97 protein-coding genes and 1 pseudogene (1 of these 98 running past the window's edge) are annotated in these 115343 nt (G+C 64.7%); 49 read left to right on the forward strand and 49 right to left on the reverse strand.

The window, feature by feature from the left end; genetic code table 11:
* Window positions 1–1368 (forward strand): chromosomal replication initiator protein DnaA, encoded by a 1368-nt coding sequence (gene dnaA, locus KEC45_RS00005; RefSeq protein ID WP_252171294.1) that lies wholly within the window; start codon window positions 1–3, stop codon window positions 1366–1368.
* 91 nt (window positions 1369–1459) lie between these two features.
* Here dnaA and KEC45_RS00010 read toward each other — a convergent pair whose 3' ends face one another.
* Together KEC45_RS00010 and KEC45_RS00015 are read right to left on the reverse strand one after the other, a co-directional pair.
* Complete coding sequence (locus KEC45_RS00010; RefSeq protein ID WP_062185378.1) at window positions 1460–2767, reverse strand: tannase/feruloyl esterase family alpha/beta hydrolase; 1308 nt, start codon at window positions 2765–2767, stop codon at window positions 1460–1462.
* Window positions 2768–2813: 46 nt separating this feature from the next.
* Window positions 2814–3635, reverse strand: a complete 822-nt coding sequence (locus KEC45_RS00015; protein ID WP_202966825.1) for a phytanoyl-CoA dioxygenase family protein — start codon at window positions 3633–3635, stop codon at window positions 2814–2816.
* Between the two features lie 36 nt (window positions 3636–3671).
* On the opposite strand from KEC45_RS00015, the gene KEC45_RS00020 reads away from it, so the two are divergent.
* Window positions 3672–4463, forward strand: a complete 792-nt coding sequence (locus KEC45_RS00020) for an AraC family transcriptional regulator (RefSeq protein WP_062185375.1) — start codon at window positions 3672–3674, stop codon at window positions 4461–4463.
* On the opposite strand, the gene KEC45_RS00025 is transcribed toward KEC45_RS00020, so the two are convergent.
* Both KEC45_RS00025 and KEC45_RS00030 read right to left on the reverse strand, forming a co-directional pair.
* Window positions 4464–5735, reverse strand: a complete 1272-nt coding sequence (locus KEC45_RS00025; RefSeq protein WP_062185372.1) for a trehalase family glycosidase — start codon at window positions 5733–5735, stop codon at window positions 4464–4466. It abuts the gene before it with no gap.
* Between the two features lie 23 nt (window positions 5736–5758).
* Entirely contained in the window at window positions 5759–8338 is a 2580-nt protein-coding gene (locus KEC45_RS00030; protein WP_252171295.1) for a TonB-dependent siderophore receptor, read from the reverse strand.
* 146 nt (window positions 8339–8484) lie between these two features.
* On the opposite strand from KEC45_RS00030, the gene KEC45_RS00035 reads away from it, so the two are divergent.
* From KEC45_RS00035 to KEC45_RS00120, 18 genes are all read left to right on the forward strand, one after another.
* Window positions 8485–9390, forward strand: a complete 906-nt coding sequence (locus KEC45_RS00035) for a LysR substrate-binding domain-containing protein (protein WP_062185366.1) — start codon at window positions 8485–8487, stop codon at window positions 9388–9390.
* 87 nt (window positions 9391–9477) lie between these two features.
* A complete protein-coding gene (locus KEC45_RS00040; RefSeq protein ID WP_202966824.1) occupies window positions 9478–10788 on the forward strand; it encodes a glycerate kinase in 1311 nt (436 codons plus the stop codon).
* Between the two features lie 13 nt (window positions 10789–10801).
* Entirely contained in the window at window positions 10802–12061 is a 1260-nt protein-coding gene (locus KEC45_RS00045; RefSeq protein WP_062185364.1) for an MFS transporter, read from the forward strand.
* Window positions 12048–13091: a zinc-binding dehydrogenase gene (locus KEC45_RS00050; RefSeq protein ID WP_062185362.1), complete on the forward strand. Its 1044-nt coding sequence runs from the start codon at window positions 12048–12050 to the stop codon at window positions 13089–13091. The genes KEC45_RS00045 and KEC45_RS00050 overlap by 14 nt, the downstream gene beginning before the upstream one ends.
* Window positions 13088–14068 (forward strand): Gfo/Idh/MocA family protein, encoded by a 981-nt coding sequence (locus KEC45_RS00055; RefSeq protein ID WP_252171296.1) that lies wholly within the window; start codon window positions 13088–13090, stop codon window positions 14066–14068. The genes KEC45_RS00050 and KEC45_RS00055 overlap by 4 nt, the downstream gene beginning before the upstream one ends.
* Entirely contained in the window at window positions 14065–15774 is a 1710-nt protein-coding gene (locus KEC45_RS00060; RefSeq protein WP_062185356.1) for a glycoside hydrolase family 36 protein, read from the forward strand. Before KEC45_RS00055 ends, KEC45_RS00060 begins: the two co-directional genes overlap by 4 nt.
* Entirely contained in the window at window positions 15771–16781 is a 1011-nt protein-coding gene (locus tag KEC45_RS00065; RefSeq protein WP_062186903.1) for a UDP-glucose--hexose-1-phosphate uridylyltransferase, read from the forward strand. The genes KEC45_RS00060 and KEC45_RS00065 overlap by 4 nt, the downstream gene beginning before the upstream one ends.
* Window positions 16778–17929 carry a galactokinase gene (galK, locus tag KEC45_RS00070; RefSeq protein ID WP_062185353.1) on the forward strand — a complete coding sequence of 384 codons (1152 nt, stop codon included), beginning with the start codon at window positions 16778–16780 and terminating at the stop codon, window positions 17927–17929. The genes KEC45_RS00065 and galK overlap by 4 nt, the downstream gene beginning before the upstream one ends.
* A gap of 29 nt (window positions 17930–17958) precedes the next feature.
* Window positions 17959–18828, forward strand: coding sequence for an ROK family protein (locus KEC45_RS00075; protein ID WP_062186901.1), 870 nt, complete (start codon window positions 17959–17961; stop codon window positions 18826–18828).
* Window positions 18829–18931: 103 nt separating this feature from the next.
* The gene (locus tag KEC45_RS00080) at window positions 18932–19378 is read left to right on the forward strand and encodes a cupin domain-containing protein (protein WP_152682479.1); all 447 of its coding nucleotides are present in this window, start codon (window positions 18932–18934) and stop codon (window positions 19376–19378) included.
* A gap of 631 nt (window positions 19379–20009) precedes the next feature.
* Complete coding sequence (locus tag KEC45_RS00085; RefSeq protein WP_062185350.1) at window positions 20010–22463, forward strand: TonB-dependent receptor; 2454 nt, start codon at window positions 20010–20012, stop codon at window positions 22461–22463.
* A gap of 99 nt (window positions 22464–22562) precedes the next feature.
* Entirely contained in the window at window positions 22563–23516 is a 954-nt protein-coding gene (locus tag KEC45_RS00090; RefSeq protein ID WP_062185347.1) for a TauD/TfdA family dioxygenase, read from the forward strand.
* 122 nt (window positions 23517–23638) lie between these two features.
* The gene (locus KEC45_RS00095; protein ID WP_062185345.1) at window positions 23639–25312 is read left to right on the forward strand and encodes an arylsulfatase; all 1674 of its coding nucleotides are present in this window, start codon (window positions 23639–23641) and stop codon (window positions 25310–25312) included.
* 110 nt (window positions 25313–25422) lie between these two features.
* A complete protein-coding gene (locus KEC45_RS00100; RefSeq protein ID WP_062185343.1) occupies window positions 25423–26316 on the forward strand; it encodes a TauD/TfdA family dioxygenase in 894 nt (297 codons plus the stop codon).
* Complete coding sequence (locus tag KEC45_RS00105; protein ID WP_238586760.1) at window positions 26313–27716, forward strand: FAD/NAD(P)-binding protein; 1404 nt, start codon at window positions 26313–26315, stop codon at window positions 27714–27716. The genes KEC45_RS00100 and KEC45_RS00105 overlap by 4 nt, the downstream gene beginning before the upstream one ends.
* 205 nt (window positions 27717–27921) lie before the next feature.
* On the forward strand, window positions 27922–28527 hold the full coding sequence (locus KEC45_RS00110) for a hypothetical protein (RefSeq protein WP_062185340.1): 606 nt from the start codon (window positions 27922–27924) through the stop codon (window positions 28525–28527).
* Between the two features lie 97 nt (window positions 28528–28624).
* Window positions 28625–29059 carry an RNA polymerase sigma factor gene (locus KEC45_RS00115; RefSeq protein ID WP_193749207.1) on the forward strand — a complete coding sequence of 145 codons (435 nt, stop codon included), beginning with the start codon at window positions 28625–28627 and terminating at the stop codon, window positions 29057–29059.
* A complete protein-coding gene (locus KEC45_RS00120) occupies window positions 29056–29379 on the forward strand; it encodes a hypothetical protein (protein WP_062185335.1) in 324 nt (107 codons plus the stop codon). Before KEC45_RS00115 ends, KEC45_RS00120 begins: the two co-directional genes overlap by 4 nt.
* Window positions 29380–29397: 18 nt before the next feature.
* Here the strand turns inward: KEC45_RS00120 and KEC45_RS00125 are convergent, their stop codons facing one another.
* From KEC45_RS00125 to KEC45_RS00145, 5 genes are all read right to left on the reverse strand, one after another.
* Entirely contained in the window at window positions 29398–31110 is a 1713-nt protein-coding gene (locus tag KEC45_RS00125; RefSeq protein WP_252171297.1) for a flotillin family protein, read from the reverse strand.
* Window positions 31111–31172: 62 nt separating this feature from the next.
* A complete protein-coding gene (locus tag KEC45_RS00130) occupies window positions 31173–31799 on the reverse strand; it encodes a YqiJ family protein (RefSeq protein WP_062185329.1) in 627 nt (208 codons plus the stop codon).
* 54 nt (window positions 31800–31853) lie between these two features.
* The gene (locus tag KEC45_RS00135) at window positions 31854–32567 is read right to left on the reverse strand and encodes a hypothetical protein (protein WP_252171298.1); all 714 of its coding nucleotides are present in this window, start codon (window positions 32565–32567) and stop codon (window positions 31854–31856) included.
* A 14-nt stretch (window positions 32568–32581) separates the two neighbouring features.
* A complete protein-coding gene (locus tag KEC45_RS00140) occupies window positions 32582–33799 on the reverse strand; it encodes a toxic anion resistance protein (RefSeq protein WP_062185324.1) in 1218 nt (405 codons plus the stop codon).
* A gap of 51 nt (window positions 33800–33850) precedes the next feature.
* Window positions 33851–34885, reverse strand: coding sequence for a bile acid:sodium symporter family protein (locus tag KEC45_RS00145; RefSeq protein ID WP_238586758.1), 1035 nt, complete (start codon window positions 34883–34885; stop codon window positions 33851–33853).
* Here KEC45_RS00145 and KEC45_RS00150 point away from each other — a divergent pair.
* From KEC45_RS00150 to KEC45_RS00190, 9 genes are all read left to right on the forward strand, one after another.
* Window positions 34884–35534, forward strand: a complete 651-nt coding sequence (locus tag KEC45_RS00150) for a 5'-methylthioadenosine/S-adenosylhomocysteine nucleosidase (RefSeq protein ID WP_062185322.1) — start codon at window positions 34884–34886, stop codon at window positions 35532–35534. The genes KEC45_RS00145 and KEC45_RS00150 overlap by 2 nt on opposite strands.
* Window positions 35535–35598: 64 nt before the next feature.
* A complete protein-coding gene (locus KEC45_RS00155) occupies window positions 35599–36519 on the forward strand; it encodes a lipopolysaccharide assembly protein LapB (RefSeq protein WP_062185319.1) in 921 nt (306 codons plus the stop codon).
* A 68-nt stretch (window positions 36520–36587) separates the two neighbouring features.
* A complete protein-coding gene (locus tag KEC45_RS00160) occupies window positions 36588–37394 on the forward strand; it encodes a hypothetical protein (RefSeq protein WP_062185316.1) in 807 nt (268 codons plus the stop codon).
* Window positions 37391–38002, forward strand: a complete 612-nt coding sequence (locus KEC45_RS00165) for a D-Ala-D-Ala carboxypeptidase family metallohydrolase (RefSeq protein WP_062185313.1) — start codon at window positions 37391–37393, stop codon at window positions 38000–38002. Before KEC45_RS00160 ends, KEC45_RS00165 begins: the two co-directional genes overlap by 4 nt.
* 113 nt (window positions 38003–38115) lie before the next feature.
* A complete protein-coding gene (gene typA / locus KEC45_RS00170) occupies window positions 38116–39948 on the forward strand; it encodes a translational GTPase TypA (protein ID WP_062185309.1) in 1833 nt (610 codons plus the stop codon).
* A gap of 114 nt (window positions 39949–40062) precedes the next feature.
* Complete coding sequence (locus KEC45_RS00175; protein WP_252171299.1) at window positions 40063–40608, forward strand: rRNA large subunit pseudouridine synthase E; 546 nt, start codon at window positions 40063–40065, stop codon at window positions 40606–40608.
* Between the two features lie 386 nt (window positions 40609–40994).
* Complete coding sequence (locus KEC45_RS00180; RefSeq protein WP_062185303.1) at window positions 40995–43460, forward strand: AMP-binding protein; 2466 nt, start codon at window positions 40995–40997, stop codon at window positions 43458–43460.
* A gap of 170 nt (window positions 43461–43630) precedes the next feature.
* Complete coding sequence (locus tag KEC45_RS00185) at window positions 43631–44668, forward strand: hypothetical protein (RefSeq protein ID WP_062185301.1); 1038 nt, start codon at window positions 43631–43633, stop codon at window positions 44666–44668.
* A gap of 76 nt (window positions 44669–44744) precedes the next feature.
* Complete coding sequence (locus KEC45_RS00190) at window positions 44745–45227, forward strand: hypothetical protein (RefSeq protein ID WP_152682478.1); 483 nt, start codon at window positions 44745–44747, stop codon at window positions 45225–45227.
* A 37-nt stretch (window positions 45228–45264) separates the two neighbouring features.
* On the opposite strand, the gene KEC45_RS00195 is transcribed toward KEC45_RS00190, so the two are convergent.
* Both KEC45_RS00195 and KEC45_RS00200 read right to left on the reverse strand, forming a co-directional pair.
* Window positions 45265–46461, reverse strand: a complete 1197-nt coding sequence (locus tag KEC45_RS00195) for a low temperature requirement protein A (protein WP_062185295.1) — start codon at window positions 46459–46461, stop codon at window positions 45265–45267.
* A gap of 137 nt (window positions 46462–46598) precedes the next feature.
* Window positions 46599–47372, reverse strand: coding sequence for an SDR family oxidoreductase (locus KEC45_RS00200; RefSeq protein WP_252171300.1), 774 nt, complete (start codon window positions 47370–47372; stop codon window positions 46599–46601).
* Window positions 47373–47493: 121 nt separating this feature from the next.
* On the opposite strand from KEC45_RS00200, the gene KEC45_RS00205 reads away from it, so the two are divergent.
* A complete protein-coding gene (locus tag KEC45_RS00205; protein ID WP_252171301.1) occupies window positions 47494–48354 on the forward strand; it encodes a helix-turn-helix domain-containing protein in 861 nt (286 codons plus the stop codon).
* 18 nt (window positions 48355–48372) lie between these two features.
* Here the strand turns inward: KEC45_RS00205 and KEC45_RS00210 are convergent, their stop codons facing one another.
* From KEC45_RS00210 to KEC45_RS00240, 7 genes are all read right to left on the reverse strand, one after another.
* Window positions 48373–51048, reverse strand: a complete 2676-nt coding sequence (locus tag KEC45_RS00210; RefSeq protein WP_083435970.1) for a TonB-dependent receptor — start codon at window positions 51046–51048, stop codon at window positions 48373–48375.
* A gap of 220 nt (window positions 51049–51268) precedes the next feature.
* Window positions 51269–53776 (reverse strand): DNA ligase D, encoded by a 2508-nt coding sequence (ligD, locus tag KEC45_RS00215; protein ID WP_062185288.1) that lies wholly within the window; start codon window positions 53774–53776, stop codon window positions 51269–51271.
* 1 nt (window position 53777) lies between these two features.
* On the reverse strand, window positions 53778–54644 hold the full coding sequence (locus KEC45_RS00220; protein WP_062185285.1) for a Ku protein: 867 nt from the start codon (window positions 54642–54644) through the stop codon (window positions 53778–53780).
* 66 nt (window positions 54645–54710) lie between these two features.
* Entirely contained in the window at window positions 54711–55712 is a 1002-nt protein-coding gene (locus tag KEC45_RS00225) for a pyridoxamine 5'-phosphate oxidase family protein (protein ID WP_252171302.1), read from the reverse strand.
* 15 nt (window positions 55713–55727) lie between these two features.
* Window positions 55728–57899 carry a TonB-dependent siderophore receptor gene (locus KEC45_RS00230; RefSeq protein WP_062185280.1) on the reverse strand — a complete coding sequence of 724 codons (2172 nt, stop codon included), beginning with the start codon at window positions 57897–57899 and terminating at the stop codon, window positions 55728–55730.
* Between the two features lie 43 nt (window positions 57900–57942).
* Window positions 57943–58122, reverse strand: coding sequence for a hypothetical protein (locus tag KEC45_RS00235; protein WP_062185277.1), 180 nt, complete (start codon window positions 58120–58122; stop codon window positions 57943–57945).
* Window positions 58119–59285 (reverse strand): PepSY domain-containing protein, encoded by a 1167-nt coding sequence (locus KEC45_RS00240; protein ID WP_062185274.1) that lies wholly within the window; start codon window positions 59283–59285, stop codon window positions 58119–58121. Before KEC45_RS00240 ends, KEC45_RS00235 begins: the two co-directional genes overlap by 4 nt.
* A gap of 292 nt (window positions 59286–59577) precedes the next feature.
* Here KEC45_RS00240 and KEC45_RS00245 point away from each other — a divergent pair, with 292 nt between their 5' ends.
* Window positions 59578–60054, forward strand: a complete 477-nt coding sequence (locus KEC45_RS00245) for a hemerythrin domain-containing protein (protein WP_193749206.1) — start codon at window positions 59578–59580, stop codon at window positions 60052–60054.
* Here the strand turns inward: KEC45_RS00245 and KEC45_RS00250 are convergent.
* Complete coding sequence (locus KEC45_RS00250; RefSeq protein WP_062185269.1) at window positions 60026–61660, reverse strand: ShlB/FhaC/HecB family hemolysin secretion/activation protein; 1635 nt, start codon at window positions 61658–61660, stop codon at window positions 60026–60028. The two genes, KEC45_RS00245 and KEC45_RS00250, sit on opposite strands and share 29 nt — an antisense overlap.
* Window positions 61661–61671: 11 nt before the next feature.
* Window positions 61672–62619 (reverse strand): hypothetical protein, encoded by a 948-nt coding sequence (locus KEC45_RS00255; protein ID WP_062185266.1) that lies wholly within the window; start codon window positions 62617–62619, stop codon window positions 61672–61674.
* Between the two features lie 410 nt (window positions 62620–63029).
* Between KEC45_RS00255 and KEC45_RS00260 the strand changes: the two genes are divergently transcribed.
* Both KEC45_RS00260 and KEC45_RS00265 read left to right on the forward strand, forming a co-directional pair.
* Window positions 63030–65366, forward strand: coding sequence for a TonB-dependent receptor (locus tag KEC45_RS00260; RefSeq protein ID WP_083435966.1), 2337 nt, complete (start codon window positions 63030–63032; stop codon window positions 65364–65366).
* A gap of 103 nt (window positions 65367–65469) precedes the next feature.
* On the forward strand, window positions 65470–65751 hold the full coding sequence (locus KEC45_RS00265) for a DUF3297 family protein (protein WP_062185263.1): 282 nt from the start codon (window positions 65470–65472) through the stop codon (window positions 65749–65751).
* Window positions 65752–65840: 89 nt separating this feature from the next.
* Here KEC45_RS00265 and KEC45_RS00270 read toward each other — a convergent pair whose 3' ends face one another.
* The 3 genes from KEC45_RS00270 to KEC45_RS00280 all read right to left on the reverse strand — a co-directional run bounded on the left by KEC45_RS00270 (window position 65841) and on the right by KEC45_RS00280 (window position 71238).
* Entirely contained in the window at window positions 65841–66425 is a 585-nt protein-coding gene (locus KEC45_RS00270; RefSeq protein ID WP_062185259.1) for a CHAP domain-containing protein, read from the reverse strand.
* A gap of 164 nt (window positions 66426–66589) precedes the next feature.
* On the reverse strand, window positions 66590–68944 hold the full coding sequence (locus KEC45_RS00275; RefSeq protein ID WP_062185256.1) for a bifunctional diguanylate cyclase/phosphodiesterase: 2355 nt from the start codon (window positions 68942–68944) through the stop codon (window positions 66590–66592).
* A 542-nt stretch (window positions 68945–69486) separates the two neighbouring features.
* On the reverse strand, window positions 69487–71238 hold the full coding sequence (locus tag KEC45_RS00280; RefSeq protein ID WP_062185253.1) for a fatty acyl-AMP ligase: 1752 nt from the start codon (window positions 71236–71238) through the stop codon (window positions 69487–69489).
* A 179-nt stretch (window positions 71239–71417) separates the two neighbouring features.
* On the opposite strand from KEC45_RS00280, the gene KEC45_RS00285 reads away from it, so the two are divergent.
* The 4 genes and pseudogenes from KEC45_RS00285 to KEC45_RS00300 all read left to right on the forward strand — a co-directional run.
* Window positions 71418–71990, forward strand: a complete 573-nt coding sequence (locus KEC45_RS00285) for a RecX family transcriptional regulator (RefSeq protein ID WP_252171303.1) — start codon at window positions 71418–71420, stop codon at window positions 71988–71990.
* Between the two features lie 35 nt (window positions 71991–72025).
* Entirely contained in the window at window positions 72026–72481 is a 456-nt protein-coding gene (locus tag KEC45_RS00290) for a DUF192 domain-containing protein (protein WP_062185247.1), read from the forward strand.
* 169 nt (window positions 72482–72650) lie between these two features.
* The gene (locus KEC45_RS00295; RefSeq protein WP_062185244.1) at window positions 72651–73037 is read left to right on the forward strand and encodes an NADH:ubiquinone oxidoreductase subunit NDUFA12; all 387 of its coding nucleotides are present in this window, start codon (window positions 72651–72653) and stop codon (window positions 73035–73037) included.
* 239 nt (window positions 73038–73276) lie between these two features.
* Window positions 73277–73447: pseudogene (locus KEC45_RS00300) on the forward strand (DUF2155 domain-containing protein); the annotation flags it as partial.
* 35 nt (window positions 73448–73482) lie between these two features.
* Here KEC45_RS00300 and aat read toward each other — a convergent pair.
* The gene (gene aat, locus KEC45_RS00305; RefSeq protein ID WP_238586755.1) at window positions 73483–74205 is read right to left on the reverse strand and encodes a leucyl/phenylalanyl-tRNA--protein transferase; all 723 of its coding nucleotides are present in this window, start codon (window positions 74203–74205) and stop codon (window positions 73483–73485) included.
* Window positions 74206–74267: 62 nt separating this feature from the next.
* Window positions 74268–75089, reverse strand: a complete 822-nt coding sequence (locus KEC45_RS00310) for a class I SAM-dependent methyltransferase (RefSeq protein WP_062185241.1) — start codon at window positions 75087–75089, stop codon at window positions 74268–74270.
* Between the two features lie 51 nt (window positions 75090–75140).
* Here KEC45_RS00310 and KEC45_RS00315 point away from each other — a divergent pair, with 51 nt between their 5' ends.
* Window positions 75141–75329: a hypothetical protein gene (locus KEC45_RS00315; protein WP_152682477.1), complete on the forward strand. Its 189-nt coding sequence runs from the start codon at window positions 75141–75143 to the stop codon at window positions 75327–75329.
* 2 nt (window positions 75330–75331) lie between these two features.
* Here KEC45_RS00315 and KEC45_RS00320 read toward each other — a convergent pair whose 3' ends face one another.
* From KEC45_RS00320 to KEC45_RS00345, 6 genes are all read right to left on the reverse strand, one after another.
* Window positions 75332–76822 (reverse strand): CpaF family protein, encoded by a 1491-nt coding sequence (locus KEC45_RS00320; RefSeq protein WP_062185238.1) that lies wholly within the window; start codon window positions 76820–76822, stop codon window positions 75332–75334.
* 379 nt (window positions 76823–77201) lie between these two features.
* Entirely contained in the window at window positions 77202–77459 is a 258-nt protein-coding gene (locus KEC45_RS00325) for an ATP synthase F1 subunit epsilon (protein ID WP_037513563.1), read from the reverse strand.
* Between the two features lie 45 nt (window positions 77460–77504).
* The gene (gene atpD / locus KEC45_RS00330) at window positions 77505–79040 is read right to left on the reverse strand and encodes a F0F1 ATP synthase subunit beta (RefSeq protein WP_238586754.1); all 1536 of its coding nucleotides are present in this window, start codon (window positions 79038–79040) and stop codon (window positions 77505–77507) included.
* A gap of 24 nt (window positions 79041–79064) precedes the next feature.
* Window positions 79065–79940: a F0F1 ATP synthase subunit gamma gene (locus tag KEC45_RS00335; RefSeq protein ID WP_062185237.1), complete on the reverse strand. Its 876-nt coding sequence runs from the start codon at window positions 79938–79940 to the stop codon at window positions 79065–79067.
* Window positions 79941–79986: 46 nt separating this feature from the next.
* Window positions 79987–81516: a F0F1 ATP synthase subunit alpha gene (atpA, locus tag KEC45_RS00340; protein WP_062185234.1), complete on the reverse strand. Its 1530-nt coding sequence runs from the start codon at window positions 81514–81516 to the stop codon at window positions 79987–79989.
* A 3-nt stretch (window positions 81517–81519) separates the two neighbouring features.
* Window positions 81520–82086: a F0F1 ATP synthase subunit delta gene (locus KEC45_RS00345; protein ID WP_062185231.1), complete on the reverse strand. Its 567-nt coding sequence runs from the start codon at window positions 82084–82086 to the stop codon at window positions 81520–81522.
* A 257-nt stretch (window positions 82087–82343) separates the two neighbouring features.
* Here KEC45_RS00345 and KEC45_RS00350 point away from each other — a divergent pair, with 257 nt between their 5' ends.
* Both KEC45_RS00350 and KEC45_RS00355 read left to right on the forward strand, forming a co-directional pair.
* Window positions 82344–83021 (forward strand): dienelactone hydrolase family protein, encoded by a 678-nt coding sequence (locus tag KEC45_RS00350; protein WP_062185229.1) that lies wholly within the window; start codon window positions 82344–82346, stop codon window positions 83019–83021.
* A 149-nt stretch (window positions 83022–83170) separates the two neighbouring features.
* On the forward strand, window positions 83171–83731 hold the full coding sequence (locus KEC45_RS00355; RefSeq protein WP_152682476.1) for a hypothetical protein: 561 nt from the start codon (window positions 83171–83173) through the stop codon (window positions 83729–83731).
* On the opposite strand, the gene KEC45_RS00360 is transcribed toward KEC45_RS00355, so the two are convergent.
* Both KEC45_RS00360 and KEC45_RS00365 read right to left on the reverse strand, forming a co-directional pair.
* Entirely contained in the window at window positions 83709–85262 is a 1554-nt protein-coding gene (locus KEC45_RS00360) for a S1C family serine protease (RefSeq protein ID WP_062185224.1), read from the reverse strand. The two genes, KEC45_RS00355 and KEC45_RS00360, sit on opposite strands and share 23 nt — an antisense overlap.
* Before the next feature lie 41 nt (window positions 85263–85303).
* A complete protein-coding gene (locus KEC45_RS00365; RefSeq protein WP_062185221.1) occupies window positions 85304–86125 on the reverse strand; it encodes a DUF2306 domain-containing protein in 822 nt (273 codons plus the stop codon).
* 165 nt (window positions 86126–86290) lie between these two features.
* Between KEC45_RS00365 and KEC45_RS00370 the strand changes: the two genes are divergently transcribed.
* Together KEC45_RS00370 and ada are read left to right on the forward strand one after the other, a co-directional pair.
* Window positions 86291–86761, forward strand: a complete 471-nt coding sequence (locus KEC45_RS00370; RefSeq protein WP_062185218.1) for a DUF1203 domain-containing protein — start codon at window positions 86291–86293, stop codon at window positions 86759–86761.
* Entirely contained in the window at window positions 86758–87792 is a 1035-nt protein-coding gene (gene ada, locus KEC45_RS00375) for a bifunctional DNA-binding transcriptional regulator/O6-methylguanine-DNA methyltransferase Ada (RefSeq protein ID WP_252171304.1), read from the forward strand. The genes KEC45_RS00370 and ada overlap by 4 nt, the downstream gene beginning before the upstream one ends.
* A 63-nt stretch (window positions 87793–87855) precedes the next feature.
* Here the strand turns inward: ada and KEC45_RS00380 are convergent, their stop codons facing one another.
* Window positions 87856–89439 (reverse strand): tetratricopeptide repeat protein, encoded by a 1584-nt coding sequence (locus KEC45_RS00380; RefSeq protein WP_062185216.1) that lies wholly within the window; start codon window positions 89437–89439, stop codon window positions 87856–87858.
* A gap of 117 nt (window positions 89440–89556) precedes the next feature.
* On the opposite strand from KEC45_RS00380, the gene KEC45_RS00385 reads away from it, so the two are divergent.
* Complete coding sequence (locus tag KEC45_RS00385) at window positions 89557–90315, forward strand: isocitrate lyase/phosphoenolpyruvate mutase family protein (RefSeq protein WP_062185212.1); 759 nt, start codon at window positions 89557–89559, stop codon at window positions 90313–90315.
* 3 nt (window positions 90316–90318) lie between these two features.
* On the opposite strand, the gene KEC45_RS00390 is transcribed toward KEC45_RS00385, so the two are convergent.
* The 4 genes from KEC45_RS00390 to KEC45_RS00405 all read right to left on the reverse strand — a co-directional run bounded on the left by KEC45_RS00390 (window position 90319) and on the right by KEC45_RS00405 (window position 97580).
* Window positions 90319–91863 carry a tetratricopeptide repeat protein gene (locus KEC45_RS00390; RefSeq protein WP_252171305.1) on the reverse strand — a complete coding sequence of 515 codons (1545 nt, stop codon included), beginning with the start codon at window positions 91861–91863 and terminating at the stop codon, window positions 90319–90321.
* Between the two features lie 69 nt (window positions 91864–91932).
* Window positions 91933–94101 (reverse strand): primosomal protein N', encoded by a 2169-nt coding sequence (locus tag KEC45_RS00395; protein ID WP_062185206.1) that lies wholly within the window; start codon window positions 94099–94101, stop codon window positions 91933–91935.
* Between the two features lie 239 nt (window positions 94102–94340).
* The gene (locus KEC45_RS00400; RefSeq protein ID WP_252172049.1) at window positions 94341–95426 is read right to left on the reverse strand and encodes a PepSY domain-containing protein; all 1086 of its coding nucleotides are present in this window, start codon (window positions 95424–95426) and stop codon (window positions 94341–94343) included.
* 9 nt (window positions 95427–95435) lie between these two features.
* Entirely contained in the window at window positions 95436–97580 is a 2145-nt protein-coding gene (locus tag KEC45_RS00405) for a TonB-dependent receptor (RefSeq protein ID WP_062185204.1), read from the reverse strand.
* A 127-nt stretch (window positions 97581–97707) separates the two neighbouring features.
* Between KEC45_RS00405 and KEC45_RS00410 the strand changes: the two genes are divergently transcribed.
* On the forward strand, window positions 97708–100014 hold the full coding sequence (locus tag KEC45_RS00410; RefSeq protein WP_062185201.1) for a patatin-like protein: 2307 nt from the start codon (window positions 97708–97710) through the stop codon (window positions 100012–100014).
* A gap of 54 nt (window positions 100015–100068) precedes the next feature.
* Here KEC45_RS00410 and dnaJ read toward each other — a convergent pair whose 3' ends face one another.
* Window positions 100069–101202 (reverse strand): molecular chaperone DnaJ, encoded by a 1134-nt coding sequence (gene dnaJ, locus KEC45_RS00415; protein ID WP_062185198.1) that lies wholly within the window; start codon window positions 101200–101202, stop codon window positions 100069–100071.
* 64 nt (window positions 101203–101266) lie between these two features.
* Entirely contained in the window at window positions 101267–103177 is a 1911-nt protein-coding gene (gene dnaK, locus KEC45_RS00420) for a molecular chaperone DnaK (protein WP_062185195.1), read from the reverse strand.
* Between the two features lie 155 nt (window positions 103178–103332).
* Here dnaK and KEC45_RS00425 point away from each other — a divergent pair, with 155 nt between their 5' ends.
* The 3 genes from KEC45_RS00425 to KEC45_RS00435 all read left to right on the forward strand — a co-directional run bounded on the left by KEC45_RS00425 (window position 103333) and on the right by KEC45_RS00435 (window position 105866).
* The gene (locus KEC45_RS00425) at window positions 103333–103869 is read left to right on the forward strand and encodes a copper chaperone PCu(A)C (protein ID WP_062185193.1); all 537 of its coding nucleotides are present in this window, start codon (window positions 103333–103335) and stop codon (window positions 103867–103869) included.
* Between the two features lie 108 nt (window positions 103870–103977).
* A complete protein-coding gene (locus tag KEC45_RS00430; protein ID WP_062185191.1) occupies window positions 103978–104454 on the forward strand; it encodes a hypothetical protein in 477 nt (158 codons plus the stop codon).
* Window positions 104455–104510: 56 nt separating this feature from the next.
* The gene (locus KEC45_RS00435) at window positions 104511–105866 is read left to right on the forward strand and encodes a DNA recombination protein RmuC (RefSeq protein WP_062185190.1); all 1356 of its coding nucleotides are present in this window, start codon (window positions 104511–104513) and stop codon (window positions 105864–105866) included.
* 125 nt (window positions 105867–105991) lie between these two features.
* Here the strand turns inward: KEC45_RS00435 and KEC45_RS00440 are convergent, their stop codons facing one another.
* From KEC45_RS00440 to KEC45_RS00475, 8 genes are read right to left on the reverse strand one after another with little or no spacing between them, the layout of a single operon-like run.
* A complete protein-coding gene (locus tag KEC45_RS00440; RefSeq protein ID WP_062185188.1) occupies window positions 105992–106693 on the reverse strand; it encodes an META domain-containing protein in 702 nt (233 codons plus the stop codon).
* 52 nt (window positions 106694–106745) lie between these two features.
* Entirely contained in the window at window positions 106746–107561 is an 816-nt protein-coding gene (locus KEC45_RS00445; RefSeq protein WP_062185186.1) for an RNA methyltransferase, read from the reverse strand.
* 4 nt (window positions 107562–107565) lie between these two features.
* Entirely contained in the window at window positions 107566–107844 is a 279-nt protein-coding gene (locus KEC45_RS00450) for an HPr family phosphocarrier protein (RefSeq protein ID WP_037555414.1), read from the reverse strand.
* A complete protein-coding gene (locus KEC45_RS00455) occupies window positions 107841–108269 on the reverse strand; it encodes a PTS sugar transporter subunit IIA (RefSeq protein WP_062185184.1) in 429 nt (142 codons plus the stop codon). The genes KEC45_RS00450 and KEC45_RS00455 overlap by 4 nt, the downstream gene beginning before the upstream one ends.
* Before the next feature lie 14 nt (window positions 108270–108283).
* Window positions 108284–109222, reverse strand: coding sequence for an RNase adapter RapZ (gene rapZ, locus KEC45_RS00460; RefSeq protein WP_062185182.1), 939 nt, complete (start codon window positions 109220–109222; stop codon window positions 108284–108286).
* Between the two features lie 10 nt (window positions 109223–109232).
* A complete protein-coding gene (locus tag KEC45_RS00465) occupies window positions 109233–109679 on the reverse strand; it encodes an HPr kinase/phosphorylase (protein WP_062185179.1) in 447 nt (148 codons plus the stop codon).
* Window positions 109680–109733: 54 nt separating this feature from the next.
* Window positions 109734–111326, reverse strand: a complete 1593-nt coding sequence (locus tag KEC45_RS00470; RefSeq protein ID WP_062185176.1) for an ATP-binding protein — start codon at window positions 111324–111326, stop codon at window positions 109734–109736.
* Window positions 111327–111330: 4 nt separating this feature from the next.
* Entirely contained in the window at window positions 111331–112041 is a 711-nt protein-coding gene (locus KEC45_RS00475) for a response regulator transcription factor (protein WP_062185174.1), read from the reverse strand.
* A 290-nt stretch (window positions 112042–112331) separates the two neighbouring features.
* Here KEC45_RS00475 and KEC45_RS00480 point away from each other — a divergent pair, with 290 nt between their 5' ends.
* Together KEC45_RS00480 and KEC45_RS00485 are read left to right on the forward strand one after the other, a co-directional pair.
* Complete coding sequence (locus KEC45_RS00480; RefSeq protein WP_062185171.1) at window positions 112332–113933, forward strand: phosphoenolpyruvate carboxykinase; 1602 nt, start codon at window positions 112332–112334, stop codon at window positions 113931–113933.
* A gap of 48 nt (window positions 113934–113981) precedes the next feature.
* Window positions 113982–114431 (forward strand): hypothetical protein, encoded by a 450-nt coding sequence (locus tag KEC45_RS00485; RefSeq protein WP_062185170.1) that lies wholly within the window; start codon window positions 113982–113984, stop codon window positions 114429–114431.
* Here the strand turns inward: KEC45_RS00485 and KEC45_RS00490 are convergent.
* Window positions 114428–115343, reverse strand: the 3' portion of a protein-coding gene (locus KEC45_RS00490; RefSeq protein ID WP_062185167.1) for a DUF2268 domain-containing putative Zn-dependent protease. Its footprint extends 17 nt past the window's final position; the window shows 916 of its 933 coding nt (coding positions 18–933); its start codon lies beyond the right edge, outside the window; its stop codon occupies window positions 114428–114430. The genes KEC45_RS00485 and KEC45_RS00490 overlap by 4 nt on opposite strands.

The following is a 115343-nucleotide window of genomic DNA, read 5'->3' on the forward strand; positions in this document are numbered from 1 at the left end:
ATGAGCGGAGATGCTGCGACGCTTTGGCCGCGCGTGGCCGAAGGGCTGCGCCGCGACCTTGGCGTGCGTACCTTCGACCATTGGCTGAAGCCGGTGCGCTTTGCCGACTATTGCGCGCTGTCGGGCGTGGTGACGCTCGAAACCGTCAGCCGCTTTTCGGCGAACTGGATCAACGAACGCTTCGGCGACCGGCTCGAACTCGCGTGGCGGCAGCAGTTGCCCGCGGTCCGCAGCGTCATGGTGCGCGGCGGCGCCGCAGCGGATGACCGCGCCGCGAGCCTCGCGGCCGCGCCGCTACCGAACTTCGATACACCGGCGCCGGCTGTGCCCGCCGCCAATCCGGCGCTGCTCGGTTTCGACCCGCGCCAGTCGTTCGACCGCTTCGTCGTCGCGCGCAGCAACATTCTTGCCGCCAATGCCGCGCGCCGCATGGCGATGGTCGAGGCGCCGCAGTTCAATCCGCTCTACCTCTGCTCGGGCACCGGGCAGGGCAAGACGCATCTGCTGCAGGCGATCGCGCAGGATTATGCCGCAGCGCATCCGACCGCGAACATCATCCTGATGTCGGCCGAAAAATTCATGCTGGAATTCGTCGGCGCGATGCGTGGCGGTGACATGATGGCGTTCAAGGCGCGGCTGCGCGCCGCCGACCTGCTGCTGCTCGACGATCTCCAGTTCGTGATCGGCAAGAATTCGACGCAGGAAGAACTGCTCCACACGATCGACGACCTGATGACCGCGGGCAAGCGCCTGGTCGTAACCGCCGACCGTCCGCCCGCGATGCTCGACGGGGTCGAGGCACGCCTGCTGTCGCGTCTGTCGGGCGGGCTTGTCGCCGATATCGAAGCGCCCGAGGATGATCTTCGCGAACGCATCATTCGCCAGCGGCTCGCCGCGATGCCGATGGTCGACGTGCCCGACAATGTCGTCGCCTATCTGGTCAAGCATTTCACCCGCAACATTCGCGAACTCGAAGGCGCGCTCAACAAGCTGCTCGCCTATGCCGCGCTCACCGGCACGACGGTCGACCTGACGCTCGCCGAAGACCGGCTCGCCGAGAATGTCCGTACCGCGCGCCCGCGCATCACGATCGACGAGATCCAGCGCGCGGTCTGTGCGCATTATCGTCTCGACAAGAGCGAAATGGCGTCGAAGCGCCGCGTCCGCGCGGTCGCGCGCCCGCGCCAGGTCGCGATGTACCTCGCGAAGGAACTCACGCCGCGTTCCTATCCCGAGATTGGCCGCCGTTTCGGCGGGCGCGACCATTCGACGGTGATCCACGCGGTACGCACGGTCGAGGCGCTGCGCGTCGCCGACAGCGAACTCGACGCCGAAATCGCGGCGATCCGGCGCGCTCTCAACAGCTGATCCACAGGCTTATGCCGGAGTTGTCCCCTGGGTTATCCCCGGGGTTATCCACGCCCTGGCTGGCCGCTGTTCGGCGGTCTGCGGGCGGTATTTAGAAATCCGGATCGACGGGGCGCAAAACCGCGGAACGGCCGTTGCCCTGGGCGATCAACCTGTCGGGGGGCGATCCCTTTTCCACCCAGTCCTCGACCGCGAGACGGATGTCGTACTGGGGATGCCGGGCGCCCGCAGGGGCATCGAGCGACTGGCCGAAGTTCGTCGCCGCCGCACCGCCCTGACAATGCTGCATGCCCGGTACCATGAAGAGCCGATAGAAATCGGGCAGCGGTGCCTGCCCCTGCGTCGCCTTTCCGACCGACCGGTACCAGTCGAGACCCAGGCGGGGCGCAATGACGGCGTCGGACCAACCGAAATAGGACAGGATCTTGCCGCCTTTGTCGCGAAAGCGCTGAAGATCGGCGGGGCGCACATCAAGCTCGGCCGAAAGCTGTGCGGGTGAATAATATGCGAACAGATGCTGCCGCGACTGTTCGGCGAAGGTCCGCTGCGATTGGGCGGCCGGATCCGCGTTGACGATCCATCGTTGCCAGTCGGCGATATCCATCGCGGCCGGCTGGTAGCCCGCGTCGACGATGCGGGCGAGCGAGGCAAGCTGCCCTTTCGAAAGGCAGCCGGACCGTGGCCCGCCCGTGCAGGCAAGGCGCGACCAGTCCGGCCGGCACGCGCCGGGTTGTTGAGCAATGCCGTTCCGTACCGATTTCGCCGGGCAGGCCGCGATTGCGGTGCGTCGGATGAGGTCGAGCTGCGGCGTGCCGAGCCAACCGTCCGCGCTGCGAACGCTATCCTGAATAGCGCCGAAATGACGTAGCTGGACCGTCCATGGATTGGCCGGCGCGCCCGCGATCACGCCGTCCCAATCCTCGGGCCAGCGCGCCGCCGCCATCAGCGCCATCCGCCCGCCGTTCGAACAGCCCATGAAATAGCGATGCCCGGGCGCGCGGCCATAATAGGCGAGGGTTATCGCGTCCGCCGCGTCGCGGGTCGCCTTGATCGAGCGCCAGCCATAGTCGGCGAGGGCCACGGGGCGATCCGCGGCCCAGCTCGCATCGAAGCCGTCGCCGCGGTGTCCGGTGTCGGTCGCCGCGATGACATCGCCGCGCTCCGCGCCCTCGGCCAGCGTCGGCAAATGGATTGCACCCGCGAAGCCGCCATTGCCGATCTGGTAATAACGCCCGCGCCAGCGTTCGGGCGCGGGCAGGTAGACGGTGAAACGGATGTCCGACCCGGGCACCGGATGCGCCGATCCGCTGACCCGGCAGATGCCGTCCGAAAGCACCGCGCTTTCGACCACGGCCTTGTCGAGCGCCAGCGTGGCAAGATGGGCGCAGCGGTCATCCACGGCGGGGCTGCCGAACGACAGAAGCAGGGGCAGCCAGGCGAAGACGTCAGGCAGCTTGCTCGTCTTCCCATGCGAATTTGAACGACCCCGCCGTCGGGTCGACGCCCGCGAGCATCATCCCCTGGCCGCGCGAACTATGCCGGTCGTTGAGCGGCACGTCGGCGGGATCGCGGAGCTGGATCAGCAGCGTCGTGCGCGGTTCGTCGGAGGTGTTGAGCCCCGACCCGTGGACGGTCAGATAATGGAAAAACAAGGCATCGCCTGCCTTCGCGGGAAGCGGGGTCGCGCCCTCGATCGGATAGGTTTCGGTCGAGGCATGATGATCCTTGCCCTCGGCGGGCAGCGGGCCGAGCTTGTGGGTGCCCGGATAGACGCGCAGGCATCCCTTTTCCTCGGGCGCGTCGTCGAAGTGCAGGATCACGGCGATCATCGAATGGTCGCGATGCGGGAAATAGGGATAATCCTGATGCATCGGAAAGGGCGAGCCCTTTTCCGGCGGCTTGATGAACATCTTGTTGTGGTGAAGCTGGACGTTCGGGCCGATGATGTCCTGCGCGATTTCGGTCAGCCGGGGGTCGGTGAGCAGCCGCGTCACCATCGCCGAGCGGAAATGGACGTCGTGGCAGTGGGTGATCGTCGTGCCGCTGCCGCGCACGCTGTCCCACGTCGCGTCGCTGTTGCCCTCCTTGTCGGCGATCCGGTGCATCTCGGCACGGAAGGCCGCGGCTTCCTCGGCGCTGAACAGGCCGGGGACGAGGACATAGCCCTGCTCGTCATAGAATTTTTTCTGCTCTTCGCTCAGCATCGCCGCGGCATCCTTATGGTCCAGATATGCGCCGACCGTGCCGCTTTCGGCCGATGATCGCAATTGGCCTACGTCTTATCTTGTGGTAAAAAATCGAACATGAAAAACCTCGATCTGCCGCTGGAGGATTTGCCCCGCATTGCTGTCGCGGGGCAATTTGTCCTCGCCGACAGCGGTTTTTCGACGATCCATCGGGGGCGCACCCACGCACTGCATCTCCACGGCTACACGGGCGAAATGGAGCTGGCGGGACAGCGTATCCGCATCGCGCCTGGCGATATCACGCTGAGCCCCGCGGGCTTGGTGTCGAGTTACGACCTCGCCGCGCCGGGCGCCCATTGGTGCATCCATATCGAAGCTGTGGAAGGGCAAGGGACGTGTGCTCCGATTGCGCTCCACCTGCCGGGATGCGCCGCCCTGCGTGAACGCTTTGCGCATATCAGCGGGTTGTTCGCGACCGCCAGCGACCCGATCGCGCATATCGCGGCACGGCTCGCGGCGCAGGACCTTCTCCTGACGCTTGCGCGTCGCACCGACCCATTGCCCGAGGACGATGCCGCGGCGCGCGCCGCCGAATATATCGACCGTCATTTCCACGAAGCGATCGGCGTGCGCGACATCGCCGCCGCGGCGGGTCGCGCGCCCGCTTATCTCGCGCGGCTGTTCCGCAGCCGCTTCGGTACCACGGTCCCGCACCGCCTGCTCCAGCGGCGCGCCGAACATGCGCGCTTCCTGCTCGAATCGACCGACCTGCCGATCTGGCGCGTCGCCGAACGCTGCGGCGTCGCCGACGCACAGCGCTTCAACAAGATGGTGCGGAGCCTGCTCGGCGCGAGCCCGAGCGCCGTACGCGCGCGTGTCCGGGGACCGGTGGTCGATCCCGATCGCTGATCAGCGCCAGGCCAGCCAGATTGCCGCGGTCCACGAGAAATCGTCACCGCCGCTGCCCGACCCGTCGACGGGGCTATAGGCTTCGTAAAAGCCATTGCGTTCCATCAGCGCCAGCGTGTCGTGGCGGACGCGCGCCGCCTCGGCATCGAAACCCGCTTCGGCCAGACCGGTGCCGATCATGTAATTCACGACCGCCCACACCGGGCCGCGCCAGTAGCGGATCATCTGGAAGCCCGGATCCTCGGGATCGAGGCTGGGCATCAGATATTCGACCTTGCTGCCGATGCGGTGCAGGTGCGCCAGCATCGCGGCATCCTTCGCGGGGTCGGCAAGGCCGGCGTAGAAGCTCAGGAACGATGCGCTGGTGATGAAACCCGACGAGCGACCGGTGAGGAGGTCGCGCGAGCACCAGCTATGCTTTTCCTCGTCCCACAGCCAGTCGATCCCGGCTTCGGCCTTCGCGATCATCGCGCGGATTTCGGCAGCTTCCTCGTCGCGGCCAAGATATTCGGCGAGCGCCAGGAGGTCGCGGTTCGCGCGCAGCAGAATCATCGACATGCCGATGTCGGCGACCTTGAACGGGTTGCCCGCGGTGATCTTCGCATGGTCCCATCCCTGCGCGACGCCATATTGGACGAGCGCGAGATAGCGGTCATATTCCAGCTTGGTCGGCCGCATCTTCGCGTCGAGATGGCCGGTGTCGCGGCGGGTGTATTCGCCGACGTTCGAGATGTCGATCGGCTCGCCGGGGATGTCCCATTCGGGCGAATTGTCGCGGCCGGTTTCCCAGGGATGCATCGCGACGACGACGCCGCGGCCTTCGGGGTCGCGATAGTCGCGGAACCAGCGATGCCAGCCGACCAGCTTGTCGAACAGGCTTTCGAGGCGGAGGCGATAGGCGTCCTCTGCCTCTGCCGCGATCGCGCTGTCCCACAGCTTGCGGACGACCGTCGCGGCCACGGGCGGCTGGGTGATGCCCGAGGTGACAGGGGTCTTGCCCGTCGCCCAGACCGAGGGGCCGGGGAAATAGCCGGGGTCGTCCTGCCAGAAGACGATGTGCGGCAGGAAGCCGTCGTCCCACTGCGCGCTGAACAGCGTCTCAACCTCTTTCCACGCGCGGTCACGATCATAGGTGTCGAAGCCGAGGGCGACGAAGGCCGAGTCCCAGTTCCACTGGAAAGGATAGACCCGGCCGTTGGGGACGGTGTAGCCGCCGCGGTCGTTGGCGGTCAGGATGGCGCGGGCACCCGCGTCAAGCTTGTCAATTGTCATGTCGCGGATGCCCGTTTTCTCTCTCAGAAGTTGAAGGTGGCGCGCGCCGTGATACGGCGCGGCAGGACCGGACGGCCGACGAAGTAAGCGCCCCCGACCGTCTGGTTGTTGTCGAGACGCGGCGACCCTTCGGTCGTTGCATCGGTGTCGAAGACGTTGAACACATTCACACCCAGGCGCAGGCTCTTGTTGCCGAGCGGCACGGTATAGCCCGCGTCGAGGTTGACGATATTCCACCCGTCGAGCTTGATCGAATTGTTCGACGCGGTGAAATTGTCGCCGGTGTAGTTGGTGAAGAAGGACACATCGAGCGCGCCATCGTCATAATAGAGGCCGGCATTGTACAGGATCTGCGGCTGACGCTCGAGATCGTTGTCGATGATCGCCGGATTCGACGTCGGGACGCCGCCGACGTTCGACTGGAACTCGGTATATTTCGCCTTCTGCACTGTCAGATTGCCGTTGAAGCGCAGATTGGTGAGCAGCTTCAGGTCGAACACCGCCTCGACACCATAGGATTCGGTGGCGACCAGATTGACGAGTTCCTGAAAACCGCCGCCCGGCGCGTTGACGAACAGCACCTGCCGGCGGTTCTTGAGGCTGGTGTAAAAGGCCGAGGCTTCAAGGCTGAAGGCCGGCTGGCTGACCTTGATGCCGCCCTGCACCTGCTTGATGATTTCGCCTTCATAGCTTTGCGTGCCGGGGGCCACGCTGGCATTGGCGGCGGTCCCGGCGGGCAGCGGCAGGAAACCGACCGCGCGCACCTCGGGGAAGAAATAGCCCCGGCTGGCATTGAGATAGAGGCTGACATCGTCGGTCAGTTTGTAGAGCGCGCCGGCGGCCAGCGCCCACTCGGTCGTCGAAACCTTGCCGGTCAGATAGCCGTCATTGCCCCAGATCACGTCGCGCAGCGACGCCGACAGGTTGGGCGTGGTGGCGTCGGTCACCGTCGTCGACGTCCGCTCGCGGCTGATGTCGCCCTTATAATGTTCGACGCGTCCGCCGATATCGAGGTTGAAGCGGTCGCCGATCTGCATCTGGTCGGCGAAATAGGCGGCGTAGCGCTCAGCCTGATGCCGGTTGTTGACATAACCGCCGCCGGCGTTGAGCAGGCCGTTCCGCGAAATGATCGTCGTGACGTTCGTATTGGGGTTGGTGACCGACAGGTTGATCAACTGCGGCTGGTTGTTGAACGCCGCGAGGAATGTCGTCGTGACGTTGACGTCGCGCGCGACCGTGTCGGCATAGAAGCCGCCGAGCGTGAAGCTGTGCTCGATATTGCCGGTCGTCGCTTCCTTGGTCAGGTTCAGCTCGGCAGACAGGTCGTGCATCGGCCGGTTGCGGTCGGTGAAGCGGTTGGCGAAGACAAGGTCGTCCGCCGCCACCGCGCCGCCGCCGACATAGGTGAAGGTCGCGTTGGCCGCAGTGATGCCGTTGAGCTCGGGAATCTGGCCGCGACGTGCGGCGTTGGTGACAAAGGCATTCAGCGTTTCGGGGACGTTCACGACCCCGTCGCCATCCGACCACAGGCCGAACTTGTGCTTATAGTCCGAATATTTGACGCGTCCGTTGATGCCCCAGCCGCTGTCGCCGAACTTTTTGTCGAAAGCGAGGGCGACCTGGCCGCCGCGGGTGGTCACGCCGTCGGTGATATCGGTCGCGAACGGGCCGTCGGGAGTGTTGAAGCCGAGCCCCGCGACGTCGGGCGTCATCAACTGATAGACTTTTTTGCCGTCGTTGCCGGCGATGCGCCCGCGCGTCGTGCCATCGAGCGGGACGGGCAAATAGAATTGTGCCTGATCGTCGATATACTGGCCGTAAAGCGTGATCGACCCGCTGTCGTCGGGGAACTCATATTTGAGGTTGCCGCGGACCTGGAAGCCCTCGGTGTCGAGGCCCGTTTTGATCGGGCCGTCGTCCTTGCGATAGAAACCCGACAGCGCGAAATAGAGATTTTCGCCAAGCGGTCCGCTGATCGCCGCGTCGCCGCGATAGCGGCCCTTTTCGGCCCATTCGATCTGCGCAGTGCCTTCCAGCTCGTCGCGGCCGCTCTTGCTGATATAGTTGATCAGGCCCGCGACCGATCCGGGGCCGAACAGGTTCGACACGCCGCCGCGCACAAACTCGAGACGCGAGATGCCGAGGTCGTTGCGGTAATAGACGTCATAGGCCGACGAATTGAGGCCGAACGTCGACATCACCGGGATGCCATCATACATCAGCGGCGTGAACTGATATTGCCCGCCCGAGGGAAGACCGCGCACGAACACGTTCGATGCGACCTCGCCGCCGCCAGCGTCGGCCTTGATCGTCGGAATGCTCGCGAGAATGTCGGCCTGGCTGCTGACGCCCAGGCGTGCCAGCGAATCCTCGCCGACCGACGTCACCGCGAGCGGCGTGTCGAGCGCGATGCGGCCGCGGCTGGTGCCGGTGACGATGATCGTGTCCTGATCGCTCGCGACCGCTTCGTCGGCCGTCTGCGGCGCGGTCTGGTCGGTGTCCTGCGCGTGGGCCACCTGCAACGGCATCAGCGTCGCGGCAAGCGGCGTCGCGCAAAGCAGGGCGTTACGGAAAGTGCGCGAAAAGCGGCGGTGAGCGGTCATGCTGGTCTCCTCCCATGGTCTCGTCCGGGCCCTTTGCAGGCCGTTGTCATAAAAACTGAAGGGGAGGGTCCTTCAACGAAAGCCCGTATTGTTGCAACGCTGTGTTGCTGATAATGATACGATAAGACATAAATTGCGGGAGACGAATGATGCTCGATCTGGGCGATCTGCAGGTCTTTTCAAAGATCGTCGAGACCGAAAGCCTGACCAAGGCAGGGCAGGCGCTTGGGCTTCCCAAATCGACGGTCAGCCGGCGCATTTCAAGGCTCGAGGAAAATCTCGGCGTGCAATTGCTCCACCGTTCGACGCGATCGGTGACCGTGACCGAGGACGGCGCGATGTTCTTCGAATATTGCCTGCGCTCACTGGGCGTGCTGCGCGACGGCGAGCGGGCGTTGCAGAACCGCCAGAATGTGCCGCGCGGGGTGGTGAAGATCGCGATCCCCTATGTGCTGGGGCAGAGCCTGATCGGTCCATTGCTCGCGAGCTTCCTCGATCTCTATCCCGACGTGCGCCTTGTCAGCGTGATGACCGACGATGCCGTCGGGCTGCTCCGTGCGGGTTTCGACGTCGCGCTTGCGGTCGGGCCGTTCGCCGATTCGGAGCTTGTCGCGGTCAAACTCGGTGTCACCGAATGTGGCCTCTTCGGCGCGCCGGGCTATTTCGAGCGCAAGGGCATGCCGCAGAACCATGTCGAACTGCCGCGCTTCGACCTGCTCGCGACCGGCACCGTCGACCGCCGCCAGCGCTGGCCGCTCCATACCGAAACCGAGCAGGTGACGGTCGAATTCTCGCCGCGCCTCGTGTGCAACGACCTCAATCTGCTTCGCCACGCGGTGCGGTCCGAACTCGGCATTGCGACGCTCCCGGCCTTCCTTTGCAAGAGCGATCTCGCCGAAGGAAAGCTCGTCGAGGTGCTGCCCGGCTGGCAGGCGCCCGACATGAGCTTTTACGCGCTGTTCGCCGATCCCAAGGGGGTGCCGGTGCGCGTGCGATCGCTGATCGACTATCTGACCGAGAAGCTGAGACCGACGCTTTCCTGGGAAATTTGACCAAGTTGCGAAAAATGGAACAAATAGTTCCATAATCTGGCGCTAGGCGCTTTTGCCGCTCTGCTTCACCCCAAAGGCAAATCACAAGTGGAGGGTGTCATCGCTACCGAGGCCGAACAGGTGGGCAAGACTGCGCAACGCGACCGGTTGATCGCGCTGTTTCGCGAGTCGGTGCGCGCGGTAAGCCCGGAGGTGGCGATGCCGCGCAAAATCCCGCACTCGCCGCACGGCCGTACGGTGGTAATCGCGGTCGGCAAGGCGGCGGCTGAAATGATGCGCGTTGCGCAGGACCGCGCCGAACAACCGCTCAAGGGCCTGGTCGTCACGCGGCACGGACATTTGCCCGAACCAGCGCCGACATGGCGCGACGTCGAAATCATCGAGGCGGGGCACCCCTATCCTGACGAGAATAGCCTCGTCGCCGCCGAACGCGCGCTCGCGATCGCGACGCGGCTCGAGGCGGGCGACAATCTGCTCCTGCTGCTGTCGGGCGGCGGCTCGGCCTTGCTTGCGGCGCCCGCGCCGGGACTGTCGCTCACCGACAAGCAACAGATCACCCGCGCGCTGCTTCAGTCGGGCGCGACGATCGAGGAGATCAACTGCGTCCGCAAGCATCTCTCGCGCGTCAAGGGCGGGCGGCTCGCGGTCGCGGCGGGCGCGGCGCATGTCACGACCTGGATCATCTCCGACATCCCCGGCGATGATCCCAGCTTCGTCTCGTCGGGGCCGACGGTCGCCGACCTTACCAGCCTGTCCGACGCGCGCGACATCGTCGCCAAATATGGCATCGAACCGTCTGCGCAAATTGCTGCGGCGCTGAACGACCCCGCGAACGAGACCCCCGCCGCCGATGCGCTCGGCATTGCGGGCGGCGAGACGCAGATCATTGCCAAGGCGCGCGATGCGCTGGCGGCGGTGCAGGCGATGGCAGGCGCGCAGGGCTATCAGGTCACCAACCTTGGCGACCAGCTCCAGGCCGAGGCGCGCCATCTGGGCGCAAGCCACGCGGCCCTTGCGCGTCGCATGGCAAAGGATGGCACCGCGCGCGTCATCATCTCGGGCGGCGAAACGACGGTCACGGTTACCAACAAGGCGGGACGCGGCGGGCGCAATCTCGAATATCTGCTCGGCCTCGCGATCGCGCTGAACGGCGAGCCGGGCATTTTCGCCATCTCGTGCGACACCGACGGGATCGACGGGACCGACGATGCCGCCGGCGCGACGATCGCCCCCGACACGCTGGCGCGCGCGCAGGCGGCGGGTCTCGTCCCGGCGGAATATCTGGCGTCGAACAACGCCTACAGCTTTTTCGAAAAACTTGGAGACCTGGTCATAACCGGGCCCACGCTGACCAATGTGAACGACTTTCGGGCGATATTGATCGACCCGACGGCGTAAAGGGAGAGACGACATGGCTGGGAACAGGGAAGGTCTGGCGTCGCGCGCCAACTATCCGTGGATATTGATCGGGCTGCTCTGGCTCGTCGCCTTCCTCAACGCCGCCGATCGCAACATTCTGCTTGCCGTGCTGCCCGACCTGAAAGCCGAATTCGATCTCACCGATACCCAGCTTGCGCTGCTCGGCTCGGTATTTTTCTGGATCTATGCCGTCGGTGCTTTCATCGCGGGGCGTATCGGCGACAGCGTGCGCCGCAGCCGCCTCATCATCTTCGGCCTTGTTTTCTGGAGCGTCGCGACCGGAGCCTCGAGCCTCGCGACCGGCTTTGCGCTGCTGCTTACGATGCGCGCCTTCGTCGCGGTCGGCGAGTCCACCTACTACCCCACCGCCACCGCGCTGATCGGCGATTGGCACAAGCCGCAGATGCGCAGCCGCGCATTGTCGCTGCACCAGACTGCGGTTTTCGCGGGCTCGGGGCTCGGCGCGGTCGCGGCGGGCTATATCGCCGACGCTTTTAGCTGGCATGCGCCGTTTCTGATCTTTGGGGCCGTCGGGCTGGTCCATGCTGCGCTGCTCTGGTTTTTCCTCCGCGATGCGCCGATCGTCCATACCGCCGCCGAGCAGGGCAAGCCCGCCGATCCCATCGGGATCGTACTGCGTATTCCCGCCGCGTTGATTCTCTGTGTCGTCTTCGCGCTCGCGACGGGGGCATCGACCGGCGTAACCTTCTGGGCGCCTTACTTCGTAAAGAATCTGCTCGGCCTGAATCTTGCCGATTCGGCATGGGTCGGCTCGGCGACGATCAATATCGCGGGCTTTTGCGCGGTGCCGCTCGGCGGGCTCCTCGCCGACACGCTGGCGAAGAAATCGCCGATCGGACGCTTCACGACGCTGGCGATCGGGCTCGGGCTTGCGGGCCTGCTGCTGCTGCCCTTGCTCGGTGCCGAAACCGCAACGCAGATCGGCATGGTGCTCGTCGCGACGAGTATCGCGAAGGGGTTGTTCGACGGCTGCATCTATGCCGCGATGCAGGACGTCGTCCCGCCGCAGGCGCGCGCTACCGCCGTCGGCATGATGACGATGATCGGCTTCCTCGGCGCGGGCATCACCCCGATTCTCGTCGCGTGGATCGGCGAAAGCTTTGGCATGGGGTCGGGCATCGTCGCAATGGCAGGGTTTTATGCGGCCGCCGTAATCATCCTGCTCGCCACGCGCCTGCAGGCTCGCCGCGGGGTCGCGGCCAATCAGGAGATTGTGAATGTCGTCGAATAAGGCGCTTATCCTCACCGCGCCGCGCGAACTTGCGTTCGAGGAAAGCGCATTTGACCCGCTTGGCCCTGACGAGGTGCGCATCCGCACCCTCTTCTCGGGCATCAGCGCGGGCACCGAGCTGACGCAATATCGCGGCACCAATCCCTTCATGCACCGCCGGTTCGACGAGGCGCAGCGCCTGTTCGTCGACGCCGAGGTGCCGAGCTGGGACTGGCCGGTGCGCAACCTCGGCTATGAGGAATCGGGCGAGATTGTCGAGGTCGGCGGCGGCATTGCGGACCTGAAAGTCGGTCAGCGTCTTTTCGGCACCTGGAATCACAAGACACACCATGTCGCGACCGCCGATTATGTACGTGAGCGACTGCTGCCCGAGGGCGCCGACCCGCGCATCGGTATCTTCTCGCACATCGGCGCGGTCGCGCTGAACGGCGTCCACGACGCGCAGATCCGTATCGGCGACACGATCGCCGTCTTCGGCCTTGGCGTCCCGGGCCAGATCGTCGCGCAAGCCGCGCGCGCATCGGGCGCACGCGTGATCGCGATCGACCCCGACGCCGCGCGCCGCGATATCGCGATCCGTCACGGCGCGCATCTTGCGATCGAGCCCGCCGGTGCGGCCGAGGAGATCAAGCGCCTCACCGGCGGGCGCGGGGCCGACGCCTGTATCGAAGTATCAGGTGCGCCGCCCGCGCTTGGCGAAGCGATCCGCGCCGCCGCTTATAATGCGCGCGTCGTCGCGATGGGTTTCTTCCAGGGCGCGATTCCGGGGCTCAAGCTCGGCGAGGAATTCCACCACAACCGCATCCAGCTTATCTGTTCGCAAATTTCGGGGGTCTCGCCCGACGCGAGCTATCGCTGGTCGAAGCCGCGCCTCTGGCGAAGCGCGATCGAGTTGCAGCACGGCGGCACGCTCGACCTGATCCCGCTGATCACGCACCGCGCACCCTTTGCCGACGCGCCGGAATTGTTCGACCAGCTCGACCGGGGTGCGCCGGGCATGTTGCAGGCGATGCTGGAGTTCGGGATATGAGCGCGCTTCGCGTCGGCCTGCTCGGCTGCGGCGGCATCGGCGCGCGCCATGCCGGCGCGGTCGCGGCGTTACCCGCGGATATGGAACTGGTCGCCTGCTGCGGCCGCGATGCGGAGCGGACAAAGGCGTTTGCAGAGGCGCGCGCCGCCGCCGCTTACACGGACCTCGACGCAATGCTGCGGCAGGAGCGTCTCGACCTCGTCGTAGCCACTTTGCCCCCCTATAATCGCGGCGGTGAGATCGAACGCGTTGCCAAGGCCGGCGTCCACCTGCTCGTCGAAAAGCCGATCGCGCTGAACCAGCAAGCCGCCGACGCAATGGTCGCTGACGTCTCGGCGACCGGCGTCGTCGCGGCGATCGGCTTTATGTATCGTTTCGGCGACGCCGTGCGGCGGTGGAAGTCGGCGGATACCGGGCGAGTCGGGCTTTACGCCGGCGCTTATCATTGCAATGCGCTTCACGCCGACTGGTGGCGCGAGGAGGCCAAATCGGGCGGCCAGATTCTCGAGCAGATCATCCACCAGGTCGACTTGATCCGTCATCTGATGGGCGAACCCGACACCGTCTATGCGCGCCGCACCAATTTCGCGCACCATGATACGCCCGGCTATGACGTCGAGGATATCAGCGCGATCCTCTTCGGCTGGGACGATGGCCGCATTGCGACGCTCAACGCCTCGAACATTGCGGTCCCCGGCGTGTGGCACAAGGAATGGGCGGTCTATGCCGAGCGCATGACCGGGCGCTTTACCGGTTGGAACGATGCGGTGCTGACCCGCACGGCGGGCGAGGTAGCGGCTGAGGAGATTGCCGGGCCGACCGATCCCTTCGTTGCGCAGCTTGCCGACGTGCATCGCGCGATCGCGACCGGCGGCGCGCCCTATATTCCGCTTTCGGAAGGCGCGGCGTCGCTCAAGCTCGCACTCGCGGCACGGCAGTCGGCCGACGAGCGCCGCGAAATCCGGTTGAAGTCATGACGTCATTTGAAAAGAGCGGGATCGTCCTCGGCGGCGTTCAACCGTTGCTCGACGGCGCGGTGCCTGTCTGTTCGGCGGCGGTGCTCGCGAACGGGATCCTATGGTCGCTCGAAGACGGCGGCCGGATCGTGCTGGCGGTCTCGCAAGGCGATGTCATGCGCCTCGACGTCACGGTCAGCGGCCTTGCCGAAGCGCCGCTATCGCTCGGTCTGCGCTTCGGTGCGGTCAGCGGCGTCCGGCGCTATCTTCGCAACGGCTATCATAGCTGGGACGGCAGCTTCTTCGCCGACCCCGGCACTCCCGCGGGCGATGCGCCGCCGGGCAAGGAACCGACGCTCGGCTTTGCGTTGACCGCGCTGGTGCCCGTCGAAGGGCGGGGCGCCGTCGTGCTCGGTTTCGATCGCCATGATCGCTTCCAGAACCGCTTCCGCTTTGGCGGCGATGGCGACGCGATGACGATCGACGTCGAAACCCTGCTCGACCGGACCGGTGCGACTGCCGCCGAGACGCTGCTCTTTTACGCCGACGCCGATACGGAAAATGCGTTGGTCCGCTGGTCCGACCAAGTCGCGGCGGCGTCGCCGATATCCCCGCGCCTTCCCGAAAAACGCATCAGGGGCTGGTGTTCCTGGTACAATCTCTACGCCGCGATCACCGAGGAAAATATCCGCGAGCATCTAAGCGCCGCTGCCACCTATCGCGATACGCGCGGCACCGATCTCGACATCTTCCTGATCGACGACGGCTTCACGCCAGAGATGGGCGACTGGCTCGACGTCAAGCCGCAGTTCCCGCGCGGGATGCGGCCGCTGCTCGGCGAGATTGCCGATGCCGGGTTTACGCCGGGCCTGTGGATCGCACCCTTCATCGTCGGCAACCGCAGCCGGCTTTATGCAGAGCATCCCGACTGGGTCGTGCACGACCGCGACACCGGCATGCCGATCGTCCAGATGGCCTTTTACGGCGAGTTTCGTTGGCACAAGCGCAGCGAGGAATATTATGTCCTCGACATCACGCATCCGGGTGCCGAGGCTTGGATCCGGCGCGTTTTCCGGACATGGACGCGCGAATGGGGCGCGCGCTACTTCAAGGCCGATTTCATGTTCTTCGGCGCCGAATATGGACCCGACCGCGCGACCTGGCACGAACCGGGCCTCTCGCGCATCGCGATCTGGCGCAAGATGGCGGCGATCATTCGTGAGGAAATCGGCGATGCGCTTCTGCTCGGCTGCGGCTGCCCGCTCTGGGCGTCGGTCGGACTGGTCGATGCGGTCCGCATCGGGCGCGACGTCGGGGTCAAATGGTCGGGCGACCAGTCGGCCGAAAGCCTGCTCCGCGATCAGGCGACGCGCAACCATGCCGCAGGGCGGTTGTGGCAGGCCGATCCCGACTGCATCCTGCTTCGCGACCGCTTCCACGATCTCAGTGACGCGCAGGTGGCCAGCCTCGCCCTGCTCGCTGGGCTGTCGGGCGGGGTGCTGATGACGAGCGACCATCTCGGCGAATTGACCGTGGAGCGCGCGACGCTGCTCGATGCGCTCGCGGGCCTCGACGTCGTCGAGTGCCGCTACCCCTCGCTTGGCAATGGCGAGGCGCGGATCGTCCAGCGGACACGGCTTGCCGACGGACGGGCACTCGAACTGCAACTCGATCCCGAAACCGGCGAGAGTCGTTGTACCGATAGCAGCGGAGCCATGTGGCCGTGACTTTCGACCCAACCGAACATCCGCACCGCCGTTACAACCCGCTACGCGGCGAGTGGATATTGGTGTCGCCGCACCGCGCCAAGCGCCCGTGGCAGGGCGAGCAGGGGCGGGCGGTGACCGAACGGCCGCCGAGCTATGATCCCACCTGCTATCTCTGTCCTGGCAATAGCCGCGCCAATGGCTCGACCAATCCGGCCTATTCGGGCCCGTTCGTCTTCGACAATGATTTCGCTGCGTTGCTCGCCGACACGCCCGCGCCCGAATGTTCCGACGATCCGCTCTTCCGCGCCGAAGCCGCATCGGGCACTTGCCGTGTAATCTGCTTCTCGCCCGACCATGCGCGCGGGCTGCCCTCGCTGTCGGACGCCGAGATTGCCGTGGTCGTCGATTGCTGGTGCGAGCAATGCGCCGACCTTGGCCGCACCCATGCCAATGTGCAGGTCTTCGAGAATCGCGGGGAGATGATGGGCTGCTCGAACCCGCATCCGCACGGGCAGGTGTGGGCGACCCGACATATCCCCGCTGAAATCGAACGCGAGGATGCGAACCAGCGGAGCTGGGCGGGCGGCCGGCCTATGCTCATCGAGCTTGCGGAGCGCGAGGCCGGCGGCCCGCGCATCGTCGTCGAACATGCCGAATGGCTCGCAATCGTCCCCTATTGGGCGAGTTGGCCGTTCGAAACTTTGCTGCTGCCGCGTTTTGCGGTGCAGCGTCTGCCCGATCTTAAGACCGCGCAGCGGCAGAGCCTCGCGGCGGCCCTGGGCGAACTCACCCGCCGCTACGACGCGCTCTTCGACTGTGCATTTCCCTATTCGATGGGCTGGCACGGCGCCCCCTTCGGCGAAGGCGATGCCGGCCACTGGCAGCTCCACGCGCATTTCTATCCGCCGCTGCTCCGCTCGGCGACGGTGCGCAAATTCATGGTCGGGTACGAAATGCTTGCCGAGGCGCAACGCGACCTGACCCCCGAGCAGGCGGCCGAGCGGTTGCGGGCGGTGCGGCCGTGACGCTCGCCGGTCAAGTGCTGACGCATTTCGCCCAGCTCATGGGCGCGGCCCCCGACCTCGCCGTCGGAGCGCCGGGCAGGGTGAACCTGATCGGCGAGCATACCGACTATAACGATGGCTTCGTTCTCCCCGCAGCGATCGGTCTGCAAAGCATCGTCGCGGTCCGCCGTCGCTCTGACAGCATCGTTCGGCTGATAGCCGCCGATTTCGGCGATGCCGTAAGCGAATTCGATCTCGCCGCGCCGATCGCACCCGACACGGCGCAGCCATGGTCCAATTATATTCGCGGCGTCGCTGCGACGATGCAATCCGACGGCGTCGAATTCCGCGGGCTCGATATGCTCGTCGCCGGCGACATTCCGCAGGGTTCGGGGCTTTCTTCCTCGGCCTCGCTGTCGGTTGCGAGCGCCATGGCGTTCGGCGGTTTGTTCGCGCCCGGCCGGTTCGATCCGACAGCGATCGCGCTGATAGCGCAGCGCGCCGAATGCGATTTCGTGGGCATGCGCTGCGGCAATATGGATCAGCTCGCCTCCGCGCACGGGCTCGCGGGCCATGCCTTGCTGATCGATTGCCGCAGCCTCGACGTGCGTCCGGTCGCCCTGCCGCACGGTCTGGCGATGCTGATCGTCCATTCGGGGATCCGCCGCGGCCTCGTCGACGGCGCGTATAACGAACGCCGGGCGCAGTGCGAACGCGTCGCCGGACATTTCGGTGTGGCGGCGCTCCGCGATGTGACGCCATCGGCGCTTGAAGCTGCGCGGGGCGACCTCGACCCGACCGCCTGGCGCCGCGCGCGCCACGTCGTGACTGAAAATGAGCGTACGCTGGCCGCGGCAAAGGCCATGGAGGCCGGCGATCTCATCCTGCTGGGCGAGTTGATGGCCTTGTCCCACGCGTCGATGCGCGAGGATTTCGAGATCACCACGCCCGCGATCGATCGGCTAGTGGCGGAATTGCAGCGGGTGATCGGCGGGCGCGGGGGCGCACGCATGACCGGCGGCGGTTTTGGCGGTGCGGTTGTCGCGCTGGTCGAGGCCGACGCCGTTGCTGCAGTCTCCGCGCATGTCCAAGCCACTTATCATACGCCGGAGGGTCAGAGGCCGGCGATCATGGTCGAACGCGCCAGCGCCGGCGCGTCCTTTCTGTAAATCGGCGCAATTGGGGGATGAAGCGAAAGATGAGCGGGAAAATTGCACTGATCGAAGCGGGGGGTACGAAATTCATCGTCGGGGTCGGCGATGCGACGCGGCGGATCATCGCGCGCACGCGGATTGACACGACGCGGCCCGAAGAAACGATTTCCGCGGCAATCGACTGGCTTCGGCAACAGGGCGGCGATTTCAGTGCCGTGGGCATTGCAAGCTTCGGTCCGCTCGACCTCGACCCCGCTTCGGCGACATGGGGATATATCACGCGCACGACGAAACCGCATTGGAGCAACGCCGATATAGCCGGACCTTTCGCGCGCGCGTTCGGTTGCCCGGTCGCGATCGACACCGACGTCAACGGTGCAGCGCTCGCCGAATGGACCTGGGGTGCAGGGCAGGAAACGAAGTCGACCCTGTATCTTACCGTCGGGACCGGCGTCGGAGGCGGCGCTGTCGTCGATGGACGACTGATCCATGGCCTCAGCCATCCCGAGATGGGCCATATCCGTGTCCCCCGCCATCCGGACGACCTCGGTTTCGCCGGGCATTGTCCCTTTCATGGCGATTGCCTCGAAGGCCTTGCCGCGGGACCCTCGATCATCGCGCGCTGGGGCGTTTCGCTTTCCGATCTCCCCGCCGATCATCCCGGCCACGATATCATTGCCTGGTATCTTGCCCAGGCCGCGCAGACATTTGAGGCCATTCTTTCTCCGTCGCGGATGATTTTCGGCGGCGGCGTAATGGAAACGCGGGGTTTGCTCGATCGGGTTCGCGTCAAAGCCGCCGAGGGCGGCGCAGGCTATTTCGCGGGCGACCCTGCGGAGGTGATCGTCGCACCCGCGCTCGGTCCCGATACCGGCCTTCTGGGCGCGCTTGCGCTGGCACTCCGCATATCCTGATCCTCCGGCAATGGTACAGGCGTTTCGCCGGACCTCGGTTCTCCAGCGGTGCGTGCGAGCGGGTTAGCATCATGTTGCCACCCGTTCGATCTGGAGACCGACGATGAAGACCGCGATTGCCGCTTTCGCCTTGTCCGCGCTTCTGGCCGCCGCGCCCGCCGCTGCGCAAACCGACCATGCCGGACATGATACCCCCGCCGCCAAGCCGGCAAAGGTCACCTTGGTGTATCAGCACGAACTGCCGAACGTCCCCGGTAAGAGCGTCAAGGGCGTGCTTGTGGAATATGGTCCGGGGGCGGCGAATGCCTCGCATGTCCATGCGCCTTCGGCGCTGATCTATGCAACCGTGCTCGACGGCGCGGTGCTCAACCAGATCAATGGCGGGCCGGTGCGCACTTTCCGCAAGGGCGAGAATTTCACCGAGTTGCCGGGTGACTTCCACAATGTCAGCGCCAATGCGAGCCAGACCGAGCCCGCGACATTGCTCGCCGTGTTCGTCGTCGATACGAACGAGAAGATACTGACCACGCCGGCCGCCGCGCCGCGTTAAACACAGCATTATCAAATATGTATCAACGGCGGATAAGCCTCGGCTTGTCCGCCGATAGATTTTCTTCGTCGCAAAAACCGACCTCCGGCGTTGACGAAACTAAAATCAATCGATTAAGTTGACATTGTCATTCGGGACTGGTCGAGACGAATGACGGGCTCTCCCCTCGACCCGCGGCTTTTGACCGGGAAGCAGCTTGCTCCGCGTTACCAACGGCTAAAGCGCGTGATGCTCGGGCGACAGCGCCAGGCATTGCGTTCCCCCCAGAAGGGGTATTGCGATGCGTATGTGTAGCAGCATCGACTAAATCATCGCCGCGTGACATGCGCGGGGTAGCGGACCGACCGCGCCCCGCCGACAATCGCGGCATCCCAAAATCTCCAACCGCGCCTCCTCACGCGAGACGTTGCGGTCTGACGTCCGGCACCCGAGCGCCGGCGTGGGGAAACATCATGCCTTTGCTGACCCAATCCGACCTGTCGGATCTGGCTCGCTATCCTGCGTCCCTGCGCAGCGCCGCCCGTGCGCTGTGGGGGGCGGAGCTGGCGACTGCCCGACCCGGCGCGGCGCACCGCGCCACCATTCATCACATCAAAAAGGGGGCGGGATCACCGCCCGGGGACCATATCTAATGAACCGTTTCTCTCCTGATCATCGTTTCAAGCTTCTGCTCGGCGCCGCACTGCTGCTGCCGACGGCGCCGGCATTCGCCACCGAAACCGTCGCCGAGGCAGGCGCATCTGCCGACGGCGCGGAAGCAGGCGCCGACGAGGGGGCCGCGGGGGCTGCCGTCGCGGCCGCTTCAGCCGCCGCCTATGACGGCGCCGAAATCATCGTGTCGGCGCGCCGCCGCGACGAAAGCGCGCAGGATGTCCCGATCGCGCTTTCGGTCGTGGGCGCATCGCAGCTTGAACAGACAGGCAATTATACGCTGACCCAGATCCAGCAGATCGTCCCGAGCCTGCAGGTATTCAGCTTCAATCCGCGCAACACCAACATCAACATCCGCGGGCTCGGCAGCAATGTTGCGCTGACCAACGACGGGCTGGAGAATGGCGTCGGTTTCTATGTCGACAATGTCTATTTCGGGCGTGTCGGCCAGTCGCAGTTCGACCTTGTCGACCTGCAACAGATCGAGGTGCTGCGCGGGCCGCAGGGGACGCTGTTCGGCAAGAACACGACATCGGGCGCGATCAACATCAGCTCGCGCAAGCCAAGCTTCGACCCTGAATTTTCGGGCGAAGCCACCGTCGGCGACTATGGCTATTACCAGCTCCGCGCATCGGCATCGGGGGCGCTGGTCGACGATCTGCTTGCGGTGCGCCTCAGCGGTTCGGTGACCGAGCGGCGCGGTTTTCTGTACAATGACACGCAGAACGAACGCGCGCAGGACTATTCGAACTGGAGCGTCCGCGGGCAATTGCTGTTCACGCCGACCGCCGACCTCGAAGTCCGCATCATCGGCGACTTCGCGCGCCAGAAACAGAACCACGTCCTCAACATCTTCGCCGATTATTTCGGCACCTATGCCAATGGCGCCGCGATACCGAACAGCTTTGCCGAGCGGGCCGCGCGCTTCCCGGGCTATAGTTTTCCGACGATCGACCCCTTCGCGCGGCGCGGCGAGGCCGACAGCCATTATCAGTCGAACATGGACGGTTATGGCGTGTCGGGGCAGGTCGACTGGGACGTCGGCGCGGCGAAACTGACCTCGATCACCGCCTATCGCTGGTGGGACTGGAACCCCGCGAACGACGGCGATTCGACCTCGCTCCCGGTGATCGTCAAGGCGCAGCAGGCGAACCGCCAGCGACAGTTCAGCCAGGAACTCCGGTTGGCCTCCGACACCGACGGTCCGATCGACTATGTCGTCGGCGCTTATTATTTCTGGCAAGTCATCCGCGGCAGGGGCGCGAGCGCCTATGGCCCGGCGGCGGCGCTGTGGAACCGCCCCGCGACCTCGCCCATCCCGCTTGCCGCATGGGAAGCCGCGCTGAATGGCTTCGAGGCCAATTCGACCTCGGATCCGCGCACCAAAAGCTATGCGTTGTTCGGTCAGCTCGACTGGAAATTCACCGACCGGCTGACGCTGACCGCGGGGCTGCGCTACACGCACGAAAAGAAGAGCGGCTCGTTCACGCAAATCCATGTCGCGGGGACCAACCTCGCCACCCTTCCGGCGGGATTGGCGGCACAGGCGGCGGCGCTCCGTGCCCAGTTCAACCCCGTCACCAGCTACTCCACGGGGTTCAAGGACAACAGCGTGTCGGGGCTCGCGACCCTGTCCTGGCAATTCTCGGACGACGCGCTCGCCTATGCGACCTATTCGCGCGGTAACAAGTCGGGCGGGCTCAACCTCACCAACCTGCCCGCGGGGATCGATCCCGACGTCGCGCCCGAAAAGGTCGACAGCTACGAACTCGGGATCAAATCGCAATGGTTCGACAAGGCGGTGACGCTCAACGTCGCGGGCTATTGGACCGAGATCAGCGATTATCAGACCGCGATCACCGAACAGGTGCCGAACACGGTCAACGTCCGCCAATATATCGCCAATATCCCGGGTGTCCGCTCGCGCGGGGTCGAAGGTGATCTGAGTTTCGCGCCGTCGGAGCGTGCGAGCTTTTATGCTTCGGTCGCCTATGCCGACACGACGTACAGCGACTACCGCACCGCCCCGCAGGCGCCCGAGCGGCTGAACGAGGGAGGAATCCAGGACCTGACCGGCGCGCAGCTCCCCGGCGTTCCGAAGTTCACCTACACGCTCGGCGGGGATGTGTCGGCACCACTCGGCAGTCTCGGCGGACGCGACCTGTCGATCTATGCCCATGCCGATTATTCGCACCGCTCGTCATTCAACACCTCGTCGAGTGACAGCATCTACGCCGATGTTCCCGCTTACGGGATCGCGAATGCGCGCATCGGTTTCAAGACCGACGACGGATTGTTCGACCTGTCGCTCTGGGCGCGTAACCTGTTCGACAAGGATTATTTCCAGACTTTGTCGGCGCAGAACACCGGCATCGTGACCTCGCTGATCGGCGAGCCGCGCACGATCGGCGTGACGCTGCGGACGAAGATCTGATGCACGCCGCCCTTTCAGAAATTCGCCGCGACGACAGCCGGAACCGGCCGGACGCGCCTGCGCCGAATACTCGCCGTCCAACCCCCAAAGGAGACTGATATGACGGACCTTCACAACAGCTATGCCAATGCCCGCGACAAGAGCATCGACCTCGACGTCACCCCCGTGACCGGCACGATCGGCGCGATCGTGAACGGCGTCCAGCTATCGGGCGACCTGCCCGCGGCGACGGTGCAGGCGATCCAGGCGGCGCTCGTGCGGCATAAGGTGCTCTTCTTCCGCGACCAGCAGCATCTGACCGATCAGGACCATGAGGATTTCGCAGGCCTGCTCGGCGATCCGGTCGCGCACCCGACGGTGCCGGTTGCCGAGGGATCGCGCTACCTGCTCGAACTCGACAGCAAGGAAGGCTATGCCGCGTCGAGCTGGCACACCGACGTGACCTTTGTCGATGCCTATCCCAAGGCATCGATCCTGCGCGCGCTGACGATCCCCGAAGCGGGCGGCGACACGCAATGGGCAAATGGCGAGACCGCGTATGAGGGGCTGCCCGAAGTGCTGCGTCAACTCGTCAACAATCTGTGGGCGACGCACACCAACCTCTATGATTACGCCTCTATCCTGCAATCGGCGCCCGACGGCGAAAGCGCGGCAAAGCGGATCAAGGAACATCGCAATGTCTTCGCCTCGACCGTTTATGAAACCGAGCATCCGGTTGTTCGCGTCCATCCGGTCAGCGGGCAGCGCAGTCTGTTGCTCGGCCACTTCGTCAAGCAGTTCGTCGGGCTGAACGCGGCCGACAGCGCGCGGCTGTTCCAGACGCTGCAGGATCATATCACCAAGCCCGAAAATGTCGTGCGCTGGCGCTGGCGCGAGGGTGACGTCGCCATCTGGGACAATCAGGCGACCCAGCACCGCGCGACTGCCGATTTCGGTTTGCAGCGCCGGACGCTCCGCCGCGCGACGATTTCGGGCGAGGTGCCGGTCGGCATCGACGGGCGCCGCAGCCGCACCGTCCGCAAGGAAAAGGCGGTTCAGTACGAACCCGCCTGACGAAATCGGCCGGCGCTTTTGGTTCTCCCTTTCCTTCCTGTGACTGCGTCGGCCCTGTCTGCGGCGCGCCCCGGTTCCATTCGCCCGGGCGCGCCGACCTTTTATGTTCGAAAGCCCATCCGATGACCCATGGTTCGCGTTTCGCCCGCTTCCTCCTTACCGCGCTGATCGGCGCTGCCGCGACTATCGGGCCGGTGCAGGCGAAGGAGCGACGTCCGAACCTGCTCGTCATCGTCGCCGACGATCTCGGCTACTCGGACCTTGGCGCGTTCGGGGGCGAGATACGTACGCCGAACCTCGACAAGCTGGCGCTGAACGGCATCCGGCTTGCCGGCTTCCATACCGCGCCGACCTGTTCGCCGACGCGTTCGATGCTGCTGTCCGGGACCGACAATCATCGCGCCGGACTCGGCACGATGGCGGAGATGATCCGCCCGAACCAGCAAGGCAAGCCGGGCTATGAGGGCTATTTGCGCAGCGATGTCGCGACGCTTGCCGAGCGGCTCGGCGCCAGCGGCTATCGCACTTTGTTGTCGGGGAAATGGCACCTCGGCCTGACGCCCGAGCAGGATCCGCACGCGCGCGGTTTCGAGCGCAGCTTTGCGTTGCTGCAGGGTGGGCACAATCATTATGGCACCGACATCAAGCCCGAAGTTAGCCCCGGGACGCGCGGGATCGCGACCTATCGCGAAAATGGCAAGATCGTCGCGCGTTTGCCGTCGGACTTTTATTCGAGCGACTATTTCGCGACCCGGCTGATCGACTTTCTCGGCGAGCGGCCAGCTAGGGGGAAAAGCGAGCGGCCGCTCTTCGCCTATCTCGCCTTCACCGCGCCGCACTGGCCGCTACAGGCGCCGGCCGAGGACATCGCGCGCTACAAGGGGCGCTATGATGCGGGCTTCGACATATTGCGCGAGCGGCGGCTGGCGCGGCAGCGCGAACTCGGCATATTTGGTCCCGACGTTGCCGCGCACACGCCGCGCAACCGCGACGGTAGCTGGGATAGCTTGACCGCCGATCAGCAGCGGCTCGCCGCGCGCAACATGGAAATCTATGCCGCGATGGTCGACCGGCTCGACCAGAATGTCGGGCGCGTGATCGAAACGCTGCGCGCGTCGGGCGAACTCGACAACACCGTCATCGTCTTTCTCGCCGACAATGGCGCCGAGGCGCTCGACGTCGAAACGACCGGGGCGCAGATGCTGGCGAGCTCGCTCAAGGGCGCCGACAACAGCTTTGCCAATCGCGGCGCTGCGTCCTCCTATCTGACCTATGGCGCGGGCTGGGCCCAGGCGGCGACCGCGCCGTCGTGGCTGACCAAGGGCTATCAGAGCGAAGGCGGCACGCGCGCGGTCGCGTTCATCAGCGGCGCGGGCATTGCGGCGCGACAGAGCGCCGAGACGCAATATCTCTCGGTCGCCGACATAGCGCCGACCCTGCTCGATCTTGCGGGCGCCGATGCCAAGGCGACGCAAGTCGCGGGGCGGGTCGTGCGTCCGATCACCGGCCGGTCGTGGGCTGCCTGGCTCAAGAATTCCGGTGCGCGGGTCTATGGCGCTAATGATGGCGTGGGTGCGGAGCTGTTCGGCTCGCGTGCCTATCGCCGCGGCGACTGGAAGCTCACCGACATCGGCGACGGCATCTGGCGGCTGTTCGACATCGCGCGCGATCCTGGCGAGACACGCGACCTGTCGCTGGCGCACCCTGATCGTAAGGCAGAGCTTGCTGCGGCGTGGGATCGTTATGCGCAGGATGTCGGCGTGATCCTGCCCGACGCCATTCCCTATCGGCCATAGGTCGCGCATATCATGCGCTTTGGCGCGTTAGGGCTTGTCAATCAGATTAGTTGAGTTACTTTCGCCGTTCCGGGACGTATTTCCGAATCGAACGACCGAAAGGACTGCTCATGGCCACGCAGCTCAACACCCCCGACCTGTTCGAAACCGCGCGATCGCTCGGCGTGTCGATTTCGCCTTCGACCCCGACGATCGGCGCAGAGATCAGCGGGCTCGACCTCGACCGACCGCTCTCCTCCGAAGAGGCCGACCTGCTTCGCGCCGCGTGGCTGCGCTTCAAGGTCATCTTCTTTCGCGATCAGAATATCAGCCACGAAAGCCACGTCCGCCTTGGCGAATTGTTCGGCGATCTCGAAGGTCATCCGGTGATCCCCTCGGTCGAAGGCTATCCCGAAATCCTCAAGATCGAGGGCGTTGAGGGCGTCCAGCTCACCGCCGAGACGCTTGCACCCTTCCAGGCGTATAACAAATGGCACACCGACGTGACCTTCCGCGAGCGGCCTTCGATCGCGTCGATCCTGCGCGCGCGACACCTGCCGCCGCTTGGCGGCGATACGATGTGGGCCGACACCGTCGCCGCCTACGCCGGGCTGCCGCAGCCCGTGAAGGACCGCATCGAGGGACTCCAGGCCGAACATGACATCGTCCGCAGCTTTGGCGGCCGTGTCACCGAGGAAAAAAGGGCGCAACTCGCGCGCGATTTCCCGCCGGTGCGCCACCCGGTGGTGCGCTCGCACCCAGAAACGGGCGAGAAGATCCTCTACGTCAATTACACCTTCACCAGCCGCATCATCGGGGTGAGCGAGGAAGAGAGCGACAGCCTGCTCCGCCTGCTGTTCGACCGGATCAAGGTGCCCGAATATCAGGTGCGCTTCCGCTGGACCCCGAATGCGATCGGCATCTGGGACAATCGATCGACCCAGCATTATGCGGTCGGCGATTACTGGCCCGAATATCGCGCACTCGAACGTGTGACTGTCTCCGGCGATGTGGTAACATCATGAGGATGATCGAAGCGCAGCTTCATTCTCCGCGTCCGCGCTTCCGCACCGCGACCCGCGTCGCGATCGTCGGCGCGGGCTTCTCGGGGACGTTGCTTGCGATCAACCTGCTCGAACAGCCCGACGTCGAAGTGTTGCTGATCGAGCGCGACCGGCACCGCATGGGCGCCGGGGTCGCCTATAGCAGCACCGAAACCTCGCATCTGCTCAACGTCCGCGCGGGCAATATGAGCGCCTTTGCCGACCGTCCCGACCATTTCTGCGATTGGCTGGCGGCGCGCGGGCTCGGCTGCGAGGCGGCATTCGTGACGCGTGCAACCTATGGCCGCTATCTGCGCGAAACGCTGCGCGCGGCGATGGAGAAATATGGCCGGCGACTGAAGCTCGTCGATGACGAGGTGCTCGATATCGAGGAGAAGCGCGGGCAAGTCACGCTGGGGCTCGTCAACGGCGGGCTGATCGAAGCCGACCGCGCGGTGCTCGCGATCGGCAATCTGCCGCCGCACGACCCGCCCGCGATCGAGGGCGCGCATCTGCCGTCGCATCGCTACATCGGCGATCCGTGGGCCAGCGCTTTCGAGGATGGGCTCGACAAACAGGCGCCGGTGCTTGTCGTGGGCACCGGGCTCACTGCGATCGACGTCATCCTCCGTCTCGTTTCGCACGGGCATGAAGGGCCGATCACTGCGCTGTCGCGGCGCGGCCTGCGCCCGCATCGCCATATCGACGGCCTGCCGCGCCCCAAGCCGGTGCTGGCCAAGCCTGCGCCCGATCTTTCCGAACTGGTGGGCTGGGCGCGCGACGAGGCGAAGGATCGCGACTGGCGACTGGTCGTCGATTCGATCCGTCCGATCACACAGATGATGTGGTCCGCCGCCGATGCGGAGAAGCGCGCGCGCTTTCTGCGCCACCTTCGCCCTTTTTGGGATGTTCATCGCCACCGGCTCGCACCCGAGGTCGCCGACCGGATCGATGCGCTGATCGCGTCGGGGCAGCTCCATTTCCGCGCGGGCAAGATCGCGCAAGTCGCGGTCGAATCCGACGCGCTGGCCGTCGCTTGGCTGCCGCGCGGTGAGGCGGAACCGGTAACGACGCGCGCCGCGCGGGTGATCAACTGCACCGGTCCGCAAGGCGATCTTCTGCGTTCGTCGGACCCGCTGGTGAAGCGCCTGCTCGGTGCGCGGCGTATCCGCCCCGATGCGCTCCGCCTGGGGCTCGATATCGACCGCGACGGGCATATCGTCGATGCATCGGGGCGTTCGTCGGAGCATATTCTCGCAATCGGCCCGATGACGCGCGGCGATTTGTGGGAAGTCGTCGCGGTGCCCGATATCCGCAACCAGGTCAGCGCGCTCGCGCGCCGTCTCGTCAACGCGCACTGGACCGGCGGCGAAGGGCTTTAGGCCTCGCCCTCTCCGAAAAAACTTTCTCTCCTGCATCCAATGGCAGCCATCGTGCCGTCCAGTTCATGACCGGCCTTCGCCAGTCCGGGCGGCGGCGCCCCCGCGGTGTTGATATGTGCTCCCCGGTGCAGGTCATCCCCGCCTTGCCGGGAGCCGTCGCCTGTGGTTTCACCATGCCATAGCGGCATGAAGGAGAGAGATTTCGATGGACCTGATGATCACGACGGCCGCTGTCGCCACCGCCGCGCCCGCAGCGGCGGCGCCTGCGGCAACGGTGACGGTTCCCGTTACCGGGGCGCAATCGATCAGCCCGGCCGACGTCGCTGCCTATATCGACCCGCGTGACATAGCGTCGTTCCTGCCGCCGCCGCCTCCAACCACCGAATTGGTCGCAATCAGCAACAATTTCTTCGGCTGGCTCGAAAATATCACGATGGTCGCGTTGTTCGTCGTCGGCTTTTTCCTGCTCGCACGGTTGCTCCATGCATGGATGCTGCATCGCTCGATCCGCCGTGCGCTCGACGCGAAATCGGACGCGGTCAGCCCGCTGATCGACAAGCTCAACAAGCCCTATGAACATCTGGGTTGGCAGAGCGGCAGAGAAAACACCAACGGCGGAGACGACCGCAACGCGCTCGTGTTGCTGGCCATCGGCCTTGCGATGGCCGGTTTCGGGCTGATCCAGGGGCATGAGCAGTTGATCCGGACCTCGGCCGGCGCTGCGCTTTTCCCCATATTCGTCGGCATCGCGCTCCTTGTCCGTCGCCGCCTTGCGCGCGCCGCGGCTGCCGAGGAGCGCACCGCTGCGTGATGAGGGATGCGCCGAAGAAGATTGGGCCCTCAACCAGCGTGTCGTCGGGGGAGATCGCGCAGCTTTTCAGCTCCTCGTGCTGCGGCACGAAGGGCGATTGCGTGCCTTTCTGTCCCGCGCTGCCGGATGCGACGCCGACGATCTGGCGCAGGAAGCTTTCGTGCGCGCCTGGCAACGCGCGGGCGAATATCGGGGGCAGGGGAGCTACGCGGCCTGGATCATGGGGATCGGCTGGCGGCTATTCCTCGACCAACGGCGGACCACGCGGCGGCGCGATGCGTTGGCGGCGGGCGAGGAGGGGGCGACTGCGACCGACCCGCGCCCGGCGAGTGATGCGGCGATCGACGCCGACCGGCTGCTCGGGGCGTTGTCTCCACAGGAACGAGCCGCGCTCACCTTATGCTTTGGCCATGGCTGGTCGCACGGCGAGGCGGCCACGATCATGGGTTTGCCATTGGGGACGCTCAAATCGCTCGTCTTGCGCGGGCGCGCAAAGGCGCAGAAGATGATCGGCGAAGGAACGGACGCATGACGAGCCCGAACGATCAGAACATCGACGCGATGCTCGCTGCGCTGCTGGCGCCATCCGCGCGGCCGGGCGATCGCGGCTTTGCGATCGGCGTCGAGCGCGCGATCGACGCGCAGGCCGCCTATGCGCGGGCGCGCCGGCGCTTCTGGCGAAGCTTCGCGTTCGAGGCGCTTGCGATCGGTGCGCTGCTTGCAGCGCTGTGGCTGCTGTCGTCGGCGCCGATGCTCGCCCCGCTCGTCGGTAGCACCCAGTGGGGCCTCGCGCCGCCTCTGCTGCTCATCCTTCTGCTTTGGTTCGGGACACAGCGCTGGCGCCAGACCTGACTAGCGCCAGCCGCCCGATCAGGCGTCGCTGTCTTCGGCTTCGCTCGCGAGCGGCGCGTCCGAACGCGGCTTGCGTCCGCGCGGTGCCGCCGCGATCGCGGGCTGCGCGACGGGATCGAGCGCCGCAGCGCCCTTGACCAAGGCATCGAGCGATCCGCCGTCGAAGCCGAGTTCTTTCATCAGGCTATCGATCACCGGCGCCTGCGCGCGATAAGCGAGCGCCGCCGACACCGCATTGCTGGCGAGGTTGCCGCCATCGCCGTTCGCGCCGTTGGTCGAGGCACCGCCGCCGCTCTGGTTGATCCCGTCGACCTGGATGATCTTGATCGAATCGATCGCTTCCATCGGCTTCGCGGCTTCGCGCACGACCTCGGGCAGCACCTTGAGCAGCGCCATCTTGGTCTGGAGCGAAATCTGGTTCGACGACAGAAGGTTCGCCGCCTCGTTGATTGCGCGTTGGCCCGCGGCCTCGACCTCGAAACGGATGCGCGCGGCCTCGGCGCGCAGCTTTTCGGCTTCGGCCTGGCCTTCGGCTTCGAGGCGGAGAGCCGCGGCACGGTTCACTGCAGCTTCCTTTTCGGCCTCGGCCTCGACCTTGACCGAAATCGCCTGCCGTTCGGCTTCCTTGGCGGCCTCAATCAATTCGATGCGCTTCGAACGCTCGGCCACCTCGGTTTCGCGCGCGGTGGCAACCTGTTCCTCAGCAGCAACCGCGATGGCGCGCGCGGCGTCGGCTTCGCCGCGCGCCTGACTTTCCTCGCGGCTCTTGTTCTGGATCAGGATCTGCTGTTCCTGCCGGGCGAGTTCGATGGCCTGTTCCTGCGCGATGCGCGCTTCCTCGATCGCGCGGTCCGCCTCGATCTGCTTGGCGTCGACGAGTTGCTTCGCCTGAATGCGCGCATTGTCGGCCTCTTGATTGCGCTGCGCCTGTTCGCGCGCAATTTCGGCCGCCTGCGCCGCGCGGCGCATCTCGACCTCGCGTTCCTGTTCGAGACGAGCGAACTCGTTGTCGCGCGAAATTTCGAAGCTGCGCTTGTCGGCCTCCAAATTCTTCGTCTCGATCTGGACGCGGGTGTCCTGTTCGATGTCGTTGCGCGCCTTCTTGCGCAGCTCGATCTGCTCCGTCAGCTTGGTCAGACCCTCGGCGTCGAAGGCGTTGTTGGCGTTGAAATGCTCGATCGACGTCTGATCGAGCCCGGTCAGCGACACAGATTCGAGTTCAAGACCGTTCATCGACAGGTCGTTCGAGCTGACCTGCTGCACCTTTTGGACGAAATCGGCGCGCTGTTCGTGAAGTTGGTTCATCGTCATGCCCGCAGCGACCGAACGCAGCGCGTCGACGAACTTGCCTTCGACCAGATCCTTGAGCGCCTCGGGGTTCATCGTGCGGAGGCCCAGCGTCTGCGCGGCCATCGCGATCGAGCCGGCGTCAGGCCGGACGCGCACGTAGAATTCGGCCTTCACGTCAATGCGCAGGCGGTCGAGCGTGATCAGCGCGTCGACATTCTTGCGCTCGACCGCAAGCCGCACGGTGTTCATGTTCACCGGCATCGTTTCGTGGAGCACGGGGAGGACGAGCGCGCCGCCGTTCATGATCACGCGCTCGCCGCGAAATCCGGTGCGGACAAACGCAATTTCCTTGGTCGCGCGATGATAAAGCCGCGTGACAATCAATCCCAATATCAGGAGCGCGGCAAGCCCGATGCCGGCGTAAATAGCAATTTCAATCATGGACCACCCGTTGCTGTCGATTCGTGCCTCCGTGATTGGAAGCCCCCGCACGGATATTAGAGTCAGTCGAGCCGCGGTAAATAGAAATCGCCTCGGGTAAAGCCTTTGAATATATCGCCTTCGCGCTTTACGAGCAGCACGCTCTCGCCGGTCTGGAAAACCTGATCGGCGCTGTCGGGCTCGACCATGATCTGGTGCGGCTGTCCGTGTGGATCGGTGACGCGCGCGCGCGCAGGATGCCCGACGCGGGCGGTTCCGATGCTGATCTCGGCATAGAGCCCGACCAAATCGTCGCGTTCGATCGCCGTGGTTTCGAGACCGGGAAGAATGCGCGCGACAAGGCGCGCCGCGCCGCCGGCGACGGGGAGCGCAGCGACGGCGGTCAGGGGTACCATCAGCAGGTTGGTCCCCGGTCCCCCGGTTAGCGCGGTCATCAGTTGTTGCAGCCCAAGCCCGAGTGCACCGAAGAGTGCGAGAAAGATTACCAGCCACATCAGGAACGGCACGCGGCCAATCCCGGCCCAGGCGAGTAGCGTATCTGCAAAGCCGATGTCGCCGTCGGTATCGCCGTGCATGTCGGCGTCGATATCACCCGCGAGCCCGATCGCCTGCACGACGCCTATCAACAGCATCAGCAAAAGCGCCGAACTGAAGACGATATTTTCGGGTGCAAGAAACTGGTCGAACATCAGTGTCTATGTGACCGTGCGTGCTCCACTTGGCAAGCGGTGCCGCGGACGGTTTTACGCCGGGTCTTCGCCCTCAAGTCCCTGATATTTGAGCTGGAGATAGCGTTCGCGCGTTGCGAGTTTGTCGAGTTCGCCCGCGGCAAGACTGCGCGCGGCATGGCCGATCTCGCTTTCGAGCGTCTTGAGCCCGCCGACGAGCGTTTCGTCGGGAGTTCGGCCCGCATGCGCTTCGGTGCGAAGGCCGGCGGGGATGCGCTGATAACCAGCAACGAGTTCTGGCAGATCCTCGCCGACGAGCTTGCGGATATTCGCCGCGGCGGGGCTCGATGCGTCGAGCGTCTGGAGTTGCGGCGCGAGCAGATCGAGCTGGACGCCGATACCGTCGACGAGCTGGCGTGCGGGAGCGGGGAGCGCGGGGCGCTGCGCCTCAAGCCAGATTTCGGTGCGGCCCGCAAGCTGCTTGAGGTCGGTCTTGGGAAGGTCAGCCTGGCGCGGTTCGGGGAAGGGCGAGCGGCCGAACAGCACCGCGACGCCGATCAGGAGGATGAACAGCGCGAGCAGCCCGGTGAAGCCGAGCGGCTGGATCAGCGCGCCGAACACCGCCGCCCCGATCAGCACGATCCCGCCGGCGATCAGCACACGGCCCAGTTTTTTGTAGAGATGCTGGCGGCGCAGCGCGACGCTCTTGGTTCCGATCGGACGGCGGCGTTCGCGCGACCGTTCGATCGCCGAAGCGGCCGAAATGCGGATCTTGTCGACTTCGCTCATGCTCATCTTTTGCCTTAGCCTTCGAGCGCGGCGAGCGGACTGTCGGCGCCGCCGACGCTGGCCTGCGCCTGGCTCGCGCCCTCGGCACGCGCGATATAGCCCTTCGACTTTGCGACTTCGCCCTCGAGCGTGGTGACAGTCGTCTTCATGCTGTCGAGCGCCTTCAGCTTGAAGGTGTCGATCGCGTCCATAGTGTCATAGATGTTCTGAAAAGCGCGCTGCAGCGTTTCCATCGGGATCGTGCTCGACGCCGCCTGTTCGTGGATGCGCGCGGTATTGTCCTTGAGCATCTTCGACGTGCCGTCGATGATGTTCGCGGTGGTGGTGTTCAACGCGGTGATCTGTTCGAGCACCAGTTTCTGGTTCGTCATCGCCTGCGCGACGGTAATCGCGGTTTTCAGTGCGCCGACGGTGGTGGTCGAGGCGCGGTCGACGCCCTTCACCAGCTCGACGTTGTTCTTTTTCACAAGGTCGAGCGCGAGATAGCCCTGCACCGTCACCGCCATCTGCGTCAGCAAATCCTGCGTCCGTTGGCGCGCGTAGAAAAGCGCATTCTCGCGCAGCACCTTCGCCTTCGCGGGGTCGACGCCGTCGAGTTCGTTTGCCTTGGCTTCGAGCTTCTCGTCGAGCGTCTGGGCGATGTGGACCATCTGTTCCAGCTTGCCCATCGACTCCCACATCTTGCGGCGCTCGACGTCGATCGCTGCATTGTCCATCAGCAACTCGTCCTTGCCATTGGCAAGCGCGGTCAGGATTCCGCCGATATGTGTCTGTGCGCTGCGATATTGCGCGAAATAATTGTTGATCTTGCCGCCGAAGATTTTGTCAAGAAAACCGCGCTTCGAGATCAGCTTGCCGTTCGCCGACGGGTCGAGCCGCTCCACCGTCGTGCGCAGTTCGATAAGGTTCTGGCCGATGTCGGTGTCGCGGTCCATTGCGCGGATCGGCCTGTCGAGGAAGCGGTTCGAATGGCTCGCCGCTTCCAGCATTTCCTTGCGGCCCATGTTGGTGATCTGGTCGACCTTCTGGCCGAAGGCAGGTGAATTGACGTCCTGCGCGACAAGATCGTCGATGAAACCATCAACGCGTTCGCCGAGCTTCGACTTCTGGTCGGTCGACAGCGGGACAAGGCCGGCGGCCTTTTCTGGGGCGACCGTCGGGACGGGATCGGGCGGAGTCAGTTTCAGCTCGTCGGTAACGGTCGCGGTCGCCGTCGCACTCTCTTCGCTCATTCGTCTTCCTTCCAGCCCCAAGCCAATGCCTATATGGCATGCGCATCTGTGTTATTCAAGCACCACACCTTGTCCCGGCCGCAGCAATGGCGCGATCCACGCGGACAGGATCAGTTGCGCCATGTGATAGACGAGGATCGGAACAAGCACCATGCCGGCGATGGCCGGTGGGAAAAGCGTCGCGGCAAGCGGAGCGCCGACTGCGATGCTTTTTTGCGCGCCTGAAAATAGCAGCGTGATCCGGTCGGCGCGCGCGAGCTTCAGCAGTCCGCCGAGTGCCCAAGCACCGCCGAAGGAGAAGGCGAGCAGCGCTGCGACGGCTGCGAACACGATGGCAATCTCGCGCCCGTCGAGCAGGTTCCATATCCCCGCCACCACTGCCGCCGAAAAGGCGACATATACGGCGATGGCAATGGCGGTGCGATCCATGAAGGTGGCGAGGCCGCGATGCGCGAGCACCCATGGACGCAGCCAGCGCTGGACGAGCTGTCCCGCGACGAAGGGCAGGAGCAGGATCGACACGATACGAAGCACCGCCTCGCCATGGATCTCGCCTTCTGCTCCTGCGAGCAGCGCAAAGAGCAGCGGCGACAGAGCGACCCCGCTGAGATTGAGCAGCGCCGCCGCGACAACGCTCGCCGCGACATTGCCCCCCGCAAGGCTCGATGCGGCGGTTGCCGACTGGACGGTCGAAGGCAGGATGCCGAGGAAGAGAAAGCCGAGCGCGAGCGTGGCGGGGAGCAGCGGCGCGGTTGCCGCCTGCGCCGCGAGGCCGAGCAGCCCCATGAAGCCGAAGCAGAAAGTAAGCGCGCTGCCCTGCAGCTTCCAGTTTCGGATGCCGTGCAGCACTTCGTCGCGCGGCAGGCGCACGCCGTTCAGGAAGAAAAGGAAGATGATCGCCGCGGTCGACAGCCCGCTCGCGATCGGCACCGCCGCGCCGTGCACCGGCAGCAGGCTCGCGAGCAGAATCGTCGCAAACAATATGGGAACGAAGCGGTCGGGGAAGATGCGGGACAGCATTGCGATCAGCGATGGCGGGACGACGCGCGCTTGGCAAGGGCGCGCGACACGATAGAGAGGCCGCATGACCCGTATCCTGATCCTCGCCGCGCTGCCCGAAGAGGGTGATGCGCTGTTTCCCGGCACCGGCGACCGTGTTGGCGGACTGTTCGCCGAACGGCGGCGGGTCGTTGCCGGACACGATGTCACCATCGCGACCTGTGGGCTTGGCAAGGTCAACGCCGCGCTGTGTGTGGGGGGGCTGGCGAGCGATGCCGATATGCTGCTGATGACCGGCACCTGCGGGTCGCTCGGTGCGGCGCCGGGCGCCTACTGGATCGCGGAGGCGTTGCAGCATGACTATGGCGCCAGCCAGCCTGGCCTCTTCCGTCGCTACCGCGCGGGCGAATGGCCGATCGGCGAGGCGGGCGAGGCGCATTTTTCGGCGATGGCCGATCCGGGGCTCGGTCTGCCGCACGCGCGGATCGCGAGCGGCGACAGCTTCGTCGCTTGCCCCGATGCCGCGGCGGATCTCGCCAGCCTGGGCGCGACGCTCGTGGACATGGAAGTCGGCGCGGTGGCGCAGATCGCGGCACGGCTGGGCAAGCCCTGGGCAGCGATCAAGGCGGTAACCGACGAAGCGAACGATGACAGCGCGGGCGATTTTCACGCTAATCTCGTCCGCGCGGCGGAGGCCGCGGCGCGCGAGGTCGAGCGGTTGATCGCAATGATCTGAACCGTTCCGCACACACCGCGCTTGTGATACGCTGGCGCCGCAACGACCGAGGGAGAGACTCGCGATGCGCTACCGGTCTTCGTTCGCCACACTCGCCGCCTGTGCGGTTTTTATTGCGCCGATCGCCTTCGCGGCCGGCAGCGGCGGAGGCGGAAGCGGCGCTCCGCCGAGCCAGAGCAGTTACGACCCGACGGTCGATTATCAGAAGGGCGCCGACGCCTACGCCTCGGGCAAATATGACGAGGCAGCGAAAGCATTCAAAAAGGTCGTGTCGGCGGTGCCGAAGAACCCGCAGGCTAATTATCTGCTCGGCGCGAGCTATATGGCGCAGGGCGATTTTTCGCGCGCGGTGAAGCCGCTCGAAACCGCGCTGCGTTATGACGACAAGATGATCGACGCGCGCCGCGATCTCGGCATCGCGCAGGCAAAGCTCGGCAAGGCCGAAAAAGCCGACGAGCAGCTCGGTGCGCTGAAAGCCATGCAGGAAGGCTGCGCGGCCACGTGTGCCGATTCGGCGAAGCTCACTGACGCGATCGCCAAACTGGAGGCGGCCGTCGCCGCGGGGCCGCAGGCGCAAAATGCGGTCGAGCCGGAGGTGCGGCTGGCTTCGGCCGCAACGCTCGACGCGACCTATGTTGCCGCCGTCAGCCTGATCAATGAGCATCATTATGAAGCCGCGATCGCGAAGCTCGATACGGCGCTGTGGGCAGCGGGGCCGCACCCCGATGTGCTCACCTATCTGGGCTTCGCGAACAGGAAGCTGAAACGCTATGACGCGGCGGAAACCTATTATCGCGAAGCGCTTGCCATCGCGCCATCGCATCGCGGTGCGCTCGAATATTATGGCGAGTTGAAGCTCGAACGTGGCGACATCGCGGGGGCGAGGGCGCATCTCGCCAAGCTCGAGAGCATCTGCGGCTTCGGCTGCCACGAGGTCGACGAGCTCCGCCGCTGGATCGCGGAGGGGCGGTCATCCGTCAGCTGATCGCGCTCGCCGCGCTGGTCCTGTGTCTCGGCGCGACGCGCGCCGATCCACTGCCCGCGTTCGAGCAATTGCGTTGGACAGAGCCGGGCGCCGAATATTCGCTCCTGTCGAAACAGCCATCGGTGTGCCTTGCGGGCGAAGGACTGCGCGTTCGCAGCGGTCGCGCATTGTTCGCGGCACCGACGCTGCTCGGTGGGCAGGCAGCGAAGGCGGGGCTGAGCTGTGCGAGCTGCCACGTCAACGGCCGCGGCAATCCGCATTTCCTCCTCTTTGGCGTGTCGGCGGGCGCGGGGACCGCTGACGTTACGAACAGCTTTTTCAGCGCCGCGCGCGGCAACGGCCGCTTCGATCCGGTTGAAATCCCCGACCTCGCCATGCCTGGCAAGATATCGCGCGATGCGCAGGCCCGGGCGCTCGAACCCTTTATCCGCAATCTGATCGTCGAAGAATTCGGTGGCGAGGAGCCAACCCCCGCGATGCTCGATGCCCTCGCAACCTATGTTCGCGCGATCGGGCGATGCGATCCGGATAGCCCTATGGAGCGAAGCGTCGACGACCAGCTGCGCGCCATCGACGACGGCATGGCAAGCGCGGCGTTGATGCTCGATCGCGGCGATCATGCTGGTACTCTCCTGTCGATCGCTTCGATGCGACACCAGCTCGGCCTGATCGCCGAGCGCTATCCGGCGCGCCGCCTCGAACTCCTGTCGGCATCGCGCGCGTTGCAGGCGCTCGGCGACGGAGATGGAGGCCTGTCGGCTCTGCGGCGCTGGAAGGTCGGCTTCGACAAGGGACTGGTGCAGAAGCTGCGCCGGGGCGAAGGCCGGTCGCTATACGACGCGGCGCAGCTTCGCGAAGCGCTGGCGCGTCGATGAGGCGTTGGCTCGTCGTTAGCCTGATCGCGCTCGCGTTGACCTTCCTGCTGGCGACGCCAATCCGCCATAGCTTTCGCGTGACCGACGGCGATCTGTTCGCGGGCTGGGGCGCGGGAAAGGCGAAGCACGAGCTCGCCGCGATCGAGGCCTATCTCGCCCGCGAGGGCGTTGGCGAGGTGCTGCCGCTCGGCGACATATTGCGGAGCGACGCGCGCTGGCGCCGCTGTCCGAACGCGCAGCCTTTTGCGGTTCCGCCGCGGTCGATGTGGCCCGCGATGGTGCCGACGCTGCGCTATATCCGCGATGAAGTAGTTCCGGCCGTCGGGCCGGTGCGGGTGGTTTCGGGCTACCGCGATCCGGTTGCAAATCGCTGCTTCAGGGGTGCGAAGGCGAGCCGTCACCTCCGCTTCGCTGCGCTCGACCTGATGCCGGAGCGCAAGCTCGATCGGGCCGCTCTTATTGCAAAGCTCTGTCCGCTTCATGCGCGCACCGGCGCCGCAAAACGCGTCGGGCTCGGTATCTATGCCGCGACACGCTTTCATGTCGATACGTCGGGTTTCCGGCGTTGGGGCGCCGATTATCGCGCCATCTCGTCGCCCTGTGCCTGACATCGGGAATTTCGTGGCGGGCAATCATGTTGCGCCGCAGCACCACTTCTGTTAGGGGCGCGGCGTTTCGCGGCGCTCCGCGCGCTGCCCCCTTCCATCAAGGCTTTCTACGCATGTCTTTGCGCAATATTGCGATTATCGCACACGTCGACCATGGCAAGACGACTCTCGTCGACCAGCTGTTCCGCCAGTCGGGCACCTTTCGCGACAACCAGCGCGTCGAGGAGCGCGCGATGGACTCGAACGATCTCGAAAAGGAACGCGGGATCACCATCCTTGCGAAGTGTACCTCGGTCGAATGGGGCGAAGGTGCCGATCAGACGCGCATCAACATCGTCGACACCCCGGGCCACGCTGACTTCGGTGGTGAAGTCGAGCGCATTCTCAGCATGGTCGACGGCGTCATCCTGCTCGTCGACGCCGCCGAAGGCCCGATGCCGCAGACCAAGTTCGTGACCGGCAAGGCGCTGGCGCTCGGCCTGAAGCCGATCGTCGTCGTCAACAAGATCGACCGCAGCGACGCGCGCGCCGCCGAAGTGCTCGACGAAGTGTTCGAACTCTTCCTCGCGCTCGAAGCCAATGACGAACAGCTCGACTTCCCGATCCTTTATGCCTCGGGTCGCGGCGGCTATGCCTCCGAAAGCCCGGAAGCGCGCGAGGGCACGCTGGAGCCGCTGTTCAAGACGATCGTCAGCCATGTCCCGACCCCGGGCCTTGACGAAGACGCGCCTTTCACCTTCCTCGCGACCTTGCTCGACCGTGACAATTTCATCGGCCGCATCCTGACCGGTCGCGTCCAGTCGGGCACGGTGAAGGTCAACCAGCCGATCCACGCGCTCGACATGGACGGTAAGGTCATCGAAACCGGCCGTGCGTCGAAGCTGCTCGCGTTCCGCGGGCTCGACCGCGTTCCGGTCGAAGAAGCCAAGGCGGGCGACATCGTCGCGATCGCGGGCCTCGCGCAGGCGACCGTCGCCAACACGATCGCCGACACGAGCGTCAGCGAGCCGATCGCCGCGCAGCCGATCGATCCGCCGACGCTGTCGATGCGCTTTGCGGTGAACGACAGCCCGATGGCCGGCCGCGAAGGCAGCAAGGTCACGAGCCGCATGATCCGCGACCGCCTGCTGCGCGAAGCCGAAACCAATGTCGCGATCCGCATCACCGAGAGCGCCGACAAGGACAGCTTCGACGTTGCGGGCCGCGGTGAGCTTCAGCTTGGCGTGCTTATCGAAACGATGCGCCGCGAAGGCTTCGAACTCGGCATCAGCCGCCCGAAGGTCCTCTATGGCGAGGATGAGGCCGGCAAGCGCACCGAACCGTATGAAACGGTCGTCATCGACGTCGATGACGAGCATAGCGGCACGGTTGTCGAGAAGATGCAGATCCGCAAGGCCGACCTGACCGACATGCGTCCGTCGGGCGGCGGCAAGACGCGTATTACCTTCAGCGGCCCCTCGCGCGGCCTGATCGGTTATCATGGCGAATTCCTGTCCGACACGCGCGGCACCGGAATCATGAACCGCCTGTTCGAGAAATATGGCCCGCACAAGGGCCAGATCGAGGGCCGCAAGAATGGCGTCCTCATCTCGAACGGCAACGGTGAAGCTGTTGCCTATGCACTCGGCCCGCTCGAAGAGCGCGGCATCCTGTTCGTCTCGCCCGGCGAGGCGCTGTATGAGGGCATGATCATCGGCGAGAATGCGAAGCCCGACGACCTTGAGGTCAACCCGATGAAGTCGAAGCAGCTCACGAACTTCCGTTCGACGGGCAAGGACGACGCGATCCGCCTGACCCCGCCGCGCCGCATGACGCTGGAGCAGGCGATCGCCTATATCGACGACGACGAGATGGTCGAGGTGACGCCGAAGAATATCCGCATCCGCAAGGCGCTGCTCGATCCGCACGAGCGCAAGAAGGCGTCGCGCAAGAAGGAAGCGGCGTAAGAAACAGACCGGCGGCCCTATCGGCCGCCGGTTTTTCTTTGTTCGGCTCCATTTCCCGTTCGCACCGACGCGAGCGGTTACAATGGATTTGCCGCCATCCAGGAGGACGCAAGTTTGGGACGGCTGATCCTGTTCAACAAACCATATGGCGTCCTGTCGCAATTCACCGATCACGGCACGCCCGAGGCGCGCGCGACGCTGTCCGACTATATCGATGTCCCCGGCGCCTATCCGGCCGGGCGGCTCGACCGGGATAGCGAAGGCCTGCTGATCCTGACCGACGACGGAGCGTTGCAGGCGCGCATTTCATCGCCGAAGCACAAGATGCCGAAGACCTATTTGGTGCAGGTCGAGGGCGAACCCGATGCCGCCGCGCTAGAGGCGCTCAGCCGCGGCGTCACACTCAACGACGGCCCGACGCGCCCCGCGACCGTCCGCCGCATCGATCCGCCGACATTGTGGGATCGCGACCCGCCGGTGCGATACCGCAAGAGCGTGCCCGATTGCTGGATCGAACTGACGATTACCGAAGGTCGCAACCGCCAGGTCCGCCGCATGACTGCCGCAGTCGGTTTCCCCACGTTGCGGCTGGTCCGCTGGCGTATCGGGGAGTGGGAGATTGGGGATCTGGCGGTAGGGGCTTGGCGCGCGATTGGGTGAATGGCCCAGCCCAGCGGCCTTATGGGTGTAAGTGCGGCGGCGACCATCCGAGCTGCCAGATACTGAGCCTGCTGACGCCGGCCCGCTTCGTGGCTGCGGAGACAATCGAGAGGGTGCCGCGCGCTGCACAGACTCGGGCATTACCCTCTCGTCGCGCCGGATGCTTCGACGTCGCTGCGCGCCATGCCGGCAAGGGTGAACTGCCCTGATTTGCGTCGATTATGCCGATTATGGCCTTCAGAAAAATCGGAAATGAATTCACCAAGCACCTTCGGCCCCCATTCACTGGCATAATGGAGACTCGCTTGGGGGGCGCTTCGTTTTCGGCGCGCGCTCCGTGCCATGTTCAGTCGAAGCGCCTATTCGGCAGTCAGTACAGGGTTTGCATGGTGAGAGATCCGAAGTTAACGGCCTCCGCGATAGTTGCGCGAAACTCGCTGTCATTCATCGAGAATCTGTTTGCGCTAAATGAGGCTCGACAGCCGCTGGTCATTGTGTCCGACGAGGCCTTCGCGCGGACCCTGACCGGGATGGACATCGACCGGTGCATCATTCCCGATGCGGAAACTGGCTGGTTCACCGAGCGGCACCCCCTGATCCGCGACGATCGACCGGCGCAGGTCACCTATACCTCGGGGACGGAGGGCAAGCCCAAAGGCATCGTCCTGACCTATTCGAACTTGGCCGATGCGGCGGACCGGATCATTGATCAGATGGATCTGACGCCAGAGGTCCGCGAATATGTCGGTGTGCCGGCGACCTATAGTTTCGGCATGGGCCGGATTCGTGCGATCAGCGCGGTCGGCGGTCACGCCTATCTGCCGCCGCGCGGCTTCGATCCCCTCGAACTTTCTCGCATGCTCCAGTCGGGAGAGGTCAATTCGCTCTCTGCGGTGCCCACGCTTCTGCGAATTATACTGAATGCGCCGGATGTCATCGGCGATGCCGGCAAGAAGCTGCGCTGGATGGAAATCGGTTCGCAATTCATGTCGGGCGCAGAGAAACGTGCGGTTCGCGACCTTTTTCCCAATGCCCGGATCGTTCAGCACTACGGCTTGACGGAAGCATCCCGCAGTAGCTTCCTGCGTATCTCGGAGGTCCCCGACGAATATCTTGAATCCGTCGGGAAAGCGGTTGGCGCGACCGAGGTCGGGATAACCACGGCGGGCCGGATCCGGATTCGGGGGCCGCATGTCGCCCGCTGGCGCTTCGATGCGGATGAACTCGCGGACCTGGTCGGTCGCGATGGCTGGTTGGAAACCAGCGATCTGGGCCACATCAAGGACGGCTATCTCTATTATGACGGCCGGGCGGACGATCTGATCAACACCGGCGGCGTGAAGATCAACCCGGACCTGCTCGAATTGCGGATTGCCGAGCGCCTTGGCCTGGGCGGCAAGGTCGTCGTGGCGAAAGTACCCGACGCCCTTCGCGGAGAAGGGGTCCTGGTAGCGGCCGAGTCGATGGATCTCGCGGCCGACCGGCTTCATTCCGTTGCGGCCAAAGCCCTGAAAGAAATGGGAGTGAACGCTGGAGACGCCCTGCACGTCAGGGTGATGCCGGCGCTTCCACGGACGGCAACCGGCAAACCGTTGCGGCGCAGCCTTACCGAAGAATTTGTCCAGGCGAACGAGGCGGCCGCAGCCGATCCCGATGTCGATCACGCCGCCGCGCCTATACCCGACAATGTGCAGGCATTTTTTCGGCAGTTTTTCCCCGGCAGGAATGTCGGACCGGAAGACAGCTTTGAAACCATGGGTGGGGATTCGCTCAGCTATATCCACTTCTCGCTTCGATTTGAGGAACGTTTTGGTCCGCTACCCAGCGGATGGGAAGCGCTGACGGTCGCGCAGCTGGAACAGTGCAGGACCCCGGTTCGCGCGAATAGCTGGCGCCGGCTGGAATCCGCCACGTTGACGCGCGCATTCTTCATGATCTGTATCGTTGCGCTGCATCTGGATACCTTTGTCTACAGCAAGAACTGGGGCGCAGCATATTTCCTGTTCATGCTGTGCGGATATAGCGTCATGCGCTTCCAGTGGCCGGAAATCAGCCGTACCGGGAACGTCAGCACAATTTTCGGAACCATCGTGCGGGTCGCCATCCCGACATTCATGGTCGTCGTCGCCATGCAGCTTTGGGCCAGGACTTTCGAACCGAAGCCGCCGCTATTGATATCCAACTGGTTCGACCCCGAACAATATCACGTCGCATATTATTATTTCGCCGAAATCTACATGCAGTTGCTCCTGATCGTCGCAGCGCTGCTGGCGATTCCGAAGGTGCGGGAATTGTTCCGAAGTCATCCGATGGGTAGTTCCACGGCCCTCATGATCATTGCCATCATTATAAGCTGGCAGGTCGAGAGGGTCTGGGACACGAACTATCTCTACCACCGCACCCCGATCTGGTATCTATGGACGGTTGGCGCCGGCATGCTGATAGCCAGCGTGCGCGATCTGCGGGATCGTGTTTTTGCCATGGTGGTCGTGACCGCGGCTGTCGTCGAGCACCACGGCCTCACTTCGGCGAGCGCCTATATAACGGGCGGGGTAGCGCTATTGCTCTTTGTGCCCGAGATATCGGTTCCGGCCTGGGTAAAAACGATCGTTGCGGAGATCGCCGCTTCGTCGATGTTCATGTATCTCAGCCACTATCAGGTGAAGTCGCTGGTCATTCGGCTATTCCACGGGCCGATGCCATGGTTTTCCCTTTTTGCCGCGATCGGCTTCGGTATCGTCTTCGCTCGGATATATAATTGGGCCGATCAAGGGGTGCGCACATTTGCGAGAGCGCACTGGAAGCGTGACCGGCTCCCGCCGAGCGGTCCAGATAGATTGCTGGTGCACTGACGCCTCGATCGCCGACATGGACCGCAGCAGGATAGCCGAGCCGCCGCCGCGCATGATATCGGGCGCGACGGGCCTCGGGTTCATTGAGAACAAATCATAAACAAATCCCTTTCCTACAATATTTTACCCCGCCATATCCTGTCCGGTTTTGGCAGACAGGAGGGCTTATCATGCAGAACCGGACACCTATTGCAGCAGAAGATCGGGCGCCGCTTCCCGAATTTACGCCGGTGCCGCGCAAATATCGGCACGATGGATGGACGCCCGAGCGGCAGCGGGCGTTTGTCGCAGCGCTTGCCGACACCGGGTCGGTCAGTCGGGCGGCCGCGATGGTCAATATGGCGCAGGCGAACTGTTATACGCTTCGCCGCGCGCCCGGCGCGGAAAGCTTTCGGCGGGCATGGGAGGCCGCGCTCGATTTCGGGGTGGCGCGGCTGAAGGATATCGCGTTCGAACGTGCCATCGACGGCTATCTGGTGCCGGTCTTCGTCGGCGAGAGGCTGATGGGGTTTCGGCGCAAACATAATGACGCGCTGCTGATGTTCTGTCTTCGCCATTATGGGCAGGATGCGGGGGGCAAGCGGACGACGATCAACTATTTTTCAACACGGGCCGGGGCCGTTGCCGGGACTGGCGAGGTTGGCGCGGAGGCGGCGGCCGCGGTGGCGGAGGCCTCGACGACGACGGTACGGACAGTGATCCATGGCGGCGCGGCAGGCGCGGGCGACCCGGCCGCGGTGCAGGATGAGGCGGCGGCGCTGCTGGATGGGTTCGAGGGGGCGGCGCTCGATGCGCGGGCAGAAGCCGAGATCGGTGCGGCGCTGCTGGCGCTCGCCGAACGCCAGCGTGCGCTGATCGCCGCCGCCGACCAGGGCGGGCAGGAGGCGGTTGCGATGCAGATTGACGATCCGGGCGTGGAATTGGTCCAGCTCTGCGAGGGTGACATACCCTATCATGGGCCGCTGCAAATGTACGAAGGGCCCCCAGCCGATGCCGAGCCGGCGCAGCGCTTTGCGGGCGAGGCGGACTGGGTCAGCGCAGGGGACGATATTCCTGAGGGCTATCTGGCGTGGATCGAGGCGGCCGAGGCGCGCGGCGAGCGCGTGCCGGCGATGCCGCTGACGCCTGCGGTTTCGGACGGCGTGGCCGAAGTGAAGAAGCGACCGTCGTGGCGGCAGGCGCGCAAGGCGAAAGCGGCGGAAGGCTAAGCTTTTTCCGCGCGACACTTCAGCCATTCTTCGGCCTCAATTGCGGGCGATCAAGCGCGAACAGGGAGGGTATCTTATGACCATGAAGTCGATTGCCGCATCGCTCGCGCTGCTATCGTGCGCCGCGTCGCCTCTCCATGCGCAGACGGTCCGCGAGCCCGCGCATCTGAACGGCGCGGGGCCGGTCGCGACGGGCGGCTTCGTGGGCGCGCGGCTGCGCATCCCGCTCGGCGGAACGCGCAGCGACGAGAACCGGAAAATTCGTGCCGGGCTGACCGTCGCGCCGATGCAGCGGAGCGACGGCGCGGGGCTCAAAGGGCCTGCATGGCGGATCGGCGAAGGGCTGGAGTTCGGCTTTGCCGGGGGCGGGGCGGCCCCGCAGCTTTCGATCGGCGGACAGCGCTATGCGCCCGGCGGCTCCACGCCGGGGAAGGGGCGCCGTCACATGTCCGACGTGGGGACCGCGGCGGTCGTCGTCGGCGGGCTCGTGCTGCTGGCGGGGATCGGCCTGCTCGTCGCGCTCGATGCCTCGGACGACCCCGATCGCTGCTGTGAATAGGCGCGGCTGACCCGGCCGGGCGCTGCCGCGTTGGCGGTTAGCGCCCCTCGATCGCCGGGGCCGCGCGCCGCGTCCGGCTTTCCCAGATCGCGACGGCGGCGAGAAGCAATGTCGTGAGCCACCCCATGGTGAGCAGGTCGGCGTTCAGCCCGATGGGAGCGAGGGCGAGCGCCGCGACGATCCCCGCGAGGTGCGACGCCGGGATGCGGCCATAAACGACGCGGCGATAGATCGCGCTGCCGGCCAAATAGAGGATCGGCCCGGCGGCGATCACCAGTACCTGCGGCAGGCTGGCGTGGCCGCCCGGATGCTCCATCGCAAGATCGTTGCCGACCGCGCAGACGATGATGCCCGCGACGAGGATCGCGTGGACATAGTTGAACCAGGCGCCGATGCGGCCGGGGTCGTCGGACGTGGTGATCTTTGTCGTCGCGTCCTTGCTCGAGGTGCCGAAATAGAGCCACCAGAGCGCGAGCGTGCCGAGGAAGGTCGCCCCGAGCGCCGAGAGGAGCGGACCGCTCCAGCTTTCGCCGCGCGCGAGCGTCGCGCCGGTCGCGAGCAAGGTTTCGCCGAGCGCGACGATGACGAACAACTGACAGCGCTCGGCCAAATGGCCGCCTTCGATCGTCCAGTCGCTCGTGCGCGATCGGCCGAGCCCGGGAAAGGCGAAGCCGGTCATCGGCGCGACATATTCGAGGAAGACCGCGATGGCCCACAGGAACAGCCGTGCCTCATGTCCTGCGAGCGCTCCGGCGATCCAGAAGCAGCCCGACATGGCGAACCACGCGGCCATGCGCCGGTAATTCGCGGCAAGCGCGGTCGAGCGGTCGAGCGCGAAGATCACGAAGAGCGTGCGGCCGAGCTGGATCGCGACATAACAGCAGGCAAAGACCAGCGCCTTGTCGCCGAACGCGTCGGGAATTGCGGCGGACATCACCAGCGCGAGCAGCATCAGGACGAACAGAAAGCTACGCAGCCGGGGATGTTCGGGGTCGAACCAGTTGGTGACCCAGCAGGTATATTGCCAGCCGAGCCACACCGCGAACCAGAGGATCAGCGTTTCGAGCGCGCCGACGAGGCTGAGGTGGTGGAGGAGCGTGTGGCTGAGCTGGGTGACCGCGAAGACATAGACGAGATCGAAGAATAATTCTTCGAAGGTCACGCGCGCGTGATGACCGTCGCGGTCGCGCAGCATCGGGCGGGCAGAGGAGGCGCCGTGGCGCTTCGCCGTCATTGCGCGGTGACCGGCCTGGCGTGCATGAAATTCCCCTTCGGAATGGATCGCGGCCTGAATATCCCTGCCCCGGCGGCAAGGGAAGATGGCCCATGGGATAGGTCCGGCGGCCGGAGGGACGGCCGCCGGGGGAGGGGTCACTTGGTCGTGTAGCCGCCGTTGACGAGGATCGTCTGGCCGGTCATCCACCAGCCGTCGGACACCAGCAGGCGGATCCACGGCACGATATCCTCGATGTCGGTGAGCCCGGTCTTCGAGAAGCCCGAAAGCGCGGCGGCCGACTTGTGATAGGCCTGCGCATCCTCGCCCTCTGCAGGGTAGAAAAAGGGAGTATCCATGGGGCCGGGGCCAATCGCGGTGACTGAAATACCCCGGGCCCCGAACTCCTTCGACGCGGCGCGGGTGAAATGCTCGACCGGTGCCTTGGTGCCTGCATAGGCGGCATAGAAAGGCGTGTAGGCGCCGAGCAAGGAGGTAGCGAGCGTGCACACCTTGCCATTGTCGTTCACATGTTTCCCCGCCTCTTTCAGGAAGAAGAAGGCGGTCTTCGAATTGACCGCGGTCATCTCGTCATATTCGGCTTCGCTGATTTCGGTGAAGGGCTTTTTCAGCACCTTGCCGACGGTGTTGATCGCGATGTCGGGGCGGCCGATCGCGGCGATCGTGTCGGCGAACAGCTTTTCCATCGCGCCCGCCGAAGTGAGGTCGGCCTGAAAGGCGACGGCCTCGGCACCTGCCGCGCGGATCGCGGCCAGCGTCGCTTCGGTTTCGGCGGCCGATGCTGGACTGTTGTAGTGGATCGCGATCGCCTTTGCGCCCTGGTCTGCAAGGTCGCGCGCGATCAGTCCGCCCAAATTCTTGCCGCCGCCGGCGATGAGGACGGTCTTACCCTTGATGCGGTGATCGGCCATTTTGGTCTCCTTGGTCGTTGTTTATCCAAGGCTAAGCCGCTTTGATCTTGTCCGCTTTCAAATTCCGGCGCAGTTTTCGAATATTGTCTCGGCGAGTCGTGGGGGCTCGCAAGGTGGGTGATTGACCGAAGCCGCAACCGTCTGGGATGGTATCAGGCCGCGATCGGAGCGCGACGTCGTCGCGCGGCATCAGGCGCAGATCGGCCAGCTTGGCGTGCTCGCCGCCACCGAAAATCTCGAAGCGCCGACCGATTGGGCGTTCGAGGAAGATCATCATGTCATCGTCGTCCATCTTGGCGGCCGGCTCGACCGGATGGAGTGCGAGTTCGCTGTGGGGCCGTCGGGGCCGGTGCTGCCGTCGCGCGGCGATGTGTGGATGATCCCTGCGGCGTGTCGCTATGCCGCGCTGGCACAGGGGGAGCGGGCGGAGTTTGTCGAGCTGAGCGTGCCGACGGCGCTGCTGGCCGACGCGCCGCTCGTGGCGCGGGTACGGCATCGCGATCCGTTTCTCTTCGACGCGGCGGCGCGATTGTTCGAGCTGGTACGCGAAGCGGATGATGATCTGGCGCGGATGGCGTCGCACGAGGTCGGTGATGCGCTCGAACGGCATTTGTTTCATCGCTATGGGCATCGCGATCCGCGGCCCATGCGGCGGGCGTTGTCGGCATCGGATCGCAACCGGCTGGTCGATGCGATCCGCGGGCAGCTCGATGCGGAGCATAGCCTTGCTGCGTTCGCGGCGCTGGTCGGAATGGATGAGCGGGGCTTCACCGGTGCCTTTCGCGACGCGTTCGGTGTGTCGCCCTGGCAATATGTAATGCGCGCGCGGCTCGACGAGGCGGCGCGGTTGCTATGGTATGGCGCGGAGCCGGTGACCGAGGTGGCGCTGGCGACGGGCTTTGCCTCGCCGAGCCATTTCGCGACCGCCTTTGCGCGGCGCTTCGGGGTGCCGCCGTCGCGCTATCGTGCCGCAGCACGATAGCGCGGGCGGTTCGGCGCGTCAGAACTTCAGGCGCGCGCCGACATAGAATTGACGACCATTGTCATAGATCGCGCGCGGGCGGTCGCGGGTGCCCGAATATTGCTCGATCTTCTCGTTGGTCAGGTTGATCGCGTCGGCGGTGAGCGCGATATTGTCGGTGATGTTCACGCTGACCGACGCGTCGAGCGACGACAGTGCGGCCTGATTGAGCGGCGCCGCGCGGTCGATATCGATGAAGAATTTCGACCGGTAGTTGTACGAGAGCCGCGCGCTGATCAGGTCATTCTCATAATAGCCCGTCAGGTTGAGCGAGTGCTTCGAATTGCCCGGGATCGGGTCGCCATTATTCGCCTTGGCGTCGGAGTAGGTGTAGTTCACCACCGCGCCAAAGCCGCCCCAGATCGGACGCGACACCTGGAATTCAAAGCCCTGGTTGCGTCCGCCGTCGCCGTTGCTGCGACGGTTGATCTGATAGGGGCAGTTGAACAGGTTGGGATTGCCGCCACCCGCCGCGACGCAGCCCGCGGGCTGCGACCCCGGCACGAACACGCCCGGCAGGATTTCGGTCGAGGTCGTGTTGACGATGTACGACTGGATATCCTTGTAGAAGGCGGCGAGCGCGACGATCGTCTCGCGGTCGGGATACCATTCGATCGACAGGTCATATTGGTTGGCGCGATACGGATCGAGGTTCGGATCGCCGCCGCGGCCCGTCAGCAACGTGCCGTTGAGGTCGACGCCGGGGGTGATGTCGACGAAGTCGGGACGCGTAACCGTCTTGCCCGCGGCGAAGCGCAGCACGACCTGCGGCGAGAGATCGACCGAGAGGTTCGCGCTCGGCAATATGTCGGTGTACGATCGCTTCGCGGTCGACGGGGTGAAGCCGCCGAACGGGTTGGTGAACTGGGGGTTCGCGCCGCCGATGATATAGCCTTCGGACGTCTGGTCGGTCGTGATCACGCGCACGCCGACATTGCCGCGCCAGCCTTCGCCGCCGAATTTGGCGAGACCGTAGCCGCCCCAGGCCTTTTCGTTGATCGAATAGGTGTTGCCGGGGACGAGGAAGCGGTCGTTTGAGGGTGACGTCGATGCGCCATAGATGGCCCGCAGCTTCGCCGGATCGACGCGCCAATAGTCGGTCAGCGTGCCGGGCGCTGCGATATTGTCGAGGAAGTCGCCGGGCATGCCGCTGCCGGTCGCGAAGTCGGCCGAGGTGCATGGGGCGCCATTGCAGCGCAGGCCGGGGGTGAAGACGCCGCCGTTGGTGGCGAAACGTTCGGCGACGCGGTCGTGGTCGGTATATTTGACCCCGAATTTGAGCGCGGTGAGCGGACCCCATTCGACCTGTTTTTCGACGTCGAGGTAGAAATATTTCTCCTCATCGTCGTTGGTGACCGACTGGATACGCGCAAAGTCGGGGCGGATGCCGAGCGGGTTGAGGGGGTTGGGGTTCGAGAAGCTGACTTCGGGGCGGCCGCTGGTGAGGTCATAGCTGAACGCGCCGGGGCCGGCGAATTCGATGAAATTCTCGTTGCTCGTGTCGCCGTTCGCCTTGGTCCAACCGGCCTTGAAATGCACCGACAGACTGTCGGTCGGGCGGTAGGTCAAATCGAAGTCGGCCGAGACGGTCTTGGCGACCGCTTGGCGGTCGATCGCGTCATAGACGACACCGAAGCCCGTCGTGCCGCCTGTGGCCGACGCGATATTGCCCGAGACCGCGACGCCGTCGCGGACCACGGCATTGCTGATGGTGCCGCCGCCGGCGAGCGCCTGCTCGCCCCATGCGATATAATTCTGGTTGAAGTTGTCGGCGTTGAAGCGCGAATAAAGGCCGGTGATGTTGATCTCGAGCTCGTCCGACGGACGGAACTGGATCCCGACATTGGCGCCATAGCGTTCGCGATCCTGTTCGAACATCGTCGAACCGATCAGCGTCGGGACGAGCGCGCTCTGTCCGCCGCCGACGGGGAAGGAACGGTAGCCGAAGATTTCGAGCCCGTCGCGGCGCGTGCGGCGCTTCTGATAGATGGCGCCGACGAGGACGCCGAAGGTCTCATCCGCATTCTTCCAACTGATGAGGCCGGAGACCTGCGGGTCGACCTTGCCCGACAGGTCCGAATAGGCGGCCTGCGCCGAGGCCGAGAGGGTGAGCGGGTCGAGGTCGAGCGGGTTGCGCGTGATGACGTTGATCGTGCCGCCGACGCCGCCTTCTTCGACATCGGCCTGCGGGCTCTTGTACACTTCGAGACGGCCGATGATCTCGGCGGGCAGGGTCAGATAGTTGAAGCTGCGCGTCGAGGCGACCTGATCGAGGATAAACCAGTCGGCGGTCGCGACGCTGTGGCCGTTGAGGAGAGTCTTGGTGAGGTTCGGCGCGGTGCCGCGCAGCGAGACGCGCTCGCCTTCGCCGAACTCGCGGTTGACGACGATGCCGGGAACGCGCTGGAGCGCTTCGGCGACATTCTTGTCGGGGAATTTGCCGACATCCTCGGCGGTCACGACGTCGGCGATGACCGCGAGGTCGCGCTTTGCATCAATCGCTTCGCGGATCGAGCCGCGGATGCCGGTGACGACGATTTCGCTTTCCGCCGCATCGGCGGGGGCCGGGGCGGGCGCCTGGGCGTGGGCTGCGCTGGCGGCAAAAAGCAATGCACCAATGCTGGCCGAAGCGAGCAGATATCTTGCATTGGTCATGTTAAGTCTCCCTCCAAAAGTTCAAAAATCAATTATTGCTCTGATTTTGAGGGGACCTTAGACATACCAATTTAAACGTCAAGCGCGATTTTGCGCAATAAAACGTCGGATATCGAGAATAGAGGGATATTTTGGTATTTGATTGGTATCATAGCGTGGCGCGAAGGCCAGCCGACCGGCGCGAGCCCGTGACGGAAAGGCGGAGCGAATGTCCGCTATATCAAAAGTCGGGAAGCGACTGGCCGGCAAAGCCCCAGCCCTTGAGTTCCGCGCTGGCGGCGCGTGCGAGCAACGCCTCGCTATCCTTGATCGTCCACTGGCCGGCTTTTCGAATATCGACGAGTTCGTCCCAGCCGATGGGCACCGCGACGGGCGCGCCTTCGCGCGCGCGCACCGAATAGGGCATGATCGCCGTGCTGCCGCGCTGGTTGCGGAGATAGTCGATGAAGATTTTGCCCTTGCGCTTTGCCTTGCTCATCGTCGCGATGAAGCGGTCGGGCTCGGCGAGGCTGAGCGCTTCGGCAAAGCGTTTCGAGAAATCCTTGTGCGCGTCCCAGCTATGCCCCGGATCGAGGGGGACGACGACGTGCACGCCCTTGCCGCCCGAAAGCATCGCGAAGCTGACGAGCCCGATGTCGGCAAGCTGGCGGCGGATGTCGAGCGCGGCCTTTTTGACGGCCGCGAAATCGAGCCCCTCGTCGGGGTCGAGGTCGAATACCATGCGGTCCGGCTTTTCGAGCGCATCGACATGGCTGCCCCAGCCGTGAAATTCGATCGTCCCCATCTGGACGCAGGCGAGCAGGCCGTCGGCGTCCTCGACGTAAAGATAATCCTCGTGTCCGCCGTCCTTCTCCCTGATCGGCACATGCATCACATGCCCGCCGAATGATCCCGAATCATGTTTCTGGAAGAAGCATTTCTTGCCGCGCCCCTGCGGGCAGCGGACGAGGCTGATCGGACGGCGCGCGGTGTGCGGGAGCATGACGGGCGCGATGGCGGCGTAATAGTCAGCAAGGTCGCCCTTGGTCGCCTTTGCCTCGGGGAAGATGACGCGGTCGCGGCTGCTGATCGTCACGTCGCTTTCCGGCGCGGGGGCGGGTTGCTTCGTTTCGGGAGTCACGTCTTTTGCCTCCTTGTCGTGGCGCAGGCCGAGGAAGCTTGCGTGGCGTACCGATCCGCTCGCGGTAAATTCGGCGAATGCGATTTCGGCGACGAGATCGGGCTTGAGCCAATGAACCTTGCGCGCGGCGGCAGCGTCGACGTCGAGCGGAGCGGTCTTGCGCTCCAGCCTGGCGAATGATTTCGCGAGATCGGCCATCGTCTCGGCATCGAAGCCGGTGCCGACATTACCCTTGTAGACAAGCGCGTCTCCCTCGCGCTGGGCAAGGAGGAGCGACGCGAAGGGGCGCGCCTTGGTCGATGATGGATTCCAGCCGACGATGATGAATTCCTGTCGGCGGGTGCATTTAACCTTCACCCAGTTTTTGCTGCGGCGGCCGGCATAGGCGGCGTCGGCGCGTTTCGAGATTATGCCCTCTTGCCCGGCGCCGCACATCGCGGCGTAGAGTGTCTCACCCGCCCCGATGACATGATCGGCGACGGCGATCGGTGCCTTGGCATCGCGGAGCAGGGCTTCGAGGCGTTCCTTGCGTTCGAGGTTGCCGAGTTTGGCGAGCGACTTGCCGTCCAGTTCGAGAAGGTCGAAGGCGAAGAAGTGGAGCGCGGTCGCTTCGTCCTGCGCGCCGTGGCCGCGTTTTAGGACCGCTTGCAGCGACGAGAAGTCGGGGTTGCCGTCCTTGCCATAGGCCACGATTTCGCCGTCGAGCAGGCACGGCGGCAGATCGAGCGCGGCGATATGGCGGACGAGCGGCGCGAATTTGTCGGTCCAGTCGAGGCCGCTGCGCGTATAGACGCGCACGTCCGATCCCGCTGCGGCGATTTCGGCGCGATAGCCGTCATATTTGATCTCATGGAACCAGCCGTTGCCGCCGGGGACGGCGTCGACGAGCGTCGCGAGCTGGAGCGGACGGAATTTGGGCGGCTTGCCCTTGGTTGCCGGTTTCGCGACCTTTTTGTTGTGCGCGGCTGCCGCCTGCATCTTCCGTGCGAAGGCCGCGCCTTTGGCGCCCTTCAGCGACTGCTCGCCGCCCTCGTCGCCCGCGATCTCGGCCATGGTGCGGCCGGTGAGGACGCTTGTGAGCTGCCGCCCGACGAGGTCGTCGGTGCCGCCGGAAAACGCATCGTCGACCTTGCGCAGCAGCCAGTTTTCGCGCTTCTCGCCCGGTCGCGGCTGCATGCGGACGAGCAGCCATTCGCCCTTCATCCGGGTCCCGTCGAGCGTGAAGTGGAGATGGCCCTTTTCGAGGTCCTTCGCGCTCTTGCCCGCGACGGGCTTCCACGTTCCACGGTCCCACAGCATCACGCTGCCGCCGCCATATTCGCCCTTGGGGATCACGCCTTCGAAATCGGCGTAGGACATCGGATGATCCTCGGTGCGCACTGCGAGGCGCTTGTCGGCGGGGTCGGCGCTCGGGCCCTTGGTCACCGCCCAGCTTTTGAGCACGCCATCGACTTCGAGCCGGAAGTCGTAATGGAGGCGGGTCGCGTCATGCTTCTGGACGATGAAGCGGTTGCCCGCGCCCTTTTCGATCTTGCCCGCGGGCTCGGGTGTCAGCGCGAAGTCGCGCTTGGCATTATATTGCGCGAGCGGATCGGCGCGCTTCGCCATCTCAGGCGCGCTTGCGGGCGGCGGGCTTTTTGGCGGGCGCTTTTTTGGCCGAAGCCGCCTTGGTTGTCGCAGTCTTCTTGCCATCGACCGAAGCCTTGAGCGCCGCCATCAGGTCGATGACGTTCGAACCGCGGCTGCTGGTTGCGGGTTCCTCGACATCTTCGAGCACGCGCTTGCCTTTTGCCTTCGCCTTCTTGGCGATCACGCGTTTCAGCGCGTCGATATAATGATTATGATAATCGCCTGCGTCGAACGCGCCCGACTTTTTGCCGATCAGCGTTTCGGCGAGGTCGAGCAGGTCGGCGTCCGGCTTGGCATTGCCGACGTCGCGGAAATAATTGGCCGCCTTGTTCACCTCGTCGGCGTAGCGCAGCACTTCGAGCACCAGCCCGCGGCCACACGGACGCAGCGCCACGAGCTGTTCCTGCCCGCGCAAGGAAAGCTGACCCAGCCCGACCTTCTTCGTGCGTTTCAGCGCTTCGCGCAGGACGATATAGGCCTCTTCGGCGAGCTCGTCGGCAGGGACGACATAATAGGGCTTGGTGTAATAGAGGACGTCGATCGCATCGGTGTCGACAAATTGGACAAGCTCCAGGGTCCGCTTGCTCTCGAGCTTGACCGCCTCGATCTCCTCCTCGTCGAGCAGGACATAATTGCCCTTCGACAGTTCGAAGCCCTTGACGATATCGTCATGGTCGACCGCGCCGATGCCGGGCACGACCTTTTCATATTTGATCGGCTTGCCACTCGGTTCGTGGATCTGGCGAAAGGTGACTGCGGCGCCGGATTTCGTTGCCGAATAGATTTCGACCGGGATCGACACCAGCGCGAGCCGGATCTGACCCTTCCAATATGCACGTGCGGCCATCGACTTTCCCTTCGCTGTTCCGATTCCAAATGTTCGGAGCGGGCGAGGGGTTCCGTCAACTATCCCTCAGTAGAGGTTGGTCTTGTAATCCTTGTCCAGGCTGCTCTGCATCAGTCCCGGCACCGACACGAACGCGCTCGCGATGCGTGCCCCGATTCCCTTGTCCTTGTTCAGCCGGACATGCTCCGCGAACATCTTCGCGGGCTTGATATCGGCGGGCGCGGCGGCTGCGGGCCAGAGCTTCGCGCGCGCCAGCGCCGCGCTGGGTCGGATCGCGATGTCGACATCGTCGACGCGCGTCGCGAGCAGCGGGACCTTGCCCTGTACCGCGAAGGTCGCGCGCGCGGTTTCGTCGTCGGTGAGCATCGCGGTACCGCGCACGATCGCGACCGACGATGCGCCGGGGATCAGCAGCGCGGCCGCGATACGCGGCTGGCCGATGAGGTTGCGGAAGCTGTCGGTGCGGCGGTTGCCGGGGCGGTCGGCGAACCATAGCTGGTCGCCGGCGACATGCGTCATCGCGCCCGCGGGATCACCCTTCGGGCTGAGGTCGGCATTCCCCGCGGCATCCATCGTCGCGAGAGCCATGAAGCAGCTTGCGCCGGCGAAGGCATCGGGGGAACCGGGGGCGTCGTCGTTCGGTGCTGCAGACCAGAAACCCGAACGGATCAGCGCCTTGGCACAGTGAACATAGCATTCCTCGACCGCGACCCGCGCATCGCCGTCGTCGACCGCCGCAACGCGGCCGTTGACGCGGAGCGTCTCGCCGATGCCGGGGACGAGGAAGAGCGAGCCGAAGCTGGCGCCCGCCACCGCCAGCGCCGGATCGTCGAGCGCCGCGATCGGGATCGACAGCGTCGCAGGATCGGCCGCCGCGAAGCCGGCGTCGCCGCCGCCGAGCGTGATCGCGATGCCGTCTGCATCGCCGAATCCCGCGAACATCAGCGGCGACGCCGCGAGCCAGCGCTGCGCCGTCGCATCGACATGATCTATGACCTTGAGTCCCACCGCCGGTGGTGCCTTCCCGAGGATGGCCTCGAGGCCCGCGATACTGTCGATGTCGCTCATGTCATGGACGCTCCCTCAGAATTCGATCGAGGCCGATGCCTTGAAAGTGCGCGGGCCGCCCTGCAGCAGCCGCGAGCCGAAGGCACTGAACGCGTTATAGGCCGAGGCCCAATAGCGCTTGTCGGCAACATTATCGACGTTGAAACGCAGCGTCAGCGGCGTGTCGCCGACCAGCGCGACATAACGTGCGCCGAGGTCGAAGCGCGTCCAGCTGTCCAATTCGAGCGTGTTAGCGGCGTCGACCGCCTGCTTGCCGGTATAGACGACGCGGCCGACCAGCGTCAGCGCGGGAAGGAAGGGAAGGTCCCATTCGACGTTGGCGTTGGCCAGCACGTCGGGCACGCCGATCGCGTCATTGCCTTCGTTCACGCCGCCTTCGGTCCGGCGAAGCTTGGCGTCGTTGAAGGTCAGGCCCGATATGATGCGGAGGCCATCGACCGGCTCGCCGTCGAGCGTGATCTCGACGCCGCGGTTCCGCTGGGTACCGTAATTGCCATAGATCAGCCTCACCGGATCGACGAAGCTGTTGGGCTTGTCGATCTGGAACAGTGCGAGGCCGGCGTTGAAGCGACCGAAGTTCAGCTTGCCGCCGACTTCATATTGCTTCGACTTGACGGGGGGCAGCACTGCGCCGCCGTTGGTGACGGGGAGGTCGTTGCCCTGGCCGTCGTCGATCGTCACCGGTGCGGTCGAGCCCGCGACCAGGCCCTCGATGCGGTTGGCGTAGAGCGACAATCCTTCGACCGGCTTGATCACGAGGCCGAAGACCGGGGTCGCCGCCGATTCTTTGTAGCCGCCGGTGCGTGCGCCACCGAAATAGGAGTATGAAGTCGTCTTGATTTCCTGCAGGCGAAGGCCCCCGGTGATCAGGATGCGGTCGTCCCACAGCCCCAGCGTGTCGGAGAAAAACACGCTCGACACGCGGTTGCGGCTGATCGGGAACACATCGTCGATATCCCCGCCGACGAAGCCGCCGGGCGTGGGTGCGGGCGCGATTACGGGATCATAGAGGTTGGTGGCGTAGTTGGTGGCCGAGAAATCATAGGCGTTGCGATTGACCTGCCAGCTCACCGCAGCGCCGGCGTTGATCTCGTGGCTCATGCCGCCGCCTTCGAGCTTGATGCGGATGCCGGCGGTGGCCGATTCATTATTATCTTCGCGCGGCACATAGGAACCGCTGCCCGTGGCGGCGCCGGTCACGGCATCGAGCACCGTGATGCTCGCGGTGGTCTGGTCCTCGCGGCCGTCGCGTGCGCCGACCTTGGCGTAGAGCATCGCCTGGTCGGACACATCATATTCGATGCTGAAGGTGCCGAAGAAATCCTTGGTCAGGATCTGGCTCCATGGCTGCGAATAGTTGGTGTCGGCATCGGGCACGCGCGGGACCACTCCGCCGATGCCGACCTGACCGCGCCAATATTTCTGGTTCAGCCGCTGGTAGTTGAGATTGAGCGAGGTACGCAGCGGGCCGTTGTTATAATCGAGCGTCGCGCCGAGGACGTAGCTTGAGTGGAATTCTTCGTCGATCGCGATGTCGCCGCGGCGCGCCGAGCCGTTGATGCGCAAACCCCATTCGCCATTGGCGCCGAAGCGGCGCGCGACGTCGACCGCGCCCGAGATGTGCGAGGCGGAGGTATAGCCCAGCGTTGCGCGAACCATGTCGCGCTCGGCCTTTTTGGGGATCAGGTTGACGCTGCCGCCGATGCCGCTGCCGCCCGGTGCCGCGCCGTTCAGGAAAGCGCTCGCGCCGTTGATGACCTGGACTGAGGAGAAGAGTTCCGGCGCAACGAGCTGGCGCGGCGTGACGCCATAAAGGCCATCGAAGCCGACATCGTCCGATGACAGATCGAAGCCGCGGATCACGAAGACTTCGCCGGCGATGCCGAAGCCGAGCGCGGTGCGAACCGTCGGGTCGTTCTCCAGCACTTCGCCCAGCGTGTCGGGCTGCTGGTTCAGGATCAGTGCCTCGTTATAGCTGCGGATGTTGAACGGAATATCCTCGGCCGCCTTGGTGCCGAAGACGCCGACATTGCCGCCGCCCGTCACCTTGGTCTGGTTGTTGCGCTGCGCGGTGACGATGATCTCTTCGCCGGCTGCACCCTCCTGCGCCATCGCGGGTGTCGCGGCAGCGAGCACGGCGGTCGCGGCGGAGAGGCCGAGCGCGGTGCGAACGGTCGATTTGGTCATAGATATTCCCCTACAGACGCGGCCCTACCCCGCGCGGAATTGGTCAGGTTCGGCGGGCGCGCATGGCCCAACCGACGGCAAGAACAGGTATGGCGAGCGCAGCCCACGACGCGGCGTCGCGGACGCCGTCACCGGTCAGCGCGACGACGAGCCCGACGATGCTGACGAGCGCGAGGGCGAGCGGGATCGCGAAGATTGCGCGCAGGCTGTGGGTCTTCCTCATTCGGAGGGCACCAAAGTGCCGCCGCTCTCGACCTCGCGGACGAGCGCGTCGGTCCCGCTGCGGCGCTTGCCAAGCCAGAGATAGAGGCCCGAGCCGAGGACGATCAGCGTGAAGACGGTGAGGATCGCCCAGAGCAGTTTGAGCGGCAGCCCGCCATAGTCGCCGAAATGGAGCGGCTGCGACAGCGCGAGCGCCTTGGCGTACCAGGGCATCGGACGCGCGTCGGTGAATTCGCCCGTCTCGGCATCGATCAGCGCCGCCGTGAGCAGCCGTTCGGTAAGCGGGGTGTCGCCCTGGAAAAAGACGGCATAATGATGCTTGCTGCTGAACGCCCCGCCGGGGAAGGCGATGAACTGCGGATTGTTGCCCGGGATTTCCTTGCGCGCCGCCGCCATCGCCCTGTCGATCGAGCCGTAGTTCGCGGGCGCCACCGCCCCCTTGCCGGCATAGGCTTTCGTCATCTCGGCAAGTTCGGTCATCTGCCAATATTGAAAGATCGGGGTCGCAAGCGCGTTGATCACCCCGGTCGCGCCCACGACGGTCATCCACGCGAGCGCGACGATGCCGAGGAGGTTGTGATAGTCGAGCCATTTGACGCGGCGACTGCGCGATGTGCGCAGCGTTCCGAAGTCGAGCTTCTTCATGAAGGGCGCATAGAGCACGACGCCCGAGACGATCGCGATCACGAAGAGCAGCCCCATCAACCCCAGGAAGAGCATCCCCGGCAGGCCGAGGAACATGTCGGTGTGGAGCTGGAGAATGAAGTGCATCACCCCATCCTCATCCACCGCCCCGGTCGCCTCGCCCGTCGAGCGATCCAGGAGCTGGATCGTCATGTCTTCGGCGGGCGAATTCGGCCGCGGCGCGGTGGTGATCGTCATCGATGGCTGGTCGTTGTCGAACGCCATGAAGACGGGCACTTCGCCCGGCCGCGCGGCGAGCGCCTTGGCGAGCATTGCATCGAGCGGCTTCAGGCCCGGCGCTTCGCCCGATGATCCAACGCCGGGCATGCCATAATTTGGCGCTTCTTCGGTCAGTTCGTCGATCTCGTGATGGAAGATCAGCGGCAGGCCGGTGACGCACAGCATCAGCAAAAAGGCCGTGCAGACGATGCTCGTCCATTTGTGGATCAGAAACCACGTCCGGATGGTCGATCGTTGCATGGTGCGAAAAAGCTACTGCTATTGCGAGGAATAATCAATAATGCCCTATGGCTTGCCCCGGCAATTGACAACTGCCTTTGCGGCGCGAATTCCATCGTTTGGGCCAGCTATCCCATAGATCGGGCCACTCGGGCCGTGTTTAGTGCGCCGCGCGACGCCGCGATGCCGCAAAGAGTCCGGCATTTGATGCGGACCTTTCGTGCGTTTCGGACATTATTTAATATGAATTTGCTTTCCGATTGCGGTGCCTTCAAGATGGCGCAGAGGGACCGCTCGTATCGCTGGAGGTGTCGTGCCCCTAAGCCGCGAAATAGAGCGACTGCGCGCCGAGCATGTGGCGCTGATCGCGCTGGCGCGGATCGTGACCGAATTGCTCCAGGCTTCAGAACCGTCGCGGCTGACCGAACTGGCATCGGCGCGCGGACTGCTTCGCGAGACATTGGTCCGCCATCTGAAATGCGAGGACTGGATCCTTTATCCGCGCCTGCGGGCGACGGGCGACCCCGACCTGATGCACATCACGCACGAATTCGAACTGGAAATGGGCGATCTTGCGGCGGAATATGTCGCCTATGACGATAAATGGACCGCCGAGCGCGTCGCCGCTCACTGGGAGGCGTTCTGCCGTGAGACGATAGCGGTCTTCGACGTGCTGGCGACGCGGGTCGAGCGCGAGGAGCGCGAGCTATATCCGCTCGCCGACAAGCTCTACGCGGCTGCCGCGGCGCTGGGTCCCGCGGTCATGGACGAAGCGACAATTTCCAACTGAGCGCGACGCGTAAATCCTGATCATAGCCCGGCACGGGCTGCTTCCACGGATCGGCGAGTTCGAGGCCGATCGTCGCATTTTCGGCATAGGCGACGCGCACGCCGCCGCCCCAACTGCCAAGTTCGAAACCGGTGCGCGGGATCGCGGTACGGCCGAGTAAAGTGACGTCGGCATAGTCGACAAAGCTGTAAATTTCGCTTTTCGAGAAACGTCCGCTTCGCAGCGGGCGAAGCGCAAATTCGCCGAACGCCGCATAGCCGCGGTCGCCATTGACCAGCCCGTCTTCGAACGCGCGGCCAAAGGTGGCGCCGCCGACGCTGAAGCGCTGCGCCGCGGGCAGGCGGTCGCGCGTCCAGCGTCCCGTTGCGGCGGCGCGGACGACGAATGCCTTGCCGATCGCGCGGTTCGCCTCAAGGCTGGCGTCGGCATATGCAAAGCCGGTCTCCCCGACGCCGGGATCGACGCGCGCACCGGCGATGTCGAGACCCTTTGCGCCGCCGATACGCGCGCCGACGACGGTGCGCTCTTCACTGAGCCGAAAGGCAAGGCTGCCGCTCGCGGTCCAGGTTTTTTCGGCGGCGATCGTCGATCCGAAAAGGGCGTTTTTCGAATCGAGATAGTCGATCCGAGCCGAGGCGAGGAGGTTGCGCCGCGACGCGCGGATCAGCGGATGGGTGACGCCGAACCCCGCGCTCCACGCCTCGCCATCGATCGCGAGCCCCTTGGGACGCGTGCGCAGCGCCGCGCCCGACAGTTCGGCGCGTGTGCCGCCCGCGCCGATCGGGGTCGAATGACTCGCCGCAAGGTAGAGCAAGGATTTGAGATTGAGTGCTGCGGCGCCGGTGAGCCGCGTTTCGTCGCCGCTACGCAGCAAACTGGCACCGCGCGCATTCGCCTCGACGATCCCGTCGTTCACGAACTGACTGGTGCGCGTGGTAAAGCCGAGTCCGATCGTCGGTTTCTTTGCGTCGACCGCGAGATCGAGCGCAACCGCACCCTGCGCGCCGCCGAGCGCCAATGTCGGGGTGACGGTGACGCCGGGAATGTCGGCGATATTGCCGAGCGCGCGTTCGAAGCGCGCGCGGGGGAGCGGACGCTGCCCGGCGAGGCTGCCGGCCATCTTGCCGACGAGCGGCGCGGGGCCGCTTTCGCGCTCGCCGCTCAGCGTCACCGATCCAATATAGCCTTCGGCGGAGGCGACGGTGACGACCCCGCCCGAAAGATCCTGTTCGGGAATGACGAGAGTGAAGAGCGCGACGCTCGACCGATTGTATGCGCGTGTCATCGCGGCGGCGAGCTTCGCGAGATTTTCCGACGATGCGGGCTTGCCGACGAAGCGCTGCGCGGCGCGACCGACATTGGCGGGCACGCCCGCGCCGACGAAGCGGATTTCGCGGATAATGACGTCGGGCCGCGCGCCGAGTTCGACCTTGCCGAGCGAGAGCGGCTTGGCCTCGGGATCGGGGAGCGGGTCGCGGCTGCGATCGGGGGCTAGCGGCGGGCGGCCATCGAGCGGCGTCGCCGCCGGCTGGGCCGCGAGCGCCGCGGCGGGGAGGAGCAGGGCTCCCACTACCGCCGCGGTGCAGGCGTTGCGCAATGGGCGCATCGGGTGCGGCTTCAGTTGCCGCGCTTCGGCTTCAGCCCGCCGAGGACACCCCCAACGGTACCGGTCACGCCGGTGACGAGCCCGGTCACGGGATCGACCGCCGTTCCGCCATCGGTCGTGCCGCCCGTCAGGCCGTTGGTGACCTGACCGAGCGCGCCGGTCGTGGTTGTCACGACATTGCTGACGAGCGTGACGGGCGTTCCCGTGGGACTGCCGGTCGCGCCCCCGGTCAGGCCCCCGGTGACGCCGCCCAGCAAATTGCCGCCGGTGCCGGGTTGGAGCGTGACCAGTTGTCCCGCCGATCCGACGCCGACGGTCAGCAGGCTGCCGTTCTGCTGTCCGGGCGACAGGATGCTGGCGCCAATCAGGGGGGAGGCATTCGGGCTGCCGATCGCGGTCGCCTTGCCGATCGTTGCGGTGATCAACTGGCCTGGGGCGGCGGCAAGGCCGTCGACCAGATATTGCTGGCCGCTGCCGGTCTGGACGAGCGCGACGCCGGTGCTTTTGACCACGCCGACGACGGTGCCGACCAGATTCGCGTTGCCGGGCACCTTGCTGTCGACCGCGCTCGCAAGGAGCAGGCCCTTGTCGGCGATGACATTGACGAGGCCGCCCGTTTTCACGAGCACATTGCCGATCACCGGATTGGTCGCAGCGGGATCGCCGGTGTTTGCGAGAAGGCCGGTGCCGGCGATACCGCTTGGACCGACAAGGCCGCCGACCGCGAGCGCGCCGGCATCGCCGAGGCCGAGGCCGCTACCAGCCGGACCTGCGGGGCCCGCAGGTCCGGTTGCACCGGTCGGTCCCGCGGCGCCTGCCGGGCCGACGGTGCCCGTGGCACCGCCGCTGCCGACGCTGCCGACGCGGTAACTGCCCGACGATTCGCACGCGGCGAGTGCAAGGCACGCCGGGATCAGGATGAGATGGGCTGGGCGGAATTCAAGACAGGACAAAGGCATGAGACATCCCCTTGGTACATGATCTGGTCCCTAAGCCCCAGATTCCCGAATGAACGTCAAAGTTCCCGCTGTTGTTGAAATTAATTGTCGTTAACTCAGGGCGTAAACTAATAGTTGAGGAGGTCGTTACGGAATCCCATGCGATTTCACAAAAGGCGTTAACTAAAATTTTTCTGCTTACGGTCTTTGCATAAACTTTTGTCAGTTCAATATGTGGTTCACCAAGGGACATGATTTCCACAATTTGATTTATGTTAATAGTTCCCGTCGGCTTGAGTGCGCGACTGCCGCTGATCCTTCTTCGTTCCGTCATCGGCTTGTCACGTCTTCGCCGCAGCGCCGCAATATCGTCCGCCTAATGCCCCCGCGACCCAGGCGCCATTTCGCGACCGGGAAAAGGGGATTCATCAATGACCTATCAGTTCAGGAACCGCCTGCGGGCCGGGGCCGCTTCGATCGCTGCGCTTGCCGTGCTGGCCGCGACCCCGGCTTTTGCCGAGGAAGCCGCCGTCGATGTGGCCGCCGACGGCGGCGATGTCGAAGAGATCGTTGTGCTCGGGCAGGGGCAGGCGCGTCAGGTGCAGGAACTGGGCGCCGCCGACATCGCGCTCGAAGTATCGGGGATCAGCCCGCTGAAGGCCATCGACAAGCTGCCCGGCGTCAATTTCCAGGCCGCGGATCCGTTTGGCGCCTATGAATGGTCGGCGCGCATCTCGATCCGCGGGTTCAGCCAGAACCAGCTCGGCTTCACGCTCGACGGCGTTCCGCTTGGCGACATGAACTATGGCAACCATAACGGCCTGCACATCAGCCGCGCGATCATCAGCGAGAATGTCGGCCGCGTCGAAGTCGCGCAGGGGGCGGGTTCGCTCGCCGCCGCATCGACGAGCAACCTTGGCGGGACGATCGAATTCTTCTCGCGGGCGCCGGCCGAAGAGCTCGGGGTCGAGGCGTCGGCGACCTATGGCAGCGACGATACCAAGCGCCTCTTCGCACGGATCGACAGCGGCGAGATCGGCGCGGGCGGGCCGCGCCTGTCGCTGAGCTATGCGTGGCAGGATGCCGACAAGTGGAAGGGCAATGGCGTCCAGCGTCAGGACCAGGTCAATGTGCGCATCGTCCAGCCCGTCGGCGACGGCCAATTCTTCGGTTTCGTCAACTATTCGAACCGCCGCGAGAATGACTATCAGGATCTGAGCGCCGACATGATCGGCCGCCTCGGCTATCAGTGGGACAATTTCGCGAAGGATTGGGACCTCGCGGTCCAGGTCGCCAAAGTCTATCAGAATCAGGTCGCCCGTGCCGCTTATGACGCGGGGATCGCGAATGGCAGCCTGCCGCTCGGCACGCCCTTCACCGCGCCCTATGCCGGCGTCGGTCAGGCGTTTCCGGCACCGGTCGGAACGGTCGACGACGCCTATTATGATGCCGCGGGCCTGCGCAAGGATTGGCTCGCCGGCGTCGGCGTCGAGGCGCCGCTCGGCGAACATTGGACGCTGAAGGCGATGGGCTATTATCACGGCAACAAGGGGCGCGGCCTTTGGTTCACCCCCTATGTGACCACGCCGGGCGGCGCGCCGATGACGATCCGCACCACCGAATATGACATTGAACGCTATGGCATCGTCACCTCCAGCCTGTTCGAGGTCGGCGACAACAAGTTCGAAATCGGCATGTGGTACGAGGATAATGCCTTCAATCAGGCGCGGCGCTTCTACGGCCTTGGCAACACGACCGGCGCCCCCGATCGCAGCAGCCTGACCTTCCCGAAGAATCCGCTGGCGACGCAGTGGGAGTTCGATTTCAACACCCAGACGCTGCAATATCATGTGCAGGACACGCTCGATCTGGGCCAGTTCCAGATCAACGCCGGCTGGAAGGGGCTGCGCGTCACCAACCGCGCGACGCCGGTCGTGAGCGGCGGACTGGCGTCGGGGACGACCGAGGCGAAGGATTGGTTCCTGCCGCAGGCTGGCCTGCTCTATCGCCTGAACGACGATAACGAGCTGTTCGCGAGCTATACCGAGAATATCCGCGCCTATGAATCGTCGGCGACCGGTGGGCCCTTCGCGACGACGCAGGCAGGCTTTGACGCGCTCGATCTCAAGCCCGAGACGTCGACGACCTATGAGCTTGGTTTCCGCACCAAGTCGCCGCGTTTTCAGGGCGTGATCGCGGGCTATTATGTCGACTTCAAGGATCGCATCATCGCGTTCGCCAACGGGTCGGGCATTCAGGGCAACCCCGCGATCCTCAGCAACGTCGGCGATGTCCGCTCTTGGGGCGTAGAGGCGGCGGGGACATTCCGCGTCACCCCCGAACTCTCGCTCTTCGCTTCCTATGCCTACAACGACTCCGAATATCAGGACGATGTCGTCAACGCGGCGGGCGCGGTGGTTGCGGCGACCGCGGGCAAGACGGTGGTCAACTCGCCGCGCCATCTCGGCAAGGGCGAGATCACCTGGGACAATGGCGATTTCTTCGCGCGCGTCGGTGCCAACTATACGTCGAAGCGCTATTATTCGTACGAGAATGACGCCGAGGTGGGTGGGTTCATCATTGTCGATGCCAGCATCGGATACCGGCTGAACGACCGCATCTCGATCCAGGCCAATGCGACGAACCTGTTCGACAAGGAATATGTGTCGACGATCGGCACCAACGGCTTCGCCAACCGCGGCGACAGCCAGACGTTGCTCACCGGGGCTCCGCAGCAGTTCTTCGTCACGCTGAAGGCCGGGTTCTAGGATTGAGGTCGCGGCGCCGGTCCCTCGGCGCCGCTTCTCAACGATTGACGATGATGGCGCGGTCCAGCTAGGGCCGCGCCATCATTTTTTGGGAAATATAGTCATGACCGATACGCCCCCCGACCGCATGTCGACCAATCCGCGCTCGCCCTATTTTGACATGGAGGTGCTGCAGCGCGGCATCGGAATCCGCTTCAAGGGCAAGGAGCGCACCGACGTCGAGGAATATTCGATCTCCGAAGGCTGGATCCGCGTCGCCGCGGGCAAGTCGAAGGACCGGTTCGGTCAGGCGATGACGATCAAGCTGTCGGGCGAAGTCGAGGCCTGGTTCGAAGACACCGCCACTGGTGAAGGCACCGCCGCTGGCGAAGGCGACGACGCCTAATCAACTGACGCGCCCGCGCATAAAGAAAGCCCCGGAGCGATCCGGGGCTTTTCTTTATGCGCGATGCGCTTGCAGAAAGTCGTTTGGTCTTACTGGCCGAGCGAAGCGGCGACGGTTTCGAGGCCGTTGCCGGGCTTCCAATCGTTCTGGACCCAGACCGGCGCCTTAAAGCTGGGGGCATTGTTCGGCGCGCCGGCTTCGCCGTCGGCGTAGATGAAGCCCTGCACCGGGTTGGCGCGGAGGCCAAGGTCGCCGATCGGGGCGTACCACACGCGGACCATGCTCCAGTCGCCAGCGTTGCTGACGTCGACGACACGGACGTTGCGCTCGATCTGGCCGCGACGGCCGTTGATCGGCGACCAGTTGGCGTGGTCGATCAGGATTTCGCGGTCGCTGACGATTTTCTTGACCACCGCGACATGGCCGAGCGGCATGCCGCTGGTCCCGGCGAACGCCATCACGGCGCCTTTGCGGGGCTCTTCGCCGCGCTGATAGGTTCCGGCCGCCTGCGACCACCAGGTCTTGGCATTGCCGCGGATTTCGACGCCCGATTCGGCGCGGGCAAAGGGAACGCACTGCAGATAACCCTGCGCCGCAGCCGGAACGCTCGCAAGCAGGCCGGTGATGGTCATCACAGACGCGATGGCGGCTGCCAGGTAACGACGATAGAGCATGAAATGCGACCCCCGAGGCTTGTCTTCAAGCGTTGGAGCGTCTTTGCCACGTCGCGCGCGGTCCACCACCCGTCTAGCGACGAGTCGCGCCGTCGCTGCGGTGGATGGGGGAACCTTTTGTTAAGCCGTTCAATTCGTCGCGCGGACGGTTCGTTTTATCGCCGTCAGGCGGCGACGGTCGCGATGTCGTCGGGCGCGCGGAACAGCGTCAGCACGTCGCTCGCGGGCATGGGACGGCCATAATAATAGCCCTGGATATTGCTGCAGCCGAAGCCGCGGAGCGTCTCGACCTCAAGTTCGGTTTCGGCGCCCTCGGCGGTCGTCGACATGCCCAGGCTGTCGGCCAGCGCGACGACGGCGCGGATGATCGCGATCGATTCGATGCTGCCCTTCGCCGCGCCGACGACAAAGCTGCGGTCGACCTTGATCGTCGAGAACTGCGTCTTGCGCAGATAGCCGAGCGACGAATAGCCGGTGCCGAAATCGTCGAGCGACAGGCGGATGCCGAGGCCGATGAGCTGGTCGAGCAACTGCGCCGCGCCGCCGCCGTCGCGCAGGAACACGCTTTCGGTGACTTCGATCTCGAGCCTCTGCGGCGAAAGCCCGCTCTGCGCGAGCGCCGAGACGACGACCGAGGCGAAGCTGGGGTCGGTAAGCTGGTCGGCCGAGACGTTGATCGCGACCTTCAGGTTAGACGGCCATTTCATCGCTTCGCGGCACGCCGTGCGCAGCACCCATTCGCCGATGGGCGAGATCAGGCGCGCATCCTCGGCCAGTGGGATGAAGCGGCCCGGCGACACATTGCCGAGCTTCTTGTTATTCCAGCGGATCAATGCCTCGAAACCGTTGAGCGTGCCGTCGACCGCGGTCACCACCGGCTGATAATAAAGCTCGAATTCGCCGCGTTCGAGGGCGCCGCGCAATTCCTGCTCCATCACGCGCCGTTCCTCGGCCTGGGCGTGCAGGGATGCGACATAGGCGGCAACGACATTGCCCCCCTTGTCCTTGGATTTGTAGAGCGCAAGGTCGGCGTTGCGCGTCAGCGTCTCGACCGTCGCGCCATCGGTCGGCCCGATCGCGAAACCGATGCTGGCGCCGACGAAAAGCTGGTGATTGTCGACCACATAAGGGCGACTGATCGTCGTGATGATCCGCTGCGCAAGGTCCTCGGCGCTGTCGGCAGAGGCGACATTGTGGAGCACGACCGCGAATTCGTCGCCGCCAAGGCGCCCGCACGTCATCCCGCGCTCCATCAGGCCCTTGAGCCGCGCCGCGACCTGCGCGAGCAATTTGTCGCCGACGGGATGGCCCAATGTATCATTGACCGCCTTGAACCGGTCGAGGTCGATCATCAGCAGCGCACAGCGCGATTTGGCGTCGATGGCATGGCTCAGCGCGCGCGCCAGATCTTCGTTGAGGCTGAGGCGATTGGGCAGGCCGGTCAGATTGTCGAATCGCGCCATCTTGGCGATCTGTTCAGCGGTCGCGCGCTTTTCGGTGACGTCCGACCCGACGCCGCGAAAGCCGAGGAATTTGCCGGTTTCGTCAAGGCGCGGCGATGCGGACAATTCCCACCAGCGCGGTGCACCCCCGATCGTCACGGGGACGATCAGGTTCGAAAAGCTTTCGCGCCGTTTCATCCGTTCGGCCATGTCGTGCAGGCTTTTGGGGAACAGGCCGGTCTCCCAGGCGTCGCCCGAAAGCGCTTGCAGGAGCGGGACGCCCTCCAGCGTCTCTGCGGTGCCGCCGAGCGCATAGGCAAGGCGCGGCGAGACATGGATCAGGCGGCGGCTATTATCGGTCTGCCAGAGCCAGTCGGCCGAGGTTTCTTCGAACTCGCGGAGCAGCAGGCTGACCGTCTCGGTCTTTTCGTGCAGCGTCTCTTCGGCGCGGCGGAAGCGGATATGGCTTTGCGCGAAGCGCACGCAAAAGGCGCAAAGCAGAAAGCCCGCGACAAGGGCGACCGCGGCGAGTTGCGGCGCTCCCGCGCGCGTGAGCGCGGCGGCGGCGGACAAAGAAACCGGCGCGATAAACAGCACACAGGCCAGCGGGACGCTGTGCGCGACGATCGAAAGGGTAACCATCATCAGCACCGCGATCGTCCACATCGACAGCACATGGTCGAGCGTGGGCGTCAGTCCCTGCAGCCAGAAAAGGCTGCCCCAGACCAGCGCCGAATAGAGCGCATGGCGCGTGCAAAGCCGATATTCGGCAACGCCCGAAAGCTTGAGGTCGCCGAATGGAAGGCCGCGAAAACGACTGTACGACCAAAAGCCGAAAATCAGCGTGCATGCCAGCCAGCCGCCCGCGACTGCCATCGGCACGTTGAGGATCATGGTGAATGCCGCGACGATCGCCATGCCCATGCCCATCACCAGACGCAGCGAGCCGCGGCCGCGGAGCGGCGCAAGCTGGAGCTGGCGGAGGTTGCCGATGTCCTGATCACGCGGCCCCAGCCCCAACAGGGTCCGCGCAGGAATGACTTCGGCAGCAAGTGGATCGGTCAGCAGGCTTTTCACCCGCCCTGTCTAGCGCGCGGGAGTTACCCGAAGGTAACTATGCGGCTGTTCTGGTGAGAATATCTGTCCCACCGAGGGACAATGTGCGCGACAGCCGGCAATGGGGGTGGTGAGCTGCCGCTGCCCTCTTTGGATATCGCCCGGCTGGATCCGCGATCGGGTCGGCGCAAGGAGAGCGCCATCTTCCAAAGTTCAGGGAAGTTCAGCCCTATGAGCGCTCCCATTTGCAAGTCGCGGAGTGCTGGATATGTGCGGCACGTCCGATCATGGTCGCACCCGCAAGCCGGGCCGCGACCGCTTTTTTGTTCGCCGAATGAAAGCTGGCACGGCCGGATAATGTAGGAAAGACCTATTTGAAGGCGATGTTTGTTTTGGGGTGGGAAGCGGGCGATCGGCCACCCACTTCCGTCATCCCGGGCTTGACCCGGGATCCCGCTTTTTGAAGGCACGGGCACGTTTCACGAAATAGCGGGACCCCGGATCAAGTCCGGGGTGACGACGAAAGATAGGTCGGCTTTCGGCCGAAAACGGTCGAGTCCGTCCTACGCAGCCATTGCGAAAGGCTGAATTTCCCCGGCCAGATATTGCGCGCGCGCTTTCGACCGGCTGAGTTTGCCCGAACTGGTGCGGGGCAATGTGCGCGGCGGGATCAGCTCGATCAGGCAATTCATGCCCGTGATCGCGCGGACGCGTTCGCGGATGGTCTCGCGCAGCGCGAGGCGTTCGGCCTCGTCGCTGGTGCGGCACTGGACGAGCACGGCGGGGGTTTCCTCGCCGCCCGGCGCGGTGATCGCAAAGGCCGCGATGTCGCCCGATTTGAAGCCCGGCAATTGTTCGACCGCCCACTCGATATCCTGCGGCCAGTGATTCTTGCCGTTGATGATGATCATGTCCTTGGCGCGGCCGACGATGTAGATATAGCCGTCTGACAAATAACCCATATCGCCGGTGTCGAGCCAGCCGTCCTTCATGCAGGCGGCCGTCGATTCGGGATCGCGGAAATAGCCGGTCATCAGCGACGGCCCGGTGCACCACACCTTGCCGACCGTCTGGTCGGGCAGTACGCCCCCCGCCTCGTCGCGAACCTCGATCACCATGTCGCGCGCGGCGCGGCCGCAGTTCACGATCGCGCGATAACGCGTCGGGCGGCCCGAATCATTCGCAGCCCCCGACAATTCGGTTTCCTCGACCAGTTCGACGACAATGCCCTCACCCGGGGGCATGATGCTGACGGCGAGCGTCGCTTCGGCGAGGCCATAGCTTGGCAGGAAGGCGCTGGCCTTGAAGCCCGCGTCGGCAAAGGCGTCGACGAAGCTCTGCATCACGTCGGGGCGGATCATGTCGGCGCCATTGCCCGCGACGCGCCAGCGCGACAGGTCGAAACGGTCGGCGACATGCGTCTGGCTCGACACGCGGCGCGCGCAAATATCGTAGCCGAAGGTCGGCGAATAGCTGAGCGTCGTGCCCTCGTTACGGCTGATCAGGTCGAGCCAGGCGAGCGGACGGCGGGCAAAATCCTCGGTCTTGAGGTAATCGACCGACACCTGGTTGGCGACGGGCGAGAGCAGGCAGCCGACAAGGCCCATGTCGTGATACCAGGGCAGCCAACTGATGCAGCGGTCGCTGTCCTCAAGCTTCATGCCGTGGCTATGCGCGGCGAGATTGTTGAGCAGCGCGGCGTGGGTGACCGCGACGCCATGCGGGAAGCGGGTCGAGCCGCTGCTGTACTGGAGATAGCAGGTCTCGTCCGACTTCTGCTCGGGAAGCGTTGTCACCGGTGCCGGCTTCTTTTCGAACTCGCTCCAGTCGATGGGCTTCACGCCTTCCTTTTCCGCCGCTTCGATCGCCATCGCGGCGATTTCGGGCGGGAAGAACAGCATCGTCGGGTCGCAGCTCGAAAGCTGGACGACGAGCTGGCCGACATAGGAATCGCGTCCGCCGAAGCTGGTCGGCAGCGGCAGCGGCACCGGCCAGGCGCCGGCATAGATGGTGCCGAAGAAGAGCGCGGCGAACTCGGCACCGGTCTCGGCAATCAGCGCGATACGGTCGCCGGGCTTCACGCCAGCGGCGATCAGGCGATAGGCGGTGGCGAGCGAATCGGCCTTGAGTTCGCTGTACGGATAGGGTCGCACAAGACGCCCACGCGGATCGTGGAAATTGAGCCCGCGCGTGCCCGCGGCGGCATAGTCGAGCGCTTCACCGACGGTGGCGAAGTCCGAAAAGCGGCGCGGCTGGGCGCAAAGGGTGGGCGTCGACGTCAGTTCGTCGGCCGGTGTTTCGATGATATCGGTCATAGGGGGTGCGACATCCCGTGAAACGGGCCGCGCGGCAACAAGCATGTCATCTTTTGAAGCCATAGTACCGTGCGCGAGCCCTGTGTTGTTAGAACAATCGCCCATTTCCGGGCGTTATGGCCCGATATGGCGGTGTTGATCGTTCTCAATCAGGCCCGACTGTGGCACAAACATGGCATATGGCCAACCGCCGCCCCTCATCCGACCGATCGAAAAGGCCCCTCGGCGCAGCCAAGCTTGACGAACTGGCGCTTGCCTATGTCGCGCGATTCGCGACCAGCAGGGCCAAATTGACGCGCTATCTGGCAAGAAAAATCCGCGAATCCGAATGGATAGACGATGTTGACGCCATGACGGCGTGCGAGTCGATCGCCGACCGGATGGAGCAATTGCGATATCTCGACGACCGCCAATATGCCGCAATGCGGGCGGGCGCGATGACGCGGCGCGGGCTGGGCGTACAGCGGGTCAAAGCGCAGCTTTTTGTCGACGGAATTGCCGAAGAGGACAGCGGCGAGGCGATCGAGACGGCCGAAGGCGCCGCGGTGGCGGCGGCAGTCGGCTTTGCACGTCGACGGCGGTTCGGACCCTTTGCCGTCCGCGCGTCCGACGATCCCAAGCAGCGCGAGCGGCAAATGGGCGCCTTTTTGCGCGCGGGGCACAGCATGACGATCGCGCGCCGTATCCTCTCCGTGGCGCCGGGGGACGAGGCCGGGCTGGCAGCGCTGGACGATGAAGCAGCGCTCGATTAGGTCGGGCGCAATTCATTCGGGATGAGGATTTGCCGATGCGCGCCATATTGACCGCCCTTGCCCTGTCGCTCGCTCTGCCGATGATGGCATGCAGCAAGGATGCAAGCGAGAATGCGAGCGCCGCAACGATCCCTTTGACGATCACGTCAAAAGGGACGGCGCATAAATTCAACGTCGAAGTCGCGCGCACCGATGAAGAGCAGGATCGCGGGCTGATGTTCCGCACCAGCCTGCCCGCCGACGGCGGCATGATCTTTCCGTTCGCGAAACCGCGTATCGGCAGCTTCTGGATGAAGAACACGCTGATCCCGCTGGATATGCTCTTCATTCGCGCTGACGGCAGCATCGACCGGATCGCCGAAAATACGATCCCCGAATCGCTCGAACCGGTGGTGAGCGGCGGCGAGGTTTCGGCGGTGCTCGAACTTGCGGGCGGCACGGCGGCGCGGCTCGGGATCGACGAGACGGCAAAGGTGACGTGGACGGATTGAGCCATCCCCGTTTCCGTTCGCCCTGAGCTTGTCGAAGGGCGGTCCTTTTCCTGTCGAGGTCGAAGGCAAGTGCGGTCCTTCGACAAGCTCAGGACAAACGGACAAAGGGGAAGCGCTATGCCGCTTTGGCGCTTGCGCGACCGCGCTGCTTGGCTGTAAACGCCACGCCATGAGCATCTTGGGCAAGATTTTTACCTGGTGGGACGGTGCGACCGTCGGCACCCTGCTGAATAGCTGGAGCACCGGCACGAAGGTGGGCGAGGACAGCCTCGGCAACCGCTATTTCCGCGCCAAAAAGGGCAGCCGTCGCTGGGTGATCTACAATGGATCGAACGACGCGAGCCGCGTGCCGCCCGAATGGCACGGCTGGCTGCACGGCACGTTCGACGAACTCCCGACCGATATCCTCCCCGCGCCGCGCGCGTGGGAAAAGGAACCGACCCCGAATCTGACCGGCAGCACGGGCGCCTATCGCCCCGCCGGGGCGCTCGAACGCGGCGGCCAGCGTGCCGCTGCGACCGGCGATTATGAGGCCTGGCGGCCCGGCGCCGAGTGAAGCGTAGCGTGCCGCGCCAGATTTCGACTGCGCTGATCGCGCTTCTGGCCGCGACCGCGCTGACCGCCTGCGACCGGACACCGTCGAAACCGGGAGGCAGCACCACGGTCCCGACCGTCGCCAAATCCGAACGCGTGCCGCAGGAAGTCGGCGGCATAGAGGGCGCGACGCCGATGGCCGAGCGCGTCGCCGTCGTCGGCCTGCTCAACAAGCGTAACGGCCTGGTTCGCGAGCTTGAGATGAAGCCCGGTGAAACGGCGCGGGTTGGACGCGCGATCGTCCGGTTGCGCGCCTGCGAGCAAACCGCGCCGTGGGAAGACCCGCCCGAAACGGGCGCGTTCGTACAGTTGACGGTCCAGGATCAACGCGACGACAAATGGCGCCGCGTCTTTTCAGGCTGGATTTTTCGCGAGCGGCCCGACCGCAACGTGATCCAGCACCCGATCTATGACGTCTTTGTCAAAAGCTGCGCAATGACATATCCGGGGGGCGAACCCGTTGCGCGTTCGGCGCCCAAATCGGGCGCCGCCGCCGCGCCCAAGGCGTCGAGTGCGCCCCAGTCCCCGGCGACGAACGGCGGCGAGGGCACTGCGCCGCCCGTGGCGCCGCCCGTCGTCCCGGCGCCGGCACCCAAGGCGGCGCCGTCGCCGCCAGCCAACACCGAATAAAGCCGCGCGAGATAGTCGGCCTGGCGGATTTCGATCGCGCCGAGGCTGGCGAGATGCGGCGTGATGAACTGGCAGTCGAGCAATCGCCACCCGCCGGCGATGAGCCGCGCGACGAGGTGCGCGAGTGCGACCTTCGATGCGTCGCGCGCGCGGCTGACCATCGATTCGCCGAAAAAGGCGCGGCCGAGCGACACGCCGTAGAGGCCGCCCGCGAGCTCGCCATCGAGCCAGCATTCGACGCTATGCGCATGACCAATCTGGAACAGGCGGTCATAGCTCGCCTTGATCACGGGGTTGATCCACGTCGTCGGCCGGTCGTCGGCGGGCTGCGCGCACAGCGCGACCATGTCGGAAAAGGCGGTGTCGGTCGTCACGCGGAAGCGGTCCGACACGATCACCTTTTTCAGGCTGTGCGACAGGTGAAAGCCATCCAGGGGCAGGATTGCGCGCAGCCGCGGTTCGACCCAATGGACCGACGGGTCGTCCGCCCCGTCGGCCATCGGAAAAATGCCCTGCGCATAGGCGCTGAGCAACAGCGCCGGGTCTATGGATTCGAAGTGTTTCAGCTCGCGGGCTTCACGAATTTCAGCGTCATCCGGTCCGATTCGCCGATTGCGATATATTTCGCGCGATCGGTCTCGCCTTCGGTCAGGTTCGGCGGCAGCGTCCAGACGCCCTTGGGGTAATCCTTGGTATCTTTCGGATTGGCGTTGATCTCGCTCTCGCCCGCAAGCTTGAAGCCCGCGGCTTCGGCAAAGGCGACGATCGAGCTTTTCTTCATATAGCCCGACTTTTCTTCCTTCGCGCTGTCGTCGCTTTCGTTGAGCCGATGCTCGACGACGCCCAGCGTGCCGCCGGGTTTGAGCATCGCGAAGATCTGCTTGAAGGCCGCAGCGGTATTGTCGGTGCCGTCGAAGCGCCAGTTGTGGACGTTGCGAAAGGTCAGCACGACATCGGCGCTGCCATCGGGGACCTTTGGATTGGTACCCGCATTCGGGAATTCGGCCAGCTTCACCGCGCCATAGACTTCGGCATTCTCGGCCTGCTTCGCTTTGACACGGTTGAGACCGCGTTCCCACGGCGCCGCGACATAGAGCGTGCCGCTGCCCGACTTTGCAAGCGGGGCGAGAATCTCTGTGTACCAGCCGCCGCCGGGCCAAAGCTCCACCACCGTGTCGCCGGGCTTCACGCCAAAGAAGGCAAGCGTTTCGGCGGGGTGGCGATATTTGTCGCGCGGCGTGTTCGTTGCCGAGCGGGTGGGGGCTGCCACGGCGGCGGCGATCGCGTCATGCGCCTTGTGGGCGGCGTGGGCATCATGCTGCATCGCGGCAGCGGGAACGGCGATCAGGGCGGCAGCACTTGCAACCAGTAACAGGGAACGCATATGGGCACCTCTCTCCAGGGGAAGGCCCTGTTTGCGAAGGGATGCGCGGCAATGCAAGTGTCGATGCTGTCAGTCGGGATCGGTGCCGCGATCCTGTTCGGCGTTGCCGAGGTTGCGAGCTGGCGCCGCAACAACCGGCGCGACGTCGATAATGTCGGATTCATGCCGTGGCGCGGCATCGCGCTGGGCTCCGCCGCCGTCGCGCTGTTCGCGACGGCATTCTGGCTAAGCGGCAGATAAGGTCAGAGACAGGCCTCGAGATAGGGCTGGTCGAAGCCGTATTGGCGGGCCTTTTCCAGGGTATAGGGGCGCAGGCCCATCGCGCGATATTCGCCGACGATCTTGCCGTCCTTGTCCTCGTCGAGATATTCGAACTTGAAGAGTTCCTGGGTGACGATGACGTCGCCTTCCATGCCGATCACTTCGGTAACGTTGGTGACGCGGCGCGAACCGTCGCGCAGGCGCTTGATCTGGACGATCAGGTCGACCGAGTCGGCGATCTGCTTCGAAATCGCTTCCTTCGGAATCTTGATGTCGCCCATCAGCACCATATTTTCCATACGGCCGAGGCATTCGCGCGGGCTGTTGCTGTGGAGCGTACACATCGACCCGTCGTGACCCGTGTTCATCGCGGCGAGAAGGTCGAAGCACTCCGCGCCGCGAACTTCGCCCATGATGATGCGGTCGGGACGCATACGCAGCGCGTTCTTCACAAGGTCGCCCATGTGGATCGCACCATTGCCTTCAAGGTTCGCCGGGCGCGTTTCGAGCGGCAGCCAGTGCGGCTGCTGCAGACGGAGTTCGGCGGCGTCTTCGATCGTCAGCACGCGTTCGCCGGGGTCGATCATCTTCGACAGCGCGTTGAGCATCGTCGTCTTACCCGAACCCGTACCGCCCGAGATGACGATGTTGAAACGGCTCGCGCCCGCGATCTTCAGCGCGGTGCACATCTTTTGGCTCATCGCGCCCCACTGGCACAGCATGTCGAGCGTAATCGGCTTGGCCGAGAATTTACGAATCGAGATTGCGGTGCCGCGCAGGGATAGCGGCGGTACGATCACGTTAACGCGGCTGCCGTCCTTCAAACGGGCGTCGGCAAGCGGGGTGGTCTGGTCGACGCGGCGGCCGACCATGTTGCAGATCCGCTGCGCGATCTGGAACAGATGCTGTTCGTCGCGGAACTGGATCGGCGCGATGACCAACTGGCCCTTGCGCTCGACATATGTCTGGTAGGGCCCGTTGACCATGATGTCGCTGATGTCCGGGTCCGACAGCAGTTCCTCGAGCGGACCGAAGCCGAGCAATTCGTCGACGAGTACCTTTTCGAGCGCAAACTGTTCGCGGCGGTTGAGCGTGATGCGCAGTTCGGCGAGCACCTCAAGGATGATCGGGCGGAATTCCTCGGTGAGTTCTTCCTTGTTAAGCGTCGCGGCCGCTTCGGGGTCGACGCGTTCGAGCAGGCGCGGCAGCACCTGTTCCTTGATCTTGTGGACGCTGGCCTCGAATCCTTGCGCCTTTTCGGGTTCCGCCATTTCGGCGGTCGACCGCTGGTTGAGCCGTTCCATCGCCTCTTCTTCGGGCGTCATGTTCGACGGCATCTGCGGGATTTCGACCGGGGTGTCGATCGCGGGGAACTGCGAGCCGCCGGGCACGCCGGGGCCAGTCTGCATCGGCTTCGCGACGCCAAAGGCGGGGCGGCCAGCGGTTCCGGGGCGGCGTCCGAATGCACTCATCCGTTTTATCCTGCTTCCATATCTTTCAGGAGCATCGCTGCCAGTGCAAACGAACCCCCATCCGACACGGTGAATAAATCGGAAACTTTGACATTGTCCTAATGCGCCGGGCGATTGTGAATGCGGCTTATGGGCACGGCAAAGGGTTCACGCGGAGACGCGGAGAAGAAAAATTGGCGGCTTTTGCCGCCTTTCATCATATTGCTGAGATCTCTGTGCCTCTGCGCGAACCTGATCCTCCGCGTCTCCGCGTGAGCAGAATAGCTACGGCCTCGGCGTCTCTCTGCGCGAATTTTTCTCGTCCCATCGCGAACGCATAAAAAAAAGCCCGCATCCGAAGAGGATGCGGGCTTTTGATCGCCGTGGACGGCGGAAGCAATTAGCTTGCGATATGCTCGGCGAGGACGGTCAGGCCGGCTTCGTTAACCTCGGCAAAGCCGCCTTCGACTTCGATCACCTCGGGCGCTGCGCCCGCGGTTGCATAGATCGTCAGCGGGCCGTTGCGCAGCGTCGCCATGAAGGGCGCGTGGCCTTCGAGCACCGAGAAATCGCCCTCGGTCCCCGGCACGGTGACCATATGGACGTCGGCGGTCCGCTCTAGGCGGGCGGGGGTGACGAGTTCGAACTTCAGAGCCATGATATGTCCTTAAACCCCTCCCCACGGGGGAGGGGTGTAGGTGTGTTACGCGTCTTCGGCGAGCTTCGCGGCCTTGGCGACCGCTTCGTCGATGCCGCCGACCATGTAGAAGGCCGCTTCGGGAAGGTGGTCATACTCGCCGTCGACGACTGCCTTGAACGACTTCACCGTGTCTTCGATCGCCACGAACTTGCCGGGGATGTTGGTGAAAACTTCGGCGACGTGGAACGGCTGCGACAGGAAGCGCTGGATCTTGCGCGCGCGGGCAACGACCAGCTTATCTTCTTCGCTGAGCTCGTCCATGCCGAGAATTGCGATGATGTCCTGAAGCGACTTGTACTTCTGCAGCGTTTCCTGAACGCGGCGGGCGGTTTCATAATGTTCCTGCCCGACGATCGCGGCGGTCAGAACGCGCGAGGTCGAGTCGAGCGGATCGACCGCCGGATAGATGCCGAGTTCCGAAATCGCGCGGTTGAGCGTCGTCGTCGCGTCCAAGTGAGCGAAGGAGGTTGCCGGCGCAGGGTCGGTAAGGTCATCCGCGGGAACGTAAATGGCCTGCACCGAGGTGATCGAACCCTTGTTGGTCGAGGTGATGCGTTCCTGCAGCGCGCCCATGTCGGTCGACAGGGTCGGCTGGTAACCCACAGCCGAAGGAATACGGCCGAGCAGTGCCGACACTTCCGAACCCGCCTGGGTGAAGCGGAAGATGTTGTCGACGAAGAAGAGCACGTCCTGGCCTTCCTGATCGCGGAAATATTCGGCGATCGTCAGACCCGAGAGCGCAACGCGAGCGCGGGCGCCCGGGGGTTCGTTCATCTGGCCGAACACCAGCGCAACCTTCGATCCCTCGGGGGTCGGATTGCCGTCGGCGTCCTTGGCGATAACGCCGGCGTCGAGGAATTCGTGATAGAGATCGTTGCCTTCGCGGGTGCGTTCACCGACGCCCGCGAACACCGACGTACCACCATGGCCCTTGGCGATGTTGTTGATCAGTTCCTGAATGAGAACCGTCTTGCCGACGCCCGCGCCGCCGAACAGGCCGATCTTGCCGCCCTTTGCGTAGGGGGCGATCAGGTCGATGACCTTGATGCCGGTGACGAGGATGCTCGTTTCGGTCGACTGGTCGACGAATTCCGGAGCCTTGGCGTGGATCGGCGCGACGCTGACGGCGTTCACCGGGCCCTGTTCGTCGATCGGCTCGCCGATGACGTTGAGGATGCGGCCGAGCGTCTGCGGGCCGACGGGGACCGAGATCTGCGCGCCGGTGTCGGTCACGGGCTGGCCGCGGGTCAGGCCGTCGGTCGCGTCCATCGCGATCGTGCGGACGGTGTTTTCACCGAGGTGCTGGGCGACTTCGAGGACAAGGCGGTTGCCGTTGTTGTCGGTTTCGAGCGCGTTCAGAATCGCGGGCAGCGTGCCGGTGAACTGGACGTCGACGACGGCGCCGATGACCTGTGCGATGCGGCCCGTGGCGGTGCCGGTGCTTGCAGCCTTGGGAGCGGCGGCCTTTTTGGGCGCAGCAGCCTTGGGCGCGGCGGCCTTCTTGGCAGGAGCCTTCTTTTCAGCGGGAGCGGTAGCCATTGGTTTCTTCCTTGCTTGGATAGCTTACAGCGCTTCGGCGCCGGCAATGATTTCGATGAGTTCGGTGGTGATCGCCGCCTGACGCGTGCGGTTGTAAACGATGGTCAGCTTGTTGATCAGGTCGCCTGCGTTGCGCGTCGCATTGTCCATCGCGGTCATCGACGCACCCTGTTCGGACGCGGCGTTTTCAAGGAGGCCCTTGAAGATCTGGATCGTGATGTTGCGCGGCAAGAGGTCGGCGAGGATCGCTTCCTCGTCGGGCTCATATTCGACCGCGGCGCCGCTCGACGCCGGAACATCGACGGGGGCGGGAACGGGGATCAACTGCTGGCCGGTCGCTTCCTGAAGAAGCGCCGAGCGGAACTTCGAATAGAAGAGATGCGCGACGTCGAACGCGCCGGCTTCGTACAGTTCCATCACCTTTGCCGAGACGTCGTGCGCCTGTTCGAAGCCGATGTCGCGGATGCCGGTCGTTTCATATTGTTCGACGATCTGGCCGGCGAACAGGCGTGCGATCACCGGACGACCCTTGCGGCCGATCAGGTAGAAGATGACCTTCTTGCCCTGGGCCTGCAGGTCGAGCGCCTTGTCGCGCGCCGCCTTGACGATGTTCGAGTTGAACGCGCCGGCAAGGCCGCGGTCGCTGTTGAGCACGACGAGCAGGTGCGTGTCGCTCTTGCCGGTGCCGGCGAGCAACTGCGGCGCGCTGTCCGACCCGCCGACCTTCGACGCGAGGCTGGCGACGACGCCTTCGAGACGCTCCGCGTAAGGACGCGCAGCCTCGGCCGCGGCCTGCGCCTTGCGAAGCTTGGCGGCCGCGACCATTTTCTTGGCCTTGGTGATCTTCTGGGTCGACTTGACCGAGACGATGCGCCCTTTGAGTTCCTTCAACGAAGCCATTTAAGCCCCTCTTTGCGTCCCGGCCGAGCCGGGATGCGGAAAGCGATTAAGCGAAGATCTTGGCGAAGGCGTCGAGCGCCGCGACCAGACCCTTTTTGGCGTCGTCGCCAAGGTCCTTGGTGTCACGGATCGCGGTCAGCACATCGGCATGGTCGCTGCGCAGATAGGCAAGCATCGCCTGTTCATAACGCGACACGTCGGTCGTCGCGACATTGTCGAGATAGCCGTTGGTGCCGGCGAAGATCGACGCGGTCTGCTCTTCGAACGGCATCGGCTGGAACTGCGGCTGCTTCAGCAGCTGCGTCAGGCGCGAGCCGCGGTTGAGCAGCTTCTGCGTCGACGCGTCGAGGTCCGAACCGAACTGCGCAAAGGCTTCCATTTCGCGATACTGCGCGAGTTCGAGCTTGATCGAACCCGACACCTTCTTCATCGCCTTGGTCTGCGCGGCCGAGCCGACGCGCGACACCGACAGGCCGACGTTGATCGCGGGACGGATACCGGCGTTGAACAGGTTGGTTTCGAGGAAGATCTGGCCGTCGGTGATCGAAATCACGTTGGTCGGGATGTACGCCGAAACGTCGCCCGCCTGCGTTTCAATGATCGGCAGCGCGGTGAGCGAACCCGAACCATTGTCGCTGTTCATCTTTGCAGCGCGCTCGAGCAGGCGGCTGTGGAGATAGAAAACGTCGCCCGGATAGGCTTCGCGGCCCGGCGGGCGGCGGAGCAGCAGCGACATCTGGCGATAGGCGACGGCCTGCTTCGAAAGATCGTCATAGACGATCACGGCATGCATGCCGTTGTCGCGGAAGAATTCGCCCATGGTGCAGCCGGTGTAGGGTGCGAGGAACTGCAGCGGAGCGGGCTCCGAAGCGGTCGCGGCGACGACGATCGAATATTCCATCGCGCCGTTTTCTTCGAGCTGGCGGACGATCTGCGCGACGGTCGAGCGCTTCTGACCGACGGCGACGTAGATGCAATAGAGCTTCTTCGATTCGTCGGTGCCGGCGTTCGCCTGCTTCTGGTTGATGAAGGTGTCGATCGCGACGGCGGTCTTGCCGGTCTGGCGGTCACCGATGATCAGTTCGCGCTGGCCGCGGCCGACGGGGACGAGGGCGTCGAGCGCCTTCAGGCCGGTCTGGACGGGTTCGTGAACCGAGGTGCGCGGGATGATGCCCGGTGCCTTCACTTCAACGCGCATGCGCTTGTCGGCCTTGATCGGGCCCTTGCCGTCGATCGGATTGCCGAGGCCATCGACGACGCGGCCGAGAAGGCCCTTGCCGACGGGGACGTCCACGATCGTGCCGGTGCGCTTGACGGTGTCGCCTTCCTTGATCTCGGCGTCGCTGCCGAAGATCACGATACCGACGTTGTCGGCTTCGAGGTTGAGCGCCATGCCCTGCACGCCGTTGGCGAATTCGACCATTTCACCGGCCTGGACGTTGTCGAGGCCGTGGACGCGGGCGATGCCGTCGCCGACCGAGAGCACCGAACCGATTTCGCTGACCGTGGCGTCGGTCCCGAAATTGGCGATCTGGTCCTTGATGACCTTGCTGATTTCAGCGGCGCGGATTTCCATTGTTTAGCCTTTCATCGCCTGTGCGAAGCTATTGAGACGGGTACGGATGCTGCCGTCGATCAGCTGGCTGCCCAGCTGGACGACGAGGCCGCCGAGAATGGCGGGGTCGACGGTCGTCGCGACGGTGACGTCGCGGCCGACACGGGATTTGAGGTTCGCGGTCAGCGCCTTGACCTGCTCGGCAGTGAGCGGGTGGGCGCTGGTGACCTTGGCGGTCACTTCGCCGCGGTGATCGGCGACGATCGCGTCAAAGGCGTCGATCATCTTCGGCAGGTCGGCGAGCCGACGATTCTCGGCAAGCACGCCGAGGAACTTGGCAGTCAGCGAATCGAGCTTCAGCGCCTTGGCGACCGCGGCGATGGCGTTCGCGGCGTCGGTGCGGCCGACGACCGGGCTGGCGATCAGCGCCGACAGGTCGGCCGAATCGGCAAGACCGGCCTTGAGCGTTGCGAGGCTCTTGGCCACCGCGTCGATCGCGCTCGATTCGCGGGCCAGATCGAACAGCGCGCTGGCATAGCGGCCCGCGAGGCCCGCCGTGATGTTGCCTTGAATGCCGCCGGAATTCTCCACGCGCGAAAGTCCTTTTCTACGATCCCGAGGGGGATGGTTGCGCGGATTTTTGATGACATCCGAAAATGCCCCCGCTGCAAAGTCGGGGCGCGCGTAGCAACGATTTTGCTGCAATGCAAGGCGGGGCTTGGGGAATGGCGGGCTTCCCCACAGCCCCCGGCCCCGAGCTTGTCGAAGGGCCGTTCTTTCTTCAAAGGTCGTAAGAGCGAAGAACGGTGCTTCGACAAGCTCGGCACGAACGGAAGAGGGGGAGGCGCATGGGCGAGATGATCCGGATGACAATGGACGATGAGGCCGAAATCGCCGTCTATCATGCGCGGCCAGAGGGCGCACGTCGCGGCGGGCTGGTGCTGATCCAGGAAATCTTCGGGGTCACCGATCATATCCGCGACCTGTGCGACGAATATGCCGCCGACGGTTATGAGGTGCTCGCGCCCGCGCTGTTCGACCGCGAGCATCCGGGGTTCGAGAGCGACTATTCGGGGCCGCAGTTCGAACGCGCGGTTCAACTGGCGCGCGAACTGCACCCCTTCGAGCAAAGCCTGAAGGACGCGCAGACATGTATCGACGCGTTGAAGGGGCAAGGCCCGGTATTCATCACCGGCTATTGCTATGGCGGCTCGGTCGCGTGGCGGATGGCGCAGCTCAGCCCCGACCTTGCCGCGGCGTCGGCCTATTACGGCAGCCTCGTTCCCACCCAGTTCGCCGATCAGGCGCCGCGATGCGCGACCATCGCCCATTTCGGCCGCTATGACGCGGGCATCCCGATGGAAGGCGTCGACGCGCTGATCGCCAGGCAGCACCCGACCGCGCAGATCTTCGTCTATGATGCCAACCACGGTTTCAACAGCGACCGCCGCAAGGATTATCATGAGGCGTCGAGCGAGCTGGCGCGCGAGCGCACGCTGATGCTGTTCAAAGCATGCGGCGCATGAGGTGCGGGCTCGCGGCGTTGGCGATCTAATCGACACTGGCGCGGTTCGTCGCCATCGCAGGTGTCGCTCGTGCGCTCATGGGCGTGCTGCCCTGAACGGCTAACGCGATTTCAACCTCTCGGCCGCATCCTTTCGCCGGGAGGACCGCCATGTCTTTGCTTGCCGTGCTGTTGTTGCTGGTCTCGGGGACCAGTTTCGATATCGATCCGGCGTACAGGCCGGTGAAGGACCAGCTTGCCGACGCGCGCGCGGGGCGGCTCCAGTGTCACGACCCCGACACAGCCGCGCGGACCTGCCGCATCATGACCTGGTTCAGCGAAGGCGCCGGAGGCAAGGTGCAGGTGCGCCAGCTTACCGCGCTCAGCGACAGCCCTTCGCTTGCGGCCGAGCTGCGCATGACGGCGACGCGCGAAGGGGACGCGCTCTGCGGGGTCGTCAACGATGCCTATATGGCGGGCTTTCGCATCGTCAGCGGCCGCGCGCCTTATCCGGCCGCCGACAACAAGCGCTATGCGATCCTTTATCGCGATGAACTTGTCGCGACGCTGTGGAACCGCAAAACCTGTGCTTATGCCTATGCGCGGCCGGACGATCCGCTGCATCTTGAGGTCGGCACGGTCGACGGCGAGTTTGCCGGCGAGATGATGAGCAATTATATCTGGATCGGCGCGAACGCCGGTTACCGCCTCAAGGCGCGGTCGCCGGCTTGACCGCCGCACCGCTCGCCGGCTGGCAGCGATAGACGAGCCGCTCGTTCGGGCTGGCGGGCAGCGCGCTGCGGATCGCATCCTGTTGCGCCGCAAGTCCTGCGAGCTCGTCGGAGTTGGCGGTGCAGCTCTTGAGTGTGATCGCCGCGCGCGTTTCGCGCGCTTTCGTCATCGTTTCAGCATCGAGCAAATAGCGTTCGACGCGATAGTCGCGTCCGGCCGAATCGATCGAGGCGACGGTGACGGTCGCTTCTTCGTTGGGCACGAGGATGCGCTGCCAGCGGTCGTCGGCACCCTGCGTATATTGGGTGCGGCCGTTGACGCAGCCGCCCTTGCCGATCGAGATCGGAACGTCGGTCGTCGCGGATACGGTGATGCGGCTGCGGTCGGGCCGGATCGTGCAGAGGAGATTCCCCTGCGCGAGCGTGGGCGCCGTCGTGCCTGTCGTCTTGGCGGCTTCTTCGGCGATTTCGGCGTGCGCGTCGGGACGCGTCACGAACAATATCGCGGCCCCGAGCACCAGCACCGCGCCCGCGCCGCCCGCGATCTTCGCGTTTCGCAGGTTCTTCTGGTTATAGAACATCAGGCCGGCACCCCCGGCGAGTGCCCCGATCACGAACAGCACGCCGGCGAGCGCGATACGATTTTCGCGCGAAGCGAGCGCGTCTTCCTCGGCGCGCGCCTGCTTAAGTTCGCGGTCGAGCCGCGCTGCGGCTTCCTTTGCGGCGTTGGCCTGTTCGCTGGCGCGCGCTTCGGCGTCGATCGCCGCGCGGTCGCGCGCGTCGGCTTCTGCCATCGACAGGCATGGCGTGCCGATGCTGGCATATTCCTGCCCTGCGTCGGTCAGGAAACGCGTCAGTTCGCGGCCGGCAATCGCAAAGGCAAAGGGTGAATCGCCGTCGTCGGCGCGCGTGATCGCGGTGTTGATCCCGGTGATGCGCCCGCACTGGTCGACGAGCGGACCGCCCGAATTGCCGCGCGAAATTTTCGCGGTGTGGATCAGCATCGCGACCCCGTCGACCGATTGCATATTAGACATATTGCCTTCGCTGCGCGTCGGCGTGCGCGGAGTGATATAGTCGTTGGCGCTGCGCGCGGTCGCAAGGTCGACATTGCCGGGATAACCCAAAGCCACGACGTCGGCGCCCGAATCGAGCGGCCCGGTGTAGATTGCGGCCGCGGGCAGGCGGCCTTCGGTGATCTCGACGAGCGCGAGGTCGCGCGCGGTGTCGATCGCGATCAGCTTGCCGGCGAAGCTCTTTTTGCCTTCGGACGGGACGACGCCCAGCGCGACATCGCCGGGATATTTGGCGGCCGATTCGACGACATGCGCGTTGGTGACGATCCGCGTCGGCGAGATTGCGATGCCGCTGCCATGGCCGAAGCCGACCACCTCGCCGTCGACCATCGCGACGGTGACCACGCGCACGACGCTGCGCGACGCGGCGCTGATATCGTCGGCGGCGCGGGCCGGGATCGACAATGGCAGGGTGAGGGCAAAGAGGGCGAGCAGCAGCGCAAGAAGGCGGGTCATGGCGCGCACACTAGTCAGCCCGGAAGCGAAGGCAAGCGCGGCTAGATATATGGCCCCCACATCACCATCCACGCGCCCGCGCTGCCCGCGAGGATGACAAGGCCGCTGACGCCGAGCAGTGCGGCGGTGGCCTGCCGCGCGAGCGGCGTCCCGCGCGCCCCGGCGCGGAGATAGATTTCGGCGATCGCGAGCGGCAGCAGCGAATTGGCGAAAGCGAGAAACAGGTCGAACGGACCGTCCATCGCCTTGCCGATCCCGGCGCCGCCGGTCGCGAGCCCCCACGCCATATAGCCGACACGCATGAACCAGACCGCGCTTGCGACAGCGAACAGGCGGATCGCCCATCGGCGATGATCGGCAAACTGCCGGTGACGCGCCGCCTGCCATGCGAGCGCGGTGAAGCCCGTGATCAAAAGCGCGTCGAGTGTGATGCCGATCGCGCCGATATAATTCAGCCAGGTTCCGCGGCCCCACGTCATCCACAGCCCGCCAAGTGCGAGCGCCAGCGCACACAGCATATAGAGACGGCCGTTCCAGCGATGGATTGCGGGGCGGCGGGCCCGGACGGCGGGGACGAGTTGGACGAGACCGCCGAAAGTGATGACGGCCGCGAGCAGGACATGCAGCGCAAAGAAGAGGTTGCCGGCGGTGTCGCCCGCCACAAAGCCCTTGATGATCGGCTTGTCGTTCCATGCCGCAAAATTACCGGTGAGCGTCGGCGGATAATAATAAAGCAGGATGAAGGCGACGAAGAGCAATTGTCCGGCGGCGATGGCGAGATAGCAGAACGTCGCGCTGCGCCCGAGCCAGTCGTTGCGGCGTGCGGGCCGTGCGGGTGCGAATGATGCGTCGATGGTGGCCATGGTGGATTTCCCGATATGCCGCCGAAGAGTGCGCCCTTCGCCATGGTGAGTCAATGATATAATACAGTAACACACTGAGGCCGGAATGTTTGAACGCAAGCATCGGGACGCGGCGCGAATCGCGCCGTGGCAGGAATATTCCGACAGCCGAGAAAGGATGTTCCGATGACATATTCGATCCGGGGGCTGGACCCCGAACCCTTTGCCCCGCTTTTCAGGCTCGACGATGCGGGCCTTGCCGCGATCAACGCGCGCCGAGTCACGGCGACCGCCGATCGCGGCTTTCCGTGCCGCATCAGCCTTGAGGATGCAAAGGCGGGCGAAGCGCTGATCCTCCTCCATCACACCAGCCACGATGTCGAAACGCCGTATCGCAGCGCCTATGCGATCTATGTTCGGCCCGGAGTCGAGGCGGCGAGTTACCGTGGCGAACTGCCGCCGGTGTTTGAGGGGCGCCCGCTCGCGCTCCGCGCTTTCGATGCCGACGGAATGCTGCGGACCGCGCGGCTTGCGGGGCCGGGTGAGGCCGATGGGGCGATCCGCGACCTGTTCGCCGACACCGCCATTTCCTATATCGACGCCCATAATGCCGCGCATGGCTGTTTCGCGGCGCGAATCGAAAGGGACGCAGCATGAGCGCCGACCTGATGACCGACGACGATCGCTGGGCGGCGGTTCTGCGCCGCGATCGCGCACTCGACGGGCGTTTCGTCACCGGCGTGCTGACGACCGGCATCTATTGCCGGCCGAGCTGCGCGGCGCGGCATCCTTTGCGTGATAATGTCCGCTTCTACGCCGACGGTGTGGCCGCGCGCGCGACGGGCCTGCGCCCGTGCAAGCGCTGCCTGCCCGACGATGTCGCGCGCGACGAGGGCGCGGTGCTGGCGGCGATCCAGGCGATCAAGGCGAGCGAGGAACCGCTCGCGCTTGGCGATCTGGCGAGCCGCACCGGCTATTCGCCGACGCATTTCCAACGCGTCTTCACGCGCCACACCGGGCTGTCGCCTGCCGCCTATGCGCGTGCGCTGCGCGAGGAGCGCGCGCGGCAGGCGCTGAGCGATGGCACGCGGGTGACCGATGCGATCTATGACGCGGGCTTTTCGGGGCCGTCGCGCTTCTATCGGAATATGGAGGGCCGTATGGGGATGACGGCGTCGGCGTGGGTGAACGGCGGCAAGGGCGCGACGATCCATTGGGCGGTTGTGCCGACCAGCCTCGGCGCGATGCTCGTCGCCGCGACCGAGAAAGGTGTTTGCCGCCTGAGTTTCGACGAGGGACGCGAGGCGCTCGAGGAGCGTTTTCCCGCGGCGAGCCTGATCGAAGGCGGCGAAGAGTTCGAAGCCTTGCTGAAACAGGTCGTCGACGCGGTCGAGGCGCCGGTGAACGGCTTCGACCATATCCCGATCGACGTGAAGGGCACCGCCTTTCAGGAGGCGGTGTGGCGCGAACTCAGGAAGATTCCGACGGGTGAGACGCGCAGCTATGCCGACATCGCCGCCGCCGTCGGCAAACCCAAAGCGGTGCGCGCGGCGGGCAGCGCGAATGGCGCGAACAATGTCGCGGTGCTGATCCCGTGCCACCGCGTCGTGCGAAGCGACGGAACGCTCGGCGGCTATGCCTATGGCCTGCCGATCAAGGAAGAATTGCTGAAGCGCGAAGGGCGCTGAGCGAATATGGCGCCGGGCAGCGTCCGATGCGGCCCGGCGCCATTTGGCGACGCAATGATGCGGTCAGATTTCGTCCTTGTCCTGGTCCGCGAAAATGCTTGCCATCGTGGTGCGCGCCGCTTCGATCTGACCGGCGTCGATTTCGTCGACCACCTTGGCGACCTTGTTCGCCTTTTCCTGCTTGTGGCTGGAAAAGGCGAGCGGTGCGAGAACCGACCGCGCCAGCTTGCCCTTGTTTTCATCGAGCAACTGGCGGGCGAGAAGCATACGATAGCCATCGTCGTAAGACGAATATTCGAACACGCTTTCCAGCGCGATGATCGCCGGTTCCGGAATGGGCTCCTTCGCGTCGTAATAGGACATATAATGGCCGATCGCGGCGCGCGGGTCCTTGGGATCGAGCCGATACGCTTCGGCGAACCACTTGCGTGCCGAGGCATAGAGAGCCGGATTCTTTTCCTCCTTGGCGCGGGTCATGAACAGGCCGCCCATCAGGATCTGCGCGTCTTCGGATTGCGGATCGAGCGCGATCGCGCGCTTCAACGCCGTTTCGGCTTTCGCGAACTCCTTCGCATCGACATAGGCCTCGCCGGCCGCCAACTGTACGGGCAGGCTGTCGGGATATTTCGCATCCAGACCGTCGACCTCGTTCGCGACAGTGCGTGCCTGACGTTCGGAGACCCCGCGCTGGGTGCGGATATGCGCCTTGATGATGGCTTCCTCGGCCGGTGTCAGGCGCCGGACATCGACTTTCGGCGCGACATAATTGACCGGCTTGACGTCGAGCGTCGGAAAGGGCCCGCTTTTGTACTTGCGAAGTTCGCCCTGCAACTTGTCGAGATCGCCGAACACGCGCTGCGCTGCGGTCAGGCTGTCTTCGCCCGCGTTCAGCGCTTTCAGATATTGCGCGAGCTGCCCCTGCCGCGCCTTGTTGAAGTTCAGATAATGCGCGATCATCCAGCCGAACGAATAGGACTGGAAATATTCCTGCCCGTCGAGCCGCTTCTTGTGATCGAACAAGCGCGTCAGCCGGATGCCAGGCAGCTCGAACAGATCGTCTCCGCGGTGTTGCGGGACGTTGCCGACCCGGAAGGCGCCATTGTCGAGCAGCTCGAGCGTGCCATAGAGTTCGGCAAAGCCTTCGACATACCAATGCGGATAGGCGGTGCTGAATTTCTGCAGCATGAAGTGATGCACATATTCGTGGAACAATATGCCCTCGGCCGTCAGCGCGGTTTTCTGGTTGATTTCGCGCTGGTCGAGATGGCGGCTGAAACGGTCGCGCTGTTCCTCGACCGCCGGAACGAACGATACGGCGGCACCCGCTCGCGGGATGTAAAAGCCCGCTACGCCGGCGCTGCCGGCAAGGCGACCGATGTCGTCGATACCGCCGAAACGATAGACGCGAACCTTGTTCGACGGACCGATATCGGGCCCCGGTATCGGAAGCCCCTGCATATAGCGCAACGCGTTGTCGAACCGTTCAAGTCGCGTCGCAAAACGCTCGACGTCTTCCTTCGTACTTTCGGACGTGATGATGAAATGGCTTGTCTCGGCTTCCCACCATTCGGCGTGGGCCGTGCTGCTCAAGGCAACGAGCGCGACGACAAGGCCGCCGCGCAACGCGGTTCTCAGAAATGCGATCATTTGTTTTCCCCGGTAAATTTTCGCGGGGCGACTATATCAACCGTATCCGATGCTTCAACCGTCTGAGATTCGCCGTTTATCGCCCTTTTGACCGGGCCTCGCCGAGGAGAAGAGAGAATGACCGACAAGATTGCCGCCTTCCGCGCGTTGCACGTTCCGGGCGATCCGCTGATCCTCGTAAATATTTGGGACGCGGGAAGCGCGAAGGCCGTCGCGGGTGCGGGCGCGAAGGCGATCGCCACGGGCAGCTTCGGCGTCGCCGGAGCGCAGGGCCGCGCCGATGGCGAGGATTTTCCGCTCGACGAGGCGCTGGAAAATCTCGATCGCATATTGTCGGTCACCGACCTGCCGGTCACGATCGACATGGAGGCGGGCTATGGCGCCGATCCAGCCGCGGTCGGCGTTTCGGTCGGCCGCGCGAGGGCCGCGGGTGCCGCGGGGATCAATATGGAAGACCGGTTGCCCGGTGCGACCGCGCTGCTCCCCGTCGACGAAGCCGTCGCGCGTTATAGCGCCGCGGCCGGCACCGGCATTTTCGTCAATGCGCGCTGCGATACGTTTCGCGGGGCCGATGCGGCGAAGGATGGCGACGCGCTCGTCGCCGCGACGCTGGAGCGCGCGCGCGCCTATGCCGACGCGGGAGCGGGCTCGCTATTCGTCCCCTTCCTGCTCGATCCGAAATGCATCGGTGCGATTTGCGATGCATCGCCGCTCCCGGTGAACATCCTGCGCGGCAAGGGCGGGCCGACGCACAAGGAACTCGCGAACCTCGGCGTCGCGCGGATCAGCCATGGGCACCAGCCCTGGGCGGCGGCAATGGCCTGGCTGGCTGCACAGGCGGCGCAGGTGATGGGCGGCGCCGAACCCGATTATTGACGGTCAGTCGGCATCCTCGTCGGGGGTGGGGTCCTCCCTGTCGCCGGCGCGGCGGTCGCGCATCGCCTCGAGCCGCGCGAGCATCGCGTCGCCGCGGCCGTTGTCGTGCGGGTCGAAAGCGACAGTCTTCGCCAGTCGCAGCGCCCGGTCGAACTCGCCAGTGTTCGCGAGTGCGAAGGCATAGGCGACGCGCATCTCGATATTTTCGGGCGTCAGGGTGAAAGCGCGTTCGAGCGCCTTGATCGCCATTTCGCCAGGCCGTTTTCCCTCGGCCAGAAAACTGTCGAAATAGGCATAGAGCGGTACGGCGTCGTCGGGGTCGGTGCGATTGGCGAGCAGGATCGGCTTTCGCGCGTCGCGCCAGGCTGCGGGGTCATCCTCACCCTTTTCGCGCAGTTGATACAGCTTGAGCCGCCCGAGCAGCACATTGGCGCGGACATGGTCGGGCTTTGCCGCGAGCACCTTGTCAAGCGCGGCCTGTATCGCTGCAAGGTCGCGCTCGTCCTTTTCCATGTCCCATTCGGCGGCCGCGAGTTCGAATTGCGCTTCGGCATTGGCGGGCTGCGCGGCGGCAAGCTTGCGCAGCGCGTCGCGCGCCTTCGTCAGCCGCGCGGCGTCGCCGCTCGCGTTCAGCCGTTCAAGCCGGGGCATGATGACGGCGTCCTCGTCGGCCGACAGCGGTGTGATCTTGATATTGGTCGAAATGGGAACCGCGTCGCGAGTGGTGCCGTAGCTGAGCTTTTCCTCGATATATCGGTTGAGCTCCTTGTCGAGCGCAGCCAGATCGCCGAATGCACCGATCGCCGCCTGCTTCGGTTCGGTGCCGGCGTTGATTGCTTCGGTATAGGCGTCCATCTGGCCTTTCCGCGCCGCACTGTGGAAGAGCATGTGGGTGAGTATCCATGCGCGGCCGTAATAGACGTCGATTTGTCCGCCGTTGCGCATTGTGAGCGGCTGTTCCAGCAACAGTTTTTCCGCCGGAATTTTTGGCATTCGCAGTAGGCCATAGGCGCGGCGAGAGACCAGTTGCCCGATCACCGCCCGGCCCTGCTTGTCGAAATCGACAGTCGAATAATATTCGGCGAAACCCTCGATGAGCCACGCTGGAAACGCCGCGCGGAAGTGCCGCTTCATGAAATGGTGGCTATATTCGTGGAACAACATCTGCTGCGATTCCGATGTGCCGATGGCGGGGCTGGAGCCGTTCTGGCGAAACGACATGGCAAAGCTGCCGTCGCGGTCCTGCCGGTAAAAGCCCGCGATCGAGCTGCGGCTCGATCCGCTTGCCAGTTCCGCGACATCATTGGCGGCCGGCACCAGATAGATCGGTAGCTTGCTTTCTTCCCCGGTCGCCGTGATCTTGAACAAGATGCGCAATGTAGTGTCGAACCGCTGCAGATTCTGCGCGAAGTCGCGGAGCGATTTCTCGCTGCCCTCGCTATAGATGATGAAGCTGTCAGTATCCGCGCGCAACCATTTGGCCTCGGCCGTTCCGATTATTGCGATCATCGCGATCCCGGCCAGCAAGACAAAACCGATTTTCTTCATTCTGCGCCCCGCATCGAAATTTGTGGGGATGCTGCCAGTGCGTTCGATTACAGTAAAGCCCTGTTACGCTTAAACAAAGCTATATGGATCAATATCTATCGCCAGCCGCGCTTTCGATGACCAATCGACGCTGTTCACCCACTCGCGGATCGTACCTTGCAGGTCGAAGCTGCGCGGAGCGTGGAGCAACAGGCGGAAGCGGTGGCGGCCGCGCAGCATCGCGAGCGGGGCGGGGGCGGGGCCGTAAACTGCGAGACCTTCGGCAACCGGCGCCTTCTGCCCCAGCCGCTGCGCTTGCCCGCGCGCAACCTCGATATCCTCCGACGAGATAACGAGCGCGGCGAAGCGGCCATAGGGCGGCGCGCCCGCGAATTTTCGCGCCGCGGCTTCTGCCGAATAGAAGCCGTCGCGGTCGTTGGCGACGAGTGCGGCCATCACTGGCGCCTCCGGCACGCGCGTCTGGATCAGCACTTCGCCGGGCTTCACCCCGCGCCCGGCGCGGCCTGCAACCTGTGCGATCTGCTGAAAGGTGCGTTCGGAGGCGCGCAGATCGCCGCCGTCGAGCCCGAGGTCGGCGTCGACCACTCCGACGAGCGTCAGATTGGGGAAATGATAGCCCTTGGTGACGAGCTGGGTCCCGATGATGATGTCGACCAGCCCGCCCTCGACATTGTCGACGAATTCGGCCGCCTTCGCGGGCGACCATAGCGTGTCCGAGGTCACGATGGCGGTTCGGGCTTCGGGAAAGCGCAGCGCGACTTCGTCGGCGACGCGCTCGACGCCGGGGCCGCAGGCGACGAGGCTGTCTTCATCCTCGCATTCGGGACACAGCCGCGGCGGCGGCATGACATGACCGCAATGATGGCAGGCGAGGCGATGGACGAGGCGGTGCTCGACCATCCATGCGGTGCAGTTCGGGCACTGGATACGGTGGCCGCAAGTGCGGCACAGCGTCAGCGGCGCGAAGCCGCGGCGGTTCAGGAACAGCAGGCTTTGCTCGCCCTTCGCAAGCCGGTCGGCAAGCGCGTCGACGAGCGGCGGAGCGAGCCAGCGGCCGCGGTCGGGCGGGTCCTGCCGCATGTCGATCGCGGCGAGATCGGGCAATGTCGCGCCGCCGAAGCGCGCGGGGAGGACGATATGGCGATAGCGCCCCGCCTCGACCATCGCGAGGCTTTCGAGCGCGGGGGTCGCGCTGGCGAGGATCACCGGCAGCCCCTCGAAATGCCCGCGCATCACCGCGACGTCGCGCGCGTGATAATGGACGCCGTCTTCCTGCTTGAAGCTGGTTTCATGCGCTTCGTCGACGACGATGACGCCGAGATTGGCATAGGGGAGAAACAGCGCCGAGCGGGCGCCGATGACGATGCGTGCGTCGCCGCCGGCAATCGCGTGCCAGGCGCGGCGCCGTTCCGCCGAGCGGAGGCCGCTGTGCCAGCCGACGGGCTCGCAGCCGAAGCGCGCGGCGAAGCGGGTGAGCATCGGTTCGGTGAGTGCGATTTCGGGGAGCAGGACGAGCGCTTGCTTGCCCGCATCCAATGCGGCGGCGATCGCCTCCATATAGACTTCGGTCTTGCCCGACCCGGTGACGCCGTCGAGCAGCAATGTCTCGAATTTCTCGGCGGTCACGGCATCCTTGAGCTGCCCTGCTGCGGCACGTTGTTCGTCCGAAAGGTCTGGCGGGGCAAAGGCGGGATCGGGCTCGGGATAGGGCGCATCGGCCGAGACCGCGACGGCTTCGAGCGCGCCGCTGTTGATCAGCCCGCGAATCACCGCATCGCTGACGTCGGCGAGCGCGGCGAGTTCGCGCACCATGCCCTGCCGGTCGCCGATCGCCTCGATCGCGACGATGCGCTGCGGCGTCATCCGCGTGGGGAGTTCGCCGGTGGCGCGATATTCGACGATCGGGCGCCGCGCATCGGCAAAGGCGACGCCGGGCAGCACCATCCTCAGCACTGCGCCGGGCGGTGCGAGATAATAGTCGCTCGTCCATTCGACGAGGCGGCGGAGCGGCGCGGGCACCGGCGGGACGGGCACGACTTCGTAGAGATTGCGCAACCGGTTGTCGCCCACCGCCTCGGGCGCGCCGAAGCTGGCGTCCTCCCACACGACCCCGCCAAGTCGCCGCGGGCCGAGAGGTGCAACGACGACGCTGCCGAGCGGCGCTTCGCTTTCGCGCGGGACGCGATAGTCGAGCGGGCCGAGAGCGGCAGTAAGAAGGAGGACGCGGGCGCGGGTCATGGGCTGCGCACGATATAGGGCGGCGGGGGAAATAGGAAAGCGGTGCGGTGGGCGATGACGGCAAGCGACCGCAGGCTGCCCCATTCTTTCGTCGTCACCCCGGACTTGATCCGGGGTCCCGCTTGATGTCGAAGGCGGTCGATGCTGAAGAAAAGCGGGATCCCGGGTCAAGCCCGGGATGACGGAAGTGGGGTAACGCAACGGCAACTCCCCACCCCAAGGCGGACGGCCGTCCGCGCCTAGGCCGATGCCAGCCCCGCCTTTTTCACGGGGCGCTTCGCCGGCTTTGGCCGCTTGAACCAAAAGCTCCACACCGCCAGGCTGCCGAGCATCGTCATTGCGAGGCCCGATATCGTCAGCAGGACGCGCCAGGTCCAGCCGCCGACTTTCGACGCATGGATCGGGAAGGCCATGTTGAACGCCTGCGCGCCGGGCGCGAGCTTCAGGGCATCGCGCGCGCCCAGGACCTCGCCCGTCGCGGCGTCGAATGCCAAGGTCGTTCGTCCGTTGGGCAACCATTCGGCGGGCTGTTTCAGGCGCAGACTGATCGGGTCGCCGGGCCGCCGCGGCAGGCTGAGGATACGGAATTCTGCGTCGGGAAAACGGCGCCGCGCTTCGCCTAGCATCGCGCTGTAATCGGGCTTTTCGGCGAGCGGGCCGCCCTTATATTTCGGCGGATCGAGCGCTTTCGCCGTCTCCGCGACCGGACCGAAGGGCGCGACGACGCCGAGTGCAAAGGGGCGGAAGATCATCATCGTCCCGGTGACGATCGAGATCAGCAGCAACGGCGCGACGATCACGCCGAGGTCGCGGTGATGCATGACGATCGCCGGGCGCGACATGCGTTTGGGCCACAACCGAAACTGAAAGGTCTTGCGCGTCCGCCACCAAAGGATGACGCCCGAGATGACGAAGAAAAGCCCGCAAAGCCCCGCGATGCCGATCACCCATTCGCCGCTGTCGCCGGTGAACAGATGATGGTGGAAATCGAAAATCCAGAGCTCGGGCCGCTCCCACTGGCTGGCCCAGCGCGTGACGATCTCGCCCGACTGGCTGGCATAGGCACCGGCATCCTTGCCGAAGCGAAGCTGGTGCAGCCCGAAGCGTTCATCGGCATAGATGATGCCCTGCGCGCCGGGGGTCGCCATCAGCCGTTCGGTGGTTGCGGCGACCGTGGTCAGGTCGCCGCGTAGCGGATCGCCGGTGCCCGGCAACCCGATCCACAGATAGTCATAGAGCAGGATCGTGCCCGACAGGCCGAGCAGCGCCAGCACGAGGCCGATCAGCCCCCCCGTCCAGCGGTGCAGCGTGTCGAGCAACTTCATCATGTCGGATTAGAACCTGTAGTCCCAGCCGAGCGTGAACGTCCGCCCGCGTCCGGTAAAGAAGCGGGCATTGTCGGTCGCCGCGACGGTCGAGCGGATCGTCTGGCTGTTATAGGTGACATAGTCGACATCGAACAGGTTGGACGCGGCGAGCGTGATCCCGCCCAGGCGCGGCAGGTCATAGCGCAGCACGGCGTCGGTCAGCGTGTAGCCCGAAAAAGCCGTATTGGCCGGCGCGCCATCGAATTTGCGGTCGAGATAGAGTCCAGCCTGGACGCGCGCGGACACCGGCCCGCTGTTATAGCTGGCCCAAAGATTGACACGGTCGGGCGAAATATTCGCGCCGTCGAGGTCGATATCGACCTTGTCGTCTTTGTTGCTGTCGGTGCGGCCGGACAGATGGGCATAGCCGGTGCCGAGCTTCAGCCCGTCGACCGGAAGCTCAACCGCAAGATTGATTTCGAAGCCCTGAATTTCGATGCGCTGGCGCTGGACGTCATAAACGCCCGCGCTGTTCATCACCAACAGGCCGCCATCTTTTGACGTCGACCAGAAATAGGAGGCGCTGGCATCGAGCGGACCCCGCTTGATTTCGATACCCAATTCACGATTGTTGGAGATAACGGGGGTGACGTTGACGTCTTCGATGCGGAAATTCGGCTGGGTCCGGCCGTTGACCGACCGCAGGATGCGACCGACGTCCGCGATCGAATAGCCTTCGGCATAGCTGGCATAGGCGCGGATGCCCTGCACAGGTTCAACGATCAGCCCGCCATTGATCAGCAGGTCGTCGAAATTGCGCGTGCCGCCGGAGACGCGAGCCGAATTATACGAAGCCAGAGTCACGAAGTCATCGACCTTGAGCTGACCATTTTCCCAGCGCGCGCCGCCCGCAACGCGGACTGCGCCGTCGAACAGTTTCAGATTGGCCTGGCCGAAGGGGGCAAGCGTACGGAAGGTCGTGGGCGGGACCCAATAGCGCGATGTCGCGATCATCACCTGCTGGGTCTTGTCCCACATCGAGTCGAAACCGAGCGTGACGTTGAGCGCGTCGAAGAATTGCCGCTCATAACTGACGCGCGCACCCAGCTTGCGCGAGCGGTTTGCCGACTGGTCGAACAATGTGCCGATGGGGGCGATGCTGGCGTCCTGAAAAGTCGCGCTGATATCGCCGCCGAAAATGTCGCGCGACCGGTTGAAAAAGGCCTGGAAGATCAGATTGCCGCCGCCGAGATCCGTATCGGTCAGCGTCAGATTGACGGTCTCGACGCGGTTGGAGGCTGCTTCGCCCTCTATTTCGCCGCGCCGCGAGCTGGTCGGAAGGCCCGTCGATCGATTGCCGGCGACCTGCACCCAGTCGCCATTGCCCTCTAGGTTGAAACGCGTGGCGAACAATTCGACGCGGGCTGTCGATGACAGGTCATAGCCCAGGCGCGCAAAGAAACTGAGGCTCTTGCTGTCCTGTACATCGCCCTGCGTATTGTCGATGCCCACCCGGCGGCCCGCGCCGTCATAATAAAGGCCGCGCGTTTCATAGGCGACGCCGCCCGTCACATCGAACGCACCCCGGCGATAGGCGAGCAATCCGCCTAGCTTGCCGCCAAAGCTGCTGCTTTCGAAATTGCCGGTCGATCCCTGCACCAGCGCGCGGCCGGACAGGCCGTCTTCGCGCGGCGCCTTGATCACCACCTGATTGACGACGCCGCCCGTGGCGCCGATCCCCTGCAAGGCGTTCGATCCATAGATTAGTTCGACGCGATCGAGGAAAAAGGGATCGATCGTATAGCCATCGCGCGATCCGTCGCGGATCGGGGTCGATTGCGGAATGCCGTTGATCGCATAGAGCGGCGACCGGCCGCGTAGCGTCTCGCCCGAGCCCGACAGCTTTTGCCGTGTCGGCGAGAAGCTGGGCGTCAGGTTTGCGACCGCATCGATGACCGAGCCGGAGACGGCAACCTGTTGATCCAGACTGTCCTTGGAAATGACATCGATTGTCAGCGGCAGGGCGTTCGGCGGCAGGGTCGTACGCGCAGCGGTAACGACGATCGTGCCCCCGCTCTCGTCGCCATCGGCGATCGGCGCGCTGTCCTGCGCGAAGGCGGGCGAGGAAAGCGCCGTGCATGCGAGCGCGGCGAGGACAAATTTGCGATTCATTCGGAGAGCTCCCTTTTCGGAAGCGGCCGCTAGTGCGAACTATTCGCAAAAGCAAGAAAAAATGAGCCTATACTCTCGACCAAGGGACAGGGGGACAGGCCCTTCAAACCACGCTATCACTCTGGTCATGCGGGAAAAGGAACTGCGCTTCGCCCTGATTTGTTACGGCGGCATCAGCCTCGCCGTCTATATGCACGGCATTACCAAAGAGATCTGGCGGCTCGCCGCGGCGTCGCGCGCCTTTCACGATGGCGAGGCGATCGGCGGGTCGGGCGGTGTCTATCGCGACCTGCTCGCGGCGATCGCCGAGCATGGCAGCGTCAAGCTCCGTGTCCTTCCCGACATCGTTGCGGGGGCCAGCGCGGGCGGGATCAACGGCATCTTCCTCGCGCGTGCGCTTGCGACGGGCAAATCGCTCGACCCGCTAACCGAACTGTGGCTGCAGGACGCCGACGTCGACAGCCTGCTCGACCCCGACGCGCGGCCGCTTTCGGCGATGACCAAATTCTGGGCGGTGCCGATCGCCGGCTGGGCGATGAAGCGGCGCGGCAATGCCATCGACCGCACCGTCGGCGAAGACGCGCAGGACGAGGTGCGTGCCAAGCTGTCGCGCTTCGTCCGTGCGCGCTGGTTCGAGCCGCCCTTCGGCGGTGTCACTTTCTCGAACCTCTTGCTCAATGCCTTTGACGCGATGGATGCAGGGCCTCAGGGCCCGCCGCTCGTGCCCGCCGAGCAGCCCGTCGACCTCATCGTCTCGGTAACCGACTTCGCGGGCCACAAGGAGCAGTTGACGCTCAACAGCCCGCCGCGCGTGATCGAGCAGGAGCATCGGTTGATGATGCATTTCCGGCAGAATGGCCGCGCGGGAAGGCGGCTCGACGATGTGCCGGCGCTTGTCGCCGCCGCGCGCGCGACCGCCAGCTTCCCGGGCGCCTTTCCGCCCTTCACCTTGCGCGAACTCGATGCCGCGCTCGAAAAGCGCGGCGTTGAATGGCCGGGCCGCGATGCCTTCATCCGCGCGCAACTGCCGCGCGTGCCCGACAGCGATCCCGCCGACCGCGTGTTGATCGACGGTGCGGTGCTCGCGAATGCGCCGTTCCGACCGGCGATCGCGGCGCTTAAGCAGCGTCCGGCGCGGCGCGAGATCGACCGCCGCTTCATCTATATCGACCCGAAACCCGATTATAAGGCGATCAGTGTCGGCAAGCCCGGCGAAGCCACCGAACAGGGCCAGCTTCCGGGCTTCCTTCCGACGATCCTCGGCTCATTGTCGGCGATCCCGCGCGAGCAGCCGATCCGCGAGAATATCGAGATGATCGAGGGGATGTCGCGGCGCATCCGCCGAATGCAGCACATCATCGACGCGATGAAGGTCGAGGTCGAGGAACAGGTCGCGGCGCTGTTCGGCACGACCTTCTTCCTCGACACGCCGACCCCGGCGCGGCTCGCGAAATGGCGCGCGAAGGCGCAGGATCAGGCCGCGGTGCGCGCGGGCTTTGCCTATGCGCCCTATGGCCACCTCAAGCTTTCGGCGGTGATCGACGAACTGGGGAATATCGTCGACCGGCTCGTCCCGCCCGAAGGGCCGGTGCATGTCATCAACCGCCGGATTGCGATGTGGACCGAGGCGCGCGCCCGCGGTCTCGACCGGATTTCGGGCAAGAAGGGCACGGGCGCGAGCAGCGAGGCGATCGAGTTTTTCCGCACCCATGATCTGGGCTTCCGCATTCGCCGCCTGCGCTTCCTCGCCCGTGAACTCGACGCGTCGGTCGAGGCGACGCGCGAGAAGCGCGACCCTGTGTGCGAAGAAATGCGCGAGACGATCTTCACCGCCCTCGGCCAGTATCTTGAGCGCGAGGGCGATAGCTGGCTCGCCGACCTCGACGTGCCCGCCGATACCGAGCCCGGCCAGTGGATCGACGCGATCGCCGCGCGCCGCGATCTTGTCGCGCTCGATGCCGAGACCGACGAAGTGATTGCGGCGGCGCTCGCCAAGCTTCCAAAGGACGACCGGCGGACGATGCTGTTCGCCTATCTCGGCTATCCCTTTTACGACATCGCGACCTTGCCGCTTTTGCAGGGCGAGGGCTTCGACGAGTTCGACCCCATCAAGATCGACCGCATCTCGCCGTCGGACGCGACCGCGATCCGCACGGGGGGCGCGGCGGCGATGCTGAAGGGGGTCGAATTCAACAGCTTCGGCGCCTTCTTCAGCCGCGCCTATCGCGAGAATGACTATCTCTGGGGGCGGCTCCACGGCGCGGACCGGCTGATCGATATTGTCGCGAGCAGCGTCAACGGCGACGATTCGGTGCCTGCGGACGAGCTGAAGATGCTGAAGCGCCGCGCCTTCCACGCGATCCTCGATGAGGAAGAGGGGCGATTGCCCAAGGTGAAGGCGTTGATCGACGAGCTCAGGGGTGAGATCGGCTAATTATCTTCGTCATTGCGAGCGTAGCTCGCAATGACGAAGTTGAAGAACGACGGATCAGTCCGTCAGATCGTCCCACATTTCCTTGATACGACCAAAAAAGCCCTGGCTTGCGGGGCATTCCTCGCCGGTTTCGGTCTCGCGGAATTCGCAGAGCAATTCCTTTTGCCGTGCGGTCAGCTTCGTCGGCGTCTCGACGTCGATCTGGACGACAAGGTCGCCATGACCGCGGCCGTTCAATACCGGCATGCCCGCGCCGCGCTGGCGAAGTTGCTTGCCCGATTGGATGCCCGCGGGGATGGCGATGTCGTGCATCTGGCCATCGAGGCCGGGAATGCCGATCTCGCCGCCCAATGCAGCGGTGGTGAAGCTGATCGGCGCGCGCGTGAACAGCGTCGTGCCCTCGCGCTCGAACACTTTGTGCCGCGCCATATGCAGGAAAATATAAAGGTCGCCCGGCGCCGCGCCGCGTGCGCCGCTTTCGCCTTCGCCCGACAGGCGGATGCGCGTGCCCTCGTCGACACCCGCCGGGATGTTGACGGTCAGCGTCTTGCGCCGGTCGACCCGGCCCTCGCCATGGCATGAGTTACAGGGGTCGGCGATGACTTCGCCCGCGCCCTGACAGGTCGGGCAGGTGCGTTCGACCATGAAGAAACCCTGCTGCGCGCGCACCTTGCCATGGCCGGCGCAGGTCGTGCAGCGATTGGTCTGGGTGCCGGGCTTGGCGCCCGATCCGTCGCACGTCTCGCAGCGCGCCGCGACATCGACCTGAATCTCGCGCGTGACGCCCGAAAAGGCGTCCTCGAGCCGGATTTCCATGTCGTAGCGCAGGTCGGCGCCGCGCGCGGGACCGCGCTGCTGACGTCCGCCTCCGCCAAATGCCGAGCCGAAGATCGATTCGAAAATATCGCCGATGTCGCCGAAATCGGCATTGCCGCCACCGCCGAAGCCGCCCGCGCCGCCATTGACGCCCGCCTTGCCGAACCGGTCATAGGCTGCGCGCTTCTGCGGATCCTTCAGGCAGTCATAGGCTTCGCTGATGGCCTTGAAGCGCGCTTCGCTGTCATCGCACCCCGGGTTCTTGTCGGGGTGATATTTCATTGCGAGCTTGCGATAGCTCGCCTTCAGCGTCGCATCGTCGGCTGAGCGCTCGACTTCCAGCAGTTCGTAATAATCGATGTCGAGTGACATAGGTCAAACAGGCCCCCTCCGGCCCGCCGGGCCCGCATGGCGCGGACCCGGCGAGGGAGTTTTCTTACTTCTTGTCGTCTTCGACTTCCGAGAATTCGGCGTCGACGACGTCTTCGTCGGTCTTCGCCGCACCGGCATCATCGTCGGCGCCGGGGGATGCTGCCGACTGCTGCTCTTTCTCGTAGATCGCCTGACCAAGCTTCATCGCGACCTGCGCGAGCGCCTGGCTCTTTTCGGTCATCGCGGCGGCATCGCCGCCTTCGACCGCGGTCTTGGCTTCGGCAACCGCGGCTTCGATCTCGGACTTCAGGCCCGCGTCGACCTTGTCGCCATGCTCGCGGAGCTGGCTTTCGGTCGAGTGGATCAGGCTTTCGGCGTTGTTCTTCGCCTCGGCCGCCTCACGGCGCGTCTTGTCCTCTTCGGCGAACTGCTCGGCGTCCTTGACCATCTGGTCGATGTCCGAATCCGACAGGCCGCCCGAAGCCTGGATCTTGATCTGCTGTTCCTTGCCGGTGCCCTTGTCCTTGGCGTGGACGGACACGATGCCGTTGGCGTCGATGTCGAAGGTCACTTCGATCTGCGGCACGCCGCGCGGAGCGGGCGGAATGCCGACGAGGTCGAACTGGCCGAGGATCTTGTTGTCCTGCGCCATTTCGCGCTCGCCCTGGAACACGCGGATCGTCACCGCCGACTGATTGTCGTCAGCCGTGGAGTAGACCTGCGACTTCTTGGTCGGGATCGTCGTGTTGCGGTCGATCATCTTGGTCATGATGCCGCCCAGCGTTTCGATGCCCAGCGACAGCGGAGTCACGTCGAGCAGCAGCACGTCCTTGACGTCGCCCTGCAGCACGCCCGCCTGGATCGCAGCGCCGATCGCGACGACTTCGTCGGGGTTCACACCGGTGTGCGGTTCCTTGCCGAAGAAATCCTTCACGACTTCACGCACGCGCGGCATGCGCGTCATGCCGCCGACGAGAACGACTTCGTCGATTTCGCTGGCCGAAATGCCCGCGTCCTTGATCGCCTTCTTGCAGGGTTCGAGCGTGCGCTTGACCAGCTCTTCGACCAGCTTTTCCAGGTCCGAACGCGTGATCGTCTTCACCAGATGCTTCGGCCCATTGGCGTCGGCGGTGATGAAGGGCAGGTTGACCTCGGTCGTCGCGGCCGACGACAGTTCGATCTTTGCCTTTTCGGCGGCTTCCTTCAGGCGCTGCAGCGCAAGCTTGTCGCCGCGCAGGTCGATGCCTTCGTCCTTCTTGAACCCGTCGGCCAGATATTCGACGAGCTTGCTGTCGAAATCTTCACCGCCGAGGAAGGTGTCGCCGTTGGTCGACTTCACCTCGAACACGCCGTCGCCGACTTCGAGGATCGAGATGTCGAAGGTGCCGCCGCCAAGGTCATAGACTGCGATCGTTTTATTCTCGGTCTTGTCGAGGCCATAGGCCAGCGCCGCCGCGGTCGGCTCGTTGATGATGCGCAGCACTTCGAGGCCTGCGATCTTGCCGGCGTCCTTGGTCGCCTGACGCTGGGCGTCGTTGAAGTAAGCGGGAACGGTGATGACCGCCTGCTCGACCTTTTCGCCCAGATAGGCTTCGGCGGTTTCCTTCATCTTCTGAAGGATGAAGGCGCTGATCTGCGACGGCGAATAATCCTCACCGCCCGCCTTGACCCACGCGTCGCCGTTCGAACCCTTGGCGATGGTATAGGGGACGAGTTCCATGTCCTTCTTGGTCATGGGATCGTCGAAGCGGCGGCCGATCAGGCGCTTCACCGCAAAAATCGTGTTTTCGGGGTTGGTGACGGCCTGGCGCTTCGCCGGCTGGCCGATCAGGCGCTCGCCATCCTTTGCAAAGGCGACGATCGACGGGGTCGTGCGCGTGCCTTCGACATTTTCGATAACCTTGGGTTTTCCGCCTTCCATCACCGCGACACAGCTGTTCGTGGTGCCGAGGTCGATCCCGATCACTTTGGCCATTGATAATACGTCCTTGTTGCTTCCTCGACGCCCTGAAAAGGCACGCCGTCCATGGTTTTGATGGGGGCGATATAGGTGCGCTTTGCCTTGGCACAAGGGCTTTCACGGCTTATCGAGGGTGCGAAAATATCGCGCTTTTACGGAGTCCTCCCAAAATGAAACCCTTCGCTCTTGCCGCTCTCGCCGCCACTGCGCTCAGCCTGACCGGCTGCGGCGATAATCTGGTCGCCGCCAAGCCGCTCAATGTGGTGAGCGGGCATATCGTGATGGGGGCGACGCCCGACCGTCCGGCGGTCGGCTATTTTCGCGTCCAGGGCGGCCCGCAGCCGGTCCGGCTTGTCGCGGTGACCGCCGACCTCGCGCAGCGTGTCGAAATGCACGAAAGCGTGAAGGAAAATGGCGTCGTGACGATGAAGCCGCTGCTGCGCGCCGACGTGCCTGCCAAGGGCGACCTGGTGTTCAAACAGGGCGGCAAGCATTTGATGATCTGGGGCATCAACGGCGCCGCGGTCCGCGCGGGCAAGTTGCCGATGGCGTTCGTTTTCACCAACAACAATAATGAACGCATCCTCTTCGACATGGTGATCAAGCCTGCCGAGGGTGCCGAGGCAGCCGCCGATCATGGCGCGATGGACCATGGCGCGATGGAAAAGGGCGCCGACCAAGCGGCCCCGGACGCTGCGAAGAAATAGGGATGCATTCCGACACTTCGTCATTGCGAGCGAAGCGAAGCAATCCAGAGCGGTTTACGCCACTCTGGATTGCCGCGTCGCTTCGCTCCTCGCAATGACGGGGTTTTAATGCCGCGTCCGTCGCGACCGCTCACGCCTGGCGAGGTCGCGCTTGCCCGGACGGTGTTCGGGGGCGGGATCGCCTATGACCGCGTGCGCGTGAACCACCATAAGTGGATTTTCTTCCAGCCGCGCCACATCGTCATGGCGCCGATGGGCAGCCTGCATTTCAACCCGCATGGCGATCTTTATTGCGACGATTTCAGCGTCGCGTCGCAGCGATTGCAGGGGCTGTTCATCCACGAGATGACGCATGTCTGGCAGGCGCAGACGCGCGGACGCTGGTATCTGGTGCTGATGCGCCATCCCTTCGCGACCTACAGCTACAGCCTCAAACCCGGTTGGCTGCTCGAACGCTACGGGCTCGAACAACAGGCCGAGATCGTTCGTCATTATTGGTTGCTGACCCAGGGGCTGGTCGTCGGCGGCGCGCCGGGAATCGAGGCCTATCGTGCGATACTGCCGTCATCATGGGACGCGGCATGATGGATGCGACAATTACCGGCTAGCCAGAGGGGCGGCGTTCGTCCTATGTTCCTCTCATGGATGGAACCGCCCTCGTCGTCGCCCTTGTTGCCCTCGCCATCGGGGGCCTGATCGGCTGGCTTTTTGCCGGCCGCCAGTCGGGCGCGCTCAAGGCCGAGCGCGACGGGCTTTCGGAGCGGTTCAAGACCGCGGTGACGGACCTCGCGGCCGAGGCCGAGGCGCGCAAGGCAGCCGATATCCAGCTTGCGGCTTTGCTCAGCGAACAGCGCGCGCGCGACGAGGCGCATGATGCGCAGATCGCGCAACTGAAAGACGCGCAGGCCGCGCTGACGGCGCAGTTTCGTGAGGTCGGGCAGGTGATGCTCGATGGTGCGCAAAAAGCGTTCCTCGAACGCGCCGAGGCGCGCTTTAAGGAGAGCGAGGCGACCGCAGGGCAGAATCTGAAAGCGCTGCTGCATCCGGTCCACGACCGGCTCGAAAAATATGAGGCGGCGGTGGCGAAGGTCGAGGCCGAGCGCCGCGACGCCTTTGGCCTGCTCCATGGCCAGATCGCGGCGATGCGCGAGGGCACCGAACGCGTGTCGAGCGAGGCTGCGAAACTCGTCAACGCACTGCGCAACGCGCCCAAGGCGCGGGGGCGCTGGGGCGAGCAGCAACTGCGCAACGTGCTCGAAAGCTGCGGCCTCTCCGAGCACGCCGATTTCCAGACCGAGGTTAGCGTGAACGACGGCGACGGCGGGCGGCTGCGCCCGGACGTCGTCGTGCGCGTACCCGGCGGGCAGAATCTCGTGATCGACGCCAAAGTGTCCTTGAACGCCTATCAGGATGCGTTCGGCGCGGTGGAGGAGCGAGAGAAAGCGGCACATCTCGTCGCGCACGCTGCGGCGATGAAGGCGCATGTGAATACGCTTGGCGCCAAAGCCTATTGGAACCAGTTCGACGACACCCCCGACTTCGTCGTGATGTTCGTGCCCGGCGAGCATTTCCTTGCCGCCGCGCTCGATCAGGACGCGGGGCTTTGGGATTATGCGTTCGAGCGCAAGGTGCTGCTCGCGACCCCGACCAACCTCATCGCGATCGCGCGCACCGTCGCGGCGGTGTGGCGGCAGGAAAAGCTCGCCAATCAGGCGCGCGAGATCGCCGCGCTGGGCAAGGAGCTTTACGCGCGCATGTCGGTGATGGGCGGGCATATCGCCAAGGTCGGGCGCAATCTCGATCAGGCGACGGGGGCGTACAACGCTTTCGTCGGCAGCTTCGAATCGCAGGTGCTGACGCAGGCAAAGCGTTTCGAGGCGCTCGACATCGAAACCGGCGACAAGGAAATCCCGGCGCTCCCCGTCGCCGAACAGGCGGCGCGCCCGCTGGCCAAGCTGGCTGGGACGCCCGCGGCGGTCAACGACGCGGGGGAATAGGGGCTGCGGGGGAATTGAGCCGCCCCCAACCCGTTTGTGTCGAGCGAAGTCGAGACACCCATCAGCAGCGCATGCCTTCACGGTGTCTCGACTTCGCTCGACACGAACGGAGGATGGGGCTGCGTCTAGATCACCCGCCGCAACACCGCCGTTCGATCGCCGCTGCCCGTCAGGACGAGCGTGCCGTCGTCGGCGAAGGTCAGATTGACCGTTGTCGTCATCAATTTGAAGAAGAGCTGTTCCAGCTCCATGCCTGGACAGGCCATTTCGGTCGCCATCAGCGGCCCCGCTGTCAGCGTGTCGCCGGTCGCCGAATAGCGGCCCGAAAAGCGGTTGCAGCCCGCGCTGCCGCTGAGCCGGTCGCCGCCGAATTGCAGCGAGGTCGGGCGGTCCGAGGTGACCGGCTTTCCGCCGATCGACACGAAGGTCCAGTTCGACCCCGCGAGCGTGTCGGGCGGCAGCACCGCGCCGCCGCAGCCTTGCACGCTCTTGCCATCGGCGACGACGCGCACCGTGTCGGAATAAAGCCGATCGCTCATCCCGTCGCTGCACTTCGTCTTCTGGATGGTGACCGACAGCCGGTCGGTTACATAGGAGCGTCCGTTTGACGACGACTTCGCGCCGGGGTTCGGCACCATGATCTTCGTCTCGCCATAGTCGCCATCATAATTCAGCCGCGACGGCGTGATTTCGAGCGTCCAGCCGGGTTCGGTGCCGAGCGCCATATAGGCGGCGGGCTGATCGCCCGGACCTTGCGGCGGCGTATCGGCAACGGGGGTGCAGGCGGCGAGCGCGAGCAGCGAAGCGGCGGGTAGGATCCTGATCATGCGGCATCTCCTGAACGCTTCATGCTGATCGATCGATGAACCGCGCGGCCGGCTATTGGTTCCGCCGCTGGTTCAACACCTCATAAGCCATCACCGCCGTCGCGACCGCCGCGTTCAGGCTGTCGGCCTTGCCCATCATCGGCATCTTCACCCGCACATCTGCGGCGGCGGCATAGTCGGCGGGCATGCCCTGCGATTCATTGCCGGTGAGGATGAAGGTCGGCGCGGCGTAGCGCACTGCCTGATAATCCTCGGTATCGTCGCCGAGCCACGTCGCGACGAGTTGGCCGGTCCCCTGGCGCAGCCATGGGAGAAACTCCTCCCAGCGCGTCACCACCAGCTTCTGCGTAAAGATCGCGCCCATGCTCGCGCGCACTGCCTCGACCGCATAGGGATCGGTACTTTCATCGAGCAGGATCAGCCCGCCCGCGCCGACCGCGTCGCCGGTACGAAGCATCGTGCCCAGATTGCCGGGATCGCGCAGCCGCTCGGCGACGAGCCAGATCGGCGCGGCATCGCGGTCGATGTCGGCAAGCGTCGTCTGCGGCTCGGCATAGATGCCGACGATGGTCTGCGGATTATCCTTGCCCGACAGTTTCGAAAGGATCGCGCCCGTCGTGTCGATGACTTCGCCGCCCGCGGCCAGCGTGTCGGCGACCAGCGCCGCCGCGAGAGGGTGCGCGTCACCCTCGGGGCCCAGGAACAGCCATTGCGGGAGCACGCCCGCCTCGCGCGCCTCGGTCGCGATACGCAGCCCCTCGGCGAGGAACAGTCCCTCGGCGCGGCGGTGGCGTTTTTCGCGCAACAGCCGCATCCGCTTCACCAGCGGGTTCGATAGGCTTTCGATGGTTGAACGGCGACCGGTCATCCGGTCAATCCTCGCCGAAGCTGTCCTTGACCAGCCCGACCAGCTTCAGCAGCGCCGCGTCGGCGCCGTCGCCCTTGGTGTGGATCGTGATCGAGTCGCCCTTTGCGGCGCCGAGCATCATCAGTCCCATGATCGAGGTGCCGTTGACGCGCGATCCGCCCTTTTCGACCTCAACCGACACGCTTTCGGGCAAGCGGCTGACAAAGGTCACGAACTTGGCGCTCGCACGCGCGTGAAGGCCGCGCTGATTGGTGATTTCGACCGTCTCGGAATTTTCGTTCAAGGGCCCACTCCCAGCATTTCCGACGCGACCGAAATATATTTCTGGCCGGCTTCCTTCGCCGCGATCACCGCGGCGCGAAGTTCCATCGTCTTGCGCGCGCTTTCGAGGCGGATCAGCATCGGCAGGTTGACGCCTGCGATCACTTCGGTGCGCCCCGCCTCGAGCAGGCTGATCGCGAGGTTCGACGGGGTGCCGCCGAACAGGTCGGTCAGCATCACGACGCCGCGGCCTTCGTCGACCTTGCGAATCGCGTCGGCGATTTCCTTGCGGCGCATCTCCATATTGTCGTTCGGGCCGATGCACACGGTCGCGACCGCCCTTTGCGGACCGACGACATGCTCCATCGCGCGCACCATTTCCTCGGCAAGGCGGCCGTGGGTGACGAGCACCATTCCCAGAAGCGGCAGAGCCTTATCGTTCGCCATGCAGTCGTCGACCCTTATATGTTGCCGCCGGGCGCGGAAGCCGCGGGCGGGGGCCTGCCCTCAAGCCCATCTTGCGGGGCAGAGTCAAGATTGCGGTGGGTCAGCGTTGGCTCATATCCGGACTCGCGTAGCGTTTGGGCAACACGGCTCGCGACATGGACCGATCGGTGGCGTCCCCCCGTACAGCCGAAGGCAATGGTGACATAGCTTTTGCCCTCGGCGCGGTAGCGCGGCAGCAAGGTGAGGATCAACTTCTCGATCTGCGACAGGCTGTCTTCATAGGCGGGATCGGCAATCACATAGGCGGCGACATCGGAATCGAGCCCGGTTCCGGGCTTGAGCTTCGGATCCCAGTGCGGGTTGCGCAGATAACGCATGTCGAAGACGAGGTCGGCGTTGCGCGGCAGCCCGCGCGCGAAGCCGAAGCTCATCACATTGAGGACGGGTTCGCCCTCGTCGGCATCGCCGAACCGTTGGCGGATTTCCTGCTGCAGATCGTTGCTGCTGTAGTTGGTCGTGTCGACGACATGCTCGGCCCAGCGGCGGAGCGGCTCCATCATCTCGCGCTCCCGCGCGATCCCGTCGGCGGCGGGGCGGTCCTCGGCCATGGGATGGCGGCGGCGCGTTTCAGAGAAACGGCGTTCGAGTTCGGCACCGGCGCAATCGAGGAACAGGGTCTGGATGTCGCGTCCGCCCGCCTCGCGCAAATCCTTGATTCGGCGCACGAGCAGCGCGGGACGGAAGCCGCGGCTACGGCTGTCGATGCCGATCGCGAGCGGGCGCCCCGCCTCGCTGCGCTGCATCGGCGCGTCGATCAGCGTTTCGAGCAGCGCGAGTGGCAGATTGTCGACCACTTCCCAGCCAAGGTCCTCGAGCACCTTCAGCACGGTCGATTTGCCCGCACCCGACAGGCCGGTGACCAGCAACAGGCGCGATTCGGCGGCCGCGCTCATCGTCGATGCCTCATGCCGCGGGTGCCAGTCGTTCGAGCGCGAGCAGGATCTTGATCGGCGCCGACGCCTCGAACGCCGACAGCAACAGCGCGGGCAGCGGGTGGCCCGCGACCGTCTCGACCTGATTGACTGCTGGCATGCGGTCGTAGCGGTCGGTCAGGCGCACCGCGAGCGCGAGCGGGACGGGTGCCGTCCACGGCCGCTCGACGATCCCGATCCCGCGCACTTCCAGCTTGCCCGCCAGGTTTTCGGGCGGCCGGCACCACAGCCGGCCGCGTTCGAACCAGATATCGCAGCGGTCGTCGGCAACCAGCCGCGCGCCGCGATCGATCAGCCGCAGCGCCAGGTCCGATTTGCCCTGTCCCGAATTGCCGAGGATCAGCACGCCGCCATTGCCCGCTGCGACGCAGCTCGCATGGATATTGACGATTTGCGTGTTGGTCCGGCTCGGAAGCATGTCGCATGGCTTACCGGCGACGGTGCGGTGCCGCAAGACGATAGGATGACGGCGTCAGCCGGTTTCGGTCGTACCTTCGCGCGCGGGCAGGGTGATGAGCAGGCTGGCGCCCGACCTGCCGTCATCGCGATCCTTGGCATTGATCGTACCGCTATGCCCCTCGACGATCGTGCGCGCGATCGCCAGGCCCAGCCCGCTATGGCGACCGAAGGCCTCGCCCGCGGGGCGTTCGCTATGAAAACGGCGGAAAATGGCGTCGCGCTGCGTAGGGTCGATGCCGGGGCCGTCGTCGTCGACCTTGACATGAACCTCATCGCCGAGGCGGGTCGCCGAAATGCAGACGAGGCCGGTATCGGGCGAAAAGCTGATCGCATTGTCGATCACATTGTCGATCGCGCGTTCAAGCCGATGGCCATCGCCCATCACCACTGTCGTACCTTTGCGGGGACGCGCGAAGGCGACGCGCGGCTGGGGCACGGTCGTGTCGACGCGCGCCGCGCGCGCCGCGAGCATCGATTCGATCATGATGCCGACGTCGATCGGTTCGAACAGCGTACGCGACAGTTGCGCGTCGACCCGGCTCGCCTCGCTGATGTCGTTCACCAGCCGGTCGAGCCGGCGGACATCCTCGTCGGCGATCGCCAGGAGTTGCGCGCGCTGCTCGTCGCTTTTGACGCGTCCCAGCCCCTCGATCGCGGAGCGGACCGAGGCGATCGGATTCTTGAGCTCGTGCGTCACATCGGCAGCGAAATGTTCGCCCGCGTCGATACGTTCGCGCAGCGCCTGCGTCATGTCGCTGAGCGCGCGGGCGAGCGTTCCGATCTCGTCACGGCGGCTGGGCAGGCGCGGTACGACAACCTCACGGGCGCGGCCGAGGCGGACGCGAACTGCGGCGCGCGCAAGGCGGCGGAGCGGGCGGACGATGGTGCGGGCAAGGAACAGGGACAGGAGGACCGACGCCATAAGCACCATTGCGACGACGACGGCGATGCGAAAGCGTTCGGCGCGCACGGTGCGCGTGATGTCGCGCGCATTGAGCGTCATCAGCACCGTTTGCGGCGTATCGAGGTCGACGACGCGTGCCGCGCTGAGCAGCGGGGTGCGTTCGGGGGCATAGCGGAAACGGCTCGTCTCGATGTCGCTGCGTTGCGCTTCGAGGACCTCAGGCCAGGATTTCGCATTGTCGACGCGCGGTTCCTCGAACTCGGGATAGGCCGGCGCGCCGACGATCCAGTCGATGCCGCGATCCATCGCGCGCGCGGCGTCGCGCTTCCAGGGCTGCAGATCGGGATCGCGCAACGTATAGGTCGGCGGACCCGTCTCGAAACTGTCCGAAATGCGCCGGCCGTCGGCGGCATAGAAGCGCAGGCGCGACTCGGTCGCGGCGGTAAATTCATCGATCAGCCGCGTGCGCTCTTCGGGCCGCGCCGCTTCCAGCGCGCTGTCGAGCATTGCGAGCTGGTCCTTCATCACCTCGATGCGCGTATCGACCAGTCGGCTCCGATAGGAGTCGAGATAATAGAAGCCGCCGGCAAGCAGCGCGATGGCGAGGATGTTCACCGCAAGGATACGCGTGGTCAGCGACCAGCGCGCCGACCAGACCAGCGGCGATTCCTCCTGTTCGGCGATGCTGGCGTCGGGCTTCATGGCATCAGCTCTCGTCTGCAAAGCGATACCCTGCGCCATAAAGGGTTGCGATCGCGTCGAACTCGGGGTCGACCTCGCGGAACTTGCGGCGCAGGCGCTTGATGTGGCTGTCGATCGTGCGATCGTCGATATAGACGTCGTCCTGATAGGCGGCGTCCATCAATTGATTGCGGCTGCGCACGATACCGGGGCGTGCGGCAAGCGTTTCGAGGATCAGGAATTCGGTGACGGTCAGCGTGACGTCCTTGCCGTCCCACGCGACCTTGTGGCGCGCCGGGTCCATCTGCAGCCGTCCGCGGGTGATCGGCTCGGCGACGGGTTCGTCGTCTTCGCTGGGTGCCGACCGGTTGAGTTCGACGCGGCGCAGGATGGCGCGGATGCGGGCGATCACCAGCCGCTGCGAAAAGGGTTTGGCGATATAATCGTCGGCGCCCATCGCCAGGCCCAGTGCCTCGTCGATCTCGTCATCCTTGCTGGTCAGGAATATGACGGGAAGCTGGCTCTTCTCGCGCAGGCGACGCAGCAGTTCGAGTCCGTCCATTCGCGGCATCTTGACGTCGAACACGGCCAGATCGGGCGGATTGTCGATCAGCGGCTTCAACGCCGCCTCGCCGTCCGAATAGACGCGCGTCACAAAGCCTTCGGCTTGAAGCGCGATAGACAGGGATTGCAGGATATTGCGGTCGTCGTCGACCAGCGCGATGGTTGCCGTCATGCTCTTTCCGTTTGGCGGGCCCAAGCAGCGATTAGCCTATCCGCGGTTCAGCGACAACATCGGGGCGTTAGTACAGTTCCCTTTTGGCACGCCCGCCGCAAGCGCTCATCGCAAGCGCCGCGCAGCTCCGCTTTAATCTTTTGACCTCCCCCGCCAAGCGGGCTAACGCGGCCGAGATTTCGGAATCGGCGGTCACGTCGGCACCCATGCGAATGCGGGCCAACCCATTAGTGCGCTAAGCATTGCATAGGTATGCAACGACGCCGCCGGACAAGGAAAGGCGAAGGCAAATGACCAAGGTTGTGATCGGCGCGGACACCGTCGAGACGAAGGCGGAAGTCGCCGAAAACTGGGGCACTCCGCAGTTGATCGAGGATGCGGTTCGCCACGGGGAGGGCGTGCTCGCCAAGGACGGCCCGCTCGTCGTCGAAACCGGCAAGCACACCGGCCGCAGCGCCAAGGACAAGTTCATCGTCAAGGACGCAGAGACCGCCGATACGATCTGGTGGGGCAAGACGAACGTCGCGATGACCCCTGATAATTTCGCGGCATTGAAGGCCGATTTCTTCGCGCATCTGGCGCAGCGCCCGCGCCTGTTCCGTCAGCAGCTTTTCGGCGGCTCGCAGCCCGAGCACCGCGTCGCGGTTCAGGTCGTCACCGAATTCGCCTGGCACAGCCAGTTCATCCGCACCTTGCTCTGCCGCCCGACCGCGGCCGAGCTCGCGGCGTTCGCGAGCGAATATACGATCATCGACCTGCCGAGCTTCCGCGCCGACCCGGCGCGCCACGGCACGCGGACCGAGACTGTCGTTGCGGTGAATTTCTCGGAGAAGCTCGTGCTGATCGGCGGCACGCAGTACGCGGGCGAGATGAAGAAGTCGGTGTTCGGCATCCTCAACTATCTGCTCCCGGTTAAGGGCGTGATGCCCATGCACTGCTCGGCGAACATGGGACCCAAGGGCGACACCGCAGTCTTCTTCGGCCTCAGCGGCACCGGCAAGACGACGCTGTCGGCCGACGCCTCGCGCACGCTGATCGGCGACGACGAGCATGGCTGGTCGGACACCGCGGTCTTCAATTTCGAAGGCGGCTGCTACGCCAAGATGATCCGCCTTTCGCCGGAGGCCGAGCCCGAGATTTTCGCGACGACCAAGCGTTTTGGCACCGTGCTCGAAAATGTCGTGATCGATCCGGTCACGCGCGAACTCGATTTCGACGACGCGAGCCTCGCAGAGAACAGCCGTGGTTCGTACCCGATCGATTTCATTCCGAACACGTCGGAACGGAATATGGGTCCGGTCCCGCAGAACATCATCATGCTCACCGCCGATGCCTATGGCGTCTTGCCCCCGATCGCGAAGCTGACGCCCGACCAGGCGATGTATCATTTCCTTTCGGGTTACACCGCGCGCGTCGCGGGGACCGAGATCGGCGTGACCGAGCCCGAGGCGACCTTCTCGACCTGCTTCGGCGCACCCTTCATGCCGCGTCACCCGTCGGTCTATGGCAATTTGCTGAAAGAGCGCATCGCCAAGGGCGGTGTCCAGTGCTGGCTCGTCAACACCGGCTGGACCGGCGGCATGGCGACGATGGACGGCATCAAGCGCATGCCGATCAAGGCGACGCGCGCGCTGCTCAACGCCGCGCTCGACGGCAGCCTCAACGACGCCGAATTCCGCAAGGATCCGAATTTCGGCTTCATGGTGCCCGTCGCGGTTCCGGGCGTCGACAGTGCCTTGCTCGATCCGCGCGAAGCCTGGGCCGACAAACAAGCCTATGACCGCACGGCGCAAACGCTCGTCGGACAATTCATCGACAATTTCGCGCAATTTGCGGATCATGTCGACGAAGGCGTCCGCCAAGCCGCGCCGCAGGCGGCCGTCGCAGCATAACCTACCCGGAACCTTCCGGGTGTTCATTCACCCGGAAGGACCGGACCAATGACCACCGAATATCGCCCGCGCCTGTTCGAGCGCGACGAAGACATACGCGCGATCGGCAGTGGCCTGCTCGCGCGCAGCCTGCCGCGCGAAGCGTGGACGCATGAGGCGCATCTGGGCGCCTGCCTCTGGCTTGTCAGCGAGCGCCCCGACATCGACATCGATGCCGAGATTGCGACGATCATCAGCCGCTATAACGAGAGTGTCGGTGGTGTGAACGACGACACACAGGGCTATCATGACACTATCACGCGTGCCTATGTCGCAGGGGTGCGGCTGTTCCTGTCGGAAACCGCCGAGGTCGGGCTGGCTGCGCGCGTCAACGCGCTGTTGCTTTCCGACATGGGCGGCCGCGACTGGCCGCTGCGCTTCTACACCCGCGACCTGCTCTTTTCGGTCCCGGCGCGGCGCGGCTTTGTCGAACCCGATCTTGTGCCCTTTCCGGCCTAAAGCTTCATTCCGGGCGCCCAGCCGCTTTCCGCAAGGAAGGCGGCGGGGTCGCGCATCTCGATAATCGCCTTGATCGCCGCGGCCTTGTCGGGTGCGCGATCATAGTAGCTTTTGGCGACGCGGTAACCGACCCAATAGCCGAGGTCGCCGGGCCAACCGTCCTTGCCCTGCTGGTTATAGAGCCAGCGTGACCCGATCGCCTTGCCGTCCTTTTCGGCAAGAAAGGCGGTTTCCAACTCGGCTTCGCGTCCCTTCGCCCATTGGTGGAGCAGCGGATAGCCGACCGAACCGCTCATCCGCTCGGCGACGAACTCGGCAGCGCCCTCGACAAGCGCGGCGTGGAGGACGGTATCGTCCTCGCTCTCGACCTGCGCGAGCGGCTGCTGTGCATGGACATATTCGTGCGCGATGATGTGGACGAAGCGGTCTTCGTCGTCAGCCTCGATGAACTTTGCCATGCACAGGGTTTCGAGCCCGATATAAAGCCCCTTGGCGTTTGCAGTGCCTGCGGTCGTCCCGCGCCCGATCGCGATGGTGATCGGCGGGAATTTGGCGGCAGGATAGATTTCAGCGAGCCGGTCGGTCGCTGCGACCAGCCGCGTCCGGACATTGCCGAGTTTTGCCGCGCAGCCGCGCGCATCGGCAAAGAGTTGCGGTTTGGTGCGCAGCGCTGCGGCCAGCTTTTCGGGTGTGATACGGCGCAGCGCCATGAACTCGACCAGCCCCGGTGAGGGATCGGCGAGATAGCGTATGGCGAGCTGCTCGGGCTGCGCCGCAAGCGCCGGATCATCGGCGAGCGCGAAGAAACGCTCGACGTCCGAGGTCACGATCGCGACGCGCGCCGGAGAGGCCGGCTGATCGGCAGCGCGGCTGGCCGGGTTCCAAGTCATGCTGGCGGCGAGTACCGCCAGC

The sequence above is a fragment of the Sphingopyxis sp. USTB-05 genome (genome assembly GCF_023822045.1).
In the GTDB taxonomy this organism is placed as follows: domain Bacteria; phylum Pseudomonadota; class Alphaproteobacteria; order Sphingomonadales; family Sphingomonadaceae; genus Sphingopyxis.

Bases quoted from the DNA above. Each gene is read 5' to 3' on its own strand.
- KEC45_RS00405 (WP_062185204.1), bottom strand. From the start codon at position 97,580: ATGAATCGCAAATTTGTCCTCGCCGCGCTCGCATGCACGGCGCTTTCC.
- KEC45_RS00085 (WP_062185350.1), top strand. From the start codon at position 20,010: ATGAACCGTTTCTCTCCTGATCATCGTTTCAAGCTTCTGCTCGGCGCC.
- KEC45_RS00280 (WP_062185253.1), bottom strand. From the start codon at position 71,238: ATGACCGATATCATCGAAACACCGGCCGACGAACTGACGTCGACGCCC.
- KEC45_RS00240 (WP_062185274.1), bottom strand. From the start codon at position 59,285: ATGCAACGATCGACCATCCGGACGTGGTTTCTGATCCACAAATGGACG.
- KEC45_RS00185 (WP_062185301.1), top strand. From the start codon at position 43,631: ATGCAGAACCGGACACCTATTGCAGCAGAAGATCGGGCGCCGCTTCCC.
- KEC45_RS00220 (WP_062185285.1), bottom strand. From the start codon at position 54,644: ATGGCCGCACGTGCATATTGGAAGGGTCAGATCCGGCTCGCGCTGGTG.
- KEC45_RS00295 (WP_062185244.1), top strand. From the start codon at position 72,651: ATGAGCATCTTGGGCAAGATTTTTACCTGGTGGGACGGTGCGACCGTC.
- KEC45_RS00110 (WP_062185340.1), top strand. From the start codon at position 27,922: ATGGACCTGATGATCACGACGGCCGCTGTCGCCACCGCCGCGCCCGCA.
- KEC45_RS00130 (WP_062185329.1), bottom strand. From the start codon at position 31,799: ATGTTCGACCAGTTTCTTGCACCCGAAAATATCGTCTTCAGTTCGGCG.
- atpA (WP_062185234.1), bottom strand. From the start codon at position 81,516: ATGGAAATCCGCGCCGCTGAAATCAGCAAGGTCATCAAGGACCAGATC.
- atpD (WP_238586754.1), bottom strand. From the start codon at position 79,040: ATGGCTACCGCTCCCGCTGAAAAGAAGGCTCCTGCCAAGAAGGCCGCC.
- KEC45_RS00425 (WP_062185193.1), top strand. From the start codon at position 103,333: ATGAAACCCTTCGCTCTTGCCGCTCTCGCCGCCACTGCGCTCAGCCTG.
- KEC45_RS00020 (WP_062185375.1), top strand. From the start codon at position 3,672: ATGAAAAACCTCGATCTGCCGCTGGAGGATTTGCCCCGCATTGCTGTC.
- KEC45_RS00075 (WP_062186901.1), top strand. From the start codon at position 17,959: ATGAGCGGGAAAATTGCACTGATCGAAGCGGGGGGTACGAAATTCATC.
- KEC45_RS00315 (WP_152682477.1), top strand. From the start codon at position 75,141: ATGCAAGTGTCGATGCTGTCAGTCGGGATCGGTGCCGCGATCCTGTTC.
- KEC45_RS00150 (WP_062185322.1), top strand. From the start codon at position 34,884: ATGACCCGTATCCTGATCCTCGCCGCGCTGCCCGAAGAGGGTGATGCG.
- KEC45_RS00365 (WP_062185221.1), bottom strand. From the start codon at position 86,125: ATGGCCACCATCGACGCATCATTCGCACCCGCACGGCCCGCACGCCGC.
- KEC45_RS00100 (WP_062185343.1), top strand. From the start codon at position 25,423: ATGGCCACGCAGCTCAACACCCCCGACCTGTTCGAAACCGCGCGATCG.
- KEC45_RS00125 (WP_252171297.1), bottom strand. From the start codon at position 31,110: ATGATTGAAATTGCTATTTACGCCGGCATCGGGCTTGCCGCGCTCCTG.
- KEC45_RS00195 (WP_062185295.1), bottom strand. From the start codon at position 46,461: ATGACGGCGAAGCGCCACGGCGCCTCCTCTGCCCGCCCGATGCTGCGC.
- KEC45_RS00360 (WP_062185224.1), bottom strand. From the start codon at position 85,262: ATGACCCGCCTTCTTGCGCTGCTGCTCGCCCTCTTTGCCCTCACCCTG.
- KEC45_RS00265 (WP_062185263.1), top strand. From the start codon at position 65,470: ATGACCGATACGCCCCCCGACCGCATGTCGACCAATCCGCGCTCGCCC.
- KEC45_RS00470 (WP_062185176.1), bottom strand. From the start codon at position 111,326: ATGAAGCCCGACGCCAGCATCGCCGAACAGGAGGAATCGCCGCTGGTC.
- KEC45_RS00325 (WP_037513563.1), bottom strand. From the start codon at position 77,459: ATGGCTCTGAAGTTCGAACTCGTCACCCCCGCCCGCCTAGAGCGGACC.
- KEC45_RS00380 (WP_062185216.1), bottom strand. From the start codon at position 89,439: ATGATCGCATTTCTGAGAACCGCGTTGCGCGGCGGCCTTGTCGTCGCG.
- KEC45_RS00090 (WP_062185347.1), top strand. From the start codon at position 22,563: ATGACGGACCTTCACAACAGCTATGCCAATGCCCGCGACAAGAGCATC.
- KEC45_RS00395 (WP_062185206.1), bottom strand. From the start codon at position 94,101: ATGACCCGCGCCCGCGTCCTCCTTCTTACTGCCGCTCTCGGCCCGCTC.
- KEC45_RS00200 (WP_252171300.1), bottom strand. From the start codon at position 47,372: ATGGCCGATCACCGCATCAAGGGTAAGACCGTCCTCATCGCCGGCGGC.
- KEC45_RS00225 (WP_252171302.1), bottom strand. From the start codon at position 55,712: ATGAGCGACATCGACAGTATCGCGGGCCTCGAGGCCATCCTCGGGAAG.
- KEC45_RS00440 (WP_062185188.1), bottom strand. From the start codon at position 106,693: ATGATCAGGATCCTACCCGCCGCTTCGCTGCTCGCGCTCGCCGCCTGC.
- KEC45_RS00260 (WP_083435966.1), top strand. From the start codon at position 63,030: ATGACCTATCAGTTCAGGAACCGCCTGCGGGCCGGGGCCGCTTCGATC.
- KEC45_RS00255 (WP_062185266.1), bottom strand. From the start codon at position 62,619: ATGCCTTTGTCCTGTCTTGAATTCCGCCCAGCCCATCTCATCCTGATC.
- dnaK (WP_062185195.1), bottom strand. From the start codon at position 103,177: ATGGCCAAAGTGATCGGGATCGACCTCGGCACCACGAACAGCTGTGTC.
- KEC45_RS00430 (WP_062185191.1), top strand. From the start codon at position 103,978: ATGCCGCGTCCGTCGCGACCGCTCACGCCTGGCGAGGTCGCGCTTGCC.
- rapZ (WP_062185182.1), bottom strand. From the start codon at position 109,222: ATGAGCGCGGCCGCCGAATCGCGCCTGTTGCTGGTCACCGGCCTGTCG.
- KEC45_RS00055 (WP_252171296.1), top strand. From the start codon at position 13,088: ATGAGCGCGCTTCGCGTCGGCCTGCTCGGCTGCGGCGGCATCGGCGCG.
- KEC45_RS00080 (WP_152682479.1), top strand. From the start codon at position 18,932: ATGAAGACCGCGATTGCCGCTTTCGCCTTGTCCGCGCTTCTGGCCGCC.
- KEC45_RS00320 (WP_062185238.1), bottom strand. From the start codon at position 76,822: ATGAGTGCATTCGGACGCCGCCCCGGAACCGCTGGCCGCCCCGCCTTT.
- KEC45_RS00050 (WP_062185362.1), top strand. From the start codon at position 12,048: ATGTCGTCGAATAAGGCGCTTATCCTCACCGCGCCGCGCGAACTTGCG.
- KEC45_RS00390 (WP_252171305.1), bottom strand. From the start codon at position 91,863: ATGAAGAAAATCGGTTTTGTCTTGCTGGCCGGGATCGCGATGATCGCA.
- KEC45_RS00370 (WP_062185218.1), top strand. From the start codon at position 86,291: ATGACATATTCGATCCGGGGGCTGGACCCCGAACCCTTTGCCCCGCTT.
- KEC45_RS00095 (WP_062185345.1), top strand. From the start codon at position 23,639: ATGACCCATGGTTCGCGTTTCGCCCGCTTCCTCCTTACCGCGCTGATC.
- KEC45_RS00270 (WP_062185259.1), bottom strand. From the start codon at position 66,425: ATGCTCTATCGTCGTTACCTGGCAGCCGCCATCGCGTCTGTGATGACC.
- typA (WP_062185309.1), top strand. From the start codon at position 38,116: ATGTCTTTGCGCAATATTGCGATTATCGCACACGTCGACCATGGCAAG.
- KEC45_RS00445 (WP_062185186.1), bottom strand. From the start codon at position 107,561: ATGACCGGTCGCCGTTCAACCATCGAAAGCCTATCGAACCCGCTGGTG.
- KEC45_RS00210 (WP_083435970.1), bottom strand. From the start codon at position 51,048: ATGACCAATGCAAGATATCTGCTCGCTTCGGCCAGCATTGGTGCATTG.
- KEC45_RS00060 (WP_062185356.1), top strand. From the start codon at position 14,065: ATGACGTCATTTGAAAAGAGCGGGATCGTCCTCGGCGGCGTTCAACCG.
- KEC45_RS00155 (WP_062185319.1), top strand. From the start codon at position 35,599: ATGCGCTACCGGTCTTCGTTCGCCACACTCGCCGCCTGTGCGGTTTTT.
- KEC45_RS00145 (WP_238586758.1), bottom strand. From the start codon at position 34,885: ATGCGGCCTCTCTATCGTGTCGCGCGCCCTTGCCAAGCGCGCGTCGTC.
- dnaA (WP_252171294.1), top strand. From the start codon at position 1: ATGAGCGGAGATGCTGCGACGCTTTGGCCGCGCGTGGCCGAAGGGCTG.
- KEC45_RS00105 (WP_238586760.1), top strand. From the start codon at position 26,313: ATGAGGATGATCGAAGCGCAGCTTCATTCTCCGCGTCCGCGCTTCCGC.
- KEC45_RS00180 (WP_062185303.1), top strand. From the start codon at position 40,995: ATGGTGAGAGATCCGAAGTTAACGGCCTCCGCGATAGTTGCGCGAAAC.
- KEC45_RS00485 (WP_062185170.1), top strand. From the start codon at position 113,982: ATGACCACCGAATATCGCCCGCGCCTGTTCGAGCGCGACGAAGACATA.
- KEC45_RS00285 (WP_252171303.1), top strand. From the start codon at position 71,418: ATGGCCAACCGCCGCCCCTCATCCGACCGATCGAAAAGGCCCCTCGGC.
- KEC45_RS00135 (WP_252171298.1), bottom strand. From the start codon at position 32,567: ATGAGCGAAGTCGACAAGATCCGCATTTCGGCCGCTTCGGCGATCGAA.
- aat (WP_238586755.1), bottom strand. From the start codon at position 74,205: ATGGCCGACGGGGCGGACGACCCGTCGGTCCATTGGGTCGAACCGCGG.
- KEC45_RS00465 (WP_062185179.1), bottom strand. From the start codon at position 109,679: ATGCTTCCGAGCCGGACCAACACGCAAATCGTCAATATCCATGCGAGC.
- KEC45_RS00455 (WP_062185184.1), bottom strand. From the start codon at position 108,269: ATGGCGAACGATAAGGCTCTGCCGCTTCTGGGAATGGTGCTCGTCACC.
- KEC45_RS00045 (WP_062185364.1), top strand. From the start codon at position 10,802: ATGGCTGGGAACAGGGAAGGTCTGGCGTCGCGCGCCAACTATCCGTGG.
- KEC45_RS00475 (WP_062185174.1), bottom strand. From the start codon at position 112,041: ATGACGGCAACCATCGCGCTGGTCGACGACGACCGCAATATCCTGCAA.
- KEC45_RS00400 (WP_252172049.1), bottom strand. From the start codon at position 95,426: ATGAAGTTGCTCGACACGCTGCACCGCTGGACGGGGGGGCTGATCGGC.
- KEC45_RS00310 (WP_062185241.1), bottom strand. From the start codon at position 75,089: ATGCGTTCCCTGTTACTGGTTGCAAGTGCTGCCGCCCTGATCGCCGTT.
- KEC45_RS00250 (WP_062185269.1), bottom strand. From the start codon at position 61,660: ATGCGCCCATTGCGCAACGCCTGCACCGCGGCGGTAGTGGGAGCCCTG.
- KEC45_RS00140 (WP_062185324.1), bottom strand. From the start codon at position 33,799: ATGAGCGAAGAGAGTGCGACGGCGACCGCGACCGTTACCGACGAGCTG.
- KEC45_RS00290 (WP_062185247.1), top strand. From the start codon at position 72,026: ATGCGCGCCATATTGACCGCCCTTGCCCTGTCGCTCGCTCTGCCGATG.
- KEC45_RS00230 (WP_062185280.1), bottom strand. From the start codon at position 57,899: ATGACCAAATCGACCGTTCGCACCGCGCTCGGCCTCTCCGCCGCGACC.
- KEC45_RS00435 (WP_062185190.1), top strand. From the start codon at position 104,511: ATGGATGGAACCGCCCTCGTCGTCGCCCTTGTTGCCCTCGCCATCGGG.
- KEC45_RS00190 (WP_152682478.1), top strand. From the start codon at position 44,745: ATGACCATGAAGTCGATTGCCGCATCGCTCGCGCTGCTATCGTGCGCC.
- KEC45_RS00350 (WP_062185229.1), top strand. From the start codon at position 82,344: ATGGGCGAGATGATCCGGATGACAATGGACGATGAGGCCGAAATCGCC.
- ligD (WP_062185288.1), bottom strand. From the start codon at position 53,776: ATGGCGAAGCGCGCCGATCCGCTCGCGCAATATAATGCCAAGCGCGAC.
- KEC45_RS00120 (WP_062185335.1), top strand. From the start codon at position 29,056: ATGACGAGCCCGAACGATCAGAACATCGACGCGATGCTCGCTGCGCTG.
- KEC45_RS00025 (WP_062185372.1), bottom strand. From the start codon at position 5,735: ATGACAATTGACAAGCTTGACGCGGGTGCCCGCGCCATCCTGACCGCC.
- KEC45_RS00165 (WP_062185313.1), top strand. From the start codon at position 37,391: ATGAGGCGTTGGCTCGTCGTTAGCCTGATCGCGCTCGCGTTGACCTTC.
- dnaJ (WP_062185198.1), bottom strand. From the start codon at position 101,202: ATGTCACTCGACATCGATTATTACGAACTGCTGGAAGTCGAGCGCTCA.
- KEC45_RS00035 (WP_062185366.1), top strand. From the start codon at position 8,485: ATGATGCTCGATCTGGGCGATCTGCAGGTCTTTTCAAAGATCGTCGAG.
- KEC45_RS00235 (WP_062185277.1), bottom strand. From the start codon at position 58,122: ATGAGGAAGACCCACAGCCTGCGCGCAATCTTCGCGATCCCGCTCGCC.
- KEC45_RS00385 (WP_062185212.1), top strand. From the start codon at position 89,557: ATGACCGACAAGATTGCCGCCTTCCGCGCGTTGCACGTTCCGGGCGAT.
- KEC45_RS00480 (WP_062185171.1), top strand. From the start codon at position 112,332: ATGACCAAGGTTGTGATCGGCGCGGACACCGTCGAGACGAAGGCGGAA.
- KEC45_RS00335 (WP_062185237.1), bottom strand. From the start codon at position 79,940: ATGGCTTCGTTGAAGGAACTCAAAGGGCGCATCGTCTCGGTCAAGTCG.
- KEC45_RS00355 (WP_152682476.1), top strand. From the start codon at position 83,171: ATGTCTTTGCTTGCCGTGCTGTTGTTGCTGGTCTCGGGGACCAGTTTC.
- KEC45_RS00030 (WP_252171295.1), bottom strand. From the start codon at position 8,338: ATGACCGCTCACCGCCGCTTTTCGCGCACTTTCCGTAACGCCCTGCTT.
- ada (WP_252171304.1), top strand. From the start codon at position 86,758: ATGAGCGCCGACCTGATGACCGACGACGATCGCTGGGCGGCGGTTCTG.
- KEC45_RS00410 (WP_062185201.1), top strand. From the start codon at position 97,708: ATGCGGGAAAAGGAACTGCGCTTCGCCCTGATTTGTTACGGCGGCATC.